102 protein-coding genes and 1 pseudogene (1 of these 103 running past the window's edge) are annotated in these 115,343 nt (G+C 61.4%); 51 read left to right on the forward strand and 52 right to left on the reverse strand.

Going from position 1 to position 115,343, the window contains the following annotated elements:
• Positions 1–228: 228 nt before the first annotated feature.
• Positions 229–1,233 carry a LacI family DNA-binding transcriptional regulator gene (locus J2W46_RS00005; RefSeq protein WP_020067660.1) on the reverse strand — a complete coding sequence of 335 codons (1,005 nt, stop codon included), beginning with the start codon at positions 1,231–1,233 and terminating at the stop codon, positions 229–231.
• A gap of 214 nt (positions 1,234–1,447) precedes the next feature.
• Between J2W46_RS00005 and J2W46_RS00010 the strand changes: the two genes are divergently transcribed.
• The 13 genes from J2W46_RS00010 (at position 1,448) to J2W46_RS00070 (ending at position 19,163) form a co-directional block, all read left to right on the forward strand.
• Entirely contained in the window at positions 1,448–2,593 is a 1,146-nt protein-coding gene (locus tag J2W46_RS00010; RefSeq protein WP_310350211.1) for an ABC transporter ATP-binding protein, read from the forward strand.
• A 136-nt stretch (positions 2,594–2,729) separates the two neighbouring features.
• Positions 2,730–4,013: an ABC transporter substrate-binding protein gene (locus J2W46_RS00015; protein WP_310350213.1), complete on the forward strand. Its 1,284-nt coding sequence runs from the start codon at positions 2,730–2,732 to the stop codon at positions 4,011–4,013.
• A 148-nt stretch (positions 4,014–4,161) separates the two neighbouring features.
• Positions 4,162–5,064 (forward strand): carbohydrate ABC transporter permease, encoded by a 903-nt coding sequence (locus J2W46_RS00020; RefSeq protein WP_310350216.1) that lies wholly within the window; start codon positions 4,162–4,164, stop codon positions 5,062–5,064.
• 38 nt (positions 5,065–5,102) lie between these two features.
• Positions 5,103–5,954 (forward strand): carbohydrate ABC transporter permease, encoded by an 852-nt coding sequence (locus J2W46_RS00025; RefSeq protein ID WP_288825728.1) that lies wholly within the window; start codon positions 5,103–5,105, stop codon positions 5,952–5,954.
• A 70-nt stretch (positions 5,955–6,024) separates the two neighbouring features.
• Entirely contained in the window at positions 6,025–7,998 is a 1,974-nt protein-coding gene (locus tag J2W46_RS00030) for a beta-galactosidase (protein WP_310350220.1), read from the forward strand.
• Entirely contained in the window at positions 7,995–10,520 is a 2,526-nt protein-coding gene (locus tag J2W46_RS00035; protein ID WP_310350225.1) for a beta-galactosidase, read from the forward strand. The genes J2W46_RS00030 and J2W46_RS00035 overlap by 4 nt, the downstream gene beginning before the upstream one ends.
• A 580-nt stretch (positions 10,521–11,100) precedes the next feature.
• Positions 11,101–11,394 carry a hypothetical protein gene (locus J2W46_RS00040; protein WP_310066955.1) on the forward strand — a complete coding sequence of 98 codons (294 nt, stop codon included), beginning with the start codon at positions 11,101–11,103 and terminating at the stop codon, positions 11,392–11,394.
• Positions 11,391–12,881 carry a TolC family protein gene (locus J2W46_RS00045; protein ID WP_310350227.1) on the forward strand — a complete coding sequence of 497 codons (1,491 nt, stop codon included), beginning with the start codon at positions 11,391–11,393 and terminating at the stop codon, positions 12,879–12,881. Before J2W46_RS00040 ends, J2W46_RS00045 begins: the two co-directional genes overlap by 4 nt.
• A 2-nt stretch (positions 12,882–12,883) precedes the next feature.
• Positions 12,884–14,179, forward strand: coding sequence for a copper oxidase (locus J2W46_RS00050; RefSeq protein ID WP_310350230.1), 1,296 nt, complete (start codon positions 12,884–12,886; stop codon positions 14,177–14,179).
• 64 nt (positions 14,180–14,243) lie between these two features.
• Positions 14,244–14,594, forward strand: a complete 351-nt coding sequence (locus J2W46_RS00055) for a copper-binding protein (RefSeq protein WP_310350232.1) — start codon at positions 14,244–14,246, stop codon at positions 14,592–14,594.
• 67 nt (positions 14,595–14,661) lie between these two features.
• Positions 14,662–15,036, forward strand: coding sequence for a copper homeostasis periplasmic binding protein CopC (copC, locus tag J2W46_RS00060; protein WP_088176449.1), 375 nt, complete (start codon positions 14,662–14,664; stop codon positions 15,034–15,036).
• A complete protein-coding gene (locus J2W46_RS00065; protein ID WP_310350236.1) occupies positions 15,036–15,977 on the forward strand; it encodes a copper resistance D family protein in 942 nt (313 codons plus the stop codon). The genes copC and J2W46_RS00065 overlap by 1 nt, the downstream gene beginning before the upstream one ends.
• A gap of 450 nt (positions 15,978–16,427) precedes the next feature.
• Positions 16,428–19,163 (forward strand): MGH1-like glycoside hydrolase domain-containing protein, encoded by a 2,736-nt coding sequence (locus tag J2W46_RS00070; protein ID WP_310350238.1) that lies wholly within the window; start codon positions 16,428–16,430, stop codon positions 19,161–19,163.
• A gap of 133 nt (positions 19,164–19,296) precedes the next feature.
• On the opposite strand, the gene J2W46_RS00075 is transcribed toward J2W46_RS00070, so the two are convergent.
• The 4 genes from J2W46_RS00075 to J2W46_RS00090 all read right to left on the reverse strand — a co-directional run bounded on the left by J2W46_RS00075 (position 19,297) and on the right by J2W46_RS00090 (position 24,297).
• Positions 19,297–19,977, reverse strand: coding sequence for a hypothetical protein (locus tag J2W46_RS00075; RefSeq protein WP_310350242.1), 681 nt, complete (start codon positions 19,975–19,977; stop codon positions 19,297–19,299).
• A gap of 203 nt (positions 19,978–20,180) precedes the next feature.
• The gene (locus J2W46_RS00080; protein WP_310350245.1) at positions 20,181–21,737 is read right to left on the reverse strand and encodes a phospholipase D family protein; all 1,557 of its coding nucleotides are present in this window, start codon (positions 21,735–21,737) and stop codon (positions 20,181–20,183) included.
• Between the two features lie 232 nt (positions 21,738–21,969).
• Positions 21,970–23,256 carry a sensor domain-containing diguanylate cyclase gene (locus J2W46_RS00085; RefSeq protein WP_310350249.1) on the reverse strand — a complete coding sequence of 429 codons (1,287 nt, stop codon included), beginning with the start codon at positions 23,254–23,256 and terminating at the stop codon, positions 21,970–21,972.
• Positions 23,257–23,391: 135 nt separating this feature from the next.
• Complete coding sequence (locus J2W46_RS00090) at positions 23,392–24,297, reverse strand: LysR family transcriptional regulator (RefSeq protein ID WP_310350252.1); 906 nt, start codon at positions 24,295–24,297, stop codon at positions 23,392–23,394.
• A gap of 106 nt (positions 24,298–24,403) precedes the next feature.
• On the opposite strand from J2W46_RS00090, the pseudogene J2W46_RS00095 reads away from it, so the two are divergent.
• Both J2W46_RS00095 and J2W46_RS00100 read left to right on the forward strand, forming a co-directional pair.
• Positions 24,404–25,515: pseudogene (locus J2W46_RS00095) on the forward strand (NADH:flavin oxidoreductase).
• A gap of 236 nt (positions 25,516–25,751) precedes the next feature.
• On the forward strand, positions 25,752–27,248 hold the full coding sequence (locus J2W46_RS00100; RefSeq protein WP_310350253.1) for a sensor domain-containing diguanylate cyclase: 1,497 nt from the start codon (positions 25,752–25,754) through the stop codon (positions 27,246–27,248).
• A gap of 100 nt (positions 27,249–27,348) precedes the next feature.
• Here the strand turns inward: J2W46_RS00100 and J2W46_RS00105 are convergent, their stop codons facing one another.
• Together J2W46_RS00105 and J2W46_RS00110 are read right to left on the reverse strand one after the other, a co-directional pair.
• Complete coding sequence (locus tag J2W46_RS00105) at positions 27,349–28,248, reverse strand: alpha/beta fold hydrolase (RefSeq protein ID WP_310350256.1); 900 nt, start codon at positions 28,246–28,248, stop codon at positions 27,349–27,351.
• Between the two features lie 25 nt (positions 28,249–28,273).
• Entirely contained in the window at positions 28,274–29,182 is a 909-nt protein-coding gene (locus J2W46_RS00110) for an alpha/beta fold hydrolase (protein WP_310350259.1), read from the reverse strand.
• Between the two features lie 86 nt (positions 29,183–29,268).
• On the opposite strand from J2W46_RS00110, the gene J2W46_RS00115 reads away from it, so the two are divergent.
• Positions 29,269–29,655: a MerR family transcriptional regulator gene (locus tag J2W46_RS00115; RefSeq protein ID WP_310350262.1), complete on the forward strand. Its 387-nt coding sequence runs from the start codon at positions 29,269–29,271 to the stop codon at positions 29,653–29,655.
• A gap of 133 nt (positions 29,656–29,788) precedes the next feature.
• Here J2W46_RS00115 and J2W46_RS00120 read toward each other — a convergent pair whose 3' ends face one another.
• The 3 genes from J2W46_RS00120 to J2W46_RS00130 all read right to left on the reverse strand — a co-directional run bounded on the left by J2W46_RS00120 (position 29,789) and on the right by J2W46_RS00130 (position 31,822).
• Positions 29,789–30,343 (reverse strand): DUF1214 domain-containing protein, encoded by a 555-nt coding sequence (locus J2W46_RS00120; RefSeq protein ID WP_310350264.1) that lies wholly within the window; start codon positions 30,341–30,343, stop codon positions 29,789–29,791.
• 10 nt (positions 30,344–30,353) lie between these two features.
• Entirely contained in the window at positions 30,354–30,728 is a 375-nt protein-coding gene (locus J2W46_RS00125) for a DUF1254 domain-containing protein (protein WP_310350267.1), read from the reverse strand.
• A 209-nt stretch (positions 30,729–30,937) separates the two neighbouring features.
• Positions 30,938–31,822: a LysR family transcriptional regulator gene (locus J2W46_RS00130; protein ID WP_310350270.1), complete on the reverse strand. Its 885-nt coding sequence runs from the start codon at positions 31,820–31,822 to the stop codon at positions 30,938–30,940.
• A gap of 123 nt (positions 31,823–31,945) precedes the next feature.
• Here J2W46_RS00130 and argC point away from each other — a divergent pair, with 123 nt between their 5' ends.
• Together argC and J2W46_RS00140 are read left to right on the forward strand one after the other, a co-directional pair.
• Positions 31,946–32,875: an N-acetyl-gamma-glutamyl-phosphate reductase gene (gene argC, locus J2W46_RS00135; protein ID WP_310350273.1), complete on the forward strand. Its 930-nt coding sequence runs from the start codon at positions 31,946–31,948 to the stop codon at positions 32,873–32,875.
• 199 nt (positions 32,876–33,074) lie between these two features.
• Positions 33,075–33,395: a hypothetical protein gene (locus J2W46_RS00140; protein WP_020067687.1), complete on the forward strand. Its 321-nt coding sequence runs from the start codon at positions 33,075–33,077 to the stop codon at positions 33,393–33,395.
• A 159-nt stretch (positions 33,396–33,554) separates the two neighbouring features.
• Here the strand turns inward: J2W46_RS00140 and J2W46_RS00145 are convergent, their stop codons facing one another.
• The 3 genes from J2W46_RS00145 to J2W46_RS00155 all read right to left on the reverse strand — a co-directional run bounded on the left by J2W46_RS00145 (position 33,555) and on the right by J2W46_RS00155 (position 35,853).
• Positions 33,555–34,592, reverse strand: coding sequence for an MBL fold metallo-hydrolase (locus J2W46_RS00145; RefSeq protein WP_310350276.1), 1,038 nt, complete (start codon positions 34,590–34,592; stop codon positions 33,555–33,557).
• Positions 34,593–34,694: 102 nt separating this feature from the next.
• Positions 34,695–35,165, reverse strand: a complete 471-nt coding sequence (cynS, locus tag J2W46_RS00150) for a cyanase (protein WP_310350278.1) — start codon at positions 35,163–35,165, stop codon at positions 34,695–34,697.
• A 28-nt stretch (positions 35,166–35,193) separates the two neighbouring features.
• On the reverse strand, positions 35,194–35,853 hold the full coding sequence (locus tag J2W46_RS00155) for a carbonic anhydrase (RefSeq protein ID WP_310350281.1): 660 nt from the start codon (positions 35,851–35,853) through the stop codon (positions 35,194–35,196).
• 115 nt (positions 35,854–35,968) lie between these two features.
• Between J2W46_RS00155 and cynR the strand changes: the two genes are divergently transcribed.
• The 7 genes from cynR to J2W46_RS00190 all read left to right on the forward strand — a co-directional run bounded on the left by cynR (position 35,969) and on the right by J2W46_RS00190 (position 45,294).
• Complete coding sequence (gene cynR, locus J2W46_RS00160; protein WP_310350283.1) at positions 35,969–36,853, forward strand: transcriptional regulator CynR; 885 nt, start codon at positions 35,969–35,971, stop codon at positions 36,851–36,853.
• A 123-nt stretch (positions 36,854–36,976) separates the two neighbouring features.
• The gene (locus tag J2W46_RS00165) at positions 36,977–38,008 is read left to right on the forward strand and encodes an acetamidase/formamidase family protein (RefSeq protein ID WP_310350285.1); all 1,032 of its coding nucleotides are present in this window, start codon (positions 36,977–36,979) and stop codon (positions 38,006–38,008) included.
• Positions 38,009–38,147: 139 nt separating this feature from the next.
• On the forward strand, positions 38,148–40,523 hold the full coding sequence (locus J2W46_RS00170) for an acetamidase/formamidase family protein (protein ID WP_310350287.1): 2,376 nt from the start codon (positions 38,148–38,150) through the stop codon (positions 40,521–40,523).
• Between the two features lie 146 nt (positions 40,524–40,669).
• Complete coding sequence (locus J2W46_RS00175) at positions 40,670–41,572, forward strand: polysaccharide deacetylase family protein (RefSeq protein ID WP_310350291.1); 903 nt, start codon at positions 40,670–40,672, stop codon at positions 41,570–41,572.
• Between the two features lie 72 nt (positions 41,573–41,644).
• On the forward strand, positions 41,645–42,502 hold the full coding sequence (locus J2W46_RS00180) for an ABC transporter substrate-binding protein (protein ID WP_087750801.1): 858 nt from the start codon (positions 41,645–41,647) through the stop codon (positions 42,500–42,502).
• 58 nt (positions 42,503–42,560) lie between these two features.
• Positions 42,561–44,264 (forward strand): amino acid ABC transporter permease/ATP-binding protein, encoded by a 1,704-nt coding sequence (locus J2W46_RS00185; RefSeq protein ID WP_310350293.1) that lies wholly within the window; start codon positions 42,561–42,563, stop codon positions 44,262–44,264.
• A 13-nt stretch (positions 44,265–44,277) separates the two neighbouring features.
• Entirely contained in the window at positions 44,278–45,294 is a 1,017-nt protein-coding gene (locus J2W46_RS00190) for an alpha/beta fold hydrolase (RefSeq protein ID WP_310350296.1), read from the forward strand.
• A gap of 101 nt (positions 45,295–45,395) precedes the next feature.
• On the opposite strand, the gene J2W46_RS00195 is transcribed toward J2W46_RS00190, so the two are convergent.
• From J2W46_RS00195 to J2W46_RS00215, 5 genes are all read right to left on the reverse strand, one after another.
• Entirely contained in the window at positions 45,396–46,493 is a 1,098-nt protein-coding gene (locus J2W46_RS00195; RefSeq protein WP_051120960.1) for a porin, read from the reverse strand.
• Positions 46,494–46,614: 121 nt separating this feature from the next.
• Positions 46,615–47,658, reverse strand: coding sequence for a porin (locus tag J2W46_RS00200; RefSeq protein WP_310350299.1), 1,044 nt, complete (start codon positions 47,656–47,658; stop codon positions 46,615–46,617).
• Between the two features lie 205 nt (positions 47,659–47,863).
• Positions 47,864–49,273, reverse strand: a complete 1,410-nt coding sequence (locus J2W46_RS00205) for a uracil-xanthine permease family protein (protein ID WP_310350302.1) — start codon at positions 49,271–49,273, stop codon at positions 47,864–47,866.
• Between the two features lie 63 nt (positions 49,274–49,336).
• Positions 49,337–50,635, reverse strand: coding sequence for an MFS transporter (locus J2W46_RS00210; RefSeq protein ID WP_310350305.1), 1,299 nt, complete (start codon positions 50,633–50,635; stop codon positions 49,337–49,339).
• Between the two features lie 238 nt (positions 50,636–50,873).
• Positions 50,874–51,560, reverse strand: coding sequence for a GntR family transcriptional regulator (locus J2W46_RS00215; protein WP_087750366.1), 687 nt, complete (start codon positions 51,558–51,560; stop codon positions 50,874–50,876).
• Positions 51,561–51,694: 134 nt separating this feature from the next.
• Here J2W46_RS00215 and J2W46_RS00220 point away from each other — a divergent pair, with 134 nt between their 5' ends.
• The 15 genes from J2W46_RS00220 (at position 51,695) to J2W46_RS00290 (ending at position 69,143) form a co-directional block, all read left to right on the forward strand.
• Entirely contained in the window at positions 51,695–52,099 is a 405-nt protein-coding gene (locus J2W46_RS00220) for a carboxymuconolactone decarboxylase family protein (protein WP_020067701.1), read from the forward strand.
• 169 nt (positions 52,100–52,268) lie between these two features.
• Positions 52,269–53,063, forward strand: a complete 795-nt coding sequence (locus tag J2W46_RS00225; RefSeq protein ID WP_310350308.1) for an alpha/beta fold hydrolase — start codon at positions 52,269–52,271, stop codon at positions 53,061–53,063.
• 112 nt (positions 53,064–53,175) lie between these two features.
• Positions 53,176–53,913, forward strand: coding sequence for an SRPBCC family protein (locus J2W46_RS00230; protein WP_310350311.1), 738 nt, complete (start codon positions 53,176–53,178; stop codon positions 53,911–53,913).
• A 30-nt stretch (positions 53,914–53,943) separates the two neighbouring features.
• The gene (locus J2W46_RS00235) at positions 53,944–54,825 is read left to right on the forward strand and encodes an FAD binding domain-containing protein (RefSeq protein ID WP_310350314.1); all 882 of its coding nucleotides are present in this window, start codon (positions 53,944–53,946) and stop codon (positions 54,823–54,825) included.
• Between the two features lie 19 nt (positions 54,826–54,844).
• Positions 54,845–55,366 carry a (2Fe-2S)-binding protein gene (locus J2W46_RS00240; protein WP_020067705.1) on the forward strand — a complete coding sequence of 174 codons (522 nt, stop codon included), beginning with the start codon at positions 54,845–54,847 and terminating at the stop codon, positions 55,364–55,366.
• 4 nt (positions 55,367–55,370) lie between these two features.
• On the forward strand, positions 55,371–57,737 hold the full coding sequence (locus J2W46_RS00245) for a xanthine dehydrogenase family protein molybdopterin-binding subunit (protein WP_310350316.1): 2,367 nt from the start codon (positions 55,371–55,373) through the stop codon (positions 57,735–57,737).
• Between the two features lie 73 nt (positions 57,738–57,810).
• On the forward strand, positions 57,811–58,539 hold the full coding sequence (locus tag J2W46_RS00250; RefSeq protein WP_310350319.1) for an enoyl-CoA hydratase/isomerase family protein: 729 nt from the start codon (positions 57,811–57,813) through the stop codon (positions 58,537–58,539).
• 104 nt (positions 58,540–58,643) lie between these two features.
• Complete coding sequence (locus J2W46_RS00255) at positions 58,644–60,311, forward strand: UbiD family decarboxylase (protein ID WP_204521406.1); 1,668 nt, start codon at positions 58,644–58,646, stop codon at positions 60,309–60,311.
• Positions 60,298–60,891: a UbiX family flavin prenyltransferase gene (locus J2W46_RS00260; protein WP_288825654.1), complete on the forward strand. Its 594-nt coding sequence runs from the start codon at positions 60,298–60,300 to the stop codon at positions 60,889–60,891. The genes J2W46_RS00255 and J2W46_RS00260 overlap by 14 nt, the downstream gene beginning before the upstream one ends.
• Before the next feature lie 79 nt (positions 60,892–60,970).
• The gene (locus J2W46_RS00265) at positions 60,971–62,443 is read left to right on the forward strand and encodes an NAD-dependent succinate-semialdehyde dehydrogenase (RefSeq protein ID WP_310350323.1); all 1,473 of its coding nucleotides are present in this window, start codon (positions 60,971–60,973) and stop codon (positions 62,441–62,443) included.
• Positions 62,444–62,571: 128 nt separating this feature from the next.
• On the forward strand, positions 62,572–64,230 hold the full coding sequence (locus J2W46_RS00270; RefSeq protein ID WP_310350326.1) for a UbiD family decarboxylase: 1,659 nt from the start codon (positions 62,572–62,574) through the stop codon (positions 64,228–64,230).
• Positions 64,231–64,288: 58 nt separating this feature from the next.
• Entirely contained in the window at positions 64,289–65,647 is a 1,359-nt protein-coding gene (locus J2W46_RS00275; protein WP_020067712.1) for an MFS transporter, read from the forward strand.
• 83 nt (positions 65,648–65,730) lie between these two features.
• Positions 65,731–66,768, forward strand: coding sequence for an XdhC family protein (locus J2W46_RS00280; protein WP_310350329.1), 1,038 nt, complete (start codon positions 65,731–65,733; stop codon positions 66,766–66,768).
• A gap of 135 nt (positions 66,769–66,903) precedes the next feature.
• Entirely contained in the window at positions 66,904–68,448 is a 1,545-nt protein-coding gene (locus tag J2W46_RS00285) for a methyl-accepting chemotaxis protein (protein WP_310350330.1), read from the forward strand.
• Positions 68,449–68,624: 176 nt separating this feature from the next.
• Positions 68,625–69,143, forward strand: a complete 519-nt coding sequence (locus J2W46_RS00290) for a DinB family protein (RefSeq protein ID WP_310350333.1) — start codon at positions 68,625–68,627, stop codon at positions 69,141–69,143.
• A 253-nt stretch (positions 69,144–69,396) separates the two neighbouring features.
• On the opposite strand, the gene J2W46_RS00295 is transcribed toward J2W46_RS00290, so the two are convergent.
• Positions 69,397–70,299, reverse strand: a complete 903-nt coding sequence (locus J2W46_RS00295) for a LysR family transcriptional regulator (RefSeq protein WP_310350334.1) — start codon at positions 70,297–70,299, stop codon at positions 69,397–69,399.
• A gap of 111 nt (positions 70,300–70,410) precedes the next feature.
• Between J2W46_RS00295 and J2W46_RS00300 the strand changes: the two genes are divergently transcribed.
• The gene (locus J2W46_RS00300) at positions 70,411–70,809 is read left to right on the forward strand and encodes a (R)-mandelonitrile lyase (RefSeq protein ID WP_310350336.1); all 399 of its coding nucleotides are present in this window, start codon (positions 70,411–70,413) and stop codon (positions 70,807–70,809) included.
• A gap of 115 nt (positions 70,810–70,924) precedes the next feature.
• Positions 70,925–71,626: a carboxymuconolactone decarboxylase family protein gene (locus J2W46_RS00305; protein WP_310350339.1), complete on the forward strand. Its 702-nt coding sequence runs from the start codon at positions 70,925–70,927 to the stop codon at positions 71,624–71,626.
• 93 nt (positions 71,627–71,719) lie between these two features.
• On the opposite strand, the gene J2W46_RS00310 is transcribed toward J2W46_RS00305, so the two are convergent.
• The 3 genes from J2W46_RS00310 to J2W46_RS00320 are packed head-to-tail and all read right to left on the reverse strand — an operon-like array spanning position 71,720 to position 72,926.
• The gene (locus tag J2W46_RS00310; RefSeq protein WP_310350341.1) at positions 71,720–72,157 is read right to left on the reverse strand and encodes a DUF6691 family protein; all 438 of its coding nucleotides are present in this window, start codon (positions 72,155–72,157) and stop codon (positions 71,720–71,722) included.
• A gap of 1 nt (position 72,158) precedes the next feature.
• The gene (locus J2W46_RS00315) at positions 72,159–72,593 is read right to left on the reverse strand and encodes a YeeE/YedE family protein (RefSeq protein WP_027804579.1); all 435 of its coding nucleotides are present in this window, start codon (positions 72,591–72,593) and stop codon (positions 72,159–72,161) included.
• Between the two features lie 15 nt (positions 72,594–72,608).
• The gene (locus tag J2W46_RS00320; protein ID WP_027804580.1) at positions 72,609–72,926 is read right to left on the reverse strand and encodes an ArsR/SmtB family transcription factor; all 318 of its coding nucleotides are present in this window, start codon (positions 72,924–72,926) and stop codon (positions 72,609–72,611) included.
• An 86-nt stretch (positions 72,927–73,012) separates the two neighbouring features.
• Here J2W46_RS00320 and J2W46_RS00325 point away from each other — a divergent pair, with 86 nt between their 5' ends.
• The gene (locus tag J2W46_RS00325) at positions 73,013–73,324 is read left to right on the forward strand and encodes an MBL fold metallo-hydrolase (RefSeq protein ID WP_374726813.1); all 312 of its coding nucleotides are present in this window, start codon (positions 73,013–73,015) and stop codon (positions 73,322–73,324) included.
• A gap of 140 nt (positions 73,325–73,464) precedes the next feature.
• On the opposite strand, the gene J2W46_RS00330 is transcribed toward J2W46_RS00325, so the two are convergent.
• On the reverse strand, positions 73,465–74,064 hold the full coding sequence (locus J2W46_RS00330) for an NUDIX domain-containing protein (RefSeq protein ID WP_020067722.1): 600 nt from the start codon (positions 74,062–74,064) through the stop codon (positions 73,465–73,467).
• Positions 74,065–74,142: 78 nt separating this feature from the next.
• Between J2W46_RS00330 and J2W46_RS00335 the strand changes: the two genes are divergently transcribed.
• Positions 74,143–74,898, forward strand: a complete 756-nt coding sequence (locus tag J2W46_RS00335) for a DeoR/GlpR family DNA-binding transcription regulator (protein ID WP_027804581.1) — start codon at positions 74,143–74,145, stop codon at positions 74,896–74,898.
• Between the two features lie 103 nt (positions 74,899–75,001).
• Here J2W46_RS00335 and J2W46_RS00340 read toward each other — a convergent pair whose 3' ends face one another.
• A complete protein-coding gene (locus J2W46_RS00340; RefSeq protein ID WP_310350344.1) occupies positions 75,002–76,132 on the reverse strand; it encodes a GAF domain-containing protein in 1,131 nt (376 codons plus the stop codon).
• Between the two features lie 137 nt (positions 76,133–76,269).
• Positions 76,270–76,638, reverse strand: coding sequence for a winged helix-turn-helix transcriptional regulator (locus tag J2W46_RS00345; RefSeq protein WP_087753678.1), 369 nt, complete (start codon positions 76,636–76,638; stop codon positions 76,270–76,272).
• 112 nt (positions 76,639–76,750) lie between these two features.
• On the opposite strand from J2W46_RS00345, the gene J2W46_RS00350 reads away from it, so the two are divergent.
• Complete coding sequence (locus J2W46_RS00350; RefSeq protein WP_310350346.1) at positions 76,751–77,386, forward strand: glutathione binding-like protein; 636 nt, start codon at positions 76,751–76,753, stop codon at positions 77,384–77,386.
• Between the two features lie 212 nt (positions 77,387–77,598).
• Positions 77,599–77,970, forward strand: coding sequence for a YciI family protein (locus tag J2W46_RS00355; RefSeq protein WP_020067727.1), 372 nt, complete (start codon positions 77,599–77,601; stop codon positions 77,968–77,970).
• 82 nt (positions 77,971–78,052) lie between these two features.
• On the opposite strand, the gene J2W46_RS00360 is transcribed toward J2W46_RS00355, so the two are convergent.
• The 12 genes from J2W46_RS00360 to J2W46_RS00415 all read right to left on the reverse strand — a co-directional run bounded on the left by J2W46_RS00360 (position 78,053) and on the right by J2W46_RS00415 (position 93,370).
• Positions 78,053–78,742, reverse strand: a complete 690-nt coding sequence (locus J2W46_RS00360; RefSeq protein WP_310350350.1) for an SDR family NAD(P)-dependent oxidoreductase — start codon at positions 78,740–78,742, stop codon at positions 78,053–78,055.
• A 461-nt stretch (positions 78,743–79,203) separates the two neighbouring features.
• Entirely contained in the window at positions 79,204–81,618 is a 2,415-nt protein-coding gene (locus J2W46_RS00365) for a two-partner secretion domain-containing protein (protein ID WP_310350352.1), read from the reverse strand.
• A gap of 209 nt (positions 81,619–81,827) precedes the next feature.
• On the reverse strand, positions 81,828–83,528 hold the full coding sequence (locus J2W46_RS00370; protein WP_310350355.1) for a tannase/feruloyl esterase family alpha/beta hydrolase: 1,701 nt from the start codon (positions 83,526–83,528) through the stop codon (positions 81,828–81,830).
• 612 nt (positions 83,529–84,140) lie between these two features.
• Complete coding sequence (locus J2W46_RS00375) at positions 84,141–84,767, reverse strand: DAK2 domain-containing protein (RefSeq protein WP_310350359.1); 627 nt, start codon at positions 84,765–84,767, stop codon at positions 84,141–84,143.
• Between the two features lie 11 nt (positions 84,768–84,778).
• Positions 84,779–85,789: a dihydroxyacetone kinase subunit DhaK gene (locus J2W46_RS00380; protein WP_310350363.1), complete on the reverse strand. Its 1,011-nt coding sequence runs from the start codon at positions 85,787–85,789 to the stop codon at positions 84,779–84,781.
• 48 nt (positions 85,790–85,837) lie between these two features.
• On the reverse strand, positions 85,838–86,839 hold the full coding sequence (locus J2W46_RS00385; RefSeq protein ID WP_020067733.1) for an ABC transporter permease: 1,002 nt from the start codon (positions 86,837–86,839) through the stop codon (positions 85,838–85,840).
• Entirely contained in the window at positions 86,836–88,371 is a 1,536-nt protein-coding gene (locus J2W46_RS00390) for a sugar ABC transporter ATP-binding protein (RefSeq protein ID WP_310350366.1), read from the reverse strand. The genes J2W46_RS00385 and J2W46_RS00390 overlap by 4 nt, the downstream gene beginning before the upstream one ends.
• A 60-nt stretch (positions 88,372–88,431) precedes the next feature.
• Positions 88,432–89,529, reverse strand: a complete 1,098-nt coding sequence (locus J2W46_RS00395) for a sugar ABC transporter substrate-binding protein (protein WP_020067735.1) — start codon at positions 89,527–89,529, stop codon at positions 88,432–88,434.
• Between the two features lie 62 nt (positions 89,530–89,591).
• Positions 89,592–90,263, reverse strand: coding sequence for a class II aldolase/adducin family protein (locus J2W46_RS00400; protein WP_310350370.1), 672 nt, complete (start codon positions 90,261–90,263; stop codon positions 89,592–89,594).
• Entirely contained in the window at positions 90,260–91,339 is a 1,080-nt protein-coding gene (gene mtnA / locus J2W46_RS00405; RefSeq protein ID WP_310350373.1) for an S-methyl-5-thioribose-1-phosphate isomerase, read from the reverse strand. Before mtnA ends, J2W46_RS00400 begins: the two co-directional genes overlap by 4 nt.
• 16 nt (positions 91,340–91,355) lie before the next feature.
• Entirely contained in the window at positions 91,356–92,624 is a 1,269-nt protein-coding gene (gene mtnK / locus J2W46_RS00410; protein ID WP_310350376.1) for an S-methyl-5-thioribose kinase, read from the reverse strand.
• Positions 92,625–92,674: 50 nt separating this feature from the next.
• Positions 92,675–93,370: a GntR family transcriptional regulator gene (locus J2W46_RS00415; RefSeq protein ID WP_227471287.1), complete on the reverse strand. Its 696-nt coding sequence runs from the start codon at positions 93,368–93,370 to the stop codon at positions 92,675–92,677.
• 364 nt (positions 93,371–93,734) lie between these two features.
• Here J2W46_RS00415 and J2W46_RS00420 point away from each other — a divergent pair, with 364 nt between their 5' ends.
• On the forward strand, positions 93,735–94,493 hold the full coding sequence (locus J2W46_RS00420; protein WP_088176379.1) for a Crp/Fnr family transcriptional regulator: 759 nt from the start codon (positions 93,735–93,737) through the stop codon (positions 94,491–94,493).
• On the opposite strand, the gene J2W46_RS00425 is transcribed toward J2W46_RS00420, so the two are convergent.
• The 4 genes from J2W46_RS00425 to J2W46_RS00440 are packed head-to-tail and all read right to left on the reverse strand — an operon-like array spanning position 94,468 to position 98,647.
• Positions 94,468–95,124, reverse strand: a complete 657-nt coding sequence (locus J2W46_RS00425; RefSeq protein ID WP_310350381.1) for an aspartate/glutamate racemase family protein — start codon at positions 95,122–95,124, stop codon at positions 94,468–94,470. The two genes, J2W46_RS00420 and J2W46_RS00425, sit on opposite strands and share 26 nt — an antisense overlap.
• Positions 95,125–95,153: 29 nt before the next feature.
• Positions 95,154–96,671, reverse strand: coding sequence for a sugar ABC transporter ATP-binding protein (locus J2W46_RS00430; RefSeq protein ID WP_310350383.1), 1,518 nt, complete (start codon positions 96,669–96,671; stop codon positions 95,154–95,156).
• Positions 96,671–97,612: a sugar-binding protein gene (locus J2W46_RS00435; RefSeq protein ID WP_204521431.1), complete on the reverse strand. Its 942-nt coding sequence runs from the start codon at positions 97,610–97,612 to the stop codon at positions 96,671–96,673. Before J2W46_RS00435 ends, J2W46_RS00430 begins: the two co-directional genes overlap by 1 nt.
• A 39-nt stretch (positions 97,613–97,651) precedes the next feature.
• Positions 97,652–98,647: an ABC transporter permease gene (locus J2W46_RS00440; protein WP_020067744.1), complete on the reverse strand. Its 996-nt coding sequence runs from the start codon at positions 98,645–98,647 to the stop codon at positions 97,652–97,654.
• Between the two features lie 244 nt (positions 98,648–98,891).
• Between J2W46_RS00440 and J2W46_RS00445 the strand changes: the two genes are divergently transcribed.
• Both J2W46_RS00445 and J2W46_RS00450 read left to right on the forward strand, forming a co-directional pair.
• Positions 98,892–99,791 (forward strand): NAD-dependent epimerase/dehydratase family protein, encoded by a 900-nt coding sequence (locus J2W46_RS00445; protein ID WP_131315574.1) that lies wholly within the window; start codon positions 98,892–98,894, stop codon positions 99,789–99,791.
• Between the two features lie 407 nt (positions 99,792–100,198).
• Positions 100,199–100,915, forward strand: coding sequence for a transposase (locus J2W46_RS00450; RefSeq protein WP_087753695.1), 717 nt, complete (start codon positions 100,199–100,201; stop codon positions 100,913–100,915).
• Between the two features lie 153 nt (positions 100,916–101,068).
• On the opposite strand, the gene J2W46_RS00455 is transcribed toward J2W46_RS00450, so the two are convergent.
• The 6 genes from J2W46_RS00455 to J2W46_RS00480 form a co-directional block, all read right to left on the reverse strand.
• On the reverse strand, positions 101,069–101,371 hold the full coding sequence (locus J2W46_RS00455; protein ID WP_310350390.1) for a VF_A0006 family four-cysteine protein: 303 nt from the start codon (positions 101,369–101,371) through the stop codon (positions 101,069–101,071).
• 119 nt (positions 101,372–101,490) lie between these two features.
• Positions 101,491–102,819 carry an NAD(P)/FAD-dependent oxidoreductase gene (locus J2W46_RS00460; protein WP_204522059.1) on the reverse strand — a complete coding sequence of 443 codons (1,329 nt, stop codon included), beginning with the start codon at positions 102,817–102,819 and terminating at the stop codon, positions 101,491–101,493.
• 209 nt (positions 102,820–103,028) lie between these two features.
• Positions 103,029–104,357, reverse strand: coding sequence for an MFS transporter (locus tag J2W46_RS00465; protein WP_310350393.1), 1,329 nt, complete (start codon positions 104,355–104,357; stop codon positions 103,029–103,031).
• A gap of 1 nt (position 104,358) precedes the next feature.
• Entirely contained in the window at positions 104,359–104,913 is a 555-nt protein-coding gene (locus tag J2W46_RS00470; RefSeq protein ID WP_310350395.1) for a GAF domain-containing protein, read from the reverse strand.
• A gap of 34 nt (positions 104,914–104,947) precedes the next feature.
• A complete protein-coding gene (locus tag J2W46_RS00475) occupies positions 104,948–106,360 on the reverse strand; it encodes an MFS transporter (RefSeq protein ID WP_310350398.1) in 1,413 nt (470 codons plus the stop codon).
• A gap of 49 nt (positions 106,361–106,409) precedes the next feature.
• The gene (locus J2W46_RS00480) at positions 106,410–108,194 is read right to left on the reverse strand and encodes a gamma-glutamyltransferase family protein (protein ID WP_087753699.1); all 1,785 of its coding nucleotides are present in this window, start codon (positions 108,192–108,194) and stop codon (positions 106,410–106,412) included.
• Between the two features lie 219 nt (positions 108,195–108,413).
• Between J2W46_RS00480 and J2W46_RS00485 the strand changes: the two genes are divergently transcribed.
• Positions 108,414–109,091, forward strand: a complete 678-nt coding sequence (locus J2W46_RS00485; RefSeq protein WP_204521436.1) for a FadR/GntR family transcriptional regulator — start codon at positions 108,414–108,416, stop codon at positions 109,089–109,091.
• An 82-nt stretch (positions 109,092–109,173) separates the two neighbouring features.
• Here the strand turns inward: J2W46_RS00485 and J2W46_RS00490 are convergent, their stop codons facing one another.
• The 3 genes from J2W46_RS00490 to J2W46_RS00500 form a co-directional block, all read right to left on the reverse strand.
• Positions 109,174–110,226, reverse strand: a complete 1,053-nt coding sequence (locus J2W46_RS00490) for a serine hydrolase domain-containing protein (protein ID WP_310350405.1) — start codon at positions 110,224–110,226, stop codon at positions 109,174–109,176.
• A 72-nt stretch (positions 110,227–110,298) separates the two neighbouring features.
• Entirely contained in the window at positions 110,299–111,588 is a 1,290-nt protein-coding gene (locus J2W46_RS00495; protein ID WP_020067756.1) for an MFS transporter, read from the reverse strand.
• Positions 111,578–113,026 carry a M20 family metallopeptidase gene (locus tag J2W46_RS00500; protein WP_310350409.1) on the reverse strand — a complete coding sequence of 483 codons (1,449 nt, stop codon included), beginning with the start codon at positions 113,024–113,026 and terminating at the stop codon, positions 111,578–111,580. The genes J2W46_RS00495 and J2W46_RS00500 overlap by 11 nt, the downstream gene beginning before the upstream one ends.
• A 176-nt stretch (positions 113,027–113,202) precedes the next feature.
• Between J2W46_RS00500 and J2W46_RS00505 the strand changes: the two genes are divergently transcribed.
• Entirely contained in the window at positions 113,203–114,126 is a 924-nt protein-coding gene (locus J2W46_RS00505) for a LysR family transcriptional regulator (protein ID WP_020067758.1), read from the forward strand.
• Between the two features lie 11 nt (positions 114,127–114,137).
• On the opposite strand, the gene J2W46_RS00510 is transcribed toward J2W46_RS00505, so the two are convergent.
• Together J2W46_RS00510 and J2W46_RS00515 are read right to left on the reverse strand one after the other, a co-directional pair.
• Positions 114,138–115,286: a DUF1501 domain-containing protein gene (locus J2W46_RS00510; protein ID WP_310350414.1), complete on the reverse strand. Its 1,149-nt coding sequence runs from the start codon at positions 115,284–115,286 to the stop codon at positions 114,138–114,140.
• 3 nt (positions 115,287–115,289) lie between these two features.
• Positions 115,290–115,343, reverse strand: partial view of a DUF1800 domain-containing protein gene (locus J2W46_RS00515; RefSeq protein ID WP_310350416.1) — the 3' portion only. It continues 1,482 nt past the right edge of the window; the window shows 54 of its 1,536 coding nt (coding positions 1,483–1,536); its start codon lies beyond the right edge, outside the window — the gene reads right to left on this strand; its stop codon occupies positions 115,290–115,292.

The raw sequence follows: 115,343 nt of genomic DNA on the forward strand, positions 1-115,343 counted from the left end.
GTGATGCCGCAGCATGCGCCACAACAGACAGCCGGGAGCAGGAAACCGGACATTTCTAATGAGCCAGAACCGGACATTACTAAAAAGCCCTGACACCAGTCCCGTTGATAATTTATCTTATGTCAAATCGCTAACGAGGATCTCCCGCAAGACGATCTCGCCCACCAAATTGCCAAATAAGAAAACGGCGTGCCCCCTCGTTCAACTTTCGGATTCATCAACTTCCGCTCACGTCGACTGCCGGCGCACCAGCGTCGGCAACGGCGCGACGACGGAAGCCGGCGGCGCAGCGGCGTCCGGCGCATGAATCAGCCGGATCAGCAACTCGATCGACGCCTCCGCGATGGCTTGCGTGTTGATCGCCACCGTCGTCAGCGAGGGCCGCACCTGGTGCGCCAGCTGGATATCGGTGATGCCGATCACCGACACGTCGTCGGGCACCTTGCGTCCGAGCGTGGCAAGCGCCTGCAACGCGCCGATGGCCAGCAGATCGTTGGTCGCGAACAGCGCGCTCAGATGCGGCTCGCGCTCCATCAATTCGATGCAGGCGGTGAAGCCCGCGTCGATCGTGTCGGGAATCTGCAGCACGGCGGCGTCGTCGGGTTCGAGGCCCGCATCGCGCATCACCGATCTGAAACCGTTCGCGCGCGCGTCCTGCAAGCCGCCGCAACCGTCTCCCACCAGCATGCCGATGTCGCGGTGCCCCAATTCCAGCAGATGACGTGCCGCCAGCGCGCCCGCATGCGCGAAGTCGACGGCGACACACGGCAAGGCGGGCAACTCCTCGGGATGCTCCCATAGGCTCAACACGATTGGCGCGCCGACCGCCGCGGACGCGCACAGCTCGTTGATCGCGATGTCCGTGTTCAGCACGAGCACACCTTCGGCAAGCGTGCCGGCGATTTGCGTGAGGTACGCGCGCCCGGTCTCGGCGTCGTCGTCGGTGTTGCACACCATCAGGAAATAGCCGGCGCGACGCGCGGCGCGTTCAGCCGCCAGCACGAACTCCGGATAGAACGGATTGGCGATGCTGGAAAGCATTAACGCGAGGGTTGGCGAACGGCCCTCCGCGAGCGCTCGGGCATTGAGATTCGGCCGATATCCCAGTTCGCGGATTGCGCGCATCACCCGCTCGGACGTTTCGGGCCGCACTTTGTCGGGATTGCGCAGCACGTTCGAAACGGTCGCCGCCGTCACATTCGCGCGACGCGCGACATCACTCAATGTGGCCATAAGCAGAAGATTAAGAATTTTCCCATATTCAGGGAGCGGCAATCAGATGTTGCGCGACGCATCCGGCTTGCGCTACCTTTTCTCGAAACGATCAGGAGACAGTCATGAGCACCCCGCCGCGCATCCCCGAATTTAGCCGCTTAAATGACCACGCCGCAAGCGTTTCGGCGTTTTTCGTCAACCGATTTTTAAGCGCTTAAACGGAGGACCGACCATGGCGGCCATCTCCCTGCGCGGCATTCAGAAAACTTTCGGCGGCAACGCGCCGGTCCTTCGCGACCTGAACCTCGAGATCGGCGAACACGAGTTCTGCGTGTTCCTCGGCCCTTCGGGCTGCGGCAAGTCGACCTTGCTGCGCATCGTCGCCGGCCTCGAAGATCAGACCGACGGCGACGTGACCATCGGCGGCCGTACGATGAACAGCGTGCCGGCTGCCGAGCGGGGCGTCGCGATGGTGTTCCAGAGTTACGCGCTGTTCCCGCACATGACGGTCTACGAGAACATGGCCTTCGGTCTGAAGCTGGCGAAAACGCCAAAAGCGGAGATCGACCGCAAGGTGCGCGAAGCAGCGCACGTACTGCAACTCGACGCCCTCCTCGCACGCAAGCCGCGTGAACTGTCGGGCGGCCAACGCCAGCGCGTGGCGATCGGCCGCGCGATCGTCCGCGAGCCGGGCGTGTTCCTGTTTGACGAACCGCTATCGAATCTTGACGCCGCGCTGCGCGGTCAGACGCGTATCGAAATCGCGCGGCTGCATCAGCGTTACGCACAGGCGAGCGTCGTCTATGTGACGCACGACCAGATCGAAGCGATGACGCTCGCCGACAAGATCGTCCTGCTGCACGCAGGTGCGGAAACGCAGCGCTTCGGCAGCATCGCGCAGATCGGTGCGCCGCTGGAGCTTTATCACCGGCCGCGGTCGAAGTTCGTTGCGGGCTTCATTGGTTCGCCGCGCATGAACTTTATCGACGGCGTCGTCGAGCGCATCGCCGACGACAGCGTGGAAGTCAGCATGGCCGACACCGCGTTTCGCGTGCTCGTGGACGGCAGACGCCTCAAACCAGGACAGCGCGTCACGCTCGGCATTCGTCCCGAACACGTGCGGTTCGACGGCGGCACGCAGACGCTCGCCGTCAACGCATTGCTGACCGAGCAGCTCGGCGAGCACAGCTATCTTCACGCCGACCATGCGGGCGGCACGCTGATCGCGAAAGCGCCCGGCGACCTGCATGTGCGCAACGGCGAGCGGCTCGCACTGCATCTGCCCGCCGATGCGTGTCACCTGTTCGACGAAGACGGCATTGCACTGCACCGGACCATCGTCGGCAACGCGCAAGCCGTCGCGCTACAGACGGCCTGAGAATGTGGCGCGCAAGGCTCGCAACAGGCCTTGTCGCGCGCGAAACGCCGCAGCCGGTCATAGAGCCGTCGCGGCTCGCAGCAACCGCCGTTCGCGGACGCGGGCGGCCGACAACGCAGTCACAGGAGACAACACGATGGCCTTTACGCACACGAGCCGCTTTGCACGGCTTGCCTCATTCAGTCCGCGCGCCGTCACGGTCGCGCTCGCTCTCTCGGCAACGGTGCTGAGCGGTTTCGCGACGCAAGCCGACGCCGGTCAGTTGAACATCAACGTGTCGGCGCGCGGCAATCAGCGCTCGACGTGGCAGGACGCATTCGACAAGTTCAAGAAAGCGAATCCTGACGTCGACCTGAAAGTCACGTACATCACCGAGGAAGCGTACAAGGTGCAAATGGGCGGCTGGCTCGCGACCGATCCTCCCGATGTCGTCTCGTGGCATAACGGCGAGCGCATGGCGTACTACGCGAAGCGCGGCTTGCTGGAAGATCTCTCGGGCGACTGGAAGAAGAACGGCTGGGACCAGCAGTATGCGTCCGTCAAACAGGCATCGACATACGCCGGCAAGCAGTATTCCGCGCCGCTCGGGTACGACGCATATGGCTTTTTCTACCGCAAGGATCTGTTCGAGAAAGCGGGCATTTCGAGCGAACCGAAGACTTGGGACGAACTGCTCGACGCCTGCAAAAAACTGAAGGCGAGCGGCGTCGCGCCGATTGCCGTGGCCGCGCGCGATAGCTGGACGCTCGCCGCGTGGTTCGACTATCTGGACTTGCGCATCAACGGCAACGCGTTCCACCAGAAGCTCATGGCAGGTGAAGTGCCCTATACCGATCCGCGCGTGAAGAAGGTCTACACGACCTGGAAGACGCTGATGGACGACCATTACTACATCGACAACGCGCTTTCGTACGACCTCGATTCGATCGGGCCTTTCCTCGTGAACGGCAAAGCCGCGATGATGCTGATGGGTACGTTCTTCTCGGCGGGCCTTCCGTCGAGTGTGAGAGGACAGATCGGCTTCATGCGCTTCCCCGTGATCGATCCCAAAGTGCCGGTGGCGGAAGACGGCCCCGTGAACGTGCTGCTGATCCCCGCGAAAGCGAAGAACAAGACTGACGCGCGCCGTCTGCTCGCCTTCATGGAGACGCCCGAGATCAACGCGGACCTCGCGCGCGGCTGGGGCCAGTTGCCGTCGAACAGCAAGGCAACGGAACCCGCCGATCCGATTTCCCGAGTCGGATTCCAGACGCTCGCCAGCACGACCGGCGGCATCGCGCAGTTCTACGACCGCGACATGACGAAAGAAATGGCGGACGAAGGCATGAAGGCGATGCAGCAGTTCTATAACGACCCATCGCAACTCGATTCGCTGCTTGCACGTCTCGAAGCGACGCGCAAGCGCATTTACCACAACTGAGTCTGCTGGCGGCATGCGTGTCGGACGCGGTCGTCGTGCAGACGTCCACGCCGCCGCAGGGCTTCACACCGGGGCGGCTCGCAGGCAGTCGTTCGCCCCGCCCCGCCCGCCACACTGATCCGCTTCTGCATCGAAAGAGGGATTCGTCATGTCCACGTCCATTGCCCGTGTGCCGACGGCGCGCGGCCGACGCGCGTCCGCCTCGGGCCGCGCCCGCCATCGCGCCGCGTTCTTTTTCCTGCTGCCAGGCTGTGCGCTGTTCGCGCTCTGCGTGATTTATCCGATCTTCTCCAGTATCACGCTCAGCTTCTACAACTGGGACGGCATGACGCCCAGGACCTTCATCGGTCTCGCGAATTACGTCGAGCTGTTCCATGCCGACACGTTCTATCTCGCGCTGAAGAACAACCTGATCTGGCTCGTGTTCTTCCTGCTCGCTCCGCCGCTCGGCCTGCTTTTCGCGTTGTATCTGAACCAGCAGATCAAAGGCATGCGCGTGGTGAAGTCGCTGTTCTTCGCGCCGTTCGTGTTGTCCGGCGTGGTGGTGGGACTCGTGTTCAGCTGGTTCTACGATCCCGCTTTCGGTCTGCTCAAGCTGATCGTCGGACACGGCATTCCCGTGCTCGGGGACCCGCGCACGGTGACCTTCGGCATCGTCTTCGCCGCGCTGTGGCCGCAAACGCCCTACTGCATGGTGCTGTATCTGACGGGGCTGACCTCCATCAATCCGGAAGTCGTCGAGGCCGCCCGCATGGAAGGCGCGAAAGGCTGGAACCTGCTCTGGCACGTGATTCTTCCGCAACTGCGCCCGGCCACCTTCATGGCGGTCGTGCTGACGGTAATCGGCGCATTGCGCAGCTTCGATCTGATTTCGGTGATGAGCGGCGGCGGTCCGTTCGACAGCTCCACCGTGCTCGCGTACTACATGTACGACCAGGCCATCAAGTACTACCGCGAAGGCTATTCGGCGTCGATTGCCGTCGTGCTGTTCGCGATCATGCTCGTCTACATCGTGTTCCATCTGCGCCGCATGCTGCGCGAGGAACGCTGAGCCGCGCGCTTCCCGATAGAGCGAAAAAGGAGACTCACATGTACCCTCTTCCCGTCGAACACTGGAAACCGTGGAGCCGCGCGCTGTACAAAGCGTCGCTGCCCGTCGCGCTGTTCGTGTGGCTGCTGCCGATGCTCGCCGTGCTCATCACGTCGATCCGTTCGTCCGACGAGTTGTCGCAAGGCGACTACTGGACCTGGCCGAAGCACTTCGCGCTCATCGACAACTACGGCGCGGCGCTCACGCAAACGCCGATGCTGCACTACTTCGCCAACAGCATGCTGATCACGGTGCCGTCCGTGCTCGGCGCGATCCTGCTTGCGTCGATGGCTGGCTTCGCGCTCGCCACGTATCGCTTTCGCGGCAACATCGTCGTGCTGTTCACGTTCGTCGCCGGCAACTTCGTGCCGGTGCAGATCCTGATGATTCCCGTGCGCGACATGGCGCTCAAAGTGGGCCTGTTCAATACCGTCTGGGCGCTCATCATTTTTCATGTCGCATTTCAGACGGGCTTCTGCACGCTGTTTCTGCGCAACTTCATCAAGCAATTGCCTTTCGAGCTGATCGAGGCCGCGCGCGTCGAAGGCGCGAGCGAATGGACCATCTACGCGCGCATCGTCTTGCCGCTGATCCGCCCTGCCCTCGCGGCACTCGGCATCCTCGTCTTCACCTTCGTCTGGAACGACTATTTCTGGGCGCTGTGCCTCACGCAAGGCGACGACGCCGCGCCGATCACCGTCGGCGTCGCCGCGCTCAAAGGCCAATGGACGACCGCCTGGAACCTGGTCGCGGCGGGCTCGGTGCTGGCCGCGCTGCCGTCGGTGCTGATGTTCTTCGCGATGCAGAAGCACTTCGTTGCCGGACTCACTTTCGGCGCCAGCAAGGGCTGAGCGGTCGCTCAACGTAGACCGCGCGTGCGAGCGCAGCGCGGCACAACACCGATCTTTGGAGATCACGACAATGCAACTGGGTGTCTGCTACTACCCCGAACAATGGCCCGACACGATGTGGTCCGACGACGCGCGACGCATGGTCGACATGGGCATCACGCACGTGCGTATCGCCGAATTCGCATGGAGCCGCATGGAGCCGCGCGCGGGCGTCTATGAATGGGCATGGCTCGACCGGGCGATCGACACGCTGGCCGGCGCGGGCCTGAAAATCGTGCTCGGCACGCCGACGGCGTCGCCGCCAAGGTGGCTCGTCGAAGCGATTCCCGACATGCTGCCGGTGCGCGCCGACGGCACGACATGGAACTACGGCTCGCGCCGTCACTACGACATTTGCAGCGAGCCCTACCGGCGCGAATGCGTGCGCATCACCGAAGCAATGGCCGCGCGCTACGGCGCGCATCCGGCCGTCGTCGCGTGGCAGACGGATAACGAACTCGGCTGTCACGAGACCGTGCCGAGCTATTCGAACGCGGCTCGCCAGCGGTTTCGCGAATGGCTCGCGCGCCGCTACGAGACTGTCGGCGAACTGAACACGCGCTGGGGCAACGTGTTCTGGAGCATGGAGTATCCGTCGTTCGACTCGATCGAATTGCCGAACCTCACGCCGACGGACGCAAACCCGATTCATCTGCTCGACTTCCGCCGCTTCATGTCCGACGAGGTGACGAGCTTCCATCGGGAACAGGCCGAGGTAGTGCGGCGGCACGCGCCGCATGCAGACGTGCTGCACAATTTCATGGGCTTCTTCACCACCTTCGATCACTACCGCTTTGCCTCGAACGGCAGCATCGACGTGGCGACATGGGACAGTTACCCAATTGCGCGCACCGAAGTCATTGCGCTCACGGAAGCCGACAAGGCCCGCTATGCGCGCACCGGACATCCCGACGTGTCCGCGTTCGATCACGACCGCTATCGCGGCATCGGCCACGGCCGTTTCTGGGTGATGGAGCAGGAGGCCGGACCGGTGAACTGGGCGCCGTGGAATCCCGTGCCCGCGCCCGGCATGGTGCGGCTGTGGGCCTACGAAGCGTTCGCGCACGGCGCGGAACTGGTGTCGTATTTCCGCTGGCGTCAGGCGCCGTTCGCGCAGGAGCAGATGCATTCGGGCCTGCACCTGCCTGACAACACGCCGTCGCCCGGCGGTCGCGAGGTGGCGCGTGCGGCGCAGGAAATCGCGAAGTCTGCGGAACTGTCGGCGCTCGCGCAAAGCGGGCCGGCGGGCCGCGCACCCGTCGCTCTCGTGTTCGATTACGAGACGCAATGGATGTTCGAGATTCAGCGCCACGCCAAAGACTTTGACTATCAGACGCTCGCGTTCGAGTACTACCGGACCTTGCGCGAGATGTCACTGGACGTCGATATCGTATCGGCGCACGCGGACCTGGAAGGCTACGCACTGATCGTCGTGCCGGGGCTCGCAGTCTTGCCGCCCGGCTTCGTCGACACGGTTCGCCGCTCGGGCGCGCAGTGGGTGATCGGGCCGCGCACGGGCTCGAAGACACTCGACTTCGCGATTCCTTCCGAACTGCCGCCGGGGCCGTTGCAGACGCTGCTGCCGTTCAAGGTGCTGGAGGTCGACTCGTTGCGCCCGAGTCTGCAACCTTCCACCACACTCGGCGGCGTGTCCGGGATCGCACTGCACTGGCGCGAGCATCTGGAAACGCGCGACGGCGTCGAAGTGCTGGCGCGCTTCGACGACGGCTGGCCGGCTGTCGTCGCGCGCGATCGCGTCCGCTACGCGAGCGCATGGTTCGATCCGCCGTTGCATCGCGCGTTGCTCGAAGCGGCGGCACGCGATGCGTCGCTGAATCCCGTTCACCTGCCCGAAGGCGTGCGCATTCGCAGGCGCGGCCCGCTGACTTTCGCGTTCAACTTCGGCGCGCAAGCCGTCGAAGCGCCTGCACCGGCAAACGCCCGCTTCGTGCTGGGCAGCCGTACGCTCGGCACCGCGGACGTGTGCGTGTGGACTCAGGCATGACGAGCTTGACCGGCCACGCCGCCGACGACGCCGACGCAAACACCGGCAGCGCGGCCGGCGGCCATGCAACGCTCACGCTGAGCATCGACGCCAGCGCGCCCGCCACCGCGCCGTTGCACGACACGCTGCGCGTCGGTACATCGACCTCGCCCGACGGCAGCACCATCGGCATCAACAGTCGCTATCTGACGCGCGACGGCGAGCCGTGGCTGCCGGTGATGGGCGAGATTCACTACGCGCGCCTGCCGGCCAGTCAATGGGACGACACGCTTCTCAAGGTGAAGGCGGCTGGCGTCGATATCGTCGCGTCGTATGTCGTGTGGCGCCATCACGAGTCGCGCGCAGGCAAATTCGACTGGAGCGAACGCCTCGACTTGCGGCGCTTCGTCGAAACATGCGCGAAGCGTGATCTGCTCGCGTTGATTCGCGTCGGGCCTTGGGTGCATGCGGAGGTTCGCTATGGCGGGCTGCCTGGCTGGGTCGTCGATCAGATGCCCACGCGCGGCGACAACCAGCTTTATTTGCACTACGTGGCAAGACTTTTCTCGCAGATCGCCGCGCAGCTGCACGGCCTGTTATGGAAGGACGGCGGACCTGTCATCGGCATCCAGCTTGAGAACGAGTACAACCTGAGCGGCCCGCAGCAAGGAGCCGCGCACATCGCGACGCTCAAGCGCCTCGCGCGCGATGCGGGGCTCGACGTGCCGCTGTACACGGTGACGGGTTGGGACAACGCGGTCTTTCCGCGCGGCGAAGTCGCGCCTGTGTTCGGCGGTTATCCCGATCTCCCGTGGGGCGTGTCGCCGCACATGTCGCCGCCGAACGAGGTCTATGGATTCCGCTTCGCCAGCCGGGTGGGTGGCGATCTCGGCGCTCAGACTCACAGCGACGCGCCGGGCGATGCCGACGCCGTCGCACACGAAACGCCCTTTCTCGGCGCGGAGTTCGGCGGCGGCGTGCCCGCAATGTACCGGCGGCGGCCGGTCCTCGATGCGGACGACATCGCCGCGATGCTGCCCGTGCAGCTCGGCTCAGGCGTCAACCTGTACGGCTATTACATGCTGCACGGTGGACGCAATCCGCCCGGCGACATGGACGGCCAGGAGTCGACGGCTAGCGGCGGCTACAACGACGTGCCGATCGTCAATTACGACTTCCAGGCTCCGTTCGGCGCGAATGGCGAGGCGCGCGAAGTGCTCGGCAAGCTGCGGCCGATTCACTACTTCCTCAGGCAGTGGGGCGCAGTGCTTGCGCCATGTGATGTGTATGCACCCGACACCGTATCGCACGGTCCCGCCGACCTCGCGACGCCGCGCTTCGCCGTACGCGCGAACGGCGACCAGGGGTTCCTGTTCTTCAACAATCACGTCCGCGAACATGCGATGCCAGCGCATCGAGGCATGCGTTTCTCGGTGAAGCTTGCGAGCGGCAGCGTCGCGCTGCCTGTGGAGCCCGTCGACGTTGCGCCGGGCACATCGTTCATCTGGCCGGTCGGCTTGCGATTCGGCAGCGTGCAGTTGCGTTACGCGACCGCGCAGCCGGTGACGAGGATATCGAGCGACGATGGCGATGTCCAGGTGTTCGCGGCCACCGACGGCATCGCGCCCGAGTTCGCATTCGACTCCCGCAGCGTGGCGACGATCGCCGCGCTGGAAAGCAGTATGACGCCCGCGCCTGGCGGTGAGCCGGCGTTGAGCCAGCATGAAGCCGACGGCGTGCTCGTGGTGCGGCCGCGCAACGGCGCGGCGTTCGTCGTCACGGATCGCGGCGGCGCGCGCCTCGTCTTCGTCACGCTTTTGCGGAAGGACGCGGAGAGACTGAGCGTGTTGCCGTTCGACGGCCGGCGCAGGCTCATACTGAGCGACGCGTTCGCCTTCGAACGCGACGGCCATCTCGTGCTGCGCTCGAACAGTGCTTCGGCGTTCGATGTCGATGTCTATCCGCCGCTGCTTCAGTTGCCGTCCGCATTGCAGGCGGATCACGCAAACATCGACGCATCCAGCCACGGCATGTTCCAGCGTTTGCGTGTGCACGTTCCACAATCGGCATTCGACGTGCACATCACGCCGCTTCGCGCGCCGCAAGCCGTACCGCCGGTCATGCGCGGCGGCACGGCCAACGCCGCTGTTGCGCCGTTGCCGGAAGCGTTCGGCAAGACGGCCGCCTGGCGCATCGATGTGCCTCGCGACGCGCTCCACGCGCATGGTCTCGGCAACGCTTACCTGACGATCCGCTATCGGGGCGACGTGGCGCGCCTTTTCAGCGGCACGGAACTGATCGACGATCACTTCTATAACGGCTTGCCGTGGCGGATCGGCGTGCGCAATGTGGCGATCGATCCGGACGCGCCGCTCATGCTGACGATTCTGCCGCTGCGCGCCGACGCGCCCGTCTATCTCGCTGCTCGTCATGATCCGCGTCCGGACAGCGGCGAGCAGATCGCCGAACTGGACAGCGTGACGTGGGAGCCCGAGTACGAAGTGATTCTGGCTGCTAATCCCTCCTCGCGCGACGTCGAATGAGACTGGGTGCCGAAGGCCGCTGCCACGACGCACCCGCTTTAACGTTACGGACTGACACCTCCGGACGATTACAGAAGTCTTAAGCGCATGCTAGACTCTGCACCCATGTCCTACTGGCGCAAACTCTTCCTCGTCGTGCTGCTTGCACTGAGCCTTCCGGTTCAGTCGTTTGCGGCCGTCTCGATGATTTGTGCCGCCCCGGAAGCGGTCGATGAAGCAACCGCTGACCATCTCCATCTGGACGAATCATCTGACGGACATGTGCTCGTAGCCGACCATGATGACCATCGTGGCCACGACCACAGCGGTGCCCATCACACTCATGCGTGTTTGACCTGCACCTCCTGTTGCGTCGCTGCTGCGCTACCGCCCGTGCCTGCGGTGTCCGCTTCGGCTGACCGGGCCCACTTCCCAGTTCCGCTGCCCCCTGCTGCCGCTGTCGTGTCGTTTCTGACTGACGGCATCGAACGTCCTCCCCGCTTCATTCTCGTCTAGTCCGCGCACGCGCATCCGTTGGCTGCGCCTGCAAGTTTTCCGGTGTCCGTAACGGACGCTGGATGGTTCACGACGAGAAAAATTCATGCGAACAATTTCTGCGGCGCTCCTGGGCGCGGGCGCAGCGTTGTCGTCGCTCGCGCACGCGACGACTGCAGTTCCCGACCCGACTGATGCAGCGGCATCGGTCCCGGTCGTCACCGTTCAGTCTGCCTTCGACGGCTACAAGTCGTGGCAAGACGGCGACGCGCCGAGCTGGCAGCAGCTAAACCGTGCCGTTGCGCCAACCCGAAGCACGTCGGGCATCAGGCACGGTCAGCAACCAGCTCCGACAGCGGGTGAAAAAGGCGGCCACGGGCACGGAGGCGAGTCGAAATGATTCGATATCTCGCCCCGAACCGCGTGGGATGCATTGCCCTCGCGACGATGCTTCTGGCCGGCTGCACGACGTTCTCAAAGGACGGCGGATTCAACACCGTATCGACGACTGCGTCCGAGCGACTTGGTAAGGACGCCGTCTACCTGAAAAGCGACGAAGACCGCGTCGCTGCTTTCAAGCGGACGCAGGAACTGGTGTCGAAGCCACTCGCCATGGATGACGCCGTTCAGGTCGCGCTGCTGAATAACCGGGGACTCCAGGCGTCATACGCCGAGCTCGGTATTTCCGAAGCCGACCTCGTCCAGGCGGGCCGCCTGCCCAATCCCGGTTTTACGTTCAGCCGGACGCACTGGAGCGATGGCTTCGGTATCAGCCGAGCGTTCTCCATGGGCGTATTAGGTGTGCTCACGCTGCCTGTGGCGACGCGCATCGAGAGCCGGCGGTTCGAACAGACAAAGCTCGAGACGGCCAATGCGATGCTCGCCGTGGCCGCCGATGCCCGCAAGGCCTATGTGAATGCTGTGGCCGCGGAGCAGGCAGCCCACTACGCCGCTCAGGTCAAGGACTCCGCCGAGGCCGGGGCAGAACTTGCCTTGCGCATGCGGCAGGCAGGCAACTTCAGCAAGCTCGACTATGCGCGCGAACAGGCCTTTTACGCCGAGTCGGTTGCGCAGCTGGCCAAGGTACGGCAGCAGTCAGTCATGGCCCGCGAAAAGCTCACGCGCACGATGGGCCTGTGGGGCTCCGGAACCCAATACAAGCTGCCGGACCGTCTGCCTGACCTCCCGAAGGACAGGCCGCAACTGAACGACCTCGAAAGCTTTGCGATGCAGAACCGCCTGGACATACAGGCGGCGAAGCTGCGGACACAAGGCGTTGCAACCTCGCTGGGACTTAGCAAGGCGACCCGATTCATCAATGCGCTCGATGTCGGCTATCTCGACAACTTCGAGACCGATAAAGGACACGAGCACGGATACGAAATCAGTGTCGAGATTCCCATTTTCGATTGGGGCAGCGCGAAGGTCGCACGCGCCGAAGCGATCTATATGCAGTCGGCGAACCGGCTCGCCCAGACGGCGACTGACGCCCGCTCCGAAGTACGCGAGTCGTACTCCGGCTATGTGACGAGCTACGACGTTGCGAAGCATTACCGCGATGAGGTCGTGCCCGTACGCAAGACTATCTCGGACGAAATGCTGTTGCGCTACAACGGCATGCTCGCAAGCGTGTTCGAACTGCTTGCCGATTCGCGCGACCAGGTGGCTGCCGTCAACGGGTACATCGACGCGCTGAAAGATTACTGGCTCGCGGAGACAGACCTGCAACAGTCGCTTGGCGGCCGCCTTCCGCCGCTCGCAATGGCACCGACGCCTGACGCACCGCAGAGCGACGCGCCGCCGACACCACCGGCCCCGATGCAGGACTCGCCATTGCCTGCTTCCGCGACCCACCCGGCATCGCCGACGAATTCAGAAGGTAAATGATCATGGTCTCACGTCGAACATTTCTCGGCGGCTCCGGCGCGGCGCTACTCGGCGCAGCATTGGTCAGCAAGGCTGGCGCAGCGTCACTTCCAGAAGCGCCAACTATGGACAAGACCGCCACGCAACCGCCGCTGGTGCCGCCCAACGGCCGACCGTATACGCCCGTGGCCACACTGAATGGCTGGACGCTGCCATGGCGGATGAAGAACGGCTGGAAGGAATTTCATCTGATTGCAGAGCCCGTGGTGCGCGAGATGGCGCCCGGCATGAAGGCGAACCTGTGGGGCTACAACGGCCAGGCGCCAGGTCCGACCATCGAGGCGGTCGAAGGCGACAAGGTTCGAATCTTCGTGACCAACAAGCTGCCGGAACACACGACGGTTCACTGGCACGGAATGCTCGTGCCGTCCGGCATGGACGGTGTGGGCGGTCTCACGCAACCCCACATTCCGCCGGGCAAAACGTTCGTCTATGAGTTCCAGCTCGAGAAGCACGGCACGTTCATGTATCACCCGCATGCCGACGAGATGGTGCAGATGGCGATGGGCATGATGGGCACCTTCATCGTCCATCCGAAAGACCGCGGCGTCATGCGGGTGGACCGCGACTTCGTGTTCCTGATGTCCGCCTACGACATCGACCCGGGCAGCTTCACGCCGCGCGCCAATGAGATGACGGACTTCAACATGTGGACATGGAATGCACGGGTCTTTCCGGGCATCGACTCGCTGCCCGTCCGCGCAGGAGACCGCGTCCGCATCCGCTTCGGCAACCTGACGATGACCAATCATCCCATCCATCTGCATGGATACAGCTTCGAGGTCGCAGGAACAGACGGTGGATGGATTCCTCCCGCCGCACGTTGGCCTGAAGTGACCGCCGACGTTGCCGTCGGTCAGATGCGTGCCATCGAGTTCACCGCGGACCGGCCTGGTGACTGGGCGTTTCACTGCCACAAGTCGCATCACACGATGAACGCGATGGGGCATCAGGTCCCGAACCTGATTGGCGTGCCGCAGAAGGACCTCGCCAAACGCATCAACAAGCTCGTCCCGGACTACATGGCAATGGGCAGCGCGGGCGGTTCGATGGGCGAGATGGAAATGCCGCTACCGGACAACACGCTACCGATGATGACAGGTACCGGGCCGTTCGGTGCGCTGGAAATGGGCGGCATGTTCAGCGTCGTGAAGGTGCGCGAAGGACTGGGCCGCAACGACTACCGTGACCCGGGCTGGTTCAAACACCCGAAGGGAACGGTCGCGTACGAATACACCGGTGAGCTGCCGGATAGCTGATTTCGTGACACGCCGGACATGGCTCCGGCCGATATTTGTTAATTCAACTGTGGGAGAAGTCTTGATGAAGAACGCAATTGTTTCCATCGTGATGGGTTGCACTGTAGCCGTATCCGCGACCGCATATGCCGCGGGCGATACGGGCAACATGAATATGGCAGGCAGCGCACAACAGGGCGCAGCGGACGCGAAGAACGACATGTCGCACGGCGAGGTGAAGAAGGTGGATAACGCCGCCGGGAAGCTGACCATCAAGCACGGGCCGCTCAAAAATCTGGATATGGAGGCCATGACGATGGTGTTCAAGGTCAAGGACCCAGCCATGCTTTCACAGGTAAAAGTGGGCGACAAGATTGACTTCGTTGCCGAAGAAATTGACGGCGCGCTCACTGTGACGAAACTGCAGAAGCAGTGAGCTTTTAATAGCGCTCCAGCGGTGCAGTACACACTGCACCGCGATTGAGTTAAGGGAGGACACACTCGTGAACATCAAGACATCCAGATTACTCGTTACAGCAGCGGCGACCGCCGCTGCTGCGCTTTCACCTGTTATCACGTTCGCGCACGGCAAGCTGGAGAGCGCCATCCCAGCGGCCGGCAGCGCGGTCGACTCGTCGCCTGACATGCTGCGTCTGACTTTCAATGAAGACCTCGAATCCGCGTTTAGCTCGATCAAGGTCGTTGACGCGTCGGGCACAACGGCGAGTAAGGACAAAGCAAAGGTAGATTCGTCGAACCCGCGCGTACTCATGGTCGAGGTCCCCAAGCTCGCCTCCGGCTCGTACACGGTGCAGTGGGCAGTCATGACGCATGATGCTCACAAAACCAAAGGCTCTTATACATTCGCGGTGAAGTAATGAACGACGGTTTCCTCGGCATTTTGCGGCTTGCATCTGTGGCACTGCAGAACATCAGCTTCGCTATTCTTATAGGTGTTCTGCTCAGTGACAGGTGGCTTTCCCGCAGCACTTCACGATGGCAGACGAGCGTCAGTGTCCATCTGCTTCTCACCTTGCGCATCGCTTCTTTTACCGCGTTGGTGTCCAGTGCGTTCGCGTTCTGGATTCATTGCGCGCTAATGAGTGAGTCGACCCTCGAAGAGGCGGGTCCAGCCGCTCGTGCAATGCTTGTGGAAACCGACTTCGGCCATGCCTGGCTGGCAGGCGCGGGGTTCATGCTACTGGTGGTAATTCTGTCGCTCGTGCAGGATCGGCGTGCGATTCGTTTCAAGGCCGCTATCTGGCTCGCTCTCGCAGGAGTTGCGCTGGCGCGCAGCCACGGAGGACACCCCATCGATGCAGGCGCATTCAGTCTTCCGGTATGGGTAGACTGGGTGCACCTGCTTGCTATCAGCGTGTGGGTGGGGCTCGTGCTTGTCGCAACTTACATCGTGATGCCCCGTATATGTCGTGCGCCCGCCGCTGAGCGGGCGGACACTGCGGCGTTCATTCAATCGCTTTCCGACGCCGCGACGTTGGCGCTCGTCACTATCTTCATCACTGGCGCCTACAGTGGCTGGCGCGGAGTCAATGCAGCGGAGTACCTCTGGACATCGACGTATGGAAACGTCCTGATCGTTAAGCTTGCTCTCGTGGGTATTGCCGCCGCGCTTGGCGGACATAACCGGTTCTTCGAGATGCCCCGGCTGCTCACCTTCCTGAGAGGAACGTCTACGGAGTTCACTGCACGACCGTTGAAGCGGTTTGCCGCTGTCTTGCACGTCGAATCAATTGTGCTCGCAGCTGTGCTCGTCTCGGCTGCTGTTCTCGTCTCCAGTCCGCTGCCAGGGACAACGTAGGCAACACGATCGTGACGCTCCTGGGGCTGTGCGCCGAACCGCCCCGCCTTGCCCCACGCCTGCTAGACATCATCGCGCGGAAGGCCTGAGCGCCATTGACCGAAGTCAAAGCAGCCCGCCAGGATCATGACGATGTTGCTTGCCAGCGCGCTGGAGCCTCCTCTGGACGAGCCAGATCGCGATTGTCGATTGGCTCGATCAAATCCGCATTTCTCAATTTGCGTAGTGCTATCGCCCGTGAGACCAAAGTCCTATTGGCTGCATTCACCGTATGGTTGATCGTTCAGGAGGAAGTTGGGCCGAGACGTGGTCTCGGAACGGTGCCTGAGTTTCCACTGGTCGGTACGGCCATCTTAGTCAGGCGAAAAGCGTGCCATCAGGACGACGTCAAGCCGGGTATGTCACGACGGTCGAGCGGAATCGATTCACCCCAGTATCGGAGCTGAAACCATGGCTGACGCAATTGTGGATGTCACGGAGCAGAAGCGTTTGAACGAACAGCGTGAAGCTCAGGTCCCGTGGAAAAAGTGGGGACCTTACCTGAGCGAACGGCAATGGGGGACCGTCAGGGAGGATTACAGCGACGACGGCAACGCATGGGACTATTTTTCGCACGACCAGGCGCGTTCACGCACGTACAGATGGGGCGAGGACGGACTCGGCGGACTGTGTGACGATCAGCAGCGGCTCTGCTTTGCGCTCGCGCTTTGGAACGGGCACGACCCGATCCTGAAGGAGCGCCTGTTCGGTCTCACCAATAGCGAAGGCAATCATGGCGAGGACGTGAAGGAGTATTACTTCTACATCGACAGTACGCCCACGCACTCGTACATGAAGTATCTCTACAAATATCCGCAGAAGGAATATCCGTACCGCGACCTTGTCGAGACCAACCGCAAAAGATCGCGAACCGAAATGGAGTACGAACTGCTCGACACTGGCATCTTCGACGAAGACCGCTATTTCGACGTGTTCGTAGAGTACGCGAAGGCGGATCCGGAAGACATCCTCGTACGGATTTCCGTGCACAACCGCGGACCGGATGCGGCACAAATCCGGATCTTGCCGACACTCTGGTTCCGCAACACCTGGTCGTGGGGCGGCGACGACCGCAAACCCTCGTTGACAGAAGCGGGGTCGGGCATTATCCACGCCACCCATCATGAGCTAGGGCAGTACTGGCTATATTGCGATGGAGATTGCGAGGCTCTGTTCACCGAAAATGAAAGCAATGCTCAGCGTCTGTGGGGCGTGGCGAATTCGTCTCCTTACGTGAAGGACGCGTTTCACGACTACGTGGTCTCGCGAGCGGACGCGGTCAATCCCGCGAAAAGCGGCACGAAGGCAGCGGCTCACTATGCTGTCGAGGTGCCGGCCGGAGGCAGCAAGACGTTCCGGCTGCGGTTGAGAGCAGCGCAAATGGAGAATGCGTTCGACGGCTTCGAGAAGGTGTTCGACAGCCGCATCGCCGAGGCTGACGAGTTCTACGAGCGCATTGCGCCAAAGACGCTGACGGAAGATCAGCGCCGTGTTCATCGGCAGGCGCTGGCGGGGATGTTATGGAGCAAGCAGTATTACTACTTCGACCTGGAAAAGTGGTTACGTGAGCATAAGAGCCATCCGTTGCTGGACTCGGCTCGACGCGACGTGCGCAACACTGACTGGTTCCACATGCTCAACGCGGACGTGATCTCCATGCCTGACAAGTGGGAGTATCCGTGGTACGCGGCTTGGGATCTGGCGTTTCACACGGTCTCGCTTGCGCTGGTAGATTTCGACTTCGCCAAAGAACAGCTGCTGTTGATGCTGCGGAATCTGTACTTCCACCCTAGCGGACAGATTCCTGCTTACGAGTGGAACTTCAGCGATGTAAATCCGCCGGTACATGCCGCTGCCACGCTCTGGCTCTACAAGTATGAAAAACAGTTGGGCCGTGCAGACCCCCGCTTCCTCGAGCGGTCGTTCCAGGCATTGATGCTCAATTTCAACTGGTGGGTCAATCGCAAAGATCCTTCCGGCCGGAACGTCTTTGCGGGCGGCTTCCTCGGGCTGGATAACATCGGCGTGTTCGATCGGAGCGCACAACTCCCGACGGGAGGCACACTGGAGCAGGCGGACGGAACCGCGTGGATGGCGTTCTATTGCCAGTGCATGTTGGAGATGGCCACCCTGCTGACGGAATACGATCCGCTCTATGAGGAGGTTGCCTTCAAGTTCGTCCAGCACTTCATGTGGATTTCGTATGCGATGGACCGCCGTGGCGTACATCACGACGAAATGTGGGACGAGGAAGACGGCTTCTTCTATGATCTGCTGCGCCTTCCGGACGGCCAGGCAACACGGCTGAAGGTGCGATCGATGGTAGGGCTGTTGCCGTTGTGCGCGTCGACGGTATTCGAAGGAGATGCGGTCGACCGGTATCCGAAGTTGATGGAGCTGATTGCCCAGTTTCGCGAACGCCATCCAGAGTTGATTGCGCAGGTCGCACCAACAGAAGCAGGTTTCATCGGTTACAAGAAAAGACGCCTGCTCGCCATTCTGAACAGGAAGAAACTCGAGCGCGTGCTCGGCTATCTCCTCGACGAAAACGAATTCCTTGGACCTCACGGCATCCGGTCGCTTTCGCGCTATCACCAGGACCACCCGTTCGTATTTCGTACTGGTGGCATCGACTACACGGTTCAGTACCTGCCGGCCGAGTCGAATACCGGCATGTTCGGCGGAAATTCCAATTGGCGCGGGCCGGTCTGGATGCCGGTCAATCTCCTCATCGTGCGGGCGCTCATTAATCTGTACAGTTTCTACGGCGACGAATTCAAGGTCGAATGTCCTACCGGTTCTGGCCAGCAGATGTCGCTGTTCGAAGTGGCCGAGGAAATTGTCCGCCGATTGTCGGGCACCTTCCTGCGCGGCGAAGATGGCAGACGGCCCGTCTACGGCGGAACGGAAAAATTCCAGAGCGATCCGCACTGGCGCGATCTGATTCTGTTTTACGAGTACTTCCACGGCGACAACGGAGCTGGTCTGGGGGCCAGTCATCAGACGGGCTGGACAGGGTTGATCGCGCCGCTTTTAGACATATTCGGGCGAATCGACGCGAAATCTTTGTTGGAAACAGAACGCGCGTACCTGATGGCGAAAGTCGTCAAGGAGCAGGTTGTGGGTGTGGGACAAGACCAAAGGTGAAGTCGGCTACGACGTCTTTGAACTTGCTGCAATTGGCTCGATCGCCAACCTCGCTTTCTCTAACGTTCATTGGGACATGCCCGCCGGAGTCACGAACAATGCAAGCCAGAGGCTTAGAACGGCTCGGAGTCCGTTAGCCGCCGAGCGTAATGATTGCCATCGTAAGGAGAATGCCAACCGCGATCATGGCAATGCCTGCCTTCATTGGCCCTGCACCGGTATAGCGCCCCAGCGCAAAGCCGGCGATGAAAAGCATCCCGAGAGTGAGCACGCGCGAGGCGATCAGTGCCGTTGCGACATCCCTCACGACAAGAAACGGCACCGCGACCGGAAACGTCCCCAAGACCACAAGCAAAAAGATGCCTAGCGCGCCGACGAAGTCACCACTCACAAAACTGGCCCGGGGTGGCAGCGTCGATGCGGTCGCAAGGCGAGCGCGGATCGGCTCGAGGTCAGCATCTTCGACGAGCCGCCCCAGCTTCTCGGGCAATGCTTCGCGCAACAACCGCAAGGCTACCGCCGGGTCCTGCTCCCGCTGTACGGTCTGCGCGAGTTTCAGGCGCTGCCCTCGTTCGGCGAGCGTGCGTACGAGGTACATCACAGCGTCGGCGAGGCCCCACGCCAGATTGCATCCGAGCGCGGCAAAGAACATCCTGTACCCTTCATCTTCGCGTGCAGTCACTGCCTTGACGGCGCCGACGAATGTCAGGGCCATGAACAGGCCAAAACATATTTCACAGACACGGTCAACGGTATTAAGAATCGGTTCACGCCGTTCGGGTTCGGCATGTCCGTCCGGCACGATAGTACTCATATGGCCTCGACCGGAGATAGTCAACGAGACGTTTCGTAGCTGCCAACATTGGATGCTGATATGAGCAGTATATGAAAGAGACGGCAGTTCGGAACTTGTTTTCACAGACGTGAGATCGGCGAGTACCGCGAGTAGCGCGAGCATTTCGACGACAGCGGCATGCGGCTGCAGACCGGCAGCGACGTGAGCATGCCTTCGTCAGCTCAAAGCTGCGATTCGATGGGCAGCAGACCCATGAACCACACACCGGTGCGGCGCAGGACGGTGGTGTCCGGCTCTGTGTCCAGTTCCCTCACCGTCCCGTCCGCCGCGGTATCGATCCACACGATTTTGCGACTGCTGTTTGCGTCGGTGCGCAGTCCGAGCTGCCACGCGATCTGATTCAACCGCGGTTCGACGTAGCCGATCACCTGGTTCGCGATCGCCGCGCTATCGCACAACACGCCGATTTCAGTGTTGAGGTGGACCGAGCGCGGGTCCAGATTCATCGAGCCGATGAACACCCGTTCACGGTCGAATACGAACGTCTTCGCATGCAGCGATGCTTTCGACGAACCGAAGAACTGCTTCTTGTTCGCCGCGTCTACGCCTGCTGCGACGGGCTTGAATTCATAGAGCTGCACGCCCGCGGCGAGCAGGTCTTCGCGGTAGCGCCGATATCCCGCATGAACGGCGGCGACATCGGTCGCCGCCAGCGAGTTGGTCAGCACCGTCACGCGCACGCCATTTTCAGTCAGCTCACGCAGCCAGGCCACGCCATTTTTTCCAGGTACAAAGTACGGGGAGATGATCAGCAGTTCACGACTCGGATGAAGGTCCCTCGCTCTGAGAGCGGTGAGCAAGCGACCTTGCGACTCTTCAGGGGCGCGCGTGACTTTCGACGGGTCATCGTAGAGCAGCGTGGCTTTGCCCCAGCTATACTCGGCGGCACCCTTCTCGATGACTTGAGCCAGCCGCTGTCTCGCGTGCGCGACATAGGGCGAGGCCTGTTCCGAAGCGACGTAGCGGTCCAGCTCGTCTCGATACGCCGCGAGTTTTTCGGGGTCTGCCGGGGTGCCCATCAGCCGGTCGATCGGATAGGCCGCATCGGAATTCCAGAACGTGTCGAAAGAGTTCGAGACATCCTGGACGATCGGCCCATGCATCAACACGTCGAGATCCCCGAATGACACTGCACTCGACGCACCGAAATATTCGTCGCCGACATTTCGCCCGCCCAGAATCGTGGCCCGGTTATCGGCGATCAGTGCCTTGTTGTGCATGCGGCGGTTCACGCGCGAGAAGTCGAGTGCAGCCGAGATCTTCTTGAACCGGCGGCTCGCCACGGGGTTGAAAAGCCGAATAGAAATGCTGGGGTGGGCGCTCAATGCGAGCAACGCCTGGTCGTCGGCGTTCGTGCCGAGATCGTCGAGCAGTACCCGTACCCTGACGCCGCGGTCCGCAGCCTTCAGCACCGCCAACGCAAGGGCGCGCCCCGTCAGGTCGCTGTGCCAGATGTAGTACTCGAGGTCGAGTGTTTTCTCAGCCTTTTCGGTAAGGATCACCCGCGCGAGGAGCGCGTCGACGGAATCGGGTAGCAAGTGGAACGCGCTCTCGCCAAGATGTCCGTGCTCGCCGGACGCGAAGTGCTCGGCAAGCGGCGTCGCTTGTGTATCTTGCGCCGCATAGGTCGGCGTGCGTCCGACTTGTGGGGGCAGGCTGGCGCATGCGGCCAGCATGACAATCAGAACGGCTGCGGCAAGATTTCGAAGTCTGGCCATAATCGAGCTCTCTTCGCTTGCTGGACCGCTTGCAGGATCTGCCTGCCGACGCGCCTGTGCCGGCTTTGCGCAGCAATGGGCCAGCGCGGCCACGAGCCACGAGGACGGAAAACAATCATCGCAGATTCGACCGCCTTCCGCCATGTCCGCGCGGCTCTTCGCTACGCAACCGCGTCCAGTATCGTCCGGCCGGACATGAGCAATGTCGACCGAACCCACGACTCGCGCTCACTCACCCTACCGCGACACGATTCCTTCCAGTCTCTTTCGCGCGATAAAGCGCACGGTCTGCGCGCCGCATCAGCGCGTCGACGTCGCGTTCGCCCGCCTCACGCGTCACCACGCCAATGCTCACCGTGAATGCAATCGGCTTCGTCCGCCAGACATGTTCCGATTCCTGCTGCTCACAGCGCTTGCGCAATGCATCGGCGATACGGAACGCGACGGACGCGTCCGCGCCCGGCAGCGCTCCGACAAACTCCTCACCACCCCAGCGCGCAAATAGCTTCGACTCATACGGGATCGTCATGCCCACATCTGCCAGCACGCGCAAGACTTCATCGCCAATATCGTGGCCGTAGCTGTCGTTGATCTTCTTGAAGTAGTCGATGTCTAGAATGAAAACGGACAGCACACCATCGGCGGCAAGCATTTTTTCGACGGAATCGATGAACTCACGGCGATTCGGCAAGCCAGTCAGCGCATCGGTGACCGCCTGTTTCTTGAGTAGCTGGATAAGCCGGGCACGATCGGAGATGTCGCGAACGACAGCAGTGAACTCCACTTCGCCCTCGAGTTCAATCTTCGAAATTGCAATCTCGACCGGAATAATCGTGCCGTCCCGATGCCGCCCGTACACGCTGTTGCTTTCGTCCATGCGCGGCGGCGTGACTGCGCGCAGGCTTTTCTGCGTCGAGTTCGCGAACTGTCGCACATTGCGCGCATGGTTCCCGCGAAACTTCTCCGGCAACAGCATTTCGATCCGCTGTCCGATGACTTCGTCCGCCCGATAACCGAACAGATTCTCGGCCGCGCGGTTGAACAGTCTGATGCGGTGCTCCTCGTCAATGGTGACGATTGCGTCGTAAGCCGAGTCGATCACGGCCTGAAACCGCGATGCGCTAGCTTCCAGTTCACGCGACACCTGCCGCGTCGGGGCCTGGCCAATGATCGTCATGCAGACAGTAGGCGTGTGCGCACCGACCATCGGCTCCAGTGCGACTCGCCATGTCCGTGCACCGTCGAGGGACACGCAGGTCGGTTCCGGTCCTTGGACTTTGCCCGAGTCGAAGCACGCATCGAGCTTTTCGCGCAATCCACACCCTGCCTTGTCCAGCATCGATGTCTCGAGTGGCACAGGAAAAGATCGCGGATGTGTGCGAGCGTCGTCCATCATTGCCAGGAAGACGTCGTTGCACGCGCTGACGACCGGTTCACCGCGCGAATCGCGCGTCACGACAGCGATACCTATCGTCATGCCGTCAATGAACTCGTGCGATGTACTGGGCAAAGCGGACATAACCATACCTTGATACCTGGCGAGGTATCGATTGAAAGGATAGCCAGCGTCCCTGACGCGGCCACACTATGTTATATCGGCAACACTTGACGACGCCTTTAGGCCTGCGGGCCTCGCCCCAAGTTCACCTAACGTTCAGAGCGGCTGTAAACCGCGCGCTCCCGCCAGATCCGAGAGTTCCTTCTGAAGCGCAGCGAGAAATACATTCACGCGGTTGGGCACATATCGCCGGCTCGGAATGACGGCCCAGACCGACAGGTCCTCCATGGAGGCGTCCTGCAGACGCACTTCCACAAGCGAATTGTCAGCTAGCTGCCTGAATACATCCCAGTGGGTCAGCATAGCAATACCCAGTCCCTGCACCGCAGCCGTACGCGCCGCATCGACACTCGTGGTGGTAACGTAGCCTTCAATACGCTTGCGTATCAACTTGCCGTCGACGACGAGCGGCCATCGCCCGACGGCATCGAGTTTGATACAACGATGCTGGTCGAGGTCTGCGACCGTGTCAGGCCGCCCATACCGCTTGACATACCCGGGCGACACGCAAATAAGGCGTGGGTTCGGGGCAATCTTTCTGGCCACCAGTTCTGAATCTTCCAGTGGCGCAATGCGCAACGCGAGATCCAGTCCCTGCCCCACTATATCGACTTGCCGATCCGACAGATCGAGGTCGATACGAAGGTCAGGGTTGCTTTCCAGCAAGCCTGGCAGCATCGGCAAAACGACGGATTGTCCGAAACCACTTGGTGCGGTCATGCGCAACACGCCCGACGCGGTGCCCGGCGACGGACTCAGTTCCGCTCGCGCGCCCGCTTCCGCATCGACCATTGCCTTGGCGTACGGAACAAAAGCCTCGCCTTCCGCTGTCAGCGTCAGCGACCGAGTGGTCCGATGAAAGAGGCGCACTCCGAGGTCTTCTTCGAGCGCGGCAATGCGCCGCGAGACCTGCATAGGCACCACGTTCAGCTGACGCGCCGCCGCTGACAGGCTTCCTGCTGACGCTACGGCGAGGAATGTCTGAACGTCTGGAAGGAGCATCGGTTATATCCAAAAATGTTAGGGCGGCTTCACGGTCCAGGCTCTGTTTCCCGCTGCTCTCGCCGCCTACCATGCAATCACCTTCCTTCACGAGACGAGCGGCCAGATGAACGACTCAACCTCCCCTATCCTTTCCCCGTATAACCGCAACGGCATCACGGTACGCAACCGTATCGCCGTCGCGCCCATGACGCGTATTACGGCCACGGAACACGGGCAGCCCAAACCATGTTCGACTACTACAAGCGATTCGCGAAAGGTGGCTTCGGGCTGGTAACGACTGAAGGCATTTATACCGACAAGGCGTTCTCGCAAGGATACCGGTTTCAGCCGGGCCTGGCCGACGACGAACAGGCGAAGGCGTGGTCGGCGTTCAATCGGGAGATGCACGAGCATGGAACCCTTGTGTTCGCGCAACTCATGCATGCCGGCGCGCTGAGTCAAGGCAACGTTTACCGAAACCATACAGTCGGACCATCGGCCGTTCGCCCGAAGGGTGAACAGATGACGTTTTACTGGGGCGAGGGACTCTATCCTGAGCCGAAACAGATGACGGACGCCGAGATCGATGAGGCTATCCAAGGCTTCGCCGACGCGGCACGACGTGCCGTGAATATCGCCGGGTTCAACGGCGTGGAAATTCACGGCGCCAATGGATACCTCCTCGATCAGTTCCTGACGGCGGGTACCAATCGTCGGACCGACCGTTGGGGTGGCGACACGAAGGCCCGGACGCAACTGCTCGTCGATGTCGTGAACGCTGTCAGGCACAACGTTGGTGATGTCGTGCCCGTGGGCATCCGGATTTCGCAAGGCAAAGTCAATGACTTTGGTTCGAAGTGGTCGGGAGGCGAGGCGGATGCAGAAGTGATCTTCGGCGCACTTGCGGATGCGGGCATCGACTTCCTTCACGTGACCGAGCACGAGGCATGGCAACCAGCCTTCGAAGGCACGCACGACAGCCTCGTGACGCTGGCACGCCGTTATGCGCCCAACGTCACAATCACTGCAAACGGTGGCTTGCACACGGCTGAGCGGATTGAAAACGCACTGGCCGCCGGGGCAGATCTGGTGACGGTCGGACGCGGCGCGCTCGCCAATCCCGATCTGCCGAAACTGCTGGCAAAGCAGCGCGAACCCCGGACATTCGATAGTTCGATCCTTCAACCGATCGCCAGCATCAAGCCCGAAGAACTTGCGATGGAGGGTGGCCGATAGACAGACTCTTATTCGGCGACTTTCTATGCGCAGGTGGTAGAAACACCATGGAGGTCGTTCCCGCCGCGCGGTTCGACAGAACCGAAACGGTTCCGCCATGTGTTTGCGTGACCTCTTTCTCGAGTGCGTGACAGGTCCGGTTGGACCTGCCTCGCGGCAAGAATGACAAACACCGCCTCGGAATAAAACGGGCAAGGCGACCGCCTCGAAGGCGTCCCGGGCTCAAGAAATCCCGCATGCTGCCGTCAAAACGAAGGGTTCCCCGCCGCGGCCGGGTTATAGTGGCGCCCGCCGCACTTGTGACTCTTCTTCCAATGCAAACGACGCTTGTCCACCTGCCGTCCACGCCCCGACATAAAGTCATGGCCGCGGTTGTCGCCGTGCTGGCGATTGCCGCCGCCGTTCTGGTCTGGCCACATGCCAAAGATCCGGGCCCGGTAGTTCCGCCATTTCTCCCGGTGTTCTCGACCTGGGTTACCTTGACCGAGGCCCTGACGGCCCTGCTGCTGTGGACACAGTACGCGGTCTCAGGCCGGCTGCTGTTCGCGGCGCTCAGCGGCGCCTATTCGTTCACCAGTGTCGTCGCCGCTATCCAGTTGCTCGTCTTTCCGGGCGTGTTCTCCCCTACCGGCCTGTTAGGCGCGGGACCGCAGACGGCGGTGTGGATCTGGGTTTTCTGGCACGGCGGCTTTCCCGCGTTGGTGACGGCATCTTTGTTCGCCCGGTCGGTTCCCGCGAGCTTGACGCACCGCACTCTTGCCAGAGTCGTCGCGGTTGGCGCCGTCGCTGTGGCGGTCGGACTGTGCATCCTCGCCACCGCGGGACAATCTCACCTCCCGCCCTTGGTCGCGAAATCCGGTTCGTACACCCAGTTGTCGGACAGCCCCGCAGGGATCATTGTCGAAGCGCTTTGCCTCGCGGCGCTGGGGCTTCATGTGTCGACAACCCGCGTGCGCTCGTTGATGGACTTGTGGCTCGCCGTCGCGCTAGTCGGTGCGCTCATTGACGTGACACTCACCCTTTCGGCGGGTGCGCGATACAGCGTCGGATGGTACGCAGCGCGTGTCGCTTCGATGGTGTCGTCAAGCGCAGTGCTCGGCATGCTGATCTACGAGACTACGGGTCTGTATCGGCGACTGTCCGAGACGCACCGGAAACTCGTTGAGACCTCGGCACGCGACGGCCTCACCGGCGTTTTCAACCGTGCTTATTTCGACGACCGGTTCGCCCGTGAATTTTCGTTAGCTTCGATCAGCAAACAGCCGTTATGCGTCCTGCTGCTCGACGTCGACCATTTCAAGCAGTACAACGACACGTATGGACATATGGCCGGCGACGACTGCCTGAAGAAAGTCGCAGGGGCGCTATCAGGCACCTTGCGGCGGCAGGGCGATTTTGTCGCGCGCTACGGTGGCGAAGAGTTCGTAGTGGTTCTCCCGTCATGCGAACCGGCGGCGGGACTACGCGTCGCGCAATCGCTAAGAGCCGCTGTCGAGAAACTTGCGATCCGATCAGCGTCACCGGCCGGGGCCCCCGTCACCGTCTCGGTCGGCATGGCCAGCACTTTCCCAGATCCGCCCGAATCGGCGCCCGCCCTCTTGGGGCTGGCAGACACGGCCCTGTATCGGGCGAAGGCACGCGGTCGCAATCGGGTGGTCGAAGCTATGGATATTGCCGAGCGGCAGTCGGTCTCCGATAGCGAGGTTCCCATCGTTTCGGTCATTAAACCCTGACGCGCTACGCGGGCGGCCGGGAACCGGCGCCGCACCACGGTATGGGTCGCCTGGCTGTCCATCGATCTCAGGACCGCCAAGGTCTTCACGGGAGCCAACGCTAAACCTGTCCGACCAAAAAATCCTGAAGCGACGTCAAGACCTCATCTGGCGCATCCTCGGGAAGCAGATGCCCGCCGGGCAGCCCCTTGCCCGTCACGTTCGCTGCCCATCGGGACCAGGTGTCGAGAGGCAGTACGCTTCGGGCCTTCTGTTCGCTCTCGCTCCACAGTACAAGGACAGGACAGGCGAGTCTTCGTCCCGCAGCCGCATCGCTTGCATCGTGCTCCAGGTCCTCGGAAGCAGCGGCTCGATAGTCTTCGCATATGGCATGGCGCACCTGTGGTCTTCTGAATGCGGTTCGATAGGCGTCGAGGGCCAAGGGATCGATCCGCTCGAGACCGCCGGCCATCTTCGCCAGTGCAGTGTCGAGATAAGCGTCCGGGTCAGCCGCAAGCATTCGCTCAGGGAGATCGCCCGGCTGCGCCAGGAAGAACCAGTGCCAGGCGTTCAAAGCGAATGTCTTGTCGATAGATGCGAATGCATCGAGCGTCGGTATCACGGTCAGCGAGGCATATGCCGCAACGCATTGAGGATGGTCGAGCGCAAGCCGGTATCCGGCCCGAGCGCCCCGGTCATGCCCGATCACTGCGAAGCGCTCGTGCCCGAGTCGACCCATCAGCGCGACAAGCGCGCTGGCTACGCGACGTTTGGTCCAACGCGGCTGATCGTTGCGGGTGCGGCTGTCGCCGTACCCCGGCAGATCGGGCACGATGACGGTGTGCGACCTCGCGAGCGTCGGCGCAATGAATCGCCACGCGACGTGGGTTTGCGGGTAACCGTGCAAGAGCAGAACAGGCGATCCGCTCCCGCCGATCCTGCCGCGAAACGAGACATCGCCCGCTTCGACGTCCAGGCTCGCGAAGCCCGGAAAGAAGTCGTGTTCGTCTCCATGCGTCATGCTCATCTCCTCGTAAAACGTGGCTTCATTGCTGCGACGCTGACCTCACAAACTCCGCCAGATCGCGATTAAAACGCGCGGCTTCCTCGATGAACGGCGCGTGCCCCGAGTCCGCGTACACCTTGCTGACGATGCGCGGATTCAGCGCGGCCGCGCGAGCCAGCGTCGCATGCGTGTCGACCAGCGCGTCGTGACCGCCGTAGATGAAGAGCAGCGGGACGCGCGCCTTGCCGAGCCCCTCTGCAGCGAACACCGTCATTGTCGGCACTTCTTTTTGCATGTCCCACGATGCCATTGCGGCGTTCGCGAGCAGCCGGTCAAATGTATCGGCGTCAGGCCGATGGTTGAAACACAGGCCCACGAAGGTGCGCTCGCCGTCGAGATGCGTCTTCAGATCCGGCGAATTCATGTCCCGATACACATCGGGATGGTCGACGATCTGAACCGGCGCGAGCTCGACCACGCCGTCGACATACACGGCACCCGCGACCGCGCGATCGCCATACTTTGCGAGGTAGTTCGATATCACCACACCGCCGAGCGACCAGCCGACCAGGACGGGCTTGCGCGCGTGCGAGCCCTCGATCACCGCTGCGAGGTCGTCCCCCCAACGGTTTCCGTCGTGATATGGCTCCGGGCCGTACGGCTTATCCGACAGACCGTGGCCGCGCAGATCGTACGTAATGATCCGATATTGACGCAATTCGGGACTTTGCACCTGAGCTTCCCAGTTCAGGCGGCTACCGAGCAGCCCATGCACCAGAATGATTGGCGGACCGTCCGGATCACCGCTTTCCTGAACCGCCAGTTTCACCCCATCCGACGATGTCACCGTATAGCTGGTGGGCGCCGCGATCGCGTCGGGTGCGGATGCGAACAGTGTCGCTGCGCAGAACACGGCGATCAGAAAGCGAGGGAACGTTCGTAAGGTCATTGTCTTTCCCGAGGAAGTGTCAGTGCGGCTAGTCTCAACCCTTACACTGGTGTGATGGTCAAGCAAATTATGCTAGCCTGCTCTTTATGAAAGACACATCCTCACAGGAACTGCTGACGATCGGACAACTCTCGCAACTCACCGGCGCGAGCGTGCGATCAATCCGGCATTACGACGAACACGGTCTGCTTGCCTCGGTACGTGCGAGCAATGGCTATCGCATGTTCCCCGAGAAGGCAGTCACGCAGGTCAAGCAGGTTCAGCGCATGATCGCGACCGGTTTCACCATCGACGATATTCGCGGCTTTCCCGACTGCATGCTTTTAATCGAAGGCGCCCGCTCCTGCGACCAGATTACCGACGTCCAGCGGGCAAGACTCGAAGCCATCGATCGCCAGATCGCGGACCTCGAAAAGCGGCGCGAGCGGCTCATCAAGACCTTGCTGGAAGGTGCGGTGCCGCCCGTCGACTGAGGCGAACTGCGGCACACGGAGAGCGCCGTCAAACAGGAACATTGGACGCGGTTTTCTACCTGCGAGCGAGTGGGCCGTCGAACTCCCGTCCGCTTGCCTCTCTGCGCGATTCCCGATCACCAGCCAACTTCTCTCAAGCCGGCTGAGCCTCCGGAAACGTCCATTTGCCGTTCACAACTTCCGGCTTGGGCCGATACAGGCGTACCGTGTAGTTCCACCCTGCAGCGATGGGCAAACAGTTAGATGCTTTCCCGTCGCATCCGCCGAACTGAATATCCACCGAGCCGTCCGCGTTCCTGTGCGCGGTGGTGTTGTTCAACGAGTAGGCGTTGAGTGGATTCGGGTCGATCAGTCCGGCTGCGTTATACACGGTTACCGACCAGAAACCAATAACCGGTACGCCTCGGTCAACGTGGATCTTATAGATCGTCGTACCGTCATTTCTTGAAGGAGTCCGGGTGAGATAGATGGCATCTTTATCCGGATTTCCGCCCCATAAAGTTGCTGTACCGATGAGATGGTGCACCGGATCAACGTCACTCTCACGGCCAAACGATTTGCGCGCGCTAGGGAGAGTTGCCCCAAGTACCAGAAGCGCGTCGCGGACTTTCTTTTGGCTTGCCTCATCCCAGTTGGGCACGTCGAAACTTCCAACGTTTTTCTGCTCGATCCTGGTGTCGTCCTGCAACGCATGAGCCTTATCTGCCGGGGTTGTACACGACTTCCTGAGCATAGTGATTCTGGTTGATGACGATCATCGAACGGAAGCGCTTTCCCGCGTCGGGCAAGGTGATAGTCACCGGACCAGCATCGAGATCGAACACTGCCGAAGAATAGAGCGTATCCCGATTCACGCGCACGACGATCTGCTGGTCCACCGGAGCAATTTCCCTGTTGTGGAAGAATTTGCCGAATCCATTGCTTTTCACCACCTTAGCCAACTCGGCATCGGATTCTGCACGAATGAAATTGTCGGTGGTGACCGGTACCGGGACCGACTGTGCAAGCGCAGTCTGGATTGTCGCGAGCAGTGACAGCATCGCAACTGCAAAAGTGATTTTGTGTTTTCCCATGACGTCTCGCTAGTAGTTGGAAGTGACTTGAATCCGAAACTGACTCGTGGCCCGGCTTGAGTCATCAATTGATTCGCATGGCGGATTAAATGTAGTAAATAAGGTACAGGAAAGATAGGAAATACGCGAATCGCAGGTGATAGAAAACGCTTAACACGAGGCCACGCTGTCAATGAAACCCGATGTCAAATTCGATGACCAGGCAACGTTTAAGCTAATCGTAGGTCCCACAACACATCGAGTACATGTTGAGTGGAACGCTCAACGTACCCTGCCCGATGTGCGATGCCGAGCCGACGCCACAACGCCGGGCGCAGTGGACGCATGACAATCCGCCGATCGGGGACTGGCGTGGTGGCCTCATGGGGAAGCAGCGCTGCGCCGTACCCTGCCGCTACCAGACTCTTGATCGCGTCGTTGTAGTTGAGCTGGATGCGCGGCGCAGGATGATGCCCGGCGGTCGCAAACCACTCGGCCGTCAGGCGCGAGAGGCGTGTAGTCGCGTCATTGAGAATGAGAGGTTGAGCGGCGAGCCATTCAGGCGTCACCCGGGCGGGGCACCGCCAATGCGCCGGGACGAAGGCCATTACAGGGTCCCGGCGCCAGGGCTTTATCAGGAGTCCAGCCACGCGGGGCTGCGGCAGCGCGACCAGCCCGATATCCAGCGTCCCATCCGCCAGGCGCGACAGCGTTTCATGCGACGTGAGTACCGCAAGCTGAATATCGATTGCAGGGTTATTCTCGCGCAGCACCTCGAGCGCTTGCGGCAACAGGTACGCGATCACGCCGGTCGACGCACCGAGCCGCACGCGCCCTTCTATCCCCTGCACCTGGCGTTGAATATCGTCCAACGCCTGCTCCGCATCGGCCAGCAGTCGACGCGCGCGCTCCACTAGCACCTCACCAATTGCCGACGGCTTTACCTGACCGCGCTTTCTCGACAGGAGCGGCGCCCCGATGCGACTTTCGAGTTCAGCGATATGCAGGCTGACCGTCGGCGGCGCCAGATTCAACGCGCGCGCTGCATCGGCAAACGAGCCACGCTCGGTAATCGCAATCAGAGTACGCAGGCGGTCCAGACTGATCTCTCGCATGTCGACGTCCCGATTCAGGAAAACTGAATTGCAAAGTTATAAAATTCAACTTTTCCTATTCTAGCGGTTCGGTGAACATGGAGGCTCCTTCCGCCCATTACCACCATTCGGAGTATTTCGCGTATGAGCGCGCCCGTTATTTTCATCGATGGCGAACAAGGCACCACCGGACTGCAGATCCATGAAAGGCTGCGCAATCGGACCGACATCACGGTGTTCACGCTTGCCGCCGCGGAACGCAAAGATGCACGCCTTCGCGCAGAAGCCATCAACGCCTGCGACATCGCGATCCTCTGTTTGCCCGATGCCGCCGCACGCGAGGCGGTGAACGCCATCGTTAATCCTGCCGTCAGAGTCATCGACGCAAGTTCGGCCCACCGCACGCAGACGGGCTGGACATACGGCTTTCCGGAAATGACGTCGGGACAGCCTGAGCGCATTGCGAGCGCACGTCGGGTCACCAATCCCGGTTGCTACCCGACGGGTGCGATCGGCTTGCTGCGTCCGCTGTTGCAGGCCGGGCTGATACCCGACAACTACCCGCTCAGCATTCACGCGGTGTCCGGCTATTCTGGACGTGGACGTGCCGGAGTGGAGGAGCATGAAGGTCCCGATGCTATCACCGCGCCTTCATTCCAGGTATATGGTCTGGATCTCGCGCACAAGCACACGCCGGAGATCCAGCAGCACGCGCTGCTCGCGCAGCGTCCGATCTTCGTGCCTGCGTATGGGGCGTTCCGCCAGGGCATCGTGCTGACGGTGCCCTTACAGTTGCGGTTACTGGCACCCGGTGCGGATGGCGCGACGTTACACGCATGCCTCGCACGCCACTATGCCGAGGCGGCTCACGTGCGTGTCGTGCCGCTGCATGAATCGTGCGCTGAGAAGCACCTGGACCCGCAAGTGCTGAACGGTACCAACGACATGCGCTTAAGCGTATTTCCTGCCGCGGATCACGGGCACGTTCTGCTTTCTGCGGTTTTCGATAATCTTGGCAAAGGCGCATCCGGCGCTGCGGTTCAGAACCTGAACCTGATGCTCACGCAGCAATAGCGGCCGATGGGTTGGCCCAACGTTCGGCCGCACATGCAAGCCGGCAATGCGACATGAGGAATGGCTCGCTCTCCTGCCGGACATTCGATATGCATTTTTTTGCCACCGCGCGAGGCCCGGCACATTGATTGCTCCACAGGTATTAAGGATGCGGCAAACGGCTGCGTCCCAATTCTCTCTGACAAAGGAGGCAGAAATCATGAGCAAGGCAACGAGCGCGTTATTCGCGGCTGTCGCCGCACTCACGCTGTCGGGCGGCGCCTACGCACAGGCCGCCGGTGGCTCCGGTGGGAACGGTTCGGCAGGCAGCACGGCTAGCCCCGCAAACCAGGTGAATAGTGCAACGGGCGGCTACGGCACACCGGGCACCACCAATTCCGACAGCGGCATGTCCGGCCGTCCCAACTCGGGTCTGCCGAGCAGCGTCAACAGCGATTCGACTTCCGGCGCCACCGCACCGGTGGGCGGCAACAACACCTTGGCGACGCCGAGTGTGAAGTCGCCGGCATCGGGTAAGTAGAAGCAATTTCGTTGACTATCGGTGGCGATGAAGCCATCGTCACCGACCCGCTGTTCGCCATCTGGCACACGGTAAGACTGCTGCCCTCGCGACAGCGGGCTGCCCCATGCGTCGTCGTGGGGCACATGAGCTAGCGCCTACGATGGCGCGCGGCGAAATTCAGTTTCCCGATCGCAGACCGGCGTAGACCATCTTCGTGAACTGATCGCCGTTGAACACGAAATTCGCCCATTTTGCATCGAAGGCGGCGGTCGGCTTGGCGGCAATGATTTCGTCAAGCGACTTACCTTGCTGCTTCAGCGTCATCACGTTATTGCGTACCGTGACAAGCATGTCCCGGAACTCGATCAATTGAGTTCGCGTACCAACGGGGCCATGACCGGGGACAACGATCGTGTGATCAGTTGTGCGCGCAACAGCTTTGTTGGCCCAATTGATCGCGCCGTCGATACTGCCGCCGTCCTCGTTGTCGATGTATGGATAGATGCCGTTCCAGAATGTGTCGCCGAGAGCAAGCACATCGGCATTCTTGAAGTACACCCACAGATCGCCATCGGTATGGCCACCGCCGAAATTTTGCACTTCGACGCTGGTGCCCGAAAAATTGAAAGTCTTCTTGTGATCGATCAGGAGTGTCGGGCGCGCATCTACCGGCACCGGGTCGAAGGTCCAGTTCCACGCATTGACATGCGTCGTTTCAGTCAAATGCTTTGCGGTATTCCTTTGGGCGACGATAGTGGCACCCGCCTCATGCATCCACGCGTTGCCGTCGGTATGGTCCCAGTGCCAATGAGTATTGACCACGTATTTCAGCGGCGAGGGACCGATGGTGTCGAGCGCCGCCCGGACTTTTTGCTGCGACTTGCTGATGCCCGCATCCACCAGAAATTTACCGTCCCTGCCCGATAGAACCGTGATGTTGCCACCGGCCCCCATCAGCACCGTGATGTTTCCGCGTTGAGGATTGACGACGATGTCTTCATCGGCACGCCGCAGATATCTTGCGCCTGCACCGGTATGAAAATAGTCATCCGGCGTTGCACTCGTGCTCGTCGAGGACCGGCTCACGGGATCGGCCAAAGCTGACGTGGAAACTGGCAAAGAACTCGCAGCGATGGAAACCAGTACCAACACTAGCCTGGTTAATACGGCTTCTTTCGCAATCGTTCCGAGTCTGACAAGTACTTTCACTTTCATATCTCCCTTTTCATGGAGCGAACCACGTTTTCCGCTGAAGTCCAACGTGATTCGTATTAGCAGGCAGAAGTCACAACGCCCCGAAGATGCTTCACTGTCGACTCAGAACGGCTTGGTCGGCAGATACTTGCCGTCGAGCGTGATCACGGCCCGCGACCCACCCTCTGGATCGTCCACTTTCTTGATGCCCAGCTTGAAGTTGATCGCGCTGATAATGCCGTCGCCAAACTTCTCGTGCACGAGCGCCTTGAGGGTTGAGCCGTAGATCTGAACCATTTCATAGAACCGATAGATCGTCGGATCGGTCGGTACGCCCCCCGGGATGCTGCCGCGCACCGGAATGCTCTGTAACAGGCGTACGGCGCCTTCATCGAGACCGAGCTTGTCGGCGACGACCTTGGCAGCGTCGGCAGGCAGCGGATGCTGGCCGAGCAGCGCAGCCGTGACGAATGCGAGGCTGAGACCGGTACCTTCGTTGATCTGCTCAAAGGTCAGGTTCTTGCGGATCTTCGCGTCGATGATCACATCCGCGAGATTCTGGCGAGTGGTTTGGCTGAATTGCGACTGGGTCATGATGGTTCCTTCAGTTGATGAACAGGATTCAGGCAGCGCGCGAAAGTCGTGCAGGCGTTGCACAGACATGCGGATGCTCGGAGAGCGAAACAAAGCGGTCGGTCGTGCCGTCGAGCGCATCAATCGAACCGGTTTCGATGTTGTAGACCCAGCCGTGCAGCGCGAGATGCCCCTGTTCGAGCGCGAGTCTCACGGATGGGTGCGTCTTGATGTTCGCCAGCTGAGCGATCACGTTTTCGCGGACCATCGAGTCGACGCGCTCGCGCTCATTGGCGTGCACGCGCGCCTCGTTGACGACTCTCGCGGAATCCGCATAGCGCAACCAGTTGCGCACGGCGGGCATCTGGTCCAAACATTTGCAGGCGGCGATTGCGGTCATCGCGCCGCAATCCGAGTGGCCGCAGATCACGACGTCGGTGACACCGAGCGCCGACACAGCGTATTCGACCGTCGCCGAAACGCCGCCGGGTTCGGGACCGTACGACGGCACGATGTTGCCTGCGTTGCGTATCACGAACAGATCTCCCGGCTCACGCTGTGTAACGAGTTCGGGGACAAGCCGGCTGTCGGAACACGAGATAAAGAGAGTGCGCGGATTCTGGCTCGTGGCCAGTCGCTTGAACAACTCGGAGCGTCGGGGAAAGGCGTCGCGCTGGAACTTCAGGAAACCGTCAATGATGTCTTTCATCTCTTCGCCCCTCCGGCAAGTTGTGAACCGATGGTCGAAGCATGAATCCGTTCAACCATAGCGTCCAAGACCGGTTTATTATGGTTTCTATAGGGGACGCCTATAGTGAGGGACCATGCTGCTCCGACATATCCGCTACTTTCTCGCCGTGGCCGAGCATCGCAATTTCACGCGCGCGGCAGAGTCACTGCATGTCTCGCAGCCCACCTTGTCGCAGCAGATCAGGCAGCTCGAGGACACGTTATGCGTGCAACTGCTCGATCGAAGTGGCCGGACGATCCGGTTGACCGACGCCGGCGCGGCGTGGCTGCTCTATGCTCAACGAGCGCTTCAGGATCTGGACGCCGGCAGACGGGCTATTCACGACGTGCACGACCTGAGCCGTGGTTCATTGCGGCTCGGCATGACACCGACTTTCACCGCCTATCTCGTCGGACCGCTTGTCGACAGGTTCAACCAGCGTTATCCCGGCATCATCCTGAATATCGAGGAGATGTCGCAGGAACGGATGGAAGTACTGTTGAACGGAGACGAGCTGGATATGGGCATCGCGTTCGCAGACACGCATTCACCCGATATCGAAACTGAGCCTCTGCTGGTCGAGGCGCTCGCTGTCGTGGTCGGAAACTCGCATCCACGAGCGAGGAAGCGCGGCGCGCTAACGCCTCGCGACTTCGAACGGGAAGCTTGGGTACTGCTAAACGAAACGTTCGCCACGCGGCATTACATCGATCACTACTGCCGCGAGCACAGCGTGGCACCGCGCATAGCAGTAGAGGCCAACTCTATTAGCGCTGTCATCGGGATTGTCGGCTGCAGCCAGCTCGCGACCATACTGCCCGCGGCCATCGCGCGGCAAAACGGTGACCTGTCGCTCCTCAAGCTCGAACCTTCGTTACCGCAGCGAACCGCCGCGCTGTTGCGGCGCAAAGGTGCATATCGAACTGCCGCTGCGCGCGCGTTCGCTGAAGTCGCTACTGAAGTAAGTCAGAGCCTGTAGGCGTGATTCGCTCACGCACAAGCTTTTGTGCGCAGTCGCCCAAGTCGTTGCATTTTGTCGCCCGTACGATCTGCCATCGGTAGCGCCGCACCGACCGCATACTCTTACGGAGCCAAGCCAAGCATGCTTCACGAACTGCCAGCCATTACACGGAATGTCCACTGGGGCTACTTTGACGCGGCGCTAGCGCCCGCGCTGATCGTCGGGAGCGGCGATTTCGTGCGCGCCGAAGCGATCACGCATCATGCGGGCGACGCGCCCGATCTGATGATGGACGACACGGTGCGGGCGCTCTACGACACGATTCCGGAATCCGATCGGCAACCCGGCGTGCATCTCATGACGGGGCCGATCTTCGTGAGAGACGCAAGACCCGGCGACCTGCTCGAGGTGCGTTACTTACAAATGACCCCGCGTTTCAATTACGGCTCGAATCTCGCCGCGCACTGGGGTCATCTGTTTACCGACTTCGACAAAGAGCGGGTCACGATCTATGAGCTCGATCAGACGTCCAATACGGCTCACGCATTGTATGCATACGACTACCCCGGAAAATATCTGGTGCCCGGCAAGCGATCGGACGTTCGGGACTGCTGCCGGGAACTGGCGCTCGAAGGCATTCGTGTGCCGGTGCGCCCTCACCTCGGCACCGCAGGCGTCGCGCCCGACGTGGCTGGCCGCGTGAGCACTGTGCCACCAGGCGCGCATGGCGGCAATATCGATAATTGGCGCATCGGCGCTGGATCCACCATGTATTACCCAGTCGCGGTGGACGGTGGTCTATTCTCGATTGGCGACCCCCATGTATCGCAAGGCGATGGCGAGATTAGCGGCACCGCAATTGAGGCCTCGCTCAATGTGATGTTCCAGATCGTGTTGCGGCGGGACTTTACATTCCCTTCACCGTTGCTGGAGACGCCGGATTACTGGATCGTCCACGGTTTCGATGAAGACCTGAATATCGCGACCAGAAACGCTTCTCGCGATATGTTGCTTCTGCTCACCGAACGGCAAGGGTTATCGCGCGACGACGCCTATTCGCTGATGAGCGTGGCGGCCGATTTCTCCGTGACGCAGGTAGTCGATGGCCGTCAGGGCATTCACTGCAAGATCCCCCGCAGCATTTTTCCTCCGAAGAAACGACCTCGCGCGTGAGCTGTGCGCGCGCGCCACGGCGGTGCGCCCACGCACTGCCGTGGCGCAGCGCTGCGGCGCCGACCGGGCTGTTATCGATGGCACGGACATTGCCCTTGAACAACTCGACTGACGTTCGTCAGCGTACGGGAGCCTTGGGTTGGATCTACAGCGTTTCACCACCGAGTCATACGCCGAGACAGATCGCCTGCGAGCATGGAAAGAGGCGCTGGGCCGATTCGGCCTGCGTTCCGGCGCGCCTGAGGCAGCCGCGCCCCACTTGCATGGCACCGTCAGGTCACGCACGTCGACCAACGGCTTCGAGTTGATCGCGCTCGCCGCTTTCGCGCAAACCATCGAACTCAATGTCGACGGCGCAGACAGTCTTCTGATCGTGCTGCATATCGACGGCTGCCTGACGCTCGTTGCCGACGGTGCGAGCGAGAGCGTTGCTACCGGCGATATCGTCTATGCTTCCTCGCGCGAGGAAGCGCTCCTATCGTTCGCGTCAGACTTTCGAGCGTTTGTGATCCGAGTGCCCCGAGCTGCGATCAACGCACGTCTTCTAACACCGTTTTCATTGCGTGCCGGGCGGTTGCCAGGCGACGCCGGTATCGGCCATGTGTTTTCCGGCTTTCTGCGCTCGGTTGCGGAAAGCGTGGAAACGTTGACGCTCGACGAGTTGCGTCCACTGGAACTCGCGCTTGCGGAGTTCCTCGTCGCGTCTCTTGTCGGTCATGACAAGGAAGGCAGCTTCAGTGGTCTCACCCCATCTCAAGCCGCCCTTTTCTCGCGCGTGTGCCGAACGATCGAGGCCAATCTGGCCGATCCGGATCTCGGGCTCACATCGATAGCGAAACAGGAGCGCGTCTCGCCGCGTTACCTACAGAAGCTGTTCGAAGCAGTCGGACAGAATTTCTCGACTTATCTGCGCTCGCGCAGGCTGGAGCGTTGCCGCGCAGATCTGGTCAATCCTCTATATGAAAAGCTCTCCATTGCCGATGTCTGCTTCCGCTGGGGTTTCAATGACGCGGCCTATTTCAGCCGCGCGTTCCGGGAGCAATATCGGGCATCGCCGCGCACGTTCCGGCACGAAGCGAGTCTCGAACTAGCGCGCCATCTCGTGCGGCGGATCTCACGCGGCTTGCCCGTCAACGCGGGAAACCTGCTCGTGCATGCGCAACTCGCCGGCCAGGGTGCCGTTCAGGAAGCCGCGGACGAGCCGTACGTTGCGACGCAACCCGAAGTTCCTTCCCCATCGCCCACTCCCGAGTCCAGCAAGCCGCGTCATCATCTGCTGCGCGCAACCGCCAATACGATTCATTGGGGCTACTTCAGTCACGATCTCAAGCCCGTGCTGGAAATCGACAGTGCAGACACCGTGACTATCGAAACACTCACGCAACACGCAGCAGACGACTGGGAGCGGATGGTGCGCGGCGATCCTGGCGCCGAAAGCGTGTTCCACTGGACCGCAGCGCGTAAGAACGTGAACCGGCGCGGCGCGGGGCCCATGGATGCGTCGATTTACGGCCGTGGCGCGGGAGAAGGCTTCGGCGTGCACATCTGCACCGGACCTATCGCCGTGCGCGGCGCGCAACCCGGCGACGTGCTGGAAGTGCGTATCCTCGACATTCACCCGCGACGGTGCGCCAATCCGAAATTCGCCGGCCGTGCGTTCGGCAGCAATGCTGCCGCGTGGTGGGGATTCCACTATCGCGAGCTATTGACCGAGCCGAAACCGCGCGAGGTCGTCACCATCTATGAACTCGATGCGGACGCAACCGACAGCGAGACCGCCTGCGCCCGCGCCGTGTACAACTTCCGCTGGACACCCCAGCGCGATCCTTTCGGCGTGATGCATCCGACAATCGATTATCCCGGCGTGCCGGTCGATCATTCGACAGTGGTTGAGAATCACGACATCCTGAAGAATGTCCAGATTCCGGTGCGTCCGCATTTTGGCGTGATCAGCGTCGCGCCGCAGCAGGATGGGCTGATCGATTCAATTCCGCCTTCGACCTTCGGCGGAAATCTCGACAACTGGCGCGTCACCCGCGGCGCGAGCGTGTTCTTGCCGGTCGGGGTGCCCGGCGCCCTTCTCTCTATCGGCGACCCGCATGCGTCGCAAGGAGACTCGGAACTGTGCGGCACCGCGATCGAGTGTTCGCTCACCGGCGAATTCCAGGTAGTGCTTCACAAGAAAGAAAAGCTCGCCAACCAGGTGTACGCCGACCTCACGTATCCGTTAGTGGAAACCGCAGACGAATGGGTACTCCACGGCTTCAGCTATCCAAACTATCTGGCCGAGTTCGGTACCAGCGCGCAAAGCGCCGTGTACGAAAAATCCACCCTTGACCTCGCGATGCGCGACGCTTTCATCAAAACGCGGCGTTTCCTCATGACGACCAAGGGCCTGTCCGAGGACGAGGCGATTTCGCTGATCTCAGTCGCGATCGACTTCGGTGTGACGCAGGTGGTAGACGGCAATTGGGGCGTGCACGCGATCATCCGGAAATCGCTGTTCTCCGCGTGACGTAGCGTGACGTAGCAAGCGGCGGCTTCAATACGCGCGCGTACAAGAGTTTGTTCGCAGCAAGCTCGATGCGGCGATTTTGGCTTCCGTACGATGGGTCCTGACGTGAACACAGGCGTTCGCGCCGTTCGACAGGACACTGCACCATGGATTCTCCCGCATATCGCGCGCTGGCCGGCCACGGGCGCTTTGACTATTCGCCGATCGGCGGCCGCCCTGTCTATCGCTGGCCCGACGGTTCCCGCCTCGCTGTCTACATCGGTTTCAACATCGAACATTTTGCGTTCGGTGAAGGACTGGGCCCCACCATCGGTCCAGTGATGCCTGAGCCAGACGTACTGAATCACGCATGGCGCGAGTACGCCTTGCGCGTGGGAGCATGGCGCTGTCTCGATCTGTTCGATGAACTGGCGCTACCGGTAGCGGGCATCATCAATACCGCGCTCTATGATCACTGCCCTGACCTGGTCGCCGCGTTCGCCCAACGTGGCGATGAACTTGTCGCCCACGGCCATACCAATTCAGAAAGACAGGGAACGCTGTCCGAGGCCGACGAACGTGCGCTGATCGTGGCATGTCGCGAGCGGATCGCCGTGGAAAGTGCACAGCAACCGGCGGGCTGGTTATCGCCGTGGTTGTCCGAGAGTCATGTCACCAGCGATCTCGTGGCGGAAGCGGGTTACCAGTACACGCTCAACTGGTGTCACGACGATCAACCCACGCGCCTCGTTACACGCAACGGTCAGCCGCTGTGGGCTATTCCGTACCCGGAAGAGGTCAACGATATTCCAATGATCCTCGCGCGTCAGATGGACGCAAGGTCGTTCGCCGATCTGGTGATAGATCACTTCGAGGAGATGCTGCGGCAATCCACCCGCGAGCCGCTGGTGATGGGCATTGCCTTGCACGCATACCTGGCAGGACAGCCGCACCGCCTGGTTCACTTGCGCCGAGCGCTCGAGCATATCGTCCGCGCGCGCGACGAAGGCCGCATCTGCATCACTACGCCCGGTTCGATCGCAAGTCACATGGACTTCCTTGGCCATTGACTCCCCCTCTTCTCGCATCGCCATACCACCTGTTTAACCGATATTTTTTTCAACCTCTTCAAAGGTCCCGCCATGTCCATGTCAAAAGCGTTCAAGCTTCTCTTATGCGCTGTCACCAGCCTTCTTCTCGCACAAGGCGCATCCGCTCAATCGTGCGAGCCGTCGAAAGTGGCACAGAAATATCCGTCGCTGGCCGGAAAGACCATCAAGATCGGCGTCGATCCGGAGTCGCCGCCGTATGCGTTTCGTGACAGCAAGGACTTCAACAAGATTATCGGCGCCGATGCCGACATGGCCCGCGCCGTGTTCGATTGCGCGGGCGTTAAAACGGAGTTCTTCACCGCCGGCTGGCCTGGTCTGCTGCCGGCACTGCGCGCCGGACAGATCGATGTGATGTGGGACCTGCTGTACTACACGCCCGAACGCGCAAAGGAAACGACTTTCGTCACGTATATGCAGGCCGGTACTGGCGGCCTGGTGGCCGCCGGCAACCCGAAGAAAATCGATGACATCGCAAAGCTCTGCGGCCTTACCGTCACAGCGGGCATCGGCACCGTCGAACTGACGATGGCGCAAGCGCAGGCCGCGAAGTGCAAGGCCGAAGGCAAATCGGACGTGACCATCATGACTTCAGCCGATATCGCGTCGGGTGCACGCCTTGTCGCCAGTCATCGCGCCGACGTGATGATGTACGACTTGGCGCTCGTCGACGGTCTCGCGAAACAGAACCCGCAGCTCTACACCCGCGGATTCATGGTGACGAGCGGCATGAAGATCGGCGTGGGTGTGAAGAAAGGCAACGCCGATATGATCGCCGCCGTGTCCGACGGACTCAGGATCATGCAGGCGAATCAGACTCAGAAGAAAACGTTTCAGCACTACGGCGTGGATCCGTCGCTCGAAATGCCGAGCACGCTGCTTACTCAATAAAGGCTGCCTGCGCGGCACGCCGTTGGTGTGTCCGTAGCGTCATGAATCAGGTTCTGACATGAAGGCATTTCGTATCAAACAAAACGTCGTCGGCGCACTCGGTATTGCAGCCATGCTGGTCTTTCAGCCGGCGATGGCCGCCGGTCTTGATGGCGTCCAGGTGCTCGACGGTTTCAGGGAACTGGTGGGTTACGTCGGCTCGCCGTTCCTGCTCGGCGGCGCGTGGATTGCGGTGAAAATCACGCTGATCGCAATGGCGATTGGGCTTGTTCTCGGCCTCGGTCTTGCGCTGATGCGGCTCTCTCGGTTCAGGACTTTGAACTCGGCGGCGTGGGGCTACATCTGGTTCGTGCGCGGGACACCGCAACTGCTACAGCTTGTCTTTATCTTCGATGCTTTGCCGCTGATTGGTCTGCGCTTCGATGAAGTCTCGACTGCTGTTATTGGCTTCGCATTGAACGAGGCTGCGTTCAGCGCTGAACTGTTTCGTGCGGGCATCTTGTCGGTGAACCGGTCGCAATCCATTGCGGCCGCGGCACTCGGCATGGGACCGTTGTTGACGTTACGCCGCATCATCCTGCCGCAGTCCATGCGGGCGGTGATTCCAGGTCTCGCCAACGACACCATCGGCATGTTGAAGCTGACGTCGATTGCCTCGGTAATTTTCGTCAACGAGCTCACGTTTCGCTCACAACAGGTCGTCGGTCAGAACTTCAAGTTCTTCACTGTCTTCGGCGCGGCGGCGGTGATCTATCTGTTCCTGACGAGCGGGATCTCATTAGCTCAGGTATGGCTCGAACGCCTCTTCGATCACGAGCGCGACCGCAAACTTACATTCTCGTGGTTCGGACTGCGCGCTTCGACGCTAGATGCGAAACAGCCCGACGCACAAGTTGTCTTGCCGGTCGCCGCTCAGGTGGCGGAGCCGAATGATCACGCATGGATCGGCACGCTACTGCCCGCCGAAAGCCGCACGCCACGGCAGCGCGACGAACCGTTCGTCGCGTGCAGGAACGTCTGGAAATCGTATGGCAAACGCGAAATTTTGCGCGGCGTCGATCTGTCGATCGCGCACGGCGAAGTGGTCGTCATTCTGGGGCCGAGCGGTTCCGGAAAAAGCACGTTGCTCAAGCTCATCAATCATCTTGAACCGCTCGACTGGGGGACGATCAAGGTCGATTCACAGTACGTGGGTTACCGGGAAGTGCCGGGCGGCGGCGGCACGGTGCGGCCGCTGCACAACCTCGCACGAGCACGCGCCGAAGCGCGCGTGGGCATGGTATTTCAGCATTTCAATCTGTTCAGTCATTTGAGTGCGCTCGACAATATTGTGGAAGCACAACGGCAGGTCTATGACGTGCCGCGCGCCGAAGCAGAAGCGCTTGGCCGGGACCTGTTGAAAAGCGTGGGCCTCGCCGCGCATGAAGATTTTTTGCCGCATCGGTTATCGGGCGGGCAGCAGCAGCGAGTGGCGATTGCGCGCGCGCTCGCGATCAAGCCCAAGCTAATGCTTTTCGACGAGCCGACTTCAGCTCTCGATCCAGAACTTGTCGGAGAAGTGCTTGGCGTGATGCGAGGGCTCGCTGATGCCGGCATGACGATGATCGTCGTTACCCACGAAATCCGCTTTGCCCGCGATGTCGCCGACCGCGTCGTTTTCATGGATGGCGGCGAAGTCATCGAACAGGGTACGCCGCAGCAGCTTATCGACAACCCGACTCACGAACGCACTCGAAAATTCCTTAACGTCGTCGCCAATTGAATAAGAGGCTCTCATGACGGACTTCGAAACTTTCAACCTTGGCCGTGTCGTGCTGCAGTCCGGCGCGACGCTGCCCGACATGCTGCTCAGCTACAAGACCTATGGCAGGCTGAATGCGGCACGCAACAACGCGATTGTCTACCCGACGTTTTATAGCGGCAGTCATGCGGACAATGAATGGTTGATAGGCGAGCACATGGGGCTCGACCCGCGTGAGTACTTCATCATTGTCCCCAATATGTTTGGCAACGGCGTGTCGAGTTCGCCGAGCAACAATCCTCCACCTTATGACCGTGGACGATTTCCGCTCGTGACGCAATACGACAACGTCGCGATGCAATATCGCCTCGTGACCGAGAAGTTCGGCATTGAATCGCTCAGGCTCGTTACCGGCTGGTCGATGGGCGCGATGCAGGCGTTCCACTGGGCGGCGATGTACCCGCAGATGGTAGAACGCATACTGCCGTTTTGTGGAGCGGCACGGTGCTCGCGGCACAACTTCGTATTTATCGAAGGGCTCAAGGCACCGTTGCTGCTGGACCCCGAATTCCGCGACGGCTTCTACGATACGCCGCCCACGCGCGGAATGCGCGCTGCCGCACGTGTATTTGCCGGGTGGGGATTTTCGCAGGCGTTTTTACGGCAACGGCTCGACATGGAAGCCATGGGATATGGCTCGCTAGAGGACTTCATTACCCACTTCTGGGAAGGCGATTTCCTGAAGAAAGACGCGAACAATATCCTGTCAATGATGCGGAGCTGGCAATACGCCGATATCTCCGCGAATTCGCTTTATCAAGGTGATTTCGATCGGGCGTTGGGCAGCATCACCGCGAAAGCTATTGTGATGCCCGGGCGCACCGATCTATATTTTCCGCCGGAAGACAGTGAGTATGAAGTCTCGAAGATGCCCAATGCACTACTGCGGCCTATCGAATCAGTGTGGGGTCATTTTGCGGGCGGCCCCGCGGCCAATCCCGTCGACGTCAGGTTCATCGACGATGCAGTCAGGGAAATTCTGGCTATGTAACGCCCGTGCGAGGCGCATTGATTGAAGTACTCCTCCCGGAGAACGGAAGTCGGAATCCGCTTTCCCTCCGGGAGGCTTACTTCCGTAGCCACTCACAAGCACTAGAAGTTATGGTTCATACCGAATGAGACGCCGGTCTGCTTCGCATGTCCGGACGGGTTGAGCGTTGCGTTGGTGACATAGCCGCCAGTGAAATGCGTGTAGTCGACGTCAGCATAGAACTGTGTGCTTTTCGACAGCGAATAGGTGACGCCGAGAATAGAAACGTCCTTCCTGCCGTCCACGCCGGCGGTCGAGTTCTTGTTGTCGTAATACGCGCCCGTCACGTTGAAGAACGACGACACCTTATAGCGGAAACCGCCCCACAGGTATTGGTTGCGAGTCTCGCCGTGCACCGTCGAAGGAACGGACTGTGTAGTGAGCGAATAACCCGCCATCAGATCGACCGGACCGATCGTCACGGCACCGCCAGCGGTGTATTGATTGTTGGCGAAATACGGGGTCGTGGTCGCTGTAGTCGAAAGCGGATTCGAACGATGCGTATAGCCGGCGCCGAACTTGAACATCCTGGTGTGGTAATTCAGGCCGCCCGCGATCATGGAGCCGCTAGACAAACTGCCCGCGATGCCGCCCGGCGCGTAGACCGCACGAGGCGTCCACGGACCGAAGTCTCCGTGATAGTGGATCGCGTTGTCGTCGCGGCCGCTCGTGCCGCCCGAAATCGCCGCCGCTTCGGTAATGCCCAGATAACGCAGATCGAATGGCTCGAAGTCTTTGATCAGGCGGTGCTGCAGTGTGAACTGATGACCCACGTCTACCTGACCGAACGGGCCACCGATTCCAACCGTCGACGTGCGCGAAAACAGCGTGTTGTTAGAGGCGCTGTTCGCGCCAGTCGACAGAATATAGCCCGCTTCGAGATTGAAGCGTACATAGTAGCCGCCGCCCAGGTCCTCGATCCCAAGAAATCCCCAGCGATTCGATTTATAGACGCCGTTCGAGGCCATAGACAGCGCTGCACCGCCTGCCTTGGTGCCGTTCACGAGATTACGCAGCCCGCCGTCCAGTGAGCCATACAACGTAACGCTACTTTGTGCGTGTGCTGCACCGCTCGACAGTCCCACCAGTGTCATTGCCGCCAGCGAGCGTCGCATGCCGATCCTGCGCGTGCCGCGCCCCCTTACTCCAGTTTCAAACATATCTCCTCCATTGAAATCGTTAATCTGTGAGGCGAGAGGGCATGCCATGCGCTGCCCATCCCTCCGCCATCTTTGGCGGATTGCCCGAGAAATCCACGCACTCGGCGCAGTGGGCCATCAATCAGAATTGCGTGCGCAGACCGCCGCCGACTGTGGTGCAGGTCGCCATCCTGCTCGCGCGGTCGGACAGCACCGCGGCATAGACGTCGGTGCGTTTGGACAGCGGGTAGTCGTACGAAAGCGCCCACGTGTTGCGATAGACGGACGCGTGACCGGAACTCTTTGAATAAGCATCCGAACCGAGAATCCGGCCCACGCCCACGGGAATGGCGAAACCAATCTGTGCGGTGTCGATGCCGACATCGCCGTTCGAGATCGAATCCCACACGTGCTGATATTGTCCGTAGAGCTTCACGAAGTTCATGCTGTACGAAACGCCGAGGTTCACTACGGACTGCGTGGTTAGCCCCGGAATCAGCGTGCCGAGATCGCCGGCGTTGAGGCTGTACTTGATCTGCTGATAGACGACCGAGGTCGCGAAACCGCCGTTGTTGTACGAGACCTGGCCACTCCACTTGTTCTGGCCGGGATGGCCCGCTTCGTTGCCGAATGAATACATCGCGCGTCCTACGAGTCCGTTGTACGACGGCGACGCGTAGTACACCGAGTTCCACCATTCGCCCGCATTGCCGAATACACCCTGTCCATTCACGCCGACGTAGCTCTGCAGCACGATCGGCGAAAACACGAACGAGTTGAAGAACGGGTTGAAAGTGATCGTCGAAAACCACAGCAACGGCGGAATCAGGCCGGCCGTCACCGTGCCGTAACGGCCGGTCAAGCCAACATACGCGTTACGCGAGAACAGTCCGTCCTGCGGAAAGCCGGTGCGGCCCATCGCGCCGGTCTGAATGTTGAAGTAGCCTTCGAGATCGAACACGACCTTGGTGCCGCCGCCCAGATCTTCCGTGCCGCGCAGACCAAAGTACGGCGCGGTCATGCCGCCGTTACCGGCGATGATGCTCGCCCGACCGTTCATCGGCTTCTTGTAGCCGACAAACGCATCGAGAAGTCCATAAAGCTGCACGCTAGATTGCGCGTGAGCGGCTTCTGCACAAAACGCAGCGCCAATAATCAGTGCCATTACTTTCAGTCTTATTCGCATCTAAGTCTCCTGCTTCTCCAGCCTGGACGTGCGCATGCGAGCCGGCGCGCGACGGACATGCCAGGATATGTCCAGTCACGTTTACGACGTCGACGGTTTTTTCGGACTACGAAATATAGATTCTGTGGTCTCTACTTTTTATATCTATGCGCGTCACCGGAAAACGACGCGCAAGGATGTCCGCCCTGCTGCCCTGCTGCCCTGCTTATGTCTGATTCTGTGTGCGCGACGGCGCAGCCGAAGGCGTGTTCGGCGCCTTCTGTTTCGAGCAAAGTAGCGAGTGCAATATGACGAGAGTCAGACCGCCCGAAATCACAGGCTGCTGAACGACGAGCTGGAGCATCAGCGGCATTGCATGAATCACTTCGGGCGAGATGAAGAGACCACCAAGGCCAATGAGAAATGCGAGCCCCGATACGATCAGCCGCCGGTCGTCCCATTCCACCTGCGCGAGAATATGCACGCCGTGCATGAAGACGATGCCGAACAGCAGCGTCGCGGCAGCCGAGATCACCGGAATCGGCACGACGACCAGCAGCATGTCGAACTTCACGCAACCGCCCAGCACGATCAGCAGGCAGCCGGCGGCGAGTGTAACGAAACGCGAGCCCACCCTCGTGGCGCGCAGAATGCCGATGTTGTCCGGATACGCAATGGTGCTGAAGCCGCCCCAGACTGCCGCAACCACCGAGCCGAGTGCGACGCCGAACAGCCCCTCTGACATCCGGCCGGGGCTCAGTGTCTCATCGCCCCATTCGGCAACCGCCTGATAGAGCGCCATCGATCCCATGCCGGCCGGAATCAGCACGAGCAGAAACACGGCGACGAGATCCGGCCGCACGCCGAAGCCGAATGGAAAGATGCGCGGCTCAACGAGGAACGGCGCCGCAGCAACCGCGGTGAACGACACGGGCTGGAACAGCGTATAAGCCAACGTGCCGAGCGCGAGGCCCACCAGGATCGCTACGCGACGCATACGGTGTCCGCCCCACAGCATCGCGAACACAATGCCGGCCACCGCCACCGTGCCCGAAAGCAGATTCACGACTGGGAAACCAGGGCTTTTAGTGCTGCCGATCCACGTCGGCAAGGCAACGCTTGCGATCTGCACGACGATCAACATCACCATCATTCCGGAGATGATCGGCAGGCGCAGATGCTTCGCGAATACGCCTGCAACGCTGCGTCCGCGGATCGGCACCGTGAGCACGCACCAGATCAGCGAAGCGGCGAAGAACGATCCGAATGCCGTGCCGAGCCCGCCCGACTGCAAGTGACCCACCGTCAGGAGCGCGCCGAAACTGCCTGCATAAGGGCCCTGCACGATCGGTAGACGCAACAGCAGCACCGATTGCAGGATCGTGATGATCCCGCATGCGATGAACGTCATTCCGTACAGGTAGGCGATCTGCTCATCGGCCAGATGAAAGGCGCGCCCGAGAATTCCCGGAAAAACGAACATACCGGTCATGCCGAATACGTTCTGCAGCGCGAGCACAGCCAGTTGCGGCAGCGGCAAACGCCCGTTGATCCCGATGTCGAACACACCCGCCGGCGCAATGTCCGCGGTGGCGTCTCGGGTCGATGCGCCGGGTTTCGGCATGTGTGTATTCAAGGTTTGTTCCATTGAACCAAAAGGAAAGCGTGTCTGGCGACGCGCGCCTGCTGTCGGCGAACTTCAGTTGTCGAGCGGAACGCCTTTCGTTTCCGGACCGAACCAGATCGACACCATGCCGACGATAAAGAGCAGCGACACTGCAGCCGACGCCGCCGGAAACGAACCGAATTTGCTCACTACCGCGTTGCCTGCGATCGGACCGATGCTCGTCAACGCTCGCGCCATGTTCCAGCAGAAGCCTTGGCCAGTTGCGCGCACACGGGTCGGGAAAAGTTCGGGCAGATAGGCGGCGAACGTGCCGAACGCGCCGATCACGAAATAGCCGTACACAGGCATGAGCCAGAGCACGCCGCCGACGTCATGCACCGTCATGAACAGCACGAGCGACACGATCAGCGATCCTAATGAAAATATGAAATACGACATGCGTCGGCCGAAGGCGTCGAGCATCCAGATCAGTGTCAGATAACCGAGCGTCGCGCCGAACATCATCAGGATGAACGCGTAGCTGACCGTGGTGCCGATGTTGCGCTGATCGGCAGCGGCAGCCGAAAGCTGATGAATCCAGCTCGGCAGGAACGTGAGACCGCCCCAGCAGCCGAGCATGGCCGCCGACGACACGATCACGCCGATAATCGTCTTGCGCCGAAGTCCCGGCGCAAAAATGGCGGTGAAGGTCTGCATCGCCGATTCCGCGACGACGCTCTCCCGCACTTGCACCCAGCGCTGCGGCTCCGGCACGAAGCGGCGTACGAGAATGGTGACGAGTGCCGGCGCCGCGCCCACACCAAGCACGACGCGCCAGCCGAATCGGCCGAGCAGCAGGTTGTCGAGCGCCGCGGCGAGAAAACCGAACGCGAACGCCATTTGCATGATCTGCATGGCGCGGTTGCGTTGCCGCCCCGGCCATGATTCGGCGACGAGCGCGGCGCCTGCCGCCCATTCGCCGCCGATACCGAAACCGGCCATTGCCTGCGCGACGGCAAGCTGCGGCCACGTTTTTGCGAATGCGCTCAAGAGCGTGAAGGCCGCATAGATGAGGATGGTGAGGCCCATGACACGCGAGCGGCCGTACCGGTCCGCCGCTACGCCGAACAGCACGCCGCCGATCCCCCAGGTGAGCAGCTTGCCCGCAATGATGTAGCTGCCGATCCTGCTGATTTCCGTTGCGTCGGTGCTATGCAGCAACTGGCTCACGCTGGGCACGAGCACGAGCGTGAAGAGATTCAGGTCCATCGAATCGAACATCCAGCCGAGGAACGCTGAAATCAGCGCCAGCCACTGGTAACGCGACAGTCTGTATGCCGGCGCGTCGACCGAAGCCACCGGCGCCGCCTTGGCGCCCTGCGATGTGCCCATGGTTCCCGTCTCCTGATCTTCCGCCGTGAGGGCGAGCGGTGTGATTGGTACGGGTCATAGGCCCGCTTTCGTCAATGCGCGCAGTATATCGTAATGCAATTAGATTGCAATACAGATTATTGTATTACGGCATGACAGCCAAGCGGACGGCACGTTCGCAATTCGCGCGCCGTGCCTTATGCGGGATGAATCAGGTCAGGCAAGCGGCGGGCATACGCCGCCGTTGCGATGCCCGCTGCTAGTCATTGGCTGCGACGGCCAGAACCTGAACCGCCAGCCTTTCCGCCTGCTCGACATGGTGTTTGCACGCCGCCGCAGCGGCGTCGGCATCGTTGCGCATCACCGCGTCGACAATCGCGGCGATCTCGTCGTAGCTCTGCACGAGGCGGCCTTCCTGGGAAAGCGTAGTGGCACGCAGCATCATCACGCGGGTATGGACGAGACGCAGCATCTCGGTGAGCACCGGATTGCCCGCGCCTTCGAGGATCACGTCGTAGAACTGCGCCTTCTGCTTCAGGAAGCGCATGGTGCCTTCCTGACCTTGCATGTCGCGCATCGACGCCAGTTCGCTCAATGCATTCTTCAGCGCTGTACGCTGTTCTTCGGTTGCCCGCTCGGTGAACTGGCGGCCCGCAAGCGCCTCCAGTACGGCGCGCACTTCATATAGACCGCGCGCCTCGTCGCCCGTCATGACGGCGACGATCGGACCTTTGTGCGGAATGATCTGCACGAGCCCTTCCGCGACCAGCTGGCTCAGCGCCTCACGAACAAGCGTGCGGCTGACGCCGAGCATTTCGCAGAGCTCGCGCTCGATCAGCCGGTCGCCGGGTTTGAACGTCAGATCGCTAATACACGCACGCAGACCATCAATCACCTGCTGCCGCAGCGTGGCCACCGGCCGCACAACCAGTCTATTGGTATTCATCCCTTCCCTTTGCCGTAGAAAAATAGGAGCCGCCATACTTCGTAATACAATCATATTGACATTCGATGGCTAAGCTCCGATACTCGCTCTCATTATACAATCCTACAACCGCTGGACAAACTCGAAGGATACTCATGGAAGACATCACGCTATCCGAACGTCGTGCCATCGGCGCAAAGATCCGCAAGGAAGTACTGGGCGCGAACCATACGCAGAACAACGCGAATCCTCATCTTTTCGACACCGTGTTCCTCGAGTACACGGAAGACGTATGCTGGGGCAACGTGTGGAACCGGGACGGCCTCACGCGTGCCACGCGCAGCATGCTGAACCTCGCGATGCTGGCGTCGCTCGGCCGCTGGCACGAATTCGAAGTTCATACGCGCGGCGCGGTCAACAACGGTGTGACGGAAGAGGAAATTGCCGAAGTTGTCCTGCAGGCAGGCGTCTACGCAGGCATTCCTGTTGCCGCCGAAGGGCTGCGCCGGGCAAAAGCGGTCGTGCTCGATCTGAAGGCAAAAGCCGCGGCAACGGCCTGAATCCCGCAAGCGATCCGTCAAGATCGCGGCACATGCGATCCGTCGTCGCAATTCATCTCGGGCACGTCCGCCTGGCGGTTCCGGGAGTTCCAGGCGTTGCGCGCCGCGAGCTGCCCATCCGGCGCCCGGGCGCGAAACACCTGTCACCGACGCGTTACCTGTACAAGTCATGTCTCAGTCAACTTTCTGCGAAATCCCCGCAGGCCGCATCGCCTACTCCCGTCGCGGGACGGGCCGGCCGCTGGTCCTGCTTCATCCGATCGGCGTCGACCGGAGCTGGTGGGACGAATATGTCGAGCATTGGGCGGCGTCCTATGACGTCGTCGCAATCGACCTGCGCGGCCACGGCGAGTCGAGCGTCATCACGTCGCCCGTCACGCTCGCCGATCATGCGGCCGACGTCGCCGCCGTGCTGCGCAAGGAGCACCTGAGCGGCGCCACGCTGATCGGCGTCTCGATGGGCGGCATGATTGCGCAGCGCGTTGCGATCCAGTTCCCCGAACTCGCCGGCGCGCTGATTCTGTGCGGCACGGCGGGCGGCTTCCCCGACGAAGTGCGTCCGCGCATCCTTGCGCGCGGCGACATGAGCCGCCAGGGCTCGATGTCCGAAGTCACGGACGACACGATCGCACGCTGGTTCACCGCCGACACCCCGCGCCCGGATCTCGTCGAAAAATGCCGCGCACGTCTTGCCGCCGACGACTGGTACAGCTGGAGCGCGAACTGGCAGGCCATCTCGCAGTTGGACAACCTTGGCGAACTGCCCCGCGTGAAAGCGCCGGCGCTCGTCGTCGCGGGCGAGGCCGACGCGAGCATTGCGCCGGCGGTATCGCAGAAGATCGCAGACGCGCTGCCGCACGGCCGGTTTGTCGTGGTGCCGGGCGCCGCGCATTTCGGCGCATTCGACATGCGTGAAGTCTTCGCAACGGTGTTCGACGATTTTCTGTCGAGCCTTGCTCAATGAAATGAAACGCTGGCCGTGCGCACGCGAACACCGCTTCGCACGCCGCGCGGCCCAGCAGTGACCGAATAAATGGAGCGGCGGCCGCCACGGCCGATCGTCTCGAGGAGGCAGTATGGCAATCACAATCCGTTCGTCTTTCACCGTCGATGCACCGCCGTCCGACGTCTGGAAGACCATGATCGACATCGAACGGTCCGCCCCGTGCTTTCCGGGCGCGGAACTGAAGGAACAGCAGCCCGACGGCAGCTACAAGGGTGGCTTCACAGTGAAGCTCGGCCCGCTCACGCTGAAATTCGCGGGCAAATTCAAGATCGCTGAACAGAACGACGCAGACCGCAAGGTCGTGGTGTCCGCAAGCGGCACCGACACGAAGGGACGCGGCGGCGCAGATGCGCAGATCAACGCGGCCGTGACCGACGCCGGCAGCGGCAAGACCAAAGTGGACGTCGTCTCGGACGTGAATCTGTCGGGCACCGTCGCGCAGTATGGACGCGGCGCTGGAATGATCGAAGCGCTCTCGCAGCAGTTGCTGAACCAGTTCGCGAAGAATCTGACCGCGCTGATCGAGTCCGACGCCGCGTATGCCGCTGAAACCGCCACATCGACGCAAGCTTCGCTCGCGACGCCCGGCGGCGCCGCATCGGCTCCCGGCGATCAAACTGATCGGATCAACGAGGCAACGCAGACCGCCACGACGGATGCGTCGCGCCCGGCCGTCGAAACGCGCCGCCCGCCGCCCGCACCCGCGCCGGTTGTTCCGCTCGATGCAGGCGCGCTCATGCGCAAAGCCATGTGGCAGTCGGTCCGGAATTTCTTCGCGCGGCTCTTCGGCGCTAAACAGCAACATTGAAGACGCCACCGCTGCACTATCGGAGCACGCATGAAACCCAGTGAATTTCTGTACCACGCGCCGACCACGCTCGACGAAGCCGTGCAACTGCTCGGCACGCTCGAGGACGCGCGAGTGCTGGCGGGCGGTCAGTCGCTGATGCCGATGATGAACTTCCGGTATCTGATGACGAGTCATCTGATCGACCTGAACGGCGTCGAAGCACTGACCCGCATCGAGCAGCGCGGCGATCGCCTCCATATCGGCGCGATGGCGCGGCAACGCGACATCGAATTGTCGCCGCTCGTCATTCAACGCGCGCCGCTGATCCGGGAGGCGTATCAGCTCGTGAGCCACAAGCAGATCCGCAATCGCGGCACGCTCGGCGGCAGTCTGTGCCAGCTCGATCCTTCGTCGGAACAGCCCTGCTTCACCGCCGCGCTCGACGGCGTGTTGACCATTGCACGCTATGAAGACGGCGCGGTCACGCACCGCGAATTGCCGATGTCCGACTGGGCCGTGATGTACATGACCCCCGCGCTCGAAGAAGGCGAACTGCTCGCAGGCATTTCGCTCGACATCTGGCCCGAAGGTCATGGCTATGCATTCGAAGAATTCGCGCGGCGTCATGGCGATTACGCGATCGTCGGCGTCGCGGCGCTCTGCACCGCCGACGCGCAAGGCAACCTCGGCCGCGTGTCGCTCACGATCTGCGGCGTTGCGCCCGGCCCCGTCCGCATGCACGACGTGGAGACCGCCCTGCGCGGCCGCCCGATGGACGACGCCGCGCTGCGCATGGCGAGCGACGCCGCCAGCGCGCTCGACGTCATGACCGACGCGCACGTCAGTACCGACTACCGCCAGCATCTTGCAGGCGTCCTGACCGAAAGAGCGCTGAAACGTGCGTTCTCGCGTGTCGCAAGACAATCGTAGAGTGACTAAGGAGATGGACATGGAGACTCGTACTGTCAGAGTCGTCGTCAACGGCACCGCTTATGAGCGCGAAGTCGAATCGCGGCGCATGCTCGGTGACTTCCTGCGTCACGACCTGGAACTCACCGGAACGCACTACGGGTGCGAGCACGGCGTATGCGGCGCCTGCACGGTGCTGATCGAAGGCCGCACCGCGCGCGCCTGTCTGACGCTTGCCGCCCAGGTCAACGGCCGCTCGCTGACTACCGTAGAAGGCCTTGCTCACGCAGACGGCACGCTCAACGAACTGCAGAAAGCCTTCACCGAAACGCACGCGCTGCAATGCGGCTTCTGCACGCCCGGCATGCTGATGACGCTCACCGAATTGCTGAACGAAACGGATTCGCCGAGCGAATCGGAAATCCGCGAAGCGATCACAGGCAATCTGTGCCGCTGCACGGGCTATCAGCCGATCGTGGCCGCTGCGCTGCTTGCCGCCCAACGCATCCGCGATCAGCGTGCGGCAGCGTCGACGACGCCTGCGGCACACGCTACGGAGTAACACGATGGAAATTTCCGATCTGAAGGGAGCGCCCACCGACCAGCGCTACATCGGCAAGCGCGTGACGCGCACCGAAGACAAGAAGCTGTTGCAAGGTCAGGGTTCCTACGTGGACGACGTGCATCTGCCAAACATGCTGCAAGCCGCCGTGCTGCGCAGCCCGCATGCGCACGCGAAAATCGTCTCGATCGACTGCACGGCCGCTCGCGAACTGAAGGGTGTGCACGCCGTCTACACACACGCGGACCTGAGCGGCCGCGCACGGGGCCGCGCGCCTTCGATGCTGCCGAATCCGGCAATCCGTTTCGAGCGCACGCAGGAATTGCTTGCCTCGACGGAAGTGACGTTCGCGGGCGAAGCGGTGGCCTTCGTGGTCGCGGACAACCGCTATATCGCCGAAGACGCGTGCGGCCTGATCGAAGTCGAATACGACACGCTGCCCGCCGTGGCCGATTGCCGCGACGGCCTGCGCCCCGAGTCGCCGCTTTGCCACACCGACGCGAAAGACAATGTCGTCGCGCATATCGAAATGGGTTTTGGCGACATCGACGCGGCCTTCAACGGCGCGCCGCACGTCGTCGAGGAAACCTACTGGCAGAACCGCGGCTCCGCGCATCCGATGGAAACCCGCGGTTATCTCGCCGAATTTCACGCTGCCAACGGCGAGTTGACTGTCTGGTCGTCGGGCCAGGCGCCGCACCACGAGAAAAAGAATCTCGTCGAACTGCTCGAATGGGACGCGGAAAAGCTGCGCGTGCTGATGAACGACGTCGGCGGCGGCTTCGGTCCGAAGCTGCCGTTCTATCCGGAAGAAGCGCTCGTCGCGATTGCGGCGGTTGCGCTCAAGCGCCCCGTCAAATGGATCGAAGACCGGCGCGAACACTTCCTCGCGGTCACGCAGGAACGCGACCAGTGGTGGACCGTGAAAATCGCCCTCGAAAACGACGGCAAGATTCGAGGCGTGAAACTGGAGATGGTGCACGACAACGGCGCGTTCCTGCCGTGGGGCATCATCACGCCGTACATCTCGATCACGACCACGCCCGGCCCTTACGTGATTCCGGCGATGGGCGCGAAGCTCGACGTCGTCTACACGAACAAATGCGCGACCTCGCCGGTGCGCGGCGCGGGCCGTCCACAGGCGGTGTTCGCGATGGAGCGGATACTCGACAAGGCCGCGCGCGCACTCGGCATGGACCGCGCCGAGTTGCGCTGGCGCAACCTGATCCAGCCCGAGCAGATGCCGTACGACGCGGGCTTCATCTATCGCGACGGCAGCCCGCTGCGTTACGACAGCGGCGACTATCCGGCCTGCCAGAAAGCGGCGCTCGAGCGCGCGAAGTACTCGAGCTTTGCGCAACGCAAGGCCGAGGCGCGCCGCGAAGGACGCTTCATCGGCATCGGCATGGCGAGCTTCGTCGAAGGCACAGGCATGGGTCCGTTCGAAGGCGCGACGGTGCGCGTGCAGGCGAACGGCCGCATCGCCGTGATCACGGGCGCATCGCCGCAAGGCCAGGGCCACAAGACGACCTTCGCGCAGATCTGCGCGGAACAGCTGAACGTGCCGCTCGAAACGATCGACGTCATCACGGGCGACACGGGCGGCATCTCGATGGGCGTCGGCACGTTCGCGAGCCGCGTGACGGTGAATGCGGGCAACTCCGTCTACATCGCCGCGCAGGCCGTGGGCGAAAAGATGCTCACGCTCGCCGCTCACCTGTGGAAGTGCAAGCCCGAAGAACTGTTGCTGGTCGAAGGTCACGTTGCGCGGCGCGCCGGCATCGAGCAGCGCATGAGCTACGGGCAACTCGCGAAAATCTCGCAGGGCATGCCCGGCTTCACGATGCCCGAGGGCCTCACCGCCGGTCTCGAAGAGACCAAATACTTTTCGCCCGCGCAGTCGACGTATTGCAACGGCACCGCTGTCGTCGAACTCGAAGTGGATCGCGAGACGGGCCACATCACGATCCTCAACTACGTGATGGCGCACGACTCCGGCAAGCTCATCAACCCGATGATCGTCGACGGCCAGGTGATCGGCTCGGTTGCGCACGGCATCGGCAACGCGACGCTCGAGTGGATGCAATACGACGAGAACGCGCAGCCCACCACGACGAACTTCGGCGAATACCTGCTGCCGATGGCAACCGACGTGCCGAACATCGACATCGTGCACCTCGAAACGCCCTCGCCGCTGAATCCGCTCGGCGTGAAGGGTGCGGGCGAAGGCGGCACGATCCCGGCGGCGGCAGCAATCGTCGCTGCAATTGAGGACGCGCTGTCCGAATACGGCGTCGAATTCACCGAAGCACCGCTCGTTCCGCAGCGCGTGTTCCAGAAGCTCAAGGAGGCCGGCGCCTACGCGCGCTGACCTGCGCAGGCCCCGCTCCCATGCGCGGAGCGCGGGCGCCCTTCCCTGTTTTCATTGTTTGGACTTTTACTCCATGACGACCGAATTCACCGCAGCGCTCCACGAATCCGAATACCGGATCACTCTCGGCCAGCCCGAGCACGGCAACATGCTCACGCTCGAAGCCATGCGCGCGCTCGCCGCGGAAATCCGCAAGGCGGGCCGCGACAACAACGTCAAGATCATCCGCATTCGCGCGTCCGGTCCTGCGTTCTGCCGCGGCCGTGCGGTCGGCGCCCCGCCGGCCACGCCGCCGACGGCCGCGCAGTTCCGCCGTAACGTGGCCGATCCGATTCTCGACGTCTACCGCGCGATGCACGAGAGCGAAGTGCCGGTTCTCGCCGAGGTACAAGGCGACGCGGAGGGTTTCGGCTGCGCACTCGTCACCGCGTGCGACCTCGCCGTTGCTGCCGATAGCGCGCGCTTCAGCCTGCCGGAGCTGCAGAAGAATCTGCCGCCGACGCTCGTGCTGTCCGTGCTGCGTTACAAGGTGCCGCCGAAAGCGTCTGCGCACATGGTCTATCTGACCGAGACGATCGACGCCGCGAACGCACGCGAGTGGGGCATCGTCGCAGAGGTCGTCGCAGCCGCGAAGCTCGCCGAGCGTGCGGACGCAATGGTCGCCTCGATCTGCACGCGCGACCGGATCGCAATTGCCACGCTGAAGGCGTACTTCCGCGAGATCACGATTCCCGACTTCTCGCTCGCGAGCGAAATGGCGGGTGCGTCGCTCGCCAACGCGATGACGTCGATGCGCCGCTAATACGCCTTCTTTACTCGCCGCAATACTGGCGCGCTTCGCGCACCGGGCAACACTTCAGGCAATAAGGGCGCCGCGCAATGCGGCGCTTTACGGGACACCCAGCCATGGCAGATCAAGACACTACTTCCAACACTTCCGCGAATGCCGGTTACGCGGACTTGCACGACCACATCGCGCGTCTCGAAGCAGCAGGTTTGCTGTACCGCATCGACGAGCCGGTCAACAAAGACACTGAAATGCATCCGCTCGTGCGCTGGCAGTTCCGCGGCGGCATTCCCGAAGCGGAGCGTAAGGCGTTCCTCTTCACGAATATCGTCGACAGCAAGGGCCGCAAGTACGACATTCCGGTCATCGTCGGCGGCATCGCGGCGAATCCGGAAATCTACCGGATCGGCATGAACGTGCCGTCGCTCGACGACATCGGCGACGCGTGGAATCGCGCGATCGACAATCCGGTGCCGCCAGTCGTAGTGGAAAGCGGCCCCGTGCACGACATCGTGATCGAAGGCAAGGATCTCGAAGGTCCGGGCAACGGCCTGGAATCGCTGCCGCTGCCGATCTCGACGCCGGGCTTCGACGCCGCCCCGTACATGACGATGACGGGCGTGATCTCGCGCGACCCGGACACCGGCGTGCAGAACATGGGCACGTATCGCGGCCATCTGAAATCCGCCACGCGCCTTGGCATGATGATGCTCGTGAACCTGCGCGCGGGCGGTCTCGATCATTGGCGCAAGTACGCCGCGAAAGGCGAGAAGATGCCGGTCGCCATCGTGCTCGGCGCGCCGCCCGTCGTGGCGTTCCAGGGTCCGCAGAAGCTGCGCCCGAACACCGACGAACTGAGCGTCGCGGGCGGTCTCGCCGGCGCGCCGATCCGCGTCGTCAAAGGCCGCACGGTCGATCTGCTGGTGCCGGCCGAAGCGGAAGTGGTCGTCGAAGGCTATGTCGATCCGCAATATCTGGAACCGGAAGGCCCGTTCGGCGAGAGCCACGGTTACGTCGCGCTCGAAGACTACAACCTCTCCATCGAAGTCACGGCGATCACGCGCCGCAAGGACGCAGTGCTGACGTCGATCATCTCGCAGGTCACGCCGTCCGAATCGAGTGTCATCAAGCGTCTTGCGTATGAGCCGATGTTCTTGCGCCATCTGCGCGATCACCTGGGCATTCGCGGCATCAAGAAAGTGTCGCTGCACGAGCCGCTCACCAATCTGCGCCGCTTCGTGTTCCTGCAGTTCGAGCGCGGTTCGAAGAAGACCGAAATCTGGCGCGCGCTGTACGGCACGATGTCGCTGCAGGCCGCCATCGGCAAGTTCGTCATCGCGATCGATGACGATATCGATCCGAACAACGCCGACGCCGTGTTCTGGGCGATGGGCTATCGCTGCAATCCGGTCGAGGACGTGAAGCTGATTTCGTACCGCGAGCACGGCCATGGTCCGCGCTCGGACCACGATACGGGCCTCGATTCGGCGATGCTGATCGACGCGACGATGAAGACGCCGATGCCGCCGCTCGCGCTGCCGAAGAAGGAATACATGGAAAACGCGAAGGCGCTGTGGGAGCGCCTCGGTCTGCCGAAGCTCAAGCCGGAGTCGCCGTGGTACGGCTACTCGCTCGGCGACTGGACTGCGGAGTGGGACCGCAACGCGGAGCAGGCAACACGCGGCGAGTGGATGCAGCGCGACGCGTCGTATCACGCGCGCCGCCAGAGCGGCGTCGAGCCGAATTCGCCCGTGCGCGGTGTCGAGGGCAATCGTGGGCACGAATAACAGCGCTCCGGAGCGCATCATCGTCGGCATCACCGGCGCGTCCGGCGTGGTCTACGGCATCCGCGCGCTCGAACTGCTCGCCGAGGCGGGCATCGAGACGCATCTCGTGATCAGCAAGGCCGCCGAACTCACGATGACTTATGAGACCGACATCCGCGCCGCCGACCTTCGCGCGCGAGCGTCGCACTGGTACTCGCCCGGCGACATCGGCGCGGCTATTTCATCGGGTTCGTTCAAAACGAAAGGCATGCTGGTCGCGCCTTGCTCGGTGCGCTCGATGAGCGAGATCGCCACCGGCATTACGAGTTCTCTGATCAGCCGCGCGGCCGACGTCGTGTTGAAGGAACGCCGGCGCCTCGTGCTCGGCGTGCGCGAAACGCCGCTGCACGGCGGCCATCTGCGCACGCTCGTGCAGCTCTCGGACATGGGCGCGATCATCGCGCCGGTCGTTCCGGCGTTCTATTCGAAGCCGCAGACGATCGCCGATATCGTCGATCACACGGTCGGCCGCATGCTCGATCTGTTCGACATCGAGACGGGCGTGATCAAACGCTGGAAAGAGCAGCAACACGAGTCGTAACGGGCGCACCGCCCGCGCCTTTTCCCTACTTCCAGACCCGTCGCGCGACGCGTGCCGGCGGGCTTTCTTCGCGATGACCATGACTGAATCCAATCCTCTTTCCCGGCTCGCAGACCCGAGCCTGCTGCGCACGCTCGCTTACATCGACGGGCAATGGTGCGGCGCCGACGATGCACGCACGTTTGCCGTCGACGATCCCGCAACCGGCGAGAAGATCGCCGACGTGCCGCTCATGACCGGCGCCGAAACGCGTCGAGCGATCGAAGCCGGTGAACATGCGCAGCGCGGCTGGCGCAAGCTCACCGCCGCACAGCGATCGACGATCCTCAAGCGCTGGCACGCGCTGATGATCGCGAACGCGGACGACCTCGCGATCATCATGTCGGCCGAACAGGGCAAGCCGCTTGCGGAAGCGAAAGGCGAGATCGGTTATGCAGCGTCGTTCATCGAGTGGTTCGCGGAACAGGCCAAGCGCGTGGACGGCGACGTACTCGCCTCGCCCGCCGCCGACAAACGGATGCTGGTGACCAAAGAACCGATCGGCGTATGCGCCGCGATCACACCGTGGAATTTCCCCGCCGCGATGATCACGCGCAAAGTGGCGCCCGCCCTTGCCGCCGGCTGCGCGATGATCCTGAAGCCCGCGGAAGCCACGCCGCTGTCGGCGCTCGCGCTCGCCGAACTCGCGCATCGCGCGGGCGTGCCGGCCGGCGTGTTCAGCGTGGTGGTCGGCGACCCTCGTTCGATCGGCGCCGAGATGACGAGCAATCCGATCGTGCGCAAGCTCTCGTTCACCGGTTCCACGCCAGTGGGCCGCATGCTGATGAGCCAGTGCGCGCCCACCGTGAAGAAGCTCTCGCTCGAACTCGGCGGCAACGCGCCCTTCATCGTATTCGACGACGCGGATCTCGACGCCGCCGTCGAAGGCGCGCTCGCTTCGAAGTACCGCAACGCGGGGCAGACCTGCGTTTGCACGAACCGCCTCTACGTGCAGGACGGCGTGTACGACGCGTTCGCAGAAAAATTCGCGGCGGCGGTCGGCCGCATCAAGGTCGGCAACGGATTCGAGACGGGTGTGACGCAAGGGCCGCTCATCAACGAAGCGGCGGTGGAAAAAGTCGAGGCGCATATCGCCGACGCCGTCGCGCACGGCGCGCGCGTGCTGACAGGCGGCAAACGCCATGCGGCGGGCAAGCTGTTCTTCGAACCGACCGTGGTGGGCGACGTGACCGCACGGATGCGTTTTGCGACCGAGGAGACGTTCGGCCCCGTCGCCCCGCTCTTGCGCTTCACGAACGAAAGAGAGGCCATCGCCGCGGCGAATGCCACCGAGTTCGGACTCGCCGCCTACTTCTACAGCCGCGACATCGGCCGGATCTGGCGCGTGGCCGAGGCGCTCGAGTACGGCATGGTCGGCATCAATACCGGCCTGATCTCGAACGAGGTCGCGCCGTTCGGCGGCGTCAAGCAGTCCGGCCTCGGCCGCGAAGGCTCGAAGTACGGCATCGAGGACTACCTCGAGATCAAATATCTGTGCATGGGCGGTCTTTGAGCGACGCCGCGTCGCGAGCCCGCGACCGGGCTCCAGGCGCAGCGTCGCGTTGACAGTCGTCTTATTCACATGCAATCATACAATCCTACGGATTTCCCCATCTGCTGGGTCTCATATTAGGAAACGGAATGTCACCCTTGCCCCAAGACCACTCGCAAACGGCAACCGGCGGCGCGCCGCGCGACTTGCAGGACCATATCGCCCGGCTGGAAGCCAAAGGCCTCCTGACGCGCATCGACCGGCCGATCAACAAGGACACCGAGTTGCACCCGCTCGCGCGCTGGCAGTTCCAGGGCGGCCTGCACGAAGATCAGCGTCGCGCTTTCCTCTTCACCAACGTCGTGGACGGCGAAGGACACACATACGACATCCCGGTTCTGGTCGGCGGACTCGCCGCCTCGCCGGAAATTTACGCCACCGGCCTCGGTCTTCCGGTCGAGCAGATCGGCAAGGCATGGACCGAAGCGATTGCCGAGCCGGTTCCGCCCGTCATGGTGAACGAGGCGCCGTGTCATGAAGTCGTGATCAGCGGCGATGCGCTGAAGGAAAAAGGCCTGTCGCGTCTGCCGGTGCCCGTCTCCACGCCCGGCTTCGACGCCGCGCCCTATCTCACCGCTACGCTTTGCGTGACCAGAGATCCGGAGAGCGGCGTGCAGAACATGGGCACTTACCGCGCCGCGCTGAAATCGGAAGACCGGCTGGGCGTGCGCATGGCGAGCCGTCTGTCGGGTGCGGGCGGTTATCTGCACTGGGAAAAATATCGTGCGATGGGTGAGAAAATGCCGTGCGCGATCGTGCTGGGCTGCGCGCCCGCCGTGCTGTTCACCGGTCCGCAAAAACTGCAGATCGATCAGGACGAGATGGCCGTCGCCGGCGGTTTGATGCGCGCTCCTGTCGAGGTGGTGCGTTGCAAGACCATCGATCTCGTCGTTCCCGCCGACGCCGAAATCGTGATCGAAGGTCTGATCGACACCGACGCGCTGGAGCCCGAAGGTCCGTTCGGCGAAAGCCACGGCCACATCGCGCTCGAAGACTACAACATGTCGATGCACGTCACCGCGATCACGATGAAGAAGAAGCCTGTCTTCGTCTCCATCATCAGTCAGGTGACACCGAGCGAAAGCTCCGTGCTGAAGAAGGTTGCCTACGAGCCTTTGTACCTCGAACATTTGAGCAAGGTGATGGGCGTGCGCGGCATCAAGCGCGTGGTGATGCACGAGCCGCTCACGAACCTGCGCAAGGTGATCTTCCTGCAGTTCGCGCGCGGTACGCAGCAGGCGGAAGTCTGGCGCGGTCTGCAAGGCGCCGCGACGCTGCAGGCGCAGTGCGGCAAGCTCGTGATCGCCGTTTCCGAAGACATCGACCCGGAAAACGCCGATGCGATCTTCTGGTCCCTCGCCTATCGCTCCGACTTCACACACGACCTGCACGTGACGCCTTACCGGGCGAGCGGTCACGGTCCCAAGTCCGGCCGCGCGCCGCTCGAAAGCACGCTGCTGATCGACGCGACGCTCAAGCATCCGATGCCGCCGCTCGCGTTGCCGAAGGAGCAATACATGAGCGCGGCACGCAAGATCTGGGAAGAGCTGAATCTGCCGAGCCTGACGCCGCAGCCGCCATGGCATGGCTATCACCTCGGCGACTGGGACAAGCGTTGGGACGAGTACGCAGAAGCGGCGACCTCGGGCGGCTGGCGCGAAACGGGTGAACGTACGTGGGCCAACCGGCGCGGCGGCGTGAAGCCGGAAACTCCGGTACGGGAGGCCTCGGGTGGCCACGGCGAATAAGCGCACGCTTGCACGCCGCACTGAACAACCCGTGGAGCAGAGGCATCCGGAGACAGCCATGACTCAAAACAATACCGTCGATATAGCCCACGTCATCGAGACGCAGGAGCGAAGCTGGTTCACTGTGAGCCTTTTCATTCTGTGCGCGCTCGTCATGCTCGCGGACGGCTTCGACAATCAGGCTTTGAATTACGCCGCCCCCGGCATCATCAAGGAATGGGGCATCAACCGGGCGCTGATGACGCCCGTGTTCAACATCAGCATCGTCGGGTGGATGGCGGGTTCGGTGGTGTTCGCCATGCTGGCCGACCGGATCGGCCGGCGCCGCGCGATACTGCTCGCCACCTCGCTGTTCGGCGTCTTCACGTTCGCCGTGCCGTTCGCGCACAACCTGGTCGAACTGTCGGTCCTGCGCTTTTGCGCAGCGCTCGGCATCGGCGGCGGCATGCCGATGGCGGTCTCGCTGATCACCGACTACGCGCGCTCAGGCAAGCGCGGGCTCATCATCACCCTGCTCTATCTCGGCTATACCGCCGGCTCGTCCGGCGGCGGCCTGCTCGCTGCGGAGATCATCCCGGCGTATGGCTGGCGCTCGGTCTTCTACGTGGGCGGCGCAGGCGCGGTAGTGGCGGGCATCATCCTGCTCATCGGCCTGCCTGAATCGATCCGCTACCTGACGCTGCGCAAGCCTGGCAGCGAACGCATTCTCCACTACGCGCGCAAGCTCAAGCCGAGCGCGCATTTCGCCGACGACACACGCTTCTCGATTCCGGAGCAGATCCGCACGGGTGTGCCGGTGAGGCACCTCTTTACCGAGGGCCGTTCTGCGATGACCGCCTTCCTGTGGCTCGGGCTCGGTCTTTCGTTCGTCACGCACTTCTTCCTCTCGCAATGGATGACGACGCTCCTGACCGACGAGATCGGCTACGCCAACGCAGCGCGCAGCCAGGCGCTGTTCCAGCTCGGCGCCGGCTTCAGCTGGTTCTTCGGCTGGTTGATCGACCGTAAGGGTGTATCGGTCATGACGCTAACGATGATCCTCGGCGCCATTCCGGTAGCGGCACTCGGCGTAGCGGTCGGCACGGGCGCGAGTCTCACCATGGCGATGGCGCTGATCTCAGGTCTGCTGGTGCTGGGCGGCAACATCGGCCTCAATGCGATTTCCAGCATGATCTATCCGACCTTCATCCGATCGACCGCCACCGGCGCCTCGTTCGCCGTGGCGCGGATCGGCGCGATCATCGGCCCTCTGCTGGCGGGTTTGCTGATCGCCGTCGGCACGCCGATCGGCACGATCTTTCTGCTCGGTGCATTGCCGCTGCTCGCGGCGGGTGTCGCCTGCTTCATGCTCAACCGGACCATCACGCCCGAGGCTGCGCGCGAGATGTCGTTGCGCTCGGCGCTATCGCGGCATTGAAGCGGCATTGAAGCGGCACTAAAGCGACATTAACGCGACTTCGCCGAACCCCGGCTCAGGCCGGGCAACTACACGGTGTGTTCATGGATAGCGTCAATCTCGAAGTATTGAAGGCGAGCGCGCGCTGGATCGAAAGCGGCCGGCGCGTGCTGCTCGTGACCGTTGTGAGGACGTGGGGTTCGTCGCCGCGGCCTGAAGGCGCGATGCTCGCCATTCTGGATGACGGCTCGGTGGCAGGTTCGGTTTCGGGCGGCTGCATCGAGGACGATCTGATCGACCGCGTGCGCCGCCAGGGCATCGAGCAGACACGCCCGGAAGTTCTCAGATACGGCATCTCCGCCGACGAAGCGCACCGCTTCGGCTTGCCGTGTGGCGGCACGATCGAGCTCGTGCTCGAGCCGCTGACGCGCGCAAGCTGTATCGACGAACTGTGCCGGCGCGTGATGGCAGGCCAGCTCGTCGCACGTTCGCTCGATATGAAAAACGGCGCGGTGAAACTCCTGCCGGCTCACTCAGCCGACGGCATGGATTTCAACGGCCGCATGTTGCTGACCGTTCATGGCCCGCGTTACCGGATGCTCGTGATCGGCGCAGGCCAGCTCTCGAAGTATCTCTGCCAGATCGCGCTTGGACTCGACTATCAGGTCACCGTGTGCGATCCGCGCGAGGAATATACCGACGTGTGGCATCTGCCGGGCACGACGCTCGTGCGCACGATGCCTGACGACACTGTTCTCGACATGAAACTCGACGAGCGCTGCGCCGTGATCGCGCTCACGCACGACCCGAAGCTCGACGATCTCGCGTTGATGGAAGCGGTCAGAACGCCGGCGTTCTATGTCGGCGCGCTGGGTTCGCGCCGCAACAATGCCGCGCGGCGCGAACGACTCGAAACGCATTTCGATCTCACCGACGATGAACTCAGCCGCCTGCGCGGGCCCATCGGCATTTACATAGGCAGCCGTACGCCACCGGAAATCGCGGTATCGATTCTGGCCGAGGTCACAGCGGTCAGGAACGGTGTCGCCTTACCGGGCGAGTTCCGGATTGAAGATGCGAAAACGAGGCTGGACGTTGCGGTGAATGAGCAGACGAACTGCGCCATTACCGCGCATCACTGATTCGGGACGTTAGCAACACATGCGCGGCCATTACGGCGCGATGCAGATCACACACCGCCTCGCGAATGGGAACAGCAAAGCGGGTCGGGCAGAGACCCAAACTGATTCAGACCAGATGTTAATCGGGGACAAAAAATGTTTCGTCGTCTTTCTATCTCCGGCCGGCTCTCGGCCGTGATGGCCGTGCTGGGCGTGGTCATCGTCACGGTGGGTATGCTCGGGCTGCTCGCGATACAACGTTCGAACGACGCGCTCGACTACGCTTACTCCAACCAGCTGGCCGCATCGATTGCCGTGGGCAGGGCCAATCTGAAGCTGGAGATCGCGCGCGCGGTGCTGAATCGCGCGCTGATACATCCCGAGGGCGCCAACGTGCCGGAGGCCGTCGCGAAAGCGCTCGGCCACCTGTCGGACTCCGACCGCGCGTGGCACGCCTACCGTTCACTAGGGCTTCCGCCAGAGGAGCAGGCGCTTGCAGATCGCGTGGATGACGCGCGCACTGCACTCGTTCAGCGTGGCATCGTACCGCTCGCCGATGCACTCAAGAAAGGCGATCGCGACACGGCGGACCGCATCGCATCGAAGGCGATCTCGCCGCTCTCGACCGTGCTCTCGAATAGCAGCGAGGCGCTCGATCGCTGGAAAAGCGCGTATGGCAAGCAGGCGTTTGCTTCGGCCGAGCGTTTCAATGCAAGGCTGCGCGTCGTGGGCGCGGTGCTGATCGCACTAGGACTCGCCATTTGCGCGGCCTGCGCTTACGGATTGCGTCGCGCGATCGTGATGCCCCTCTCCAGCCTGCTTGCGGCACTGCAGCGCATTGCGCAAGGCGATCTGACTGGGTCGCTTCGCGCACGCACGAGCGATGAAATGGGCCAGCTCGTCGACGGACTCCAACAGATGCAGGGCGGTCTCGATAAGGTTGTGCGGCAAGTGACGCGCGGCTCGGAATCCATTGCCAGCACCACGCGGCAGATTGCCGCCGGCAACAACGACCTCTCCCAGCGCACCGAGGAACAGGCGGCCTCGCTGCAGGAGACGGCGGCCAGCATGGAGCAATTGACCGCGGCAGTCCGGCAGAATGCGGACAACGCGCGCACCGCGCAATTGCTGACCGAGTCGGCGCATAGCGTCACGACGCGCGGTTCGCAGGTCGTCGGCAATGTCGTGGCAACGATGACGGAAATCCACCGCAGCTCGCAAAAGATCGCCGACATCACCGGCGTGATCGAAGGCATCGCATTTCAGACCAACATCCTCGCGCTCAACGCAGCCGTTGAAGCTGCCCGCGCCGGCGACCAGGGACGGGGCTTCGCCGTGGTCGCGTCGGAAGTGCGTTCGCTCGCGCAACGCGCCGGCGCGGCCGCCAAGGAAATCAAGACCTTGATCGATGAATCGGTCGAACGTGTAGCGTCAGGCTCGCAGCTCGTCAGCGTCGCCGGCGAAACGATGCACGAGATCAGCGACTCGATCACGCGTGTCACCACAATCATGCGGGAGATCGCGAGCGCGTCCGACGAGCAGCGAGATGGTATCGAACAGGTGAGCCTCGCCGTATCGCAGATGGACGAGGTCTCGCAGCAGAACGCCGCTCTGGTCGAACAGGCAGCGGCCGCGGCCACCTCGCTCGACGATCAGGCGAGGCTGTTGCGCGACGCAGTGGAGGTCTTCCGGTTGAGTTAGTCCGTGTTCGCATGCGGTACGGTGAGCGCGACTGTTGTGGCCGCTAAATGCGGCCTACTACGTCCCGGTGTATATTGTATACAGCGTATTCAGGCGACGGAGAGATGTCGATGCGGCGCCTGTCGCGCGCCACTGGATGTGTTGAACGAGGCAAACGAATCATTGAGGAACCCGGCATGCTCAATACCCAAACCGCTCGCATTCTTTCCCGTTATAAAACCTGGGCCGACACCGTACTGTTCGACGCCACCGCCGCATTGCCGCCAGATGAAGTCGTCAAGATCCGGCAGACGCTGTTCAAGACAATGATCGGTACGCTCAACCACAACTACGTGGTCGATCTGATCTGGAAGGCGCATCTCGAACGCAAGGAACACGGCTTCACCTCGCGCAACGTGATTTTGCACGCCGATTTGGAAAGCTTGCGCGTCGCGCAACAGCAACTCAACGCATGGTTCCAAAGCTGGGCCGATGCCCAAACCGACGCCTCGCTAGACGAAGAGCTTTCGTTCGCGTTCATCTCGGGCGAGCGTTCCGTCATGTCGCGCGGCGCCATGTTCATGCATCTCGTGAACCACGCTTCGTATCACCGCGGCTGGGTGTGCGAAATGTTCTTCGACGTACCCGCGAAACCTCCAACCACCGACCTGCCGGTCTTTCTCGCGCGCCACCCGGAGTCTGGTTTCAAGGCGTGATCAGCTTTTGTCGATTCTTGCCCTCCCCGCTGTTCCGCCGCACGGCTGAGCGCTCCTTTACCGGGCAGCGGTTTCGCGTGTGGTTGCGGCGGCCGGATTTTGATCGATAGGATCCTGGTAGCGGCGCGTTACAGTCAATACGCTTGTTATCGAGCGTTCGCCGCCGTGCAAACACAATCTCCGTTTGATCCTTTCGGCCCGGGCTTGCGCTCGCCCATTGAACTCTTCACACGTAGCGATGTACTGACAACGTTCACCGCTCGCTTTGATAACCGGCCTTTAGCGCGTCGACTACAAGCTGGACCGCCCGCGAAGATTTTCTTCCGGTCGAATAGTAGGCGTGATGTCCGACGAAGGTCGGACACCAATCTTCAAGCACCCATGCAAGCTTCCCAGCGCGGACGTATTGCTCGACCAGATCCTTCGGCACGTATGCAAGGCCAAATCCGGCAAGGGCTGCATCGACCATTTGATACACGTTGTTAAACGTAAGTTGTCCTTCGACGCGCACCTGCAACTGGCGCCGGCCTTTCGACAACTCCCAGGGCAGTAACGAGTCCCGCGTCGGTAACCGCAGATTAATGCAGCTATGAAGAGTGAGATCTTGCGGCCTTTTTGCGTGCGGCCTCGACTGCAGGTATTTCGGTGAACCCACGATGCACATCGTCATGTCAGGCGCGATACGCACTGCGACCATGTCTTTCTCTATCTGATCGCCCAACCTCACGCCAATGTCGAAGCGATCGGCAACGATGTCAGCTAGCCCGTAGTCATTCACCAGATCGATCTTGAGCTCGGGATATCGACGAAGCAAAGGCTGCAATCGCGGCCAGACAAAGGTGTTGGCGGCGTAGTCCGTAGTGGTAATTCGAACGGTGCCGCTCGGCCGATCTGTCATCCCTCGTAACGAAGCAACTTCAGCCTCGATCTCGTCGAAGCGTGGCCTGATCGCAGACAGTAGCCGCTCCCCCGCCTCAGTCAGCGAAACGCTGCGGGTCGTTCGCGTCAGGAGTTGCAGACCAATGCGTCGCTCGAGGCCCGCCACAGTCCGGCTCAGCGCCGACTGCGAAACACCCAGTTGCGCCGCCGCGCGAGTGAAATTGCGCTCCCGGGCAACGGTAATGAAACCGGCGAGATCGTTGAAGTCTTCGTTCATTAATGCTCCAGCGCATAAGGGCATCCCGATTTTGCCACCTAGTCCACTAGCCGGCCAAGGCTTACATTGTGGTCATGTGCATTACGTTAATCGGACATCGGCGAAGAAATCATGGAACTGAAACGCGCTGGCTCGCAGCCATCAATGAAAGGTCCCGAACAATGGTTCACCGGGACGGTCCGGATCGACCCGCTCAACGCGCCGCCTCCGCCCGCGCGAGTGTCTTGCGCCGCCGTGACGTTTGAGCCTGGCGCGCGCACGGCGTGGCACACGCATCCGCTCGGTCAAACGCTACTCGTCACCGCCGGATGCGGCTGGACTCAATGCGAAGGCGAAGAGCGCGTCGAGATCCGCGCAGGCGACGTGATCTGGTGCCCGCCGGGCCACAAACACTGGCATGGCGCAACTGAGACCACGGCGATGACTCACATCGCGATTCAGGAAGCACTCGACGGCAAGAACGTCGAATGGCTCGAGAAAGTCACTGATGAGCAATATCGCAAACCGTAATCGGCAAGCACGCCCGCAAGCACGCCCGCAAACACACCCCATATCGCGCCTGGTCGCAGTAGCTTGCGTGGCCGTTTTGCTGGCCGCCTGTACGAATCTGGAAAGGACGAGAAACATGCAAGATTCGCTGACAACCGTTGATTTGAAGTCGGCTTCTCCGGCGTTCGAGCGGTACACCAACCAAACAGTGCTCGACGGATTGTGGAAACGGCCGCAGCTCTCCGCACGCGACCGGAGCATTGTGACCCTGTCCGTGCTCATCGCCCGAAACCAGACCATTGAGATGCCTTTTCACTTTGGTTTAGCGCTCGATAACGGCGTGACGCCCGCAGAGATCTCTGAAATGATCGCGCATCTGGCCTTCTATTCCGGGTGGGCCAATGCAACGGCTGCTTCCGCGATTGTCAAACGCGTCTTTGATGACCGTGGCATTGGCCCCGACCAACTCTCCCCGGCCGATGTTAAACCTCTGCCGTTGAACGAATCGGCCGAGAAACAGCGTGCAGAGATGGTTCAGGAGAACTTCGGCGCGGTTGCTCCCGGCGTCGTTCAGTACACGACGGATGCGCTCTTTCGCGATCTTTGGCTGCGTCCCGGACTCGTCCCTCGCGACCGAAGCCTCGTGACCGTAAGCGCTCTCGTTGCCAATGGTCAGGTCGCGCAGATTCCGTATCACCTGAATCGCGCGATGGACAATGGGCTGACCAACGCTGAGGCGTCTGAAATGCTGACACAACTCGCGTTCTACGCGGGTTGGCCGAATGTTTTTTCAGCGATGCCCGTATTCAAAGAGGTGTTGTTGAAGCGGTCGAGCTAAGCGTCGAGCCAAAGCGAAGAACGATCAGGCACGACCTGCAATCTGAACCGGCGCATCCGCGCGAGACCTTTCACCGCGCGGTTGTACCGCCAATCAGAGCGCACCATCCTGCCGACGTTGGCTCGCTCGCTCGATAAACTCGAACACGGCCATGCCGGCGAGCATCGCGGCCACAAAACCCCACGCCTTTGGAAGGCCGGCGCCCAGGGCGACTAGTGCCGGTCCGGGACAAAACCCCGCGAGCCCCCAACCAACGCCGAACACCGCGCTTCCCAGTACAAGTCTCAACGTCACGTTTGCGCTGGCCGGAATCTGCATGGGCAGACCCAGCAGCGACTTCTTGCGACGCTTTGCAAACAGGAACGCGATAGCGCCGACAGCTATCGCTCCTGCCATCACCAATGCAAGCGATGGGTCCCATCGTCCCGCGAGGTCGAGAAATCCCAGCACCTTCGCAGGATTGGCCATGCCAGACACCATCAGGCCCACTCCAAACAGCAGGCCGGACATGATGGCCACGAGCAAACTCATCTCAGCCTCCCAGCAGATGTCTGGACACGAATACGGTCAGAAAACCGGTTGCCATGAATATTGCCGTCGCGACAAGCGAACGAACGGAGCCCCGCGAGATGCCGCAGACACCGTGGCCGCTCGTGCAACCGCTTGCGTAGCGCGTGCCGATGCCAACCATAAATCCTGCGAGAAGTATCTGGACCCACCCCGCTTCGATATCAGGCGCTATCGGGTCTCCGAGCAGGTTCGCCAGCGCAGGTGCACCGATCAACCCTGCAAGAAAAGCGATCCGCCATCCCAGCATCTTGTGTGACCCGCTCAGCAGGCCGCCGAGAATTCCGCTGATGCCCGCAATGCGCCCGTTGAAGAGAACCAGCATCGCCGCTGCGGCGCCAATCATTAGACCTCCCGTCAGGGACAGGCCTGGCGTAAAACTCGCAGTATCAATCGACATGGTCAGTCCTCATCTTCAAGGGGCGCAAAACTGGTCGTAGAGCACGTTCATGACCGCAATCGCCTCCTTGCTCGCGATGGAATAGAAGATGCTCTTGCCCTCGCGGCGTGTTTCGACGAGTTCGTTGTCGCGAAGTACGCCGAGCTGTTGGGAAAGCGTAGGCTGACGTATACCCAGTTGCTCTTCGAGGTCGCTCACGCACAACTCGCCTTGCGACAACTGACACATCAGCAGCAACCTGTCGGGATTAGCCAGCACCTTCAACAGCGCGCAGGCTTTTTCTGCCGAGGCCTGCATCGCCGAAAAGTCGATCGGGACGGACTTCTTCCTCATGTCATCATCCTCTGATTCACACACCTACATTATATTGAACAATATATTGTTCGTGAATAGAATGAAGAATCTCTGAGGAACTCAGCATGCAGCCCATGGTTCAGCCTTTCTTCGACCCGGTCACAGGCATGGTCAGTTACGTGGTTTTCCAGTCCGGGCAACCGGAATGCGCGATCGTTGACCCGGTTCTCGACTATGACCCAAAGTCAGGACGCACTGCAACGACGAATGCGGACCGGATCATCGAGTTCGTGCGCCAGAAAGGCATGCACGTTAAGTGGATACTTGAAACGCACGCCCACATTGGCGACGCCCGTCCTCATCGTGCCGTCCGTGCAGGTCGATATGCGGGCTGGCGATTTGCCTCCTGCCGAAGAAAACGGCACCCGCTACCTTAAGATTCCCTTAAGCGTGCTTTGATTCGAACGTCAGGTTGGGAAGAGCGCACTGGGTCGGCACGTTCACGATGGGCTTACCGTCCTCAGAAAGCGCTTGCTGCAGACAGCGATAACGGCCCGCACTCAGAGCGAGTTGGCCTTCATGCTCGGCCTGCCTCCGCAATCTCGCTTAACGCCAGATGCTGCAACAGCATGATCGTCTTGCCGTCGACGATCTCGCCACTTCTCACGAGTTGCAAAGCGGTCCCGAGCGGCATTTCGAGCACTTCGAGATCCTCGCCCTCGTCTTCGATGCCCCCGCCATCGTTCACGCGCGTGGACGCGTCGTATTCGCCCAGATAGAAGTACAGCTTCTCGGTCACTGATCCTGGACTCATGTAAGCCTCGAAGACCTTGCGAATATTGCTCACGCGATACCCGGTCTCCTCCTCCGCTTCGAGGCGTATGCGCTCCTCCGGCGTGGCCATGTCGAGCAGACCGGCGGCCGCCTCGATCAACATGCCGTCGTGCCCGTTCACGAACACGGGCATTCGAAACTGGCGCGTGAGCACGACATTTCCTGTGCGCCGGTTATGCAACAGGATAGTTGCCCCGTTGCCGCGGTCGTACGTTTCTCGGCTTTGACGTTGCCACGTACCGTCGCGGCGAAGAAAGTCGAACGTCACCTTTTTCAGCGTGTACCAATCGTCGGAGAGTGTGGTTGACTCGACGATGCGAACCCGGTCTTTCGTTGCGCTCATGGCGTCTCCAGTCGACAGCGAATGGCACTCATGGTATCGTGCAGTTTCGTGCAATATCAAGATATTTCGTGCACCCCAATGTTAACTACGCAACGTAAGAAAGCTATCCTGGATGCGCTCGCTCGCGATGGCCAGGTGCTCGCGGGAGAGTTGAGCGTTGAATTCGGCGTGTCGGAAGACACCGTTCGCCGGGATCTGCGCGAACTGGCTGCGGAAGGACTATTGCAACGCGTTCACGGCGGCGCCTTGCCCGTTTCTCCGGCGCTCGCACCGTTCGAGGCGCGCCGCGACATTGAATCAGCGGCCAAGCAGCGGATCGCACGGCAAGCGGCCATGATGATTGCGCCCGGACAGACAGCGATCATTGACGGCGGAACCACGTCCGCATTGCTGGTCAAGTCGCTGCCCGCTGATCTGCGTGCGACGATTGTCACGCACAGCCCGAGCGTCGCGACGGCGCTCGCTGAGCATCCCTGCGTCGAGGTCATTCTGATCGGCGGCCGGCTCTACAAGCATTCAATCGTTGCCGTTGGCGCCGCTGCTATGGAGGGCATCTCGCGCATCCATGCAGACTGGTACTTCATGGGAGTGACCGGCGTTCATCCACAGGCGGGCCTGAGTACCGGCGATTTCGAGGAAGCCGCGATCAAGCGCGCGCTTGCTGCGCGTGCGGCCGAAACAGTCGTGCTCGCGTCGTCGTCCAAACTCAATGCGGCGTCGCGGTTCGTCATCGGTGAGATCTCGCTCGCACAGACCATCGTGGTCGAGAAGGACGCCGACCGTGAAGTGATTAAACAGATCAAATCTGCGGGGGTCACAGTCGTGCGTGCGTAGTGGTGTCAGTCAATGCAGTCGCACAAGCCTAACGCCGTCTCTCGGCCTTCAAAACAAGCTCGTTTGCGGGCTCGTCGACCAGGCTCCCGGTCGCCCGGGACTGTCAGGCGCTCCCCGCCGGATTGGTGTTGGCGGATGCCGCAACCGCCCACCTAAGCTGCCGCTCCCTGATGCGCAGGTTGATACGGTCAGACGCGAGGCGACCCAACGTGGCCAGCGCGTCACGGTGAGAATGAGGCAGCCTTCTTGGCGCCCGATCGATCACGCACAGCGAACCAAGCGCGTAACCCTGGATGTCGCGGATGTTGACGCCCGCATAGAACCGGATGTGCGGCTCGCCTGTCACCAGCGGGTTCTCGGCGAAACGCCGGTCGGCTGTTGCATCTTCGACGACGAACACGTCGTCCTGCAGGACAGTGAAGTTGCAAAACGCCCATGAACGGGGCGTCTCTTGCCGGTCGAGGCCCCAATGAGATTTGAACCATTGGCGGTCAGGTGTGAGCAGCGTCAGCAGCGCAATGGGTACCTCGAGGATCGTTGCGGCCAGCCGCGTGATTTCGTCGAACGCTTCTTCTTCAGGTGTATCGACGACGCCAGCGGCGGCGACGGCCAGCAGACGCTGCGACTCGTTAGTGGCAGGCTCCCCGCTGACCGGTCCAGTTGCAGTCCGAGCAAGCGCGCCCTTGTCGCTCAGCAACTGGCGCACTTTGCTCTGCAGCGCTTCCGCGGTCCAGCTAGCAGGGAGAATGTGCACGCGGCTGCGTGAAGCCCCCAGGTTAATCAGATCCTCACCTGTTGCATCACCTGTCACGACGATACTGGTATGGCCCAGCCCCGGATGACTGAGAATCTGTTGAACAAGGCGCTGACCGTCGCTGTCGCCGCCATCCAGTTCAAGGACGACGATCATGGGTAAGAGATAGCCGGCAGTGAGCAACGTTCTGAAAGTGTCGGCCTCCGCGTGCACCGTGCATTCGGGCGAAAGGCTGAGGGTATCGACGTACCGCTGAAGTTTATGCTGTGGCGCATGCACAAGAACCAATGCGGGTCCCTGAATCCTCTCGCGCGCCAGTCTGGCCATGAGATCCATCACAGCGCTGCGGCGCACCCTCCGGTGTCCGCCTGGCGTCTTCCACGAGTCGAGAGCATTTTCTTCAATCCACGTCTGTGCTGTGCGGATTGATACGCCCAGAAGTTCGGCCGCTGCGCGGGTGGTGATGATGGGGTCTTCCATGTCTATTCGTGTTTTGGCCGCGTTGTGGCCGCGTTGTGGCCTTGTTGTGGCCGTAGTGACGTTGGCAAGAGGATATGTCATGTGAGCGGTTGACGGGTAGACGCGCCAGTCACCCGTTCGGGAAACCGCGAAGGCATCTATTGCGATGCATCTTCTGCACACTCAAGGTCCGCTTCTTGTGAGTCCAGAATCGGGCGCCCTTTGAGCCAGAGGCCGAACTCGCGCATGACTTCGATGACTGGCTTTAGCCGTTCACCGTCACTCGTGAGTCGATACTCGACTTTCACGGGGACCTCTGCAAAGACCGTCCGCTGAATCAGCCCCGCTTGCTCCAGTGCCCGCAAGTCGAGCGTCAACATGCGCTGCGATATGCCCGGAACATCACGGCGAAGCTCATTGAAGCGCTTCGGCCCATCTACCAGATAGGACACCAGCAGCAAACGCCAGCGTCCACCTAGCAGACGCATCGCCTCTTCGATCGAACATCCCGTTGCACTCTGCCTCATTGCTTTTCTGTCCGGTATAGTTTTTGTACCTATATCACAAACTTCTGCCTTCTTCTTTTTTTAGCCTTTGCGCGGGATACTTCTCGCAACATGATCATTAAAGGAAGACCGCATGAAGCTGTATCACGCGCCTGGAAGCTGTTCGCAAGCCATCTGCATCGTATTGCAGGAGACGGGACTCAATGCCGATGTCGTCACGGTCGACGCGCGGCGCCATTTGCTGCCAGACGGGACCAGCTATTACGATGTCTCCGAGCTTGGCTACGTGCCGCTTCTGGAATTGCAGGACGGCACATTTCTGCGTGAGGGTACCGTCATCGCTCAGTATCTTGCTGACCAGTCGCCGGAATCGAAACTCGCGCCTGCCCATGGTTCGATTGAGCGCTACAGGCTGCTCGAATGGCTCAACTTCCTGAGCACGGAAATCCATAAAGGCTTCATTCCGCTGCTTTATGCGGTGCCTGCGGGAAAGTGGGTCGATACCGCGAGGCCAAAGCTCGAAAGCAGATTCGGCTGGATCGACGGTCAATTAAACGGTAAGCGGTTTTTGATGGGCGACAGCTTTACGATTGCCGATGCTTACCTTTTCGCACTGACAGGATGGGGCACCGCCTCGTGGATGAAATCGGTGTACCACGCGAATATCGACCTCGGTCCGTATCGCCACCTGCAGGCGTGGTATCAGCGAATCAGGGATAGACCGGCCGTCCAGCGGGTGCTGCGGGAAGACGGGTTGCTGGCAGACTGAGCGACAACAATCGACGTATGCCACGCGTGGCGCTCCTGAACTGGCCGGTGACCGAAGCCCATAGTGTTCAGCCGTACTTTTGTTGTTCGAACTCCGGCAGCCGGGCCGAAGCAGGACAGGCTGGCGTGACCCGTTACAAATTCTCTTCGGAGAATGTCGATTTTCGATCATCAGGTTCGTCGTAGGTGTATGTCCCACCCAAAGGAACTCCCATGAAATACCTCGGCCTGGCCTACTTCACCCCCGAAAAATTCGCCGCCATGACACCAGAAGCTGTCAAGTCTCTGGTGAGCCAATGCCCCGCATTGGACGAGAAGATGCGGGCTACCGGAAAGGTTCTGATTTCCGCGTCGCTGGGCGATCTGGACAAATGGAGCACGCTTCGCCCGCTCAGTGGCAAGACGCACGTCACGGACGGGCCCTACACGGAATCGAAGGAAGTCGTGGGCGGCCTGTTCATCATCGAGGCGGATAGCCGTGACGAAGCGTTGCGCATCGCGTCCATGCACCCGGCCGCCACACTTGGCGAAGAAGGCGGATGGGCGGTCGAGCTTATTCCGTTTGATTTCTACCTGGGCCCTTGACGGGCTTACCTACACGCGTGAAAGCAGCAAGGGGTGCAGCGGGTGGAAGGCCGGACACCCCACCCTGTTGGCGCACTCGCACCTACCAAGGTATAGCCTTGTTGTAGCGATCCGTGAAGCACAGACCCGGAACCCCGAAGTTTGCCTCGATCATGTCCACGACAAGCGGAATGCTTTCAGAAATATCCAGCGTCGCATTGCTGCCGCCCATGTCGGTTCGAACCCAGCCCGGCGCCACAAGAAGGAGCGCGCGGCTGTCTTGAGGATGACGTTGCGAGAAGGCTTTCATCAGCATGTTCAAGGCTGCCTTGCTCGAACTGTACAGTTCCCAGAACCCGGCGGAGTTCTCGATGCTTCCGATTTCGGACGACATCACAGCGATTACACCGTTTTCCGCGACGAGGTTGTGGAACATTTCGACAATCCGCATCGGACTGAGCGCATTGGTGAGCATCATGTCGAGAAAGTCGCTTTCGTCCACCTGCAACGGTGTGAGTTCGTTTGCCTTACAAACGCCCGCGTTGACAAATAACACGTCAAGCTTGTGACCATTGAGGCGTTCATAAAGCGCCCTTACCGATTCCAGGTCCACTACGTCTACGGTTTCGGTCGTCACTCTCCGCGAGCATTGCGCGTCCAGTTCTGCCAGCTTTGGAGACGATTGTCGCGACGTGGCGATTACGTTGTACTGGCGTCTACTAAACTCCGACGCAAGTGCCAAGCCGAGTCCGCGGGAAGCACCAATGATCAGTGCTGTTTTGTCAGTTGCCATCGTATGTGCGCTCCTTGAAGAAAAGACTAGCCATGTGTCGCCTCATGGAGACACCGAGCGCGAGTTTTGCGCGTTTGAAGAAGCTACCGCTCACGTGATGTGGAGTCCAGCACGTTGCCGTCATTGCAGAAATGACTGGCTGACATGCTTCAGTTGGACGCGAAACGCCCCTCACATCGGGGAGCGCCGTTGCCCAGCAGCTACGCGTTCCGGAAGAAAAGGCGAGATCAACCGTTGATAAGTGCCTGCGCCCAGTTGGGCGCGCGGAACTTTACATATCCAGTGGATGCGCTGATTAGCGGGACGGAAACGTCGGCGACACGCGCTTCCGCGACAAAGCGGCAACTCGCTACACGCGGACCAAAGGCTTCATTGCTCTGAGGCTTTCTGTATTTGATCTGCCCTGATCACCGGCTCGCCGCGTGGTGCGACGCTCCCGACGCTCATTCAAGCGGCGTGATTCAGTGCCCGGTGACTTGCCATCTGAGAACTGGGTGCGAGGATAAGGCAGGGATCACCCACGCGCCAGTCGGTCCGAAGTCCCAGCCGACAAAACTGGCCGGGTCGCTCATCTGCGCAGTGGTCAGCCCGTTCGACTCGGGCAACTGCGGGCCGGTCCCCGCGCTGGCGGTTCGGGTCGTCGTCTGTTTGTCCCAATAGACGTTCGTTGATATTCCTGCGCCAGCCGCTGGGGCGTTGTACGCGGCGATAGCGCCGAAACTGGTTGACGTATCAGGCGGGCTGCAGCAATAACCTTGAACCAGAGCCGCCGCGAACGACTGCTCAATTGTTCCCGAGTTCGAATAGGCGATGCCGCCCGCGCTCACACCCCCATCCGCGATACCAGTCGAATAGGATTGCGAGACGATTCCGGAGTTGCCGCCAATCAATCCGCCCGCATTGCCATGGTAGCCGGCACTCACGTTTCCGCTTGCGTAGGATTGCAAAACGGTGCCGGTATTGGTACCGACAAGTCCACCCAGAAGACCAGCCGAACCGACGAACGCGCTGCTCGACGAGCGCTCGATCAACCCGTCGTTCCGCCCGACCAGTCCGCCGGTCGTCGCACCTTCGAACGATGCGGTGCCGCGCCCCCCGCTCGTATAGCTGTACGCGATGATGCCCTGGTTCAGCCCGGCCAGAATGCCGAACGCAATTCCTGCTGGAGAGTAGGTATTGGTGCTGAGATAGGCGTTCGTCATCCCGACATTGCGCACGACTCCTGTCGGACCGATTACACCGAACAGTCCTACCGCCGGCATCAAACCTCGATCGGATTGTGAAAACCTGTCAATCACGTGACCCAAGCCGTCGAACTGACCGGAGAAAGGCGTAGCGGCATTGCCGAGCGAAGAGAAAGCGAATGACGTATTGGTTGCGCTCGGGTCGAGATCCTTGCCTAGCGCGTAATTGCCTGCGAGGTCGAGCGAGATGTTCTGCAGATCGCTCAATGAATTGACCAGCTTATAGCCGGTTATCTGCGTGACGACGCCGCTATACGGAGCGGCTGTCCATGCTGCGTTCGCAAGGTTCGTCCCCGGAGTGTAGCTGCCGTTCATGTCGTAAAACGCACGGACGATGCCGGTACTCTTCGACCAGTCCAGCGTGCCGTTGTTGATGACGCTGCCGCCGTTGTCGATGGCGGCAGCGTCGGCGCGCAAGCTCAGCTTGCCTGCACCATCGTTCGCGATGGTCCTACCCGCGGCGATCGAGACGTCGTGGTATGCGGCAAGCGTGAGCGAAGCGGGACCGCGCCAGCGCACGCTCGATGCGATACCCAGGTCGCCCGTCGCGCCGTTGGCACCCGTCGTGCTGATATCGACCGAGGTGCCCGAGCTCAGACTGCGCTGCAAAGCATGCGCAGCGTCGCCATCGATCGTAAAGCTTGGCGTCGAGAGATTCCACTCACCTGCATTCACCACCGCGTGCCTGCCCAACTCCAGTTGGGCCGCTTGCGTGTCGACGATTCCGCCGCTGCCGTCAGCGTTGCTTGCGGCGATCTTGCCGAGTTGTTCGACACGGCCGCTGTCAGCGACGAGCCATACGTGGCCGTCGCGGCTCGCGGTGCCCGTCGCGCGGATTCGCGTGCCCCTGCCAGCCAACGCATACACGTTGCCGTCGGCGGCCTGCAAGCTGACCTGCGCGGCGGCTATTCGCCCCCTGTTGACGACCGTACCCTGACTGCCTGTCTGCACGAACACCTGCTTGCTGCCGGCAGAGTCTTGCAGCAGCACCTGCTCGCCCGCAGCGAGTTCCGCCGTGCCGTTGAGCGCGGCGACGGTACCGGCGTTGATGACGTTGTGTCGCGCAATCAGGAACACATCGCCGCCGCTCGAACTGATCTTGCCGAGATTGATCACGGCTGCGTTCGAGGTGCCCGATAGCGTGAGCGAGCCGCTGCCCTGCATGAAGGCGTCACTGCAGATGTCCAGCGTCGACGCCACGAAGCGTCCGCCGGTTGCAATAACGCCCGATGGTCCAACGACGATGCCCTGCGGATTGATCACATAGACGCTGCCCGTCGCATTCAGCCTGCCGAATATGGCAGACGGTGAACCGCCCGTCACCCGGTTCAGCGTCGCGCCGGAGCCGTTCTCGAACGTCACGCTGTTGGTCTTGCCGATCGAAAAGCTGTTCCAGTCGATCACCCCGCGCGTTGAACCCGGCTGAGTAATCAGGAGCCCGTTGCCCTGACCTGCTATCGCGCCGGTGCCGGCCACATAAGTGCCGCCTTGTGGAAGGCTGCCCGCCGCGAGTGCCACAGGTGTCAGGGATAGTTCAGTCAGCGAAATGCCGATGGCCAGCAGGAAGCCCGCGTTTGAATCACGACGCCGCAGTGCGCGTCGCGCAGGCCGAGGTAGTTTTCGACGTGACATACACCCCCTTTTTCCGCCTGTCAGCGGAAGGGCTGCAGATGACCAGCAGAGCCGAGCGCACATGCGTTGGTCACAACGTCTGAAGAATAGCTGCTGGCCCTGTCCACGCCTGCCGATATCTCTGCGTTTTACGCCTTTTGTCGTTGCGGTTGTGGCCGCGTTTCCTGTGGAGGCCCTGCCGGCGACTTAGTCGGTGTCACGCCAATCGCTCATCGCGAGCATTGAAACGATTCGGCCCGATTGACGTCGCCACCTACGTACCGCGGCCACTCCGGGTAATCGCACAGCGGCCGCGTGCGGCCAGGCACGCCAGCGGTATCGGTCGTTACCTGCGCGACAGGGGCCTTGCCTCTCTCGGCCCACTGCTCGAGCGCGGACAGTGAATCCCAGGTCGCGTTGAAGGTACTGCTCACCGCATGGCCCATTCCTGGAATTTCATAGAAGCGTACGAAGGAATCGACTTGACGGATGCCGAACTGCTCTTGTAGCCGCCGATAGTATTCCTCGGTCGCGCGCGTACTGACCAGAACATCGGCTAATCCATGCACCAGTAGCAACTTCCCGCCGTGCCTCCTGAAAGCCGAGATGTCCGTGCTTGCATCGAGCTGCGAACTCAGTTCGCTAATACGATTCGCCCACACGCCGGGCTGCTCGGGGTCGATCGAGAGTGAATTGAAGTCAGGGTCGCGCGTCACGGCGTACTTGAACCACTGGTCGGTTAGAACGCTGATGTATGGCGCCGTTGCAGGCATGGGGTTCGCCGGCTGGGACGTTCCGAAAGCGAGAAACGTGACCACGGGCTCGACTGGCGAACTACGTGTGGTGATGCCCAGGTCCGCTCCCCAGACGTTGTATCCGGGGTATTGAGTTTCACCGCTCACGAGCCGGAAGCGAAAATGCGTTGTGGAGTTTATTGTTTTCAGCGCCTCGATTTGTGGGTCCGAAAGGCAGCTGTCGCCGGTGTCCGCGCCGTTCCGGCAACGCAGCGGAGCGCCGTTCAACGTAGCGGTAACCGGATCGAACCGGGCGTTACACTGCTGCTGGTCGCTGATGAGCCCGTCGGCAACGCCGTCGAGCGAGTCGCATGCCTGCATCGCCGCGTCGTACAGCGCTTTGCGCTTGCCAACGGAGAGGTAGGCACCGGGTTTCGCGAGCGCACGGTTCATGCGTTGACCGCCGAGCAGCGCTGCGGCATCGTCCCACGCGGGATACCATGCAATCGCACCGTCCCAATCGGACGGCCAGCGCTGAATCGCTGTCACGGCTTCGCGGCCGCCCGTCGATCCGCCGGCGAAATAGGCCTTATGCGGCCAATGCCCATAGCGCGCCTTGATGATGGCGAGCGCCGCGTCGTGCGTCTTCTTCAACGCGTCACCGCCAAAATTTCTCACTGCCTCGTCGTTCACGCCGAAGCGTCCGTCCTGTGAGCCGAGCGCATTAGCCTGATGGCCGGAGTCGCTTGCAAAGGTTGCGTAGCCGCGGCCAAGCGGCACCAGTTCGTCGACCGGGCCGTTCGGTACGTTCCCGCTTATGTCGGGGATGGTGCCGTCGAAACCACCACCGCCGAACATGACGATCTTGCCGTTCCATTGCGCAGGCAGTCCGACCTTGAACTGGATGTCGGGCGCGGATCTGTCGAGCGGAGAGATCTTGCCTGTGACCTCGCAGTAATCCGGTAAAGCTTTTGCGCCAGTCCCGCTCGCAGCAACCGGCTTGACGGAAACCACGGTCGCGCCGGAAGTGGACAAGCCGATTTCGAATGGAGGGACGACAAAGCCTTGAAGACGTTCGCAGGCGGCTACGGGCCCCGCAGGCGGTCTCGCGGCGCCGGTGGCCGCCGAGGCCGCCGATGTCAGCCAGAACGCGCCCACGGCCGCTATCTTCAAGATACGAGTATCAAGTGAAATCATGCTGTCTCCGTTATAAGAACGCCATACTCGCCGTCTGGGCGCTCGCCTCGCCACACGCATCGATAACGCTTTCACCACAGCCAGATTCAGATCGCGTTGCCGCCGCCGGGGCTCCACTCACGCCACATTCGACAATTTAACGGCGTCGAATATTTATTTCGTATATCTAACTATGATCTCGTGCGCTTATGCCGAACGCACGGCCCTGCGCGCGACATTGGTGCGCCGCGTCATGCCTATGACCGATCGCAGCCCGATCCGACGGACTGTTGTGCGAGTGATAGTAGTGTGGATGCAGTTCGCCACGTAAGGTCTTTTCCGGACAGCCAGTGTCCTTCAGAGACATTTCGTGTAGACAGGAAGTGCTCTCGACCAGACGCCGGTGTCTGGCTTCCAGGTTGAACGGAGCCTGCACTAATCGAGAAGCGACAGGTCCATACGACGCAAGCGGTCCCACTGGCACCGTACACGGTGCCAGTGGGAGCAGCATGACGTTCAACAGCCCGATTGCGGGATTGCGCGCGATACAGAGCTTCGGATGTGGAAAGGCCGGCGCCCCTTCAACGCAGTTTTCTTACCCGAGCAAGCAAAGCGGCCCCACCTCGAATTGCGCTATCCAGCACACGCCTCGCGCAGCGCCTGTAAGAAGCGCACGTATGCCGTTGCACCGGGGTCCGCATGGCCGATGCTTCGTTCCTGCACCCACGCGGCACGGCCTTTTCTCGATTGAATGGAGGCCGTCGCGGTGACGCCTTCCTGCGCCGTCGCGATCATCGCGTCGAGAAGCTCGACGGCGCTGCCTTGCGATGCCTCCAGCGTATCGAGGCTCGGCAGCAGCGCATCGAGCACCGTCTTGTCGCCGAGCTGACTCTTGCCGCGTTCGACGATGCGACCCGCCACCGCGCGCCCAATCGCCAGAGCTTCGGCGCGTCCCACCCCTTGTACTCCGGGCACCGCCTTGGCAGCAGCAAGCAGACCGCCGCCCACGAGCGCCGCGAACGTGGACGGGTTGGCGGTCGAGAAGGCCTTCCCCGCGGCCAGCAGCACATCGCTGAGCGACGCGCCGTTGGGCAATGCGGCAAGCGCATTCACGACCGCTGCCGATCCCGCGCGAACCGTGATGCCGAGATCGCCATCGCCCAAGGCGGCGTCGAGGTCGCGCAGTTCGTCGGCGTGAGCGGGAAGCGCATTCAATGCGCGCGTCAGAAGCTCGCGCAGTTCGTTGTTGGATACACTCATCGCGTGCCTCGTCAGGATGGCGTGCCGTCGCGGAAGAACGGCGAATTTGCCGGTGCTTCGAGCAGCGCCTGAAGTTCGTCGTCGAGCAGCATCACAGTGATGGATGCGCCCGCCATCTCGAGACTCGTCACATATTCGCCGACATACGAGCGCGCCACCTTCAATCCGCGATCCGCGATAAGTCGCGCCGAACGTCGATAAAGCAGATAGAGCTCTTCCAACGGCGTCGCGCCGAGTCCGTTCACGAGTAACGCAACGCGTGAGCCTTTCTCCGCATCCAGATCGTCGAGAATCTCACGCGTGATGCGCTCGGCAATTGCATCCGCGGATTCGAGGTTGCCGCGGTGCGTGCCGGGCTCGCCATGAATACCAATGCCGATCTCCATCTCGCCTTCGGGCAGCGTGAAGGTAGGTTTGCCGGCAGCGGGCAGGATCGTCGGCGACAGGCCGACGCCCATGGTGCGGCAATTGGCATTGGCCTTGCCGCAGATACGCGCCACATCGTCCAGCGAATCGCCGCGCTCCGCCGCGGCGCCCGCGCATTTGAAGGCGAACAGCATGCCCGCCACGCCGCGCCGGTCCGCGGCACGTTCCTTGGGCGCGGAGGCCACGTCGTCGGTCAGCACGACCGTCTGGATCTCGATGCCGTCCGGCTCGGCCAGGTCGGCCGCAAGATCGAAGTTGAGCACATCGCCACCGTAGTTCCCATACACATAGAGCACACCGGCGCCGCCATTCACAGCCTTCGTCGCTTCCAGTATCTGCTCGGCGGACGGCGATGAAAAAACGTTGCCCACCGCGACGCCGCTGCACAAACCCTCGCCCACATAGCCGAGAAAGCCGGGCAGATGACCCGAGCCGCCGCCCGTCACGATGCCCACGCGCCCCGCTTTCGGCGCGTCCTTGCGTACCAGCGCCCGATTGTCCGCAGTTGCGCTTTTGATCCATGCCGGATGCGCGATAAGCAGGCCTTCGATGATTTCATCGACAAAGGCATCGGGTTCGTTGATGATTTTTTTCATGTCGTGCTCCTCCGGTTCGGGGTGCTTTCACAGAATGCAAAAAGACGCTCACTGCTTGCGTCGCTGACTGAGCGCATCCAGCAGGACAGCCGCGAATATGACGCCGCCCTGTATGAACTGCGTCCAGAAGGGATTCACGCCGAGCAGCGACAATCCCACATTGATCACGCCGATGAGCACGACGCCGATGAACGTTCCCACAATCGACCCGCGTCCTCCGGCAAGCGAGGTACCGCCAATCACGACAGCGGCGATCACCTGCAACTCCAGCCCGTTGGCTGCGGAAGGCAACGCGGAATTGAGCCGCCCCGCAAGAACGATTCCGGCAATTGCGGCCGTCACACCGGCCAGCATGTAAGTGAGGAACACGACGCGATGCACCGGGATACCCGCGAGACGCGCGGCTTCCTGATTGCCGCCCACCGCGAACACCTGATGACCGAACGTGGTCTTGCGCAACAACACATGACCTATGACGAAGATCACGAGCATGACGATCATCGGCATCGGCAAGCCGGCGACCGTCTTCGCGCCGAACGCCGTGAAGGCATTCGGAAAATCGAACTTGGTGCGGCCATCCGAAATGGCGAGAGTCAAGCCGCGCGCCATGGCCATCATCGCCAGTGTGACGATGAAGGGCACGAGCCGCAGCCACGCAACCGCGAGACCGTTCAATGCGCCTGCCGCAGCGCCGACCGCGAGCGCCGCGCAAAGCCCCGCAATGCCGAGGCCGATCGCCCCCGGACTCGACCCGGCCATGACAGTCGCAGCGACCATGCCCGTCAACGCGACGAGCGAACCGACCGAGAGATCGATTCCCGACGTAATGATGACGAAGGTCCCGCCCACCGCCGCAATGCCGACCACCGACACCTGCACCATGATGTTGGTCAGCGTACTGGTCGTCAGAAACTCGGGCGATGCAATCGACAAAGCAATACAGATGATGACGAGCGCGGCGAACAGTGGCCCGATCCCGCTCCTCAATTGGCGGATCACGCGGCGCGACAGCGCCTCCGTATCCGCACGGTTGGCTGCCGTGGAGGTCATGCGCCTGCTCCTGTTGTAGCCCATTGAATGACAGCTTCCGAATGCGCTTTTTCGCGCGGAATCTCCGTCACGATGCTGCCGCGATACATCACGAGCACGCGATCCGACATACCGAGCAGCTCCGGCAATTCGGAACTCACCATGACGACGGCACCGCCCGCCCGCGCCATGGCCACCATATGCGCGTAGATTTCCGTCTTCGCCCCTACGTCAATGCCGCGCGTCGGCTCGTCGAGCATGATGACGACGGGCTGGGTTGCGGTGGCGCGCCCGAGAATCACTTTTTGCTGGTTGCCGCCCGACAGCGTGCGAGTGACCTGCAGGACCGAAGACGCCCGCACGCCGAATCGCGTGCTGGCATCCCGCGCCAGCTTGCGCTTCCTGGCACCGCTAACAAATCCGCCGTTCGCCAGCGCTTTAAGGCTGGACAGTGCAATGTTTTCTTCGATGTTGGCATCGAGCACGAGCCCCTCGAGCTTGCGATCCTCCGACGTGTACACGAGCCCGTGACGCACGCCTTCGGTCGGCGAATGATTCGCGATCTTTTTGCCTTTGATGAGTATTTCGCCGCCCGTCGCCGGCAGCGCGCCGAAAATCGTCTTGAGCAGTTCGGTGCGCCCCGCGCCCGCAATTCCCGCGATACCGACAATCTCTCCCGCCCGCACCTTGAAGCTCGCATTGCGCAGCAGCGGCGCGCTGACGAGGTTACGGACTTCGAGCACGACATCGCCGTATTCGCGCGGCTCCCAGGGGTAGAACGATTCCAGATTGCGCGCGACCATCGCCTGCACGAGTGCGGCTTCGGTCCATTCCGACATGGGACGCGCACCGACAGTGGCGCCGTCGCGCATCACGACCGCCGAATCGGCCAGTTCGAACACTTCTTCAAGATGATGCGAAATGAAGATGATGCCCATGCCCGCCGCTCGCAGCCTGCGCACCACGGCGTACAGATTGACGATGTCCTGACTTTGCAGCGCCGCGGTCGGCTCATCCATGACGAGGATGCGCGCATCGCGTGCAATGGCTTTCGCCACTTCGACCAGTTGGCGTTTGTTGAGCGGCAGATCGCCGAGGCGCATCCACGGCGGCACGGTGTCGAGGCCCACACGCGCAAGCGCCTCCCGTGCGAGCTGATTCGCCTCGCGCTGCATGATGAAACCCTTGCGCGCAGGCATGCGGCCGAGAAACAGATTCTCCGCGACCGTCATGTCGTTGATCAGCGAGAGTTCCTGATAGATGACGGCGACCCCGGCATCGATCGCTGCATTGGTACCGCGCGCAAGCGGCACTCCATCTATTTCGATCGTGCCTTCGTCTGGCTCGTACGCGCCGGACAGCGTCTTGACGAGCGACGACTTGCCAGCGCCGTTCTCGCCGACGATCGCCATGACGTGCCCCGCCTGCAATTCGAGGCTCACGCCGCGCAAGGCCTTCACGCCCGGAAAACTCTTGACGATGCCCTGCATGCGCAACAACGGCACGGATCTGTTCACGGGCGCGCGCTCCCGTTCTTCGGCTTGCACTGTCATGTCGCCTCTTTCCGTTTGCGGGCTGTGCGCTGTCCGATGCGACGCAGCCCGCGGCCTGTCTTACTGTTTGACTTCCTCAGACCACAGCCCGTATTTCTTCGTCGCATCCGAATCGATATTCGACTTGTCGATCAGCAGCGTCGGCCACGCATAATTCGCCGGCACCTCTTTCTTCGCGCTGTAGTCGGCGACGAATTGCAGCGACTTCGCCGCCATCTGAATCGGGTTCTGCGAGATGGTCGCGTCCTGCTTGCCGGCACGAATCGCCGACAGCGCCTGCGCGGTACCGTCCGCACCGATGACCAGAATGTGCTGCTTGTCGCCGAGCGGCTTATAGCGGCCGGCATTGTCGATGGCTTTTTCCGCGCCGACCGTGTTGTCGTCGTTGGCGCCGAAGACCGCGTCGATTTGCGGATACTTCTGCAGGATATTGGTCATTGCGTTGAGGGACTTCTCCTGATCGAACGCGCCTTCCTGACGAGCGACCACCTTGATGTCGGGATATTTGGCGATCTCGTCGCTAAAGCCTTTTTCGCGATCGGTGGCGGCCGTCGTGCCGACGAGCCCGATCAGATCGACCACGTTGCCTTTGGCGGAGCCGTAGCGCTTCGTCAACTGGTCGGCAATCCATTTGGCCGCCGTCTGCCCCAGCGCGACGTTATCCGATGCAACGAAAGACGTGACCTTGCCGCCGTCCGAACCGCGATCCAGCATGAACACCGGAATGTTCATCGAATTGGCTTTTTCGACGGCGGGAATAATGGCCTTGGAATCGATTGGATTGAGCACGAGCGCTGTCACGCCCTGGCTCAAAAGATTGATCGCGTCGTTCACCTGCTGCTGCGCGTCGCCATTCGCATTGGTTTGCACGAGGTCGAAGCCCTGCTCTTTAGCGCCCTTCTCCACGCCCGCCTTCAGGCCGACAAAGAATGCGTTATTGAGCGTCGAAACGGAGAATCCAACCTTTGTCTTGCCGCCCGACGCGTTGGCCACAGGCGCGCTGGCCGGCGCGCTCGCGGCCTGGCCCGAAGTGGTGCTGGTCGAGCTGTTGTCGCTTTTGGAACAACCGGCAAGCGCGGCTGCCGCACACAGCAGCACCGCACAGGTCGGCTTACCCAATACGTCCCATCCGTCGAATCTTGCTGAACTCCAGGCCATAGTCGTCTCCTTGTAGATTATTCACTGCGGTGCTAACGATAATTTCCCTTGAAGCAAGCGCACTAACGCTCGGCATGCCTCGGTCTGCCATACGTCTTGAACCTTTCCAGAACCTCTTCCATTTGCACGTCCGACAGAAGCGGCGGCGGACCCAGCTGACAGGCGAGCAGGTACTGCCTGGCCAGCACTTCCACTTCGTGCGCGAGCCACACGGCGCGCGCGAGATCGTCACCCAGCGCGACTACGCCATGATGCGCAAGCAGGCACGCACGCCGGTCCTGCAATGCCTTGAGCGCGTGATCCGAGAGCAACTGTGTGCCGAAGAGCGCATAGGGCGCGCAGCGAATCGAATCGCCACCCGCTGCCGCGACCATGTAATGCAGCGCCGGAATATCGCGTCCATGAATTGCCATAGCCGTGGCTGCGGTCGAATGCGTATGCACGACCGCATGCATCTCGTGCCGCGCGCGAAGAATGTCGCGATGAATGCGCCATTCAGACGACGGGCGCTTTACATGCAGCACCTCCGCGTCGTCGTCCACGTCGAGCGGTAACCACACGATGCCTTCTTCGCGCAGATCGCGCGCCGGCACGCCGCTCGGCGTGATCAGAAAACCCTCGCCCAGACGCGCGCTCACGTTCCCGGAGGTGCCCTGGTTGATGCCGAGCCGCTCCATCTCGAGCGAGGTCTCGACGATGCCCCGGCGCAGCGCGCGTTCCTGCGCCGCCTTCATGCCGCGTTCCCCGCCGCCGGAAAGAACTGGCCGAGCGACCGTTCGAACGGCGCCTTCGCAATGCCGCGCTCGGTGATGAAACCGGTGACGAGTTCGTGCGGCGTTACATCGAATGCGGGATTGCGAGCCTTGATGCCGTGCGGCGCGGTGCGCTGCCCCGCGAAATGCGTAACCTCTTCGTCGCACCGCTCCTCGATCTCGATCTGCGCGCCGGTCGGCGTGCGAAAGTCGAGTGTCGACGACGGGCAGGCCACGTAGAACGGTATGCCGTAATGCTTCGCTGCAATGGCAACCCCGAGCGTGCCGATCTTGTTGGCGAAGTCCCCATTGGCCGCCACGCGATCGGTGCCGACGATCACTACATCGACGAGTCCCTGGGACATGATCGAAGCGGCTGCGCTGTCCATGATCAGCGTCACGTCGACGCCTGCTTGCTGCAATTCGAATGCAGTCAGCCGCGCGCCCTGCAGCAGAGGCCGCGTTTCGTCCGCGAATACCTTGAACGCTATGCCCTCGCGATGCGCTGCGTAAATCGGTGCCGTGGCGGTGCCAAGGCCAGTGGTCGCAAGTGCGCCGGCGTTGCAGTGGGTCAGCACGCCGCAGCCCTGCTTGATGAGCGGCATGCCGTGGCGGCCGATGCCTTCGCACAGCGTCTGGTCTTCCGCATGAATCTGCCGGGCTTCTTCGACTAGCGCCTCGTAAAGCGCGGTCGAATCGCTCGCGCCGCACGTGTGCGCACATTGCAGCATGCGTCCGAGACTCCAGCTGAGATTCACAGCTGTGGGACGTGCCGTATTGAGCCAACGCGCCCGCCGTTCGAGTTCCGCCCGGAATTGGGCGAGCGGCAATGCGCGCGCATCCTGAACGGCCACACATAAGCCATACGCCGCTGCAACCCCGATTGCGGGCGCGCCGCGCACGCGCAGTTCGTGAATGGCCCGCCATACGGCGGCTGCATCGGCGACATGCTCCACCACGACCTCATGCGGCAGGCGGGTCTGATCGAGCAGCAGAAGAGCGTCGTCGCGCCATTCGATCGTAGGGGCCAGTGCGGGGAACAGGGACTGCGCAACCATGAAAGCTCCGTGTGCGTTAAACGTGTGTGTGCGTCTCGCGCCGAATCTCGCGCGCAAGCATGGCGACCTGCTCGATATCGGTCAGCGCGTCGCGTTCCACGAGCAAGGCTTCGGCACAACGCAGACACCGCACTTCGATCCGTGCCCGTGCCTGCGCATCCGGTATGCGTGTGATTTCCGCGACTTTCGCCATGCCCACGATGCGTCGAATCATCTTGCAGCCCGCAAAGCCGAGCGTATCGGCAAGCAGGCGGCGCATGAAATGCGCACGATAGCCTTCGACTGCGCGCGAGTCGGTCTGTCCGCCGATGAAGCGGCGTTCGCTGCGGCTTTCGTGATCGCGCCAGAGCGCGACGAACTGCTCGCTGAAACCATTCCATATACCGATCGCCTGCGCTAGCAGCCATTCCTCGTAAGGCGCCGGGTCTCGCCCGTCAGCACGGCCATGCCAGTCGCGGGAAAAATAGGCCAGCAGCAGATTGGCCAGCAAGGCGCCGATGTCGAAGCTCATCGGCCCGTAAAACGCGAACTCCGGATCGATGACAAACGTTTCTTCCTCGTTGACCATGATGGAGCCGGTATGCAGGTCGCCATGCAGCAACGTCTCTGCGCGATTCATGAATGCCCATTTCATGTCGCCTGCGGCAATACGCAATGCTTCGTTCGTTCTCAGACGCTCGAGCACGGACAACGGCAGTGCCGGGCTATACACATTGGACGGATGGTCTTCGAATGGAAAAGTGAATACGAGATCTTCGGTAATCCTGCACAACTCGACATTGACGGCCGCGGTCATAGCCTGCTTCTTGATGTCCGGCGCCAGAAAGAGATCGGAGCCGTAAAAAAGCGTATGCGCAAGATAAGTGGACAGATGCGCAGCGAGCTTCGGATAGGTTATGCCGTTAATGAGGCCTTGCCGCAGGATGCAATGCGAGGCAAGCCTTTGCATGACCATCAGGAAACGCTTGCTGTCGGCGTGATACACCTTCGGCACGTGCTGTGGGCAGAGCGCGCCGAAGCGGCGCAGTGCTGCGACTTCGTGCTCCATGCGCTGGCACGACAGAGGCCACGTCTTGCCGACGAGCCGCAGAAAAGGCGGCGCCTGTTTGACCACGACGCTGCGCTGCGGCGCCTTCGCATTCGTTACGAAGTACACGTAATTCAGATTGCCGTCGCCCACTTCGGCTACGTCCAGATCGTCAGGCTCGCCAAGCAGCGCGCGCACCTTGGGAATGGCGCCGAGATACGCTGCCAGCTCACCTGCGGTAAAGGCTTCAAACTCCATCGGTGCCTCCTCCGATGTTGCTTCCGGCGCCCATCGACCTGGACACGTCTTTAGCGACGCTTGCGCACCAGATCGAACTTGAAGATGCTCGTGTTGTAGTAGTCGTTGCTATAGCAAAGCGGCTCGCCGCTCTGATCGAAATCTACTTCGTCCAGCAGGAGAAACATGCCGAATCCGTCGCCCAGTTCCGGCAGATCGCGCGGCGTGAGGATGGTCGGCTGTATCGACGTGTGCGTATGCGATAAGCGCCGTCCTGTGCGCGCGAACATGCCAAAGAGCGATTCGCCTAATTCACCTTGAGCTTCATCGAAAAGCGTTTTCGGGATCGTGTCGATGCAGTAAGCGGCAATTGCATCGTCGGCACGCCTCACCCGTTCGATGCGGATGCATGTTTCGCCGGGCGCGATCCCAAGCTTTTCGGCAAGACTCTCCGACGCCGCAATGCTGTCCATCTGAATACGGCTCGTGGAAGGCACCGCGCCAACGCTCCTGATCATGTCGGTCACAGACATCAGATCATCCAGACCGCCTTGCAGCTTCAGCGAAATTTGTCTGATGAAGGTGCCGCGTCCCTGCACGCGTGAGAGGAGCCCATGCGAGATCATCTGCGCCACGGCCTCGCGCAAACTCGAACGGCCAACGCCGAGCAGCTCGCAGAGCTCCAATTCCGTGGGAATCTGATCACCAGGCTTGAGCTTGCGCTCACGGATCATGGTCAACAGCGACTCCTGGATCTTGTCGCTCATCGATCGCTCTACGCTTAGGCGCATGTTGCTCTCTCGCTTGTCACTGGACCAAATATACATCAGACATCTGATGTTTTTGTAGGGAATTTCCCTTGGTTTCGTTTCGCGCCGAGCGCGGTTCGCGGGTAGCGACGCGCGTCGCTCGCGCAACATGCCATTGCCCTCAACCCTGTCGTCGTTGGCTTTGCGACGCGCTGCGTTGCGCAAAAACGGTGTGCCGCAGCCAGCCCTCGCGGACATTTCCGGCGCGTTGTCCTCAGCGCGTTTCGAGGCTCCGTGTGTAGAATGAATCGGACCAAGGCAGCGTTATTACAAACGCCTGATAAGGCGCCGAAGTTCGCAAGGCAACTTTAAGGAGACGGCAATGTGGTTTGTCGGCAAGAGCGAATTGCTCTCTTTGATCCAGTGTCATTGCCTCGACGAGGTGATGCCCGCCTTCAGCGACCATCGCACGTTACGCAAGAACACCGTTATCTACAGGCCGGATGAATCGAGCGAGCATGTGTACCTGCTCAAGAGCGGCAGCGTAAGGCTTTATCGCCTCACCGAAGACGGCCAGGAAATCACACTTGCCTTCGTCAAGGCGGGCATGATTTTCGGCGATGGCGATGTTCTCAATGAGGACAACTACTCCCATCACGCACAGGCGCTCACGCCGAGCATGGTCTGCTATATCCGTAAAGCGGATTTCAAGGAACTGCTTGCGCGCTACGACGTCATCAACCAGTTCGTGCTGCGCAACCACTATCTGCGCTGGCAGGAAGCACAGCAATTAATTGAGAATCTCTCGTTACACGACGTGAGAAAGCGGCTCGTCAACATACTCGTCATGTTCTCGGGGCAAGTGGGCACGCCCTTCGATCATCCAGAGCATGGCGATACCGTTCTCATCGACTTGCCGATCGCACAGGACAAGCTCGCGGAATTCATCGGCACGTCGCGCGAATCAGTCAACCGGCACTTTAGCGACCTCAAGTCAGAAGGCTTCGTCGACATGCACGAGCGCAAAATCGTGCTGACACCCGCCTTCGTCACGCGGTACATCACCAAAGCGCCGGCCTTTGCTGCCCTGCCCGCGAACCCGGCTCCACGCGAGTTCAGAGCGCCGCTAATGCGCGCTTGACCGACGCTACGCCGCTTTGAGGACTCGACAGTACCGGCACTGAGAGCGAGCCGAGCGACGGCACGAGGCGCGCCATCGAGACTTGCGCGAGCACGATCACATCCACCTGATCGGCAAGTTCGACGATCGTGCGCTTGAGGATCTCGTCGTGCTTCGCGGCGTCGCCCGCGAGCAACGCTTCGAATGCACCTGGCGCGATGGATTCCGTCACCTGAATCTCGACGCGGCGCTCGGCGGCTTTTTTTCGGATCAGACGCACCGTCGGCTCGAGCGTCGTGGACACAGTCGCGACAACGCCGATCCGCGGTCCAAGCGCGCAGGCCTCCTCGGCCATCGCTTCGTCGACCTTGACGATTGGCGTGCGGATCATGCTGCGCAAGAGGTCGGTTGCCTCGCCCACCGACGAACACGCATTGAGAATGATGTCCGCGCCGAGCGCTTCGGCGTTCGCCATATAGCTATATAAACGGCGCGTGACTTCTGGCGTCAGGCGGCCCGCCGAACGCACATCGGTCAGCAGGCTGTCGTCGACGATATTGACGACACGCGCATCGGCCAACTGCTCGGCGAACTGCGCCTTGAGGGGATCGACCGTGACTGGGCCGGTATGTATAACGACGATCGTGGTCATATTCGTATCCATTACTTCGTTGATGGTTATCAAGCGGTGGCGAGCGCCATCACTTTTTCCTGCGAAGCTTGTGCCCTGCTTAATTCCCCGCTGATGCGTCCTTCCCGCACAGTCAAGATGCGATCGCTGACGGCGAGCACTTCGAGAAGATCGGAAGAGATGACGATCACGCCAATGCCCTCTGCCGCGAGCCGCGCAATGAGCGCGTGCACCTCCGCTTTCGCGCCTACGTCGATGCCGCGTGTCGGTTCATCGACGATGAGCACTTTCGGGCTGCGCGCGACCCACTTGGCGATCACGATCTTTTGCTGATTGCCGCCGCTCAGGTTGACGACCTTCTGCTCGACGCCCGGCGTTTTGATGCCCAGCATACGGACGAACCGCCGACAGCCTTCACGTTCTCGCGCATGCTGCACGAACTGGAACGGCGAATAGCGCTCCAGATGAGTAAGGCTGAAATTCTCACGCACAGTCATGCCGAGTATGAGCCCCTGGGCCTTGCGGTCTTCGGTAACGAAACCTATGCCCGACCTGATCGCATCGTGCGGATTGCGGATCGACACCGGCTTGCCTTCTACCTTGACCGATCCCGTGCACGCACGCATTCCGAAGATCATTTCCATTATCTCGGTGCGGCCCGAACCGACCAGCCCGGCGATCCCGAGCACTTCGCCACGATGCAGCGTAAAGCTTATATCGCGGATGCGAGGCTCTGCCTCCCTGACCGGCTTGAGCGACAGCGCTCGCACTTCGAGCACGGGATCGCGGCTCGCATGAGACTGCGGCTCGCCGTAGAGTTCGCTCAACTCGCGGGCCACCATCAGGCGCACAAGCGTCTCGCGCGTCATGTCAGCAATGGGCGCGGTGCCGACCGTGCGTCCGTCGCGCAATACCGTCACGCGATCTGCGAGCTCGAAAATCTCTTCGAGCCGATGCGAGATATAGACCACCGCAATGTTTCTTTCGCGCAAGCGCTTGACGATGCCCAGCAAAACGCTGGTTTCGTGATGACTGAGCGATGCAGTCGGCTCGTCCATGATGATGGCCTTGGACCGCGCGCAGAGGGCCTTTGCAATTTCGATCATCTGCTGCTGGCCGACACTCAATTCGCTTACGCGCGTAGCCGGATCGATATCCATGTCGATGGTGGCCAGCACTTCGCGCGCCTCGCGATACATGCGCGGACGGTCGATCAGTCCGAGCCGTGTGCGCGGTTCTCTCGCCAGAAAAATGTTCTCGCCGACAGTGAGATTGCCGACAACGGCAAGCTCCTGATAAATGATGTTCACGCCGAGCGCGCGAGCGTGATGGCTGTCGGCGAGTGCAACTTCCTCCCCTTCGACAAGAATAGTGCCGCCCGGATCGGGCGCGTAAATGCCGGTCAGTATCTTCATCAGCGTACTTTTGCCCGCGCCGTTTTCTCCGGCAAGCGCGAGCACTTCGCCCGCGCGTATTTCCAGATTCACGCGGTCGAGCGCCTTGACGCCAGGAAAGGTTCTGGAGATGTTACGCATCTCGAGAAAAGGCACGCCTGTCACGTGGCTCATCACTTCGTGTAGCTGGTCATGTTGTCTTTCGTGACGACGGTCACGCCGGTGTCGATGTCCTTTGGCTGCGCTTCCTGGCCCTGGATCTGCGCAACGAGGTGTTCGACAGCAAGCGAGCCCATTGTCACCGGACGCTGAACCATAATGCCCTGGATATAGCCTTCCTTGAGCCCCTTCAGCGTGTCGGGAAGATCGTCGAAGGCAAGCACTTCGAGCTTGCCCTTCATCGTGCCGAACTCCTTCGTGTTGAGCACCTTCGCGACAGCCGGACCGCCCACCTGGCTCACGCCGAAGATGCCTTTGAGTTGCGGATGCGCACGCAGCGTGGTTTCGACCACAGAGACGCCGCGGGCCAGATCGTCGTCGGTGCCTTGCGTTTCGACGATCTTGATGCCTGGATATTTCGCCAGCCCTTTCTTGATGCCGGCAATACGTTCGTTCAGATTGACCGCGCCCAGTTGGCCCGTGATGATCGCCACTTCGCCCTGACCATTGAGCGCCTTGCCCATCGTATCCGCCATGGTCGCGCCCGCCTGTTCGTTGTTGGTGCCGATATACATGGAGCGTCCGCTTCTGGGCGAATCCGAGTCATACGTCAGCACCTTGATGCCGCTTTGCTCTGCGCGCTTCATCACGCTTTCGACCGACTTCGGCTCGTTCACCGATATCGCAATGCCATCCACATGCCTCGAAATCAGGTCCTCGATAATCTGTACCTGCGTCGAACCCTGCGTGTTTTGCGGCACCACCCATTGATATTTCACACCGGCTTTGTCGGCCGCCGTCTTCGCCCCTTTGTTGCAGTCGTCGAAGAACGGCACCGCGACCTTGGGAATAACGGCGACGGAAATATCTTTTGCGTCTTTGGCGTGAGCCGTTGCGCCAACTGATGCGGCTAGTGCGACCAGGGCGCTCGCGGTGAATCGTTGCGTGAGTTTCATGCATGTCTCCTGATGTTATGGTTGCGGCGTTCAGTGTTCCTAGCGTTCCTTGCGACGCACGCGCCAGATGTCGATGCTGACGGCAATGAGAATCACGCAGCCGGTGATGGCCTGCTGCGCATAGGTATCGATGTTGAGCAGCACCACGCCATTCGTGATGATTCCCGCGAGGGCCGCGCCGATGATCGCGCCCTCCACGCTGCCCGCCCCGCCCGACAGACTCGCGCCGCCGATGGCCGCCGCCGCGATGACATCGAGTTCCGCGCCGAAGCCAGAAGCCGGCTCGGCCGACACGAAGCGCGAGAACGCAATGACGCCGGCCATCGATGCGATCAGGCCGGATAGCACATAGACCGTGAATTTCACGCGCGCGGTGCGCACGCCGGATAGGCGCGCGGCCACTTCATTGCCGCCCGTCGCGTACACGTAGCGGCCAAAGCGCGTCTGTCGCATGACGACGGAGAAGACGGCCGTCATGGCCAGAAGAATGACGACCGGAAAAGGCACGAATCCAATGTAACCCTGGCCGATGAATGTAAAGCTGTCGGGAACATCGGGCGTGACGGGCACGCCTTTGGTGATGATGTACATGAGGCCGCGCCCGATCGACAGCGTGCCAAGCGTCGCAATGAAAGGCGGCAACTGTATCCACGTGATCATGAAGCCATTGAATGCGCCGACCGCGATTCCCACGGCGAGCCCCGCGCCAATGGCCGCCGGCGCGTTGTAACCATGCTGGAAGACGAGCGCGGTAACGAGCGACGACAGGCCCATGACCGATCCAACCGAGAGGTCGATGCCGCCCGTAATGATCACGAGCATCATGCCGATCGACATGAGCGCAATCAACGAAAACGAGCGGAACACGCCCATCAGGTTGTTGGTCGTGAGGAAGTACGGTGAGAAAACGCTGATCAGCAGTCCAACGAGCAGCAGCACCGAGAGCACATTCAGCTCGCGTATGCGCAAACACGCCCTGATCCAGTCAGCGGCACGCCCGGACGGGGGTTCCTTCTTCGACGATATTGCAGTCACCGATCGCTCCTCCTTTACAGGCTCGGAACAGATCATAGGAGCGCGGACATGCGGAAATCTGTGACGCGCGTCATAGATTCGTATCGGGATTGACCCGTAGATTGTCTGCAGATAGCGCGATGAATGCCCACGTGCCTATGACGGGCGTCACAGCATCGCGCAGGGTGTGGCGTTACGATGCGTCTGGTGTCGTCAGCGGCGCATTGCCGTCGGGTGGCTTGATGAACTGCAAAGGAGACAAGGCATGACCAAACGAGTGATTGTGACGGGCGGCAGCGGACTTGCCGGCAAATGGGTAGTAGAAGATCTGGTGGCGCACGGCTACGAAGTACTCAATCTGGACCGCGTGCCAATGGCCAAAGGCACCGCGCGGACTCTGATCACCGACATTACCGATGCGGGACAGGTCTTCAATGCACTTTCGTCGACGACCACGGCAAAAGAATTCGACGACGACATCGAGCCCAAGCCGATTGACGCCGTTGTGCATTTCGCCGCCATTCCGCGCATTCTCGTCACCACGGACAACGAGGTGTTCCGCATCAATGTGATGGGCACCTACAACGTGCTGGACGCGGCTGCAAAGCTCGGCATCAGGAAGGTCATCGTCGCTTCGAGCGAGACGACCTACGGTGTGGTGTTCGCGCACCGGCATCGCGACCCGGCGTACTTTCCGCTCGATGAAGAGTATCCCGTCGACCCGATGGACAGCTACGCCACGTCGAAAGTCATTAATGAAGTGACAGCAAAGGCGTTTCATGCGCGCACGGGCGCGGATATTTACTGCTTGCGCATCGGCAATGTACTCGACCCGGTGGACTACCAGAAATTCCCGACCTGGCTCAAGGATCCCGCCTTGAGAAAGCGCATTGCATGGAGCTATATCGACGGCCGCGACCTGGCAACGGCCTGCCGTCTGGGCATCGAAAAGGATGGACTGGGCTTCACGGTGATGAATGTAGCCGCAGACGACGTCTCCTCCGACCGGCCGGTCGCGGAATTGCTGAAGACTTACTACCCGAATGTGCCGGTGAAAAAACCGCTCGGTGAATTCGAGACCTTGCTGAGTAATGAAAAGCTCAAGCGTTTGCTTGGGTGGAAGCAGGCTTACCGGTGGCGCGAGCAGGTGTCCGGACAGTCGTAGGCGACTCACAGTCTCGCAAAGTGCCGAGTGCGCCTGATAACGACATCAGGCGCACTTTCCAAAGAAGCCGACGACCTGTCCGACCGCCGAGGTCTCCCAGACGCACGTGATTGCGCCTGATCGCTGCTTCGCATCCGTCAGCCCATCAATCCCCACTTCGTCCTTCCGCGTCGACACAATCAGACCGGCGAGTTGCGTTAGCACCCCACTGCGATTCAGCGTTGGCATAAAACCAGCGATGGCAGCGCACGCCAATTCAGCGAAATGAGGCTAGAACAAAGGCCTATTCGCGATGAATACTCGCGCCTATCACCACTAGAATTCCATCTCATACCTGCTTCACGCACCGTCACACATTCGTTACCTGTCGGAACGCTTTCTCACATCGGATTTCCGGTTAATTCAGCATGACACGGCTCGCACGTCATTACGTTCCAGATCAACCGCAACACGTTATTTTGCAGGGGCTCACGGGGCCCGCATTCCTGGACGAAGGAGATTACCTGTACTTCCTCGCCTGCCTGGCAGACGCAGCGCGCGTCGCCGACCTGGCAGTCCACGCCTGGGTCCTGATGCCAGGTGCGGTGCAATTTCTGGTCACGCCGTCATATGAGTCGAGCGTGGCCATGGCGATGCAGGCGGTGGGCCGCCGCTATGTCGAGACCTTTAATCGACGCCACGGACGACGCGGCACGATGTGGCGTGGCGGGTACCGGGCAACCGTGATCGAGCCGGATCGATATTTTCTGCTGGCGAGCCAGATCATCGATCATGCGCCGGTGCGCAGCAACCTTGTAGACGAGCCGGGAAAATACCGGTGGTCGAGCTACTCGCACCATATCGGGCTGCGTGTCGATAGCTTTATCAAAGATCACCCGCTTTATCGCGCGCTCGGCAACACGCCGTTCGAGCGTCACGAGGCTTATCGGGATCTGGGCGCACAGTCCCCTGATCAACTCGAAGTCGAGAAACTCATGCAGTCCACGCTGAATGGCTGGGTGCTCGGCAGCGCCGAGTATTGCGAGTGGGCCGCGCGCACAGCCAACCGGCGCTTGATGCCACTGCTGCTGCGGGACCGGCCGCCCAGGACTCGCACGACACGCGCCTTCGCGCACGCCGGCTAAACAGTAGAAAAACAGGCAGGCACACCCTGCCTGTTTGAGCGAGCTACGTCACGTCGGAGCTTTCCATTCGCCCGGTCGGTGAACCGCCAACCGGGTAGCAGCATTCAACGTACCGGCTCGCGCTTGCAAATATCGAATCGCGACGCGCACAACTCACATCCGATTCTGGCGGCGGCAGGCGTGCAATATCTCGTTGACTGCAAATGCCCCTCTCACGTTCTGGACATTCTGCAAGATACACACGTGATAAGACTTCTCGCGCGGCAAAAGCAGAGCACTGTTTACGTACAGTGCCTGGCACGAATTTCTGATGACACGTGCCGCGTAGCTGCTCTGGCTATTCGCTAAAGAATTCAGAATGCATTGGTCGTATTCCACATTCTCGCCGCCAAGCGCGAAGGCTGATAACGGTGCGGCGAGCGTCAAAAAAACGAGCAGGTAAGCCAGTTTGTGCATGGACGTGCGACAGCCAGGAACTTGACGATGGCAATCGTAGCACGTCGCGTTTAATTGCAAATGCGCACTTCATTCAGCGCGCATTACAGTGTCGCGAGAACTAGTCCCCGCAATTCAACTCACATCATTTCGGGGCTGCTCAGTTTCGTTCCATCGGAAAAGCGCGTCAGTCTGTAGGGACCCATGTCGAATTGCGGCGCCTCGTTCATTACTAGCCGGCTCGCCAGTAAGCCCGCGCCAGGCCCTAGCCCGAAGCCGTGACCGCTAAAGCCGGAGGCGATCACAAGACCCGGCTTCGCATCGACCTTCGAGATGATCGGGACAAGGTCCGGCGTCGTGTCGATTGCGCCAGCCCATGCGTGAGCGATCCGCAAGCCCGACAACTCGGGAAACACGCGGGCCACATTGCGCAGTCCGCGTTCGAGCCATTCACTATCGACACGCGGGTCGAGCACCCGTGTCCGTTCAAATGGCGAGATGTCATCGTCGCGCCACGTCGCGTTCGCCTCTGGTCCGTGGAAGAAGCTGGTACCGACGCGAACCTTGAGTTTCTTCTTCAGCTTGCTGCGGAACATGGTGCGGAACTTCACCGAATGCCGCAGGTTTTGCGGCGCGAGTTCGACCCGTCCATAGCCGGGGACCGCGATGGTGTAGCCGCCGTCCAACCTCCGCCTCAACGCGAAGTCAGGTCCGGAGAAGCAGCCTTCGACGACCGCCGGTGCCTCAGCGGTGCGCAACGCCGTTCCGATTACGTTAATGGCGGGCAGATCGATACCATGATGCTGGCAGAACAACGCGCTCCAGGCGCCTCCGGCAAGCACAACGGTGTCGGCGGCGAGCCGGCCGCGCTCCGTCCAGATGCCGCCGACGCGTCCTGCACTCATGTCCAGACTGCGTACTGCGCAGTTCTGGAAGACCTTGGCGCCAAGCCGTTGCGCCCCGCGTGCAATTGCAGGCGCGGCTTTCGACGGCTCGGCGCGGCCGTCCGTGACCGACCACAGACCGCCAGCCCACCTTGCACGTCCGGACGGAATGCGCGCCGCCAGTTCGCGCGCACTGAGGATCTCACTGTTGAAACCGATCTCCCGTGCACGCGCAATCCACGACTCCCATTGAGCGACGTCCGATTGAAGCTCCGTGCCATACAGAATGCCAGCCCTGCGAAAGCCAATGTCCTCGCCGAGTTCTCCGCTCAGTTCCTCCCAGCGCCTGAGGCTTTGCATGGCGAGCGGCAACTCATAGAGGTCGCGGTTTTGCTGACGCACCCAACCCCAATTGCGCCCAGACTGCTCGCCGCCAATAACGCCCTTTTCGAGCAGAACCACCTGGACACCGCGCCGCGCCAGTTCATACGCGGTGCTGACGCCGACGATGCCGCCGCCTATCACCGCGACATCGCATCGATCGGGGAAACTTTCGCTATTCGTGACTTCGTCGATCCTTAACATTTCACAGCCGCCGGTTGCCGCTTCCTGGTGAACTGCAGTGGTGAGTTCGGGAATGCGTTCAAGAGCGCGCGTCACCGTTTCACCATCCGCAGAAAGTGGCTACGATTCTCCTATCTTCCATCGCTTCGCTGATAGGACGATCCTCTTGCCTCTGCGCGGGAGACGACGATCCACCGCATCCTGAATGCTTTGGGAAGAAACCCGAAGCGTCATGGCGTGGATGGCCGTTCGGTGTCGTACAGGCGGTCCGGGATAAACAGCGCCGTGACGCCGCTCAGAAAGAAGACCGCACCCACGACGAGAAAGCCAAAGCCAATGGAGAACTGGGTGGCGAGATAGCCGATAACGATAGGCGCTGCACCCGCGCAGAAACGGCCAACGTTATAGGAACCGCCCACAGCAGTGCCGCGGATCGAAGTGGCGAAGCTCTCGGACATGAAAGTGCCGATCGTGCCGAGCGGAACACCATACAGGAAGCCGAAGAAAAGCATCAGCGCAGCAATGTTCTCCCGCGTATGCCAGAAGATGATGACCGGCAAAAAGAGCGCGGCGCCCGCGCAACCCAGCACGTATACGCCGCGCCGGCTCCAGCGGTCGCCCAGCCACCCGGCGAAGATCTTGCCGATGAAGGCGACCACGTAGGTGCCGATCATGTAGCCGGTCAGTGAACTGAACTTGATATGCAGTTCTCTTTCGAGGTACGTGGGTAGCCAGTTGTTCAAACCATAAAAGCCGGAAAGAATGAAAACAGAGGCGAGAGTCCACAGGATGAACAGCGTGCGCGTCTGTCGGGTGCGGAAAATCACGGCGTAGCGGCCGTCGCGCAATCGCGCTCCACTCTGGCCATGAGTGCCGCTTTCGTTCTGGCTATTGCGGTCGGCTGCACGGCTTGCCCGCCAGCTGGCCGGCTCGGGCACGGCAAATTTGATCGCGAGCGCAAAGACCACGGGAACGGCCGACACGTAATACAGCGTGCGCCAGCCATAGTGCGGCAAGATCCAGCTGCTCAGCGCGATCACCACGATATAACCGGCCGAAATGGCGGTCTGCAACGCGCCGAGAATCAACGAACGTCTTTCGGTGGGCACGTATTCGGCAACCAGCGTGGTGACCAGCACCATGCAGCCGATTCCCAACGAACCAATGAAGCGAACAATCGCGAACTGCACAAAGCTGTGAGTGAGCCCAAGCAGTCCCGCGCCGAGCGAGAACAGCGTCAGCGCCCATACGACCACCCTCACCCGGCCCACACGGTCGCTCAGCCAGCCGCCCAGTATCCCGCCCGCGGCCATGCCTACCAACGTCAAACTTCCCAACGCTCCTGCCTGCACATTGCTGAGCCCGAAATCGTCCTTGATTCGCGTGAGGGTCAGGCCGTACATCATCACGTCGGCGCCATCGGCCATTAGCGCGAGATAGGAAAGGACGAAAACCAGCAGCCAACGGCCTTGCGATTCCGCGCTTTGCGTTGCCGTTGCCGTCGCCGTTGCCGTTGCCGTCGCCGTTGCCGTTGCCGTAGCGCGGGGAGTTGTAGTCATGTCAGAGAGAACCCGAACTACCGGCGGATACCGTATTGCCCGCGATCAGAGCCGGAGCGAGAAACGAACCGATCAGCAAGCCAAGCGCTTCGTGCCGCTCGGTGTACCACCCTTCCCGGTGTGTGAGGTTCATCGTGCCGATGCACACGCCGTTGTACGCGATAGGGATATTCAATATCGATCCGAGGCCCATGCCGGTCATCACCGTGTGATCGTCGAACGCTTCGAGAATGCCTTGCGGCGTTTCTGCGCGAAATGGCTCAAGGTCGTGCAGAACCTGTCTGGCCCACGCGGTGCCGCGTTTTTTCTTGCGCCCTCCAACCGGGTACACGTCTGGCATGTTCGTATAAGCGCGTTCGACTTCCTCGCGCCCGGCGTCGTAAGACATGATCGTGAGCAGGCGGAAGCCGATTACGCTTGCCGCCACCTCATGAACCGCACGGAAAAGCGCCGCCGGCTGACCGTTGAGCCGCATGGCCCTGGCGAGATGTTCCAGATGGGAAATGTCCAGCGTTTGCGGGACGGGCGGCGTAGTCACGATCCTGTTGGCTTGCATGGTCTATAAACGAAGAGTTGGCACATCGCGGCGCTCAGCCGCCTAATTCCGTGGAACTGAGCGGACCTCGAACATCCTGTGCACGCCCGAACTCCTCGGCCTCGATATCTTCGAGCGAGCGGTTGCGAGTCTCGATACCCAGGCAGAAAACCACGCATGCCCCGACGAGCAGAACTGTCGTGGTCATCGCGAATACGCCCAGAAATCCGAACGCGGGATAGACGAGGCCGACCAGAATCGGCGCGCTCACCGAGCCGATGCGGCCGAACGATGACGACGATCCCGTGCCCGTCGTGCGGACTGCAGTGGGAAACACTTCCGGGGTGTACGCATAGACGCCCGCGAATGCGCCGTTCATGAAGAACGACAGGCATATGCCCGCAAGCATGATGCCGATTCCCGTGTGAGAGAACGCAAGCGCGATCGCCGCGATGCCGCCCAGCAGCATGTACGACGCGACCACGGCTTTGCGTCCGATGCGTTCATTGAGCCATGCGGCAGAGAAATAACCGGGGATCTGCGCCCCATAGATCGCGATCGAATAACCGAAGCTCTTAGTCATGGTGAGCCCCTCCTTGAGGAGCAGACTCGGGATCCACGAGAAGAACGAGTAGTACGCGAACGCGACCGAAAACCACATGAGCCAGCTCACCGCCGTGGTACGCGCGAGTCGCGGCGACCACAACGTCAACACGTTCTGCAATGCGCGACCCTTGGCCGGTGCCGTCGCCGGCATCATGCGGACGGCGGCAACCGGCGCAAGATGAATGCCGCGGCCGGTAAACCATGATTCGATCGTGCTCACGATGCGATTCGCTTCGTCGGTTCGGCCCTGGCTTTCGAGCCATCGCGGCGACTCGGGCAGCGTCCTTCGCCACCAGAGCAGCATGACGACCGGCAACGACGTGACCACGGCGAGATACCGCCAGCCATCGGCAAAGTTTCTGACCACGACGAAGCCGAGAATCGACGAACTCAGATAGCCGAACGACATGAAACCGACCAGTGCGCCGCAAAACATTCCCCTGTAGCGCCGCGGCACGAATTCCGCGAGGAATGGCGCGATCACCACGGTCTCCGCGCCGGAGCCAAAACCCGCGACGATGCGTAATGCGAAGAACGTGTGCCAGTCGGTTGCCGCTGCACTCGCGAGCGACGCGACACAGTAGATCGCCAGCGCCGTCATCATGATGCGGCGGCGGCCGATGAGATCGGCGAAAACCCCCGACAGAAAAGCGCCGAAGAAGTACCCGATATAGGTACTGCTGGCAACGAGGCCAGTCTCGGCGCTCGTCAAATGCCACAGCTTGCTGACGACCGGTAACAGGAACGCAAGCGACGACGAATCGAGTCCGTCGAACAGATACCCCAGCCCGCCGATCAGCAGAAGTTTGCGATGAAATCCCGATAACGGGAGCCGTTCAAGACGAGCAGCTACAGCGGACATGGCGAGTTTCTCCATGGAGGAATGAGCGCGTTGATCGCGGGCACGAAGTTCATCGCCCGATCGCATATGCCTGCATCTGGCGAGGCGTCGCCGCGCCGCGCATCAGGCCATTTCTGATGCCGACCGCGCAGACCCGCCCCAATGCCCACGGCTCCGCCACGGTCAGATCGTGTCCACGCGCGCGCAATTCGGCGAGCGTGCTTTCCGGAAAGCGTGCTTCGGCGGACATCTTGCCCAACTGCATCGCGCGCGGGTAGAACGAGCCGGGAAAATGAGCGGTCTGGAACGACGGCGAATCCGCGGCGGCCTGGAAGTTCATGCCGGCGTGCACATGTTTCAGGAACAGCTGGAGCGACCACTGATCCTGCTGGTCGCCGCCGGGCGTGCCGAATGCCGCGTAAGGTTTGCCCGCGCGGGTAACGAGCGTGGGCGACAGGGTTGTGCGAGGACGGCGCCCGGGACCCAGTGACGATGGCAGGCCCTCTTCCATCCAGAACATCTGCGCACGCGTGGTGACGTTGAACCCGAGTCCGGGCACCGCCGGCGACGCCTGCAACCAGCCGCCAGAGGGCGTAGCCGACACCATGTTGCCCCACCGGTCGACGATATCGAGGTGCACGGTGTCGCCTCGCAGTTCAGGCAGCGGCGCGAAGGTCGGCTCTCCCTGCCCGAAGCCCCCAAACTGTTCCTTCCCGGCGAGCGCCATGATGCGCGCGGCGCGACGCCCGCTGTCGCCCAGCGTTCCCGGACAAAATTCGAGCGACGCACGCTGCGGATCGATGAGCTTGCGACGTTCGTCGTTATAGGCGTCGCTGAGCAGCACATCTAGCGGCACATGGGCAAACGCCGGGTCGCCGTAGAAGACCTCGCGGTCGGCGAACGCGAGCTTCGAGCACTCGATAACCGTGTGGACGAAATCCGGTCCCAGCGGATCCATCGCCGCGAGATCGAATCCCTTGAGCAGCGCAAGCTGCTGCAGGAACATCGGTCCCTGCCCCCACGGACCCGTCTTGTGGACGCGAAGATCGCCGTAGTCGTAGGACACCGGGTCTTCATAAGAGGGCTCCCAGCGAGCGAGATCGTCGGCCGAGAGCAAGCCGCGATTGCGCTGGCCGGACGTATCGAGAACGGCTGTGGACCGAAAGTACTGGTCGATGGCGTCTGCCACGAACCCGCGATAGAACACTTCGCGAGCCCGTTCGCACTGCTCGGCGCGGTCGCTGCGGCTGGTCGCTTCTCGCAGGATGCGTTTGTAGGTGGTGGCGATCGCAGGATTGGCGAAGAGGTGATTCGGCGTGGGCGCGTCGCCATTTCGCAGCCATTGTTCGGCCGAGGTAGGCCATTCGGTGAGAAAAAAATCCTTGATCGCGAGGATCGACGAAGCCATGCGCGGCAGCACCGGGTAGCCGTTCTCCGCATAGCCGATCGCATAGCTCAACACGTCTTCGAGCGGCAACTGGCCATAGTCGCGCAGCATGGCCATCCATGCGCCGAATGCCCCCGGTACCACCGCCGGTAAAAGTCCGGTCCCCGGCACCACTTCCAGCCCCAACTCGCGCATACGCCCGATGGTCATGCTCGCGGGCGTCACGCCCTGGCCGCAAAGCACTCGAACCCGGTCTTCGCGGGCGCTGTAGAACACCACCGGCAGTTCACCGCCGGGACCGTTCAAATGCGGCTCGACGATCTGAAGTACAAACCCCGCGGCTGCAGCGGCGTCGAAGGCATTGCCGCCTTTTTCCAGCGCGGCCATGGCCGACGCGCTGGCCAGCCAATGCGTGGAGGCCACCATTCCGAACGTGCCAATCAGTTCGGGACGAGTTGTGAACGACATGCCCTACTCCTCTTTTGATCGCTGCGACCGGTTGCTGAACCAATGTTTAAAGGTATCAATTCGATCAGCCGGCCTTGGATGACGCCACCCTTTCCTCAATGCTAACCTGGAATATAACCGCGTAATACAAGCCAAAAAAGCATTGCTTGAAATTCACAGCGCCAGTGCGCCGTCAATCTGTTATCTTTGGTACCAATATTCATTGGTTCGGAAAATGGAATGGAAGAGACAGCGTTGAGCGGCCTGCTCGGGTATATCGCAAGTCATCAGCTCAAAGACGGCGACGCGTTACCGCCCGAAAGGAAGCTGGCTGAAGAGCTTGGCGTCAGTCGAAGGGAATTGCGCTCGGTGCTTGCCTCACTGGAGGCGTCAGGACGCGTGTGGCGCGGAGTTGGACGCGGCACGTATCTGGGAGCACGGCCGCTCAAGTTCGGTCCCACGCTGCGCGGCTTGCGCGCGGGCACCAGTCCAGCGGATATCGCCGAGATGAGGCTACTTTTCGAGCCCGCGCTGGCGGAACTCGCCGCGACCAAGGCTAGCTGGGACGATCTGCTCGAACTTGAGAAGTGCGCGCGGAAAAACGCGGCCGCGAACAGCGACGAGGAGTGGCAGCAATGGGATCAGCGATTCCATTCATTGATCAGCCAGGCCACCCGCAATCCCGCGCTCATTGCGCTCATGGAAGTGATCAACGGCATGCGAGTCAAGCCGGAGGTTCGAAAGAAAACCGTCAGCCAGGAGACGCGGCATTATTTTGCGCAGCAGCATCAGGCAATCGTCAACGCGATGAAAGCCCGTGACGGTGAAACGGCGGCTCGATGCATGCGCGAACATCTGTCGAGCGTTCAGTCGCGGGCGTCCAGCAAGATAGGCGGCGCGGCGGAGTCACCGGGATGAAACAGCTTTGGCTGTGCATTCGTTTGATCATGCTTTCGGTGGAGTTGTCGAAAGGCGTTTGCCGTGCTCACCCGACCGGCCGTCACCGCAACTGCGCGACTGCATCGAACACACGCCCAAAGAACTCGTCCGCATGCTCGGGGTTGAGCCAGCGCACTATGACGGCGAGCCTCCGGGTCGGCTCGATCCACATGAACGAGCTACCCGCGCCCACACCGAAGTAGCTCGATGCCGGCACGCTCGGGAACATCTTCTGGCCGGTGTTGAGCCAGACGAGATAGCCGTAAAACGGCGCGATCGCGCAAGGCGTTTGCATACGCTCGATCCATTCCTTCGACAGCACGCGGCGCCCCGATGCGACGCCTTCGTCGAGTAGCATCTGCGCGATCTTCAACTGATCGTTTGCGCTGATCGACATGCCGCCGCCCCAGTGCGTGCCGCCCGGCACCGACTGCATGCGGCGTCCGCCCACCTCCACCCACGAGTGGTCGTAGCCGACCCAATCCCAGGCGTCGCTTGCTCCTGAAGGCCGTGCAATCGCCTCGCGGAACACGTCCGGCAGCGGCTCGCCGAACAGATGCAGCAGCGCAAGCGAAAGCTGGTTGATGCGCACGTCGTTGTATTCCCAATACGTGCCCGGCTGCTGTAGCGGACGCAGATCGCCCTTTTTGCCATTCGGCGGCTCACCGAACGTGACCGCGCGATAGTGATCCGCCTGGTCGGGCAAACCGAAGCAGGTGCCCTGCCATTCGCTCGTCTGTTGCAGCAATTGCGCCCACGTGATGCTTGCGTTGTGATCGTCGTCGAAGCCGATCCCCGGCACGCGCACGCGCACGGGCTCATCGAGATCGGACAGCAGGCCGCGGTCGTGGGCAACGCCCGCGAGCAGCGCCAGATACGTCTTCGCAATGCTGAACGTGAGGTCCGCGCGGTCCGGCTCACCCCACGTCGCGAGCTTGTGCCCGTCGAGCGCAATCGCGCCCGAGACCGGCCCCCGGTCATGCACGGGTCCGAGCAGCCGGTTCCACGGTGCCGGGTCTTTCACATGCACGCCCCAGTTGGCATCGACCTGGCGATCCCACGTCGATTCATGCTCGATGGAAAACTGGATGGCCTGCTGCAATGCTTCGTTCATGCGTATTTCCTGTGAGTTTTTCTGGAAAGTCGTTGCGCGTGCAGAGTGATGACCGCGATTAACCCCGCGCACTCACCGCACATGCAGACGACGGCGCGCCCACATCAGCGTGAAGAGGCTGATTACAGCGGCGATCATCAGATACAAACCGGGCGCCAGATTGTTATGTGTGAAGGCGATCAGCGCCGCGACCACCACCGGCGTGAAGCCGCCGAAAATCGTCGTGCCGATGTTGTAGGCGAACGCCATGCCGGTCGTGCGCGTTTCAACAGGGAAAAGGTCCGCCATCAACGCGGGAATCGGCGCGAAGTACGTCGCTTTCAGCAGTGCGACCCAGATCACACAGGCCAGCAGCATGGGCAGCGACGGATAGGCGTTCATCAGCATGAAGGCCGGATACACCGTCACCAGAAACAGCACGCCGACCGGCAGCATGATGCGTATGCGCCCGAGCTTGTCCGACAGATGTCCGACCACCGGCACCAGCGCCATCATGATGAAACCCGCCACGAGCGTCGCAATGAATCCCGACGACGGCGAGAGCTTGAGCTGATGCGTCGCGTACGTCGGCATATACAGCAGCATGTAGTTCGCGGTCGTGGTGAGCACGAGCGAGCCGATCGAAACGAGCACCCGTTCCTTTTGCGTCGCAAGCACCACGCGCACCGGCGACGCGAGCTTTTCAGCGCGAGCGAATTCCGGTGTTTCGTCCATGCGCCGGCGAATGTAAAGGCCGATGGGACCGATCAGCATGCCGAACAGGAATGGGATACGCCAGCCCCACCCTTCCAGTTGCGGCGGCGTCAGCAGGCCGGTCAGCAAGGCGCCGAACAACGAGGCGAGCAAGGTGCTCGCGCCTTGGCTCGAGAACTGCCAGCTCGACATGAAGCCGCTGCGCGCCGGCGCATGCTCGACGAGAAACGCCGTCGAACTGCCGAATTCACCGCCGGCCGAAAAGCCCTGCAGCAAGCGCGACAGGAAGATCAGGATCGGCGCGGCGATGCCGATCGTCGCATACGGCGGCATGACGGCGACGAGTCCTGTGCCGAGCGTCATCAACCCAATCGACAGTGTGAGCGAGGCCTTTCTGCCGTGCCTGTCGCTATATGAACCGAGAACCAGCGCGCCAACCGGACGCGCGAGATACGACAACGCGAACGTGCCGAGCGTAAGTAACAGCGAAACGGTGCGGTCGTGCGTCGGAAAAAACAGCCGCGACAGCGTGGAGGCGAAGTAGCCATACACGACGAGATCGTAGAACTCGAGCGCGTTTCCTATCGATGTCGCCACGATCAGGCGCGCAATGTTGTGCGACTGCGCGGCGTCTAGCGGTTGTTGCATGGCGGCGGTGTCAGTACTCATTGCGCTGTCCTCGATACGGTTGACGGGGCAGATTGGCGGCCGGATTCGCGTCGGGGGCGTCGCCCTCGCGCGTACCGAGATCCCAGAACAGGCCCGCCATGATGCGCAGACCTTCTTCGACTACCGGCGCGAGCAGATGCTCGTCCGGCGCGTGCTGCGAACAGCCGGGGTACGAATGCGGCACCCACAGCGTGGGCATGCCGAGCACGTCGGCGAACACATCGTTCGGCAGCGTTCCGCCGAGGTTCGGCAGCAGCACCGGCTGCGCGCCGGTGGTTTGCGTAAGCGAGCGCAACGCCCACCGTACCCACGGGTTCTCCGGATCGACGCGCGTGGCGGGCGCGCCGCGTTCGACGCTCACTTCGACCATCTGGAAACCGTGCGCGTCGAGATGGCGGCGCACAATGCCGGCGATATCGGACCAGTCGGTGCCCACCACGAAGCGCAGCTGCATGTGCGCAAACGCAAACGGCGGAATGGCATTCACGGGCTTTTCGGGGTTACCGGTGCGAAACGCGAGCACTTCCAGATTGTTCCAGCCGAACACGCGCTCGGCGGGCGTCAGACCCGGCTCGCCGTAGTCGGTATCCACTTCAGGCTCGCCGGGGTTGCCGCCCACGGCGATGTCGGCCAGCGCGCGGCGCACCGCATCCGGCACCGGCGGCGGACGAAGCCCTTCGATCGCGATACGGCCGTTGGCATCAACCATCGACGCAATCGCGTTGGCGAGCACGATGCCCGGATTGCGCAGCAAGCCGCCCCAGTTGCCCGAGTGATGCGCGCCGTCGCGCAGGTTCACATCGAGCCGGAAATTGGTTACGCCGCGCGAGCCGAGAAAGAGCGTCGGGCGGCTGGCGGCGAGACGCGGGCCGTCGGAGGCGATCAGGACATCGGCGGCAAGTTCGGCGCGCAAGCTGGTGCAGAGTGCGTGCAAACCGGGCGACCCGACCTCTTCGCCGGTTTCGAACAACAGCTTCAGGTTGAAGCCGAGCTTGCCGCCGCGCGCATCCATCACGGCTTTCAGCGCGGCCAGATTGATGCTGTGCTGGCCTTTGTTGTCGGCGGTGCCGCGGCCATACCAGCGCTCGCCGTCAACGCTCACCGCCCATGGCGAGCGGCCGTCCGCCCATTGCGCGTCGTAGCCGCGCACCACGTCGCCATGGCCGTAGCTGAGCACGGTCGGCAAATCGTCGCCTTCATGCCGATGCGCGATCAGAAATGGGCCCGCGCCTTCGTGCGGGTTCTCGGCGATGCGGCACACGAAGCCCCATGCTTCGAGGCGCGGCGTCAGTTCGTCGGTGAGATAGGCGCGCAGAAGCGAGTTGCGCTCCGGCTCCTGGCTTTCAGTACGCAGCGCGACGCGGCGTTGCAGGTCGGCGAGAAACTGGCCGGATCGGTAGCCTTCGGTGGCTAGCTCAATGGCGGTATGTCGGGTCAACTCGGTCTCCGTCGGGTGCGCTGGAAACTGCGTTGCGCCGCCGCGTCAGAGTGCGCGGCGCATGCGGCAGCGGGTCAACACCCATGCTGTGGTGGCCGATATTTCTGCACAATTACAATATTTCTCACCCACCTTTGCCAGAACGGCAAAGGTCGTCACCGGGACTAACGCATCCAATGGACCAGACAGCCTTGCGCTATTTCCTCGAAGTCGCGCGCAGCGGATCGCTGAGCAAGGCGTCCGAGCGGCTTTTCGTCGCCGTGTCGGCTTTGAGCCGGCAAATCGCGAGGCTCGAGGAGCAACTGGGAACGCCGCTCTTCGAGCGCCGTCCGCGCGGCATGGTACTCACCGATGCCGGGCGGCTCCTCGCCAACCACGCCCGCCGCAGTCAGCTGGAGGACGAACGTGTTACTGGAGAGATCCGCGGCCTCTCGGCCGGCGAACGCGCGACCATTCGCATTGCGAGTTCGGAAGGCGTTGCACCGGATTTCCTGCCACTCGTGTTTGCGCAGTTCCTGAAGATGCATCCCGGGGCGCATTTCCAGCTCGACGTCTCCGCGCCGTCGATAGCGACGCAGCGCGTGCGTGAAGGCACGCACGACGTGGCGGTATGTTTCAACATGGTGCCGGAGCGGGACGTGCAAGTGCATTACGCACAGCGCGCACCGGTGTACGCGCTGATGCGGCAGAGCCATCCGCTCGCCGCGCGCGCCAGCGTCTCGCTGGCGGACCTGCTGCCGTGGCCGCTCGCCATGCCGAGCCAGACTCTGACGATACGGCAACTGTTCGATATCGCATGCAGTCTCGAAGGGCTGATCTTCGAGCCGGTAATCGCCAGCAACTATCACGTGGCGTTGCAAAACTTCGTGCGCTACACCGACGCGATAACGTTGACCGGCTATCTGACGGTACACAGCCGCCTCGTGTCCGACTCACTTGCGATGGTGCCGATTTCAAACCCCGAACTGCACCAGCGCACGTTGCAGATTCAGACGATGGCGGGCCGCACGCTTCCACAGGCAGTGACCGCGTTCATTGCGTTGCTGATGGAAGCGATCGAGTCGCCGGAGCATGTGGACGTGGGAGTCAGCCGAGGTTAGCGCGCGCCGCACTATGCACGCACGATACCGGTGAGCGGCTTCGTCGCGACGGTCTGACTGAATAGCGCGCGAGCCGTGCGCTGAGGGTCGAGGCCGAGGCCTTCGCTCGCGACACCGGCAATCAGCGAGTCGAGCGACGTGGTCGGTTTGAGGTCGCGCGCTTCGTAAAGGTCGCGAGGCGCGAGACCGGGCCAATCCGCGATGACCCGCCCGCCCGCGACCGCCCCGCCCAATACCATCGCCACCGAACCCGTGCCGTGATCGGTGCCGCCAGTGCCGTTCGCGGCCGCGGTTCTGCCGAACTCGGTCGCGACGAGTACGGTGGTTTTGCTCCAGGCCGGGCCCATGTTGTCGCGCAGCGCCGCGAGCATTGTGTCGAGCGCCTTCAACTGATTCGCAAGGCGCGTGCTCTGCGCACTGTGCGTGTCCCAGCCGCCGGTTTCGATCATTGCGATACGCGGGCCGTCATCGCGCGACAGAAAACTGGCGGCCAGTTTGCCGAGGCTCGCGGGGTCCTGGCGCGCGCCGGCGTCGCCAGCAAGACCGCGCGCCGTCATTGCCGATTCCCACAGTGGGCGCAACTGCGCGTCCTGATCGTATAGCTGGGAGACGCGCATGAGCAGATCGTCCGGCGCTTGCGGCAATGCTGAAGGCGCGTAAGAAGTCACCTCTGCATTGCCGCGCAGCGCCATGGGCACAGTCGGCGCGAACGCAATCGCGTTTTCGCGTGCGCTGGGTAATTGCGCGACGAGCCGGTTCAGCCAGCCGTCCTTCACCCGATATGGCGAGGCGCTGCCCGTCTCGAGCACGTTCTGTCCGTCGAAATGCGAGCGGTCGCGATACGGCGACGCCACCGCGTGTACGAACAGCGCCTGGCGGTCCGCGTACATGGCGCCGATCTGCACGAGTGCGGGATGCAGCGCAAAGGTGCCGTCAAGGCGGCGCGCGCTCGATGCATCGATCGCAAGCGGGCCGCGCAACGTTGCATAGGCAGGCTCCGCGTAGGGCACGACGGTGTTCAGGCCATCGGCGGCGCCCCGCTGAATCACGAACACGAAACGCCGATCCGTGACGACGCTCGCGAAAGCAACGCGCGGCGATATGAGAATTGCGCCCGCTCCGGCAGCAGCAATTTGCAGAAATTGACGGCGTGAAGACATGGACTATCTCCGTTGAAAATCGGGCGAGACCAGCAAAAGTGCAATGGCCGTGGATGC

The organism is Paraburkholderia strydomiana, from assembly GCF_031456815.1.
Classification (GTDB): domain Bacteria; phylum Pseudomonadota; class Gammaproteobacteria; order Burkholderiales; family Burkholderiaceae; genus Paraburkholderia; species Paraburkholderia caledonica.

Coding starts and splice junctions, on each gene's coding strand:
- J2W46_RS00005 (WP_020067660.1), bottom strand. CDS start 1,233: ATGGCCACATTGAGTGATGTCGCGCGTCGCGCGAATGTGACGGCGGCG.
- J2W46_RS00010 (WP_310350211.1), top strand. CDS start 1,448: ATGGCGGCCATCTCCCTGCGCGGCATTCAGAAAACTTTCGGCGGCAAC.
- J2W46_RS00015 (WP_310350213.1), top strand. CDS start 2,730: ATGGCCTTTACGCACACGAGCCGCTTTGCACGGCTTGCCTCATTCAGT.
- J2W46_RS00020 (WP_310350216.1), top strand. CDS start 4,162: ATGTCCACGTCCATTGCCCGTGTGCCGACGGCGCGCGGCCGACGCGCG.
- J2W46_RS00025 (WP_288825728.1), top strand. CDS start 5,103: ATGTACCCTCTTCCCGTCGAACACTGGAAACCGTGGAGCCGCGCGCTG.
- J2W46_RS00030 (WP_310350220.1), top strand. CDS start 6,025: ATGCAACTGGGTGTCTGCTACTACCCCGAACAATGGCCCGACACGATG.
- J2W46_RS00035 (WP_310350225.1), top strand. CDS start 7,995: ATGACGAGCTTGACCGGCCACGCCGCCGACGACGCCGACGCAAACACC.
- J2W46_RS00040 (WP_310066955.1), top strand. CDS start 11,101: ATGCGAACAATTTCTGCGGCGCTCCTGGGCGCGGGCGCAGCGTTGTCG.
- J2W46_RS00045 (WP_310350227.1), top strand. CDS start 11,391: ATGATTCGATATCTCGCCCCGAACCGCGTGGGATGCATTGCCCTCGCG.
- J2W46_RS00050 (WP_310350230.1), top strand. CDS start 12,884: ATGGTCTCACGTCGAACATTTCTCGGCGGCTCCGGCGCGGCGCTACTC.
- J2W46_RS00055 (WP_310350232.1), top strand. CDS start 14,244: ATGAAGAACGCAATTGTTTCCATCGTGATGGGTTGCACTGTAGCCGTA.
- J2W46_RS00065 (WP_310350236.1), top strand. CDS start 15,036: ATGAACGACGGTTTCCTCGGCATTTTGCGGCTTGCATCTGTGGCACTG.
- J2W46_RS00070 (WP_310350238.1), top strand. CDS start 16,428: ATGGCTGACGCAATTGTGGATGTCACGGAGCAGAAGCGTTTGAACGAA.
- J2W46_RS00075 (WP_310350242.1), bottom strand. CDS start 19,977: ATGAGTACTATCGTGCCGGACGGACATGCCGAACCCGAACGGCGTGAA.
- J2W46_RS00080 (WP_310350245.1), bottom strand. CDS start 21,737: ATGGCCAGACTTCGAAATCTTGCCGCAGCCGTTCTGATTGTCATGCTG.
- J2W46_RS00085 (WP_310350249.1), bottom strand. CDS start 23,256: ATGTCCGCTTTGCCCAGTACATCGCACGAGTTCATTGACGGCATGACG.
- J2W46_RS00090 (WP_310350252.1), bottom strand. CDS start 24,297: ATGCTCCTTCCAGACGTTCAGACATTCCTCGCCGTAGCGTCAGCAGGA.
- J2W46_RS00100 (WP_310350253.1), top strand. CDS start 25,752: ATGCTGCCGTCAAAACGAAGGGTTCCCCGCCGCGGCCGGGTTATAGTG.
- J2W46_RS00105 (WP_310350256.1), bottom strand. CDS start 28,248: ATGACGCATGGAGACGAACACGACTTCTTTCCGGGCTTCGCGAGCCTG.
- J2W46_RS00110 (WP_310350259.1), bottom strand. CDS start 29,182: ATGACCTTACGAACGTTCCCTCGCTTTCTGATCGCCGTGTTCTGCGCA.
- J2W46_RS00115 (WP_310350262.1), top strand. CDS start 29,269: ATGAAAGACACATCCTCACAGGAACTGCTGACGATCGGACAACTCTCG.
- J2W46_RS00125 (WP_310350267.1), bottom strand. CDS start 30,728: ATGGGAAAACACAAAATCACTTTTGCAGTTGCGATGCTGTCACTGCTC.
- J2W46_RS00130 (WP_310350270.1), bottom strand. CDS start 31,822: ATGCGAGAGATCAGTCTGGACCGCCTGCGTACTCTGATTGCGATTACC.
- argC (WP_310350273.1), top strand. CDS start 31,946: ATGAGCGCGCCCGTTATTTTCATCGATGGCGAACAAGGCACCACCGGA.
- J2W46_RS00140 (WP_020067687.1), top strand. CDS start 33,075: ATGAGCAAGGCAACGAGCGCGTTATTCGCGGCTGTCGCCGCACTCACG.
- J2W46_RS00145 (WP_310350276.1), bottom strand. CDS start 34,592: ATGAAAGTGAAAGTACTTGTCAGACTCGGAACGATTGCGAAAGAAGCC.
- cynS (WP_310350278.1), bottom strand. CDS start 35,165: ATGACCCAGTCGCAATTCAGCCAAACCACTCGCCAGAATCTCGCGGAT.
- J2W46_RS00155 (WP_310350281.1), bottom strand. CDS start 35,853: ATGAAAGACATCATTGACGGTTTCCTGAAGTTCCAGCGCGACGCCTTT.
- cynR (WP_310350283.1), top strand. CDS start 35,969: ATGCTGCTCCGACATATCCGCTACTTTCTCGCCGTGGCCGAGCATCGC.
- J2W46_RS00165 (WP_310350285.1), top strand. CDS start 36,977: ATGCTTCACGAACTGCCAGCCATTACACGGAATGTCCACTGGGGCTAC.
- J2W46_RS00175 (WP_310350291.1), top strand. CDS start 40,670: ATGGATTCTCCCGCATATCGCGCGCTGGCCGGCCACGGGCGCTTTGAC.
- J2W46_RS00180 (WP_087750801.1), top strand. CDS start 41,645: ATGTCCATGTCAAAAGCGTTCAAGCTTCTCTTATGCGCTGTCACCAGC.
- J2W46_RS00185 (WP_310350293.1), top strand. CDS start 42,561: ATGAAGGCATTTCGTATCAAACAAAACGTCGTCGGCGCACTCGGTATT.
- J2W46_RS00190 (WP_310350296.1), top strand. CDS start 44,278: ATGACGGACTTCGAAACTTTCAACCTTGGCCGTGTCGTGCTGCAGTCC.
- J2W46_RS00195 (WP_051120960.1), bottom strand. CDS start 46,493: ATGTTTGAAACTGGAGTAAGGGGGCGCGGCACGCGCAGGATCGGCATG.
- J2W46_RS00200 (WP_310350299.1), bottom strand. CDS start 47,658: ATGCGAATAAGACTGAAAGTAATGGCACTGATTATTGGCGCTGCGTTT.
- J2W46_RS00210 (WP_310350305.1), bottom strand. CDS start 50,635: ATGGGCACATCGCAGGGCGCCAAGGCGGCGCCGGTGGCTTCGGTCGAC.
- J2W46_RS00215 (WP_087750366.1), bottom strand. CDS start 51,560: ATGAATACCAATAGACTGGTTGTGCGGCCGGTGGCCACGCTGCGGCAG.
- J2W46_RS00220 (WP_020067701.1), top strand. CDS start 51,695: ATGGAAGACATCACGCTATCCGAACGTCGTGCCATCGGCGCAAAGATC.
- J2W46_RS00225 (WP_310350308.1), top strand. CDS start 52,269: ATGTCTCAGTCAACTTTCTGCGAAATCCCCGCAGGCCGCATCGCCTAC.
- J2W46_RS00230 (WP_310350311.1), top strand. CDS start 53,176: ATGGCAATCACAATCCGTTCGTCTTTCACCGTCGATGCACCGCCGTCC.
- J2W46_RS00235 (WP_310350314.1), top strand. CDS start 53,944: ATGAAACCCAGTGAATTTCTGTACCACGCGCCGACCACGCTCGACGAA.
- J2W46_RS00240 (WP_020067705.1), top strand. CDS start 54,845: ATGGAGACTCGTACTGTCAGAGTCGTCGTCAACGGCACCGCTTATGAG.
- J2W46_RS00245 (WP_310350316.1), top strand. CDS start 55,371: ATGGAAATTTCCGATCTGAAGGGAGCGCCCACCGACCAGCGCTACATC.
- J2W46_RS00250 (WP_310350319.1), top strand. CDS start 57,811: ATGACGACCGAATTCACCGCAGCGCTCCACGAATCCGAATACCGGATC.
- J2W46_RS00255 (WP_204521406.1), top strand. CDS start 58,644: ATGGCAGATCAAGACACTACTTCCAACACTTCCGCGAATGCCGGTTAC.
- J2W46_RS00265 (WP_310350323.1), top strand. CDS start 60,971: ATGACTGAATCCAATCCTCTTTCCCGGCTCGCAGACCCGAGCCTGCTG.
- J2W46_RS00270 (WP_310350326.1), top strand. CDS start 62,572: ATGTCACCCTTGCCCCAAGACCACTCGCAAACGGCAACCGGCGGCGCG.
- J2W46_RS00275 (WP_020067712.1), top strand. CDS start 64,289: ATGACTCAAAACAATACCGTCGATATAGCCCACGTCATCGAGACGCAG.
- J2W46_RS00280 (WP_310350329.1), top strand. CDS start 65,731: ATGGATAGCGTCAATCTCGAAGTATTGAAGGCGAGCGCGCGCTGGATC.
- J2W46_RS00285 (WP_310350330.1), top strand. CDS start 66,904: ATGTTTCGTCGTCTTTCTATCTCCGGCCGGCTCTCGGCCGTGATGGCC.
- J2W46_RS00290 (WP_310350333.1), top strand. CDS start 68,625: ATGCTCAATACCCAAACCGCTCGCATTCTTTCCCGTTATAAAACCTGG.
- J2W46_RS00295 (WP_310350334.1), bottom strand. CDS start 70,299: ATGAACGAAGACTTCAACGATCTCGCCGGTTTCATTACCGTTGCCCGG.
- J2W46_RS00300 (WP_310350336.1), top strand. CDS start 70,411: ATGGAACTGAAACGCGCTGGCTCGCAGCCATCAATGAAAGGTCCCGAA.
- J2W46_RS00305 (WP_310350339.1), top strand. CDS start 70,925: ATGCAAGATTCGCTGACAACCGTTGATTTGAAGTCGGCTTCTCCGGCG.
- J2W46_RS00310 (WP_310350341.1), bottom strand. CDS start 72,157: ATGAGTTTGCTCGTGGCCATCATGTCCGGCCTGCTGTTTGGAGTGGGC.
- J2W46_RS00315 (WP_027804579.1), bottom strand. CDS start 72,593: ATGTCGATTGATACTGCGAGTTTTACGCCAGGCCTGTCCCTGACGGGA.
- J2W46_RS00320 (WP_027804580.1), bottom strand. CDS start 72,926: ATGAGGAAGAAGTCCGTCCCGATCGACTTTTCGGCGATGCAGGCCTCG.
- J2W46_RS00325 (WP_374726813.1), top strand. CDS start 73,013: ATGCAGCCCATGGTTCAGCCTTTCTTCGACCCGGTCACAGGCATGGTC.
- J2W46_RS00330 (WP_020067722.1), bottom strand. CDS start 74,064: ATGAGCGCAACGAAAGACCGGGTTCGCATCGTCGAGTCAACCACACTC.
- J2W46_RS00335 (WP_027804581.1), top strand. CDS start 74,143: ATGTTAACTACGCAACGTAAGAAAGCTATCCTGGATGCGCTCGCTCGC.
- J2W46_RS00340 (WP_310350344.1), bottom strand. CDS start 76,132: ATGGAAGACCCCATCATCACCACCCGCGCAGCGGCCGAACTTCTGGGC.
- J2W46_RS00345 (WP_087753678.1), bottom strand. CDS start 76,638: ATGAGGCAGAGTGCAACGGGATGTTCGATCGAAGAGGCGATGCGTCTG.
- J2W46_RS00350 (WP_310350346.1), top strand. CDS start 76,751: ATGAAGCTGTATCACGCGCCTGGAAGCTGTTCGCAAGCCATCTGCATC.
- J2W46_RS00355 (WP_020067727.1), top strand. CDS start 77,599: ATGAAATACCTCGGCCTGGCCTACTTCACCCCCGAAAAATTCGCCGCC.
- J2W46_RS00360 (WP_310350350.1), bottom strand. CDS start 78,742: ATGGCAACTGACAAAACAGCACTGATCATTGGTGCTTCCCGCGGACTC.
- J2W46_RS00365 (WP_310350352.1), bottom strand. CDS start 81,618: ATGTCACGTCGAAAACTACCTCGGCCTGCGCGACGCGCACTGCGGCGT.
- J2W46_RS00370 (WP_310350355.1), bottom strand. CDS start 83,528: ATGATTTCACTTGATACTCGTATCTTGAAGATAGCGGCCGTGGGCGCG.
- J2W46_RS00375 (WP_310350359.1), bottom strand. CDS start 84,767: ATGAGTGTATCCAACAACGAACTGCGCGAGCTTCTGACGCGCGCATTG.
- J2W46_RS00380 (WP_310350363.1), bottom strand. CDS start 85,789: ATGAAAAAAATCATCAACGAACCCGATGCCTTTGTCGATGAAATCATC.
- J2W46_RS00385 (WP_020067733.1), bottom strand. CDS start 86,839: ATGACCTCCACGGCAGCCAACCGTGCGGATACGGAGGCGCTGTCGCGC.
- J2W46_RS00390 (WP_310350366.1), bottom strand. CDS start 88,371: ATGACAGTGCAAGCCGAAGAACGGGAGCGCGCGCCCGTGAACAGATCC.
- J2W46_RS00395 (WP_020067735.1), bottom strand. CDS start 89,529: ATGGCCTGGAGTTCAGCAAGATTCGACGGATGGGACGTATTGGGTAAG.
- J2W46_RS00400 (WP_310350370.1), bottom strand. CDS start 90,263: ATGAAGGCGGCGCAGGAACGCGCGCTGCGCCGGGGCATCGTCGAGACC.
- mtnA (WP_310350373.1), bottom strand. CDS start 91,339: ATGGTTGCGCAGTCCCTGTTCCCCGCACTGGCCCCTACGATCGAATGG.
- mtnK (WP_310350376.1), bottom strand. CDS start 92,624: ATGGAGTTTGAAGCCTTTACCGCAGGTGAGCTGGCAGCGTATCTCGGC.
- J2W46_RS00415 (WP_227471287.1), bottom strand. CDS start 93,370: ATGAGCGACAAGATCCAGGAGTCGCTGTTGACCATGATCCGTGAGCGC.
- J2W46_RS00420 (WP_088176379.1), top strand. CDS start 93,735: ATGTGGTTTGTCGGCAAGAGCGAATTGCTCTCTTTGATCCAGTGTCAT.
- J2W46_RS00425 (WP_310350381.1), bottom strand. CDS start 95,124: ATGACCACGATCGTCGTTATACATACCGGCCCAGTCACGGTCGATCCC.
- J2W46_RS00430 (WP_310350383.1), bottom strand. CDS start 96,671: ATGAGCCACGTGACAGGCGTGCCTTTTCTCGAGATGCGTAACATCTCC.
- J2W46_RS00435 (WP_204521431.1), bottom strand. CDS start 97,612: ATGAAACTCACGCAACGATTCACCGCGAGCGCCCTGGTCGCACTAGCC.
- J2W46_RS00445 (WP_131315574.1), top strand. CDS start 98,892: ATGACCAAACGAGTGATTGTGACGGGCGGCAGCGGACTTGCCGGCAAA.
- J2W46_RS00450 (WP_087753695.1), top strand. CDS start 100,199: ATGACACGGCTCGCACGTCATTACGTTCCAGATCAACCGCAACACGTT.
- J2W46_RS00455 (WP_310350390.1), bottom strand. CDS start 101,371: ATGCACAAACTGGCTTACCTGCTCGTTTTTTTGACGCTCGCCGCACCG.
- J2W46_RS00460 (WP_204522059.1), bottom strand. CDS start 102,819: ATGTTAAGGATCGACGAAGTCACGAATAGCGAAAGTTTCCCCGATCGA.
- J2W46_RS00465 (WP_310350393.1), bottom strand. CDS start 104,357: ATGACTACAACTCCCCGCGCTACGGCAACGGCAACGGCGACGGCAACG.
- J2W46_RS00470 (WP_310350395.1), bottom strand. CDS start 104,913: ATGCAAGCCAACAGGATCGTGACTACGCCGCCCGTCCCGCAAACGCTG.
- J2W46_RS00475 (WP_310350398.1), bottom strand. CDS start 106,360: ATGTCCGCTGTAGCTGCTCGTCTTGAACGGCTCCCGTTATCGGGATTT.
- J2W46_RS00480 (WP_087753699.1), bottom strand. CDS start 108,194: ATGTCGTTCACAACTCGTCCCGAACTGATTGGCACGTTCGGAATGGTG.
- J2W46_RS00485 (WP_204521436.1), top strand. CDS start 108,414: ATGGAAGAGACAGCGTTGAGCGGCCTGCTCGGGTATATCGCAAGTCAT.
- J2W46_RS00490 (WP_310350405.1), bottom strand. CDS start 110,226: ATGAACGAAGCATTGCAGCAGGCCATCCAGTTTTCCATCGAGCATGAA.
- J2W46_RS00495 (WP_020067756.1), bottom strand. CDS start 111,588: ATGAGTACTGACACCGCCGCCATGCAACAACCGCTAGACGCCGCGCAG.
- J2W46_RS00505 (WP_020067758.1), top strand. CDS start 113,203: ATGGACCAGACAGCCTTGCGCTATTTCCTCGAAGTCGCGCGCAGCGGA.
- J2W46_RS00510 (WP_310350414.1), bottom strand. CDS start 115,286: ATGTCTTCACGCCGTCAATTTCTGCAAATTGCTGCTGCCGGAGCGGGC.